At 68.9% G+C, this 109,339-nt stretch carries 97 protein-coding genes and 16 pseudogenes; 57 read left to right on the top strand and 56 right to left on the bottom strand.

The window, feature by feature from the left end:
• Window positions 1–14: 14 nt before the first annotated feature.
• Window positions 15–947 (bottom strand): helix-turn-helix domain-containing protein, encoded by a 933-nt coding sequence (locus ABZ453_RS32720; protein WP_359020595.1) that lies wholly within the window; start codon window positions 945–947, stop codon window positions 15–17.
• Window positions 948–1,171: 224 nt separating this feature from the next.
• Window positions 1,172–1,948 carry a GntR family transcriptional regulator gene (locus ABZ453_RS32715; protein WP_359020593.1) on the bottom strand — a complete coding sequence of 259 codons (777 nt, stop codon included), beginning with the start codon at window positions 1,946–1,948 and terminating at the stop codon, window positions 1,172–1,174.
• Window positions 1,949–2,428: 480 nt separating this feature from the next.
• Between ABZ453_RS32715 and ABZ453_RS32710 the strand changes: the two genes are divergently transcribed.
• The 6 genes from ABZ453_RS32710 to ABZ453_RS32685 all read left to right on the top strand — a co-directional run bounded on the left by ABZ453_RS32710 (window position 2,429) and on the right by ABZ453_RS32685 (window position 8,752).
• Window positions 2,429–3,466 (top strand): phytanoyl-CoA dioxygenase family protein, encoded by a 1,038-nt coding sequence (locus ABZ453_RS32710; RefSeq protein ID WP_359020591.1) that lies wholly within the window; start codon window positions 2,429–2,431, stop codon window positions 3,464–3,466.
• Window positions 3,463–4,797, top strand: coding sequence for a DUF6271 family protein (locus ABZ453_RS32705; protein WP_359020588.1), 1,335 nt, complete (start codon window positions 3,463–3,465; stop codon window positions 4,795–4,797). Before ABZ453_RS32710 ends, ABZ453_RS32705 begins: the two co-directional genes overlap by 4 nt.
• A complete protein-coding gene (locus tag ABZ453_RS32700; protein ID WP_359020586.1) occupies window positions 4,794–5,981 on the top strand; it encodes a type III PLP-dependent enzyme in 1,188 nt (395 codons plus the stop codon). The genes ABZ453_RS32705 and ABZ453_RS32700 overlap by 4 nt, the downstream gene beginning before the upstream one ends.
• Window positions 5,978–6,541, top strand: coding sequence for a GNAT family N-acetyltransferase (locus ABZ453_RS32695; RefSeq protein ID WP_359020584.1), 564 nt, complete (start codon window positions 5,978–5,980; stop codon window positions 6,539–6,541). Before ABZ453_RS32700 ends, ABZ453_RS32695 begins: the two co-directional genes overlap by 4 nt.
• On the top strand, window positions 6,526–7,752 hold the full coding sequence (locus ABZ453_RS32690; protein ID WP_359020582.1) for an MFS transporter: 1,227 nt from the start codon (window positions 6,526–6,528) through the stop codon (window positions 7,750–7,752). The genes ABZ453_RS32695 and ABZ453_RS32690 overlap by 16 nt, the downstream gene beginning before the upstream one ends.
• 511 nt (window positions 7,753–8,263) lie before the next feature.
• The gene (locus ABZ453_RS32685; protein WP_359020580.1) at window positions 8,264–8,752 is read left to right on the top strand and encodes a hypothetical protein; all 489 of its coding nucleotides are present in this window, start codon (window positions 8,264–8,266) and stop codon (window positions 8,750–8,752) included.
• 196 nt (window positions 8,753–8,948) lie between these two features.
• Here ABZ453_RS32685 and ABZ453_RS32680 read toward each other — a convergent pair whose 3' ends face one another.
• On the bottom strand, window positions 8,949–10,106 hold the full coding sequence (locus tag ABZ453_RS32680) for an IS4 family transposase (RefSeq protein WP_359020578.1): 1,158 nt from the start codon (window positions 10,104–10,106) through the stop codon (window positions 8,949–8,951).
• A 237-nt stretch (window positions 10,107–10,343) separates the two neighbouring features.
• On the opposite strand from ABZ453_RS32680, the gene ABZ453_RS32675 reads away from it, so the two are divergent.
• On the top strand, window positions 10,344–11,546 hold the full coding sequence (locus tag ABZ453_RS32675; protein ID WP_359020576.1) for an IS110 family transposase: 1,203 nt from the start codon (window positions 10,344–10,346) through the stop codon (window positions 11,544–11,546).
• 157 nt (window positions 11,547–11,703) lie between these two features.
• Here the strand turns inward: ABZ453_RS32675 and ABZ453_RS32670 are convergent, their stop codons facing one another.
• From ABZ453_RS32670 to ABZ453_RS32650, 5 genes are all read right to left on the bottom strand, one after another.
• Window positions 11,704–13,998 (bottom strand): GMC family oxidoreductase, encoded by a 2,295-nt coding sequence (locus ABZ453_RS32670; RefSeq protein ID WP_359020574.1) that lies wholly within the window; start codon window positions 13,996–13,998, stop codon window positions 11,704–11,706.
• A 1-nt stretch (window position 13,999) separates the two neighbouring features.
• A complete protein-coding gene (locus ABZ453_RS32665; RefSeq protein ID WP_359020572.1) occupies window positions 14,000–15,112 on the bottom strand; it encodes an alpha/beta fold hydrolase in 1,113 nt (370 codons plus the stop codon).
• 235 nt (window positions 15,113–15,347) lie between these two features.
• Entirely contained in the window at window positions 15,348–15,806 is a 459-nt protein-coding gene (locus ABZ453_RS32660; protein ID WP_359020570.1) for a hypothetical protein, read from the bottom strand.
• 1,857 nt (window positions 15,807–17,663) lie between these two features.
• Window positions 17,664–18,461: a hypothetical protein gene (locus tag ABZ453_RS32655; protein WP_359020568.1), complete on the bottom strand. Its 798-nt coding sequence runs from the start codon at window positions 18,459–18,461 to the stop codon at window positions 17,664–17,666.
• Between the two features lie 203 nt (window positions 18,462–18,664).
• Window positions 18,665–19,036, bottom strand: coding sequence for a peptidase inhibitor family I36 protein (locus ABZ453_RS32650; RefSeq protein WP_359020566.1), 372 nt, complete (start codon window positions 19,034–19,036; stop codon window positions 18,665–18,667).
• 498 nt (window positions 19,037–19,534) lie between these two features.
• On the opposite strand from ABZ453_RS32650, the pseudogene ABZ453_RS32645 reads away from it, so the two are divergent.
• From ABZ453_RS32645 to ABZ453_RS32630, 4 genes and pseudogenes are all read left to right on the top strand, one after another.
• Window positions 19,535–20,215 (top strand): annotated as a pseudogene (locus ABZ453_RS32645) (glycosyltransferase); the annotation flags it as partial.
• A 557-nt stretch (window positions 20,216–20,772) separates the two neighbouring features.
• Window positions 20,773–21,660, top strand: coding sequence for a neutral zinc metallopeptidase (locus tag ABZ453_RS32640; protein ID WP_359020564.1), 888 nt, complete (start codon window positions 20,773–20,775; stop codon window positions 21,658–21,660).
• Window positions 21,661–21,808: 148 nt separating this feature from the next.
• Window positions 21,809–22,090, top strand: coding sequence for a hypothetical protein (locus ABZ453_RS32635; RefSeq protein ID WP_359020562.1), 282 nt, complete (start codon window positions 21,809–21,811; stop codon window positions 22,088–22,090).
• Window positions 22,091–22,197: 107 nt separating this feature from the next.
• Window positions 22,198–24,300 carry an MMPL family transporter gene (locus ABZ453_RS32630; RefSeq protein WP_359020560.1) on the top strand — a complete coding sequence of 701 codons (2,103 nt, stop codon included), beginning with the start codon at window positions 22,198–22,200 and terminating at the stop codon, window positions 24,298–24,300.
• 37 nt (window positions 24,301–24,337) lie between these two features.
• On the opposite strand, the gene ABZ453_RS32625 is transcribed toward ABZ453_RS32630, so the two are convergent.
• From ABZ453_RS32625 to ABZ453_RS32615, 3 genes are all read right to left on the bottom strand, one after another.
• Window positions 24,338–24,847, bottom strand: coding sequence for a hypothetical protein (locus ABZ453_RS32625; protein WP_359020558.1), 510 nt, complete (start codon window positions 24,845–24,847; stop codon window positions 24,338–24,340).
• A gap of 142 nt (window positions 24,848–24,989) precedes the next feature.
• On the bottom strand, window positions 24,990–25,181 hold the full coding sequence (locus ABZ453_RS32620) for a hypothetical protein (RefSeq protein WP_359020556.1): 192 nt from the start codon (window positions 25,179–25,181) through the stop codon (window positions 24,990–24,992).
• A 176-nt stretch (window positions 25,182–25,357) separates the two neighbouring features.
• A complete protein-coding gene (locus tag ABZ453_RS32615) occupies window positions 25,358–25,525 on the bottom strand; it encodes a hypothetical protein (RefSeq protein WP_359020554.1) in 168 nt (55 codons plus the stop codon).
• Window positions 25,526–25,825: 300 nt separating this feature from the next.
• Here ABZ453_RS32615 and ABZ453_RS32610 point away from each other — a divergent pair, with 300 nt between their 5' ends.
• Window positions 25,826–26,929 (top strand): nucleotide disphospho-sugar-binding domain-containing protein, encoded by a 1,104-nt coding sequence (locus ABZ453_RS32610; protein ID WP_359020552.1) that lies wholly within the window; start codon window positions 25,826–25,828, stop codon window positions 26,927–26,929.
• Window positions 26,930–27,304: 375 nt separating this feature from the next.
• Here ABZ453_RS32610 and ABZ453_RS32605 read toward each other — a convergent pair whose 3' ends face one another.
• The 4 genes and pseudogenes from ABZ453_RS32605 to ABZ453_RS32590 all read right to left on the bottom strand — a co-directional run bounded on the left by ABZ453_RS32605 (window position 27,305) and on the right by ABZ453_RS32590 (window position 30,378).
• Window positions 27,305–28,204 carry an AraC family transcriptional regulator gene (locus ABZ453_RS32605; RefSeq protein ID WP_359020550.1) on the bottom strand — a complete coding sequence of 300 codons (900 nt, stop codon included), beginning with the start codon at window positions 28,202–28,204 and terminating at the stop codon, window positions 27,305–27,307.
• 148 nt (window positions 28,205–28,352) lie between these two features.
• Window positions 28,353–29,252 carry an MBL fold metallo-hydrolase gene (locus tag ABZ453_RS32600; protein ID WP_359020548.1) on the bottom strand — a complete coding sequence of 300 codons (900 nt, stop codon included), beginning with the start codon at window positions 29,250–29,252 and terminating at the stop codon, window positions 28,353–28,355.
• A gap of 76 nt (window positions 29,253–29,328) precedes the next feature.
• Window positions 29,329–29,433, bottom strand: a pseudogene (locus ABZ453_RS32595) (IS5/IS1182 family transposase); the annotation flags it as partial.
• Between the two features lie 441 nt (window positions 29,434–29,874).
• Window positions 29,875–30,378, bottom strand: a complete 504-nt coding sequence (locus ABZ453_RS32590) for a MarR family transcriptional regulator (protein WP_359020546.1) — start codon at window positions 30,376–30,378, stop codon at window positions 29,875–29,877.
• Window positions 30,379–30,933: 555 nt separating this feature from the next.
• On the opposite strand from ABZ453_RS32590, the gene ABZ453_RS32585 reads away from it, so the two are divergent.
• From ABZ453_RS32585 to ABZ453_RS32570, 4 genes are all read left to right on the top strand, one after another.
• Complete coding sequence (locus ABZ453_RS32585; RefSeq protein WP_359020544.1) at window positions 30,934–31,497, top strand: NAD(P)H-dependent oxidoreductase; 564 nt, start codon at window positions 30,934–30,936, stop codon at window positions 31,495–31,497.
• Window positions 31,498–31,503: 6 nt separating this feature from the next.
• A complete protein-coding gene (locus ABZ453_RS32580) occupies window positions 31,504–32,433 on the top strand; it encodes an amidohydrolase family protein (RefSeq protein ID WP_359020542.1) in 930 nt (309 codons plus the stop codon).
• Window positions 32,411–32,965 carry a hypothetical protein gene (locus ABZ453_RS32575; protein WP_359020605.1) on the top strand — a complete coding sequence of 185 codons (555 nt, stop codon included), beginning with the start codon at window positions 32,411–32,413 and terminating at the stop codon, window positions 32,963–32,965. Before ABZ453_RS32580 ends, ABZ453_RS32575 begins: the two co-directional genes overlap by 23 nt.
• A 117-nt stretch (window positions 32,966–33,082) precedes the next feature.
• A complete protein-coding gene (locus ABZ453_RS32570; protein WP_359020540.1) occupies window positions 33,083–33,913 on the top strand; it encodes a class III extradiol ring-cleavage dioxygenase in 831 nt (276 codons plus the stop codon).
• A 335-nt stretch (window positions 33,914–34,248) separates the two neighbouring features.
• Here ABZ453_RS32570 and ABZ453_RS32565 read toward each other — a convergent pair.
• The 4 genes and pseudogenes from ABZ453_RS32565 to ABZ453_RS32550 form a co-directional block, all read right to left on the bottom strand.
• Window positions 34,249–34,488: pseudogene (locus ABZ453_RS32565) on the bottom strand (transposase); the annotation flags it as partial.
• 116 nt (window positions 34,489–34,604) lie between these two features.
• Window positions 34,605–34,784, bottom strand: a pseudogene (locus ABZ453_RS32560) (transposase family protein); the annotation flags it as partial.
• Window positions 34,785–35,069: 285 nt separating this feature from the next.
• A complete protein-coding gene (locus ABZ453_RS32555; RefSeq protein ID WP_359020538.1) occupies window positions 35,070–36,077 on the bottom strand; it encodes a glycosyl hydrolase family 18 protein in 1,008 nt (335 codons plus the stop codon).
• A 1,133-nt stretch (window positions 36,078–37,210) separates the two neighbouring features.
• Window positions 37,211–37,822: a TetR family transcriptional regulator gene (locus ABZ453_RS32550; protein ID WP_359020536.1), complete on the bottom strand. Its 612-nt coding sequence runs from the start codon at window positions 37,820–37,822 to the stop codon at window positions 37,211–37,213.
• Between the two features lie 101 nt (window positions 37,823–37,923).
• On the opposite strand from ABZ453_RS32550, the gene ABZ453_RS32545 reads away from it, so the two are divergent.
• From ABZ453_RS32545 to ABZ453_RS32535, 3 genes and pseudogenes are all read left to right on the top strand, one after another.
• Entirely contained in the window at window positions 37,924–38,577 is a 654-nt protein-coding gene (locus ABZ453_RS32545; RefSeq protein WP_359020534.1) for a hemerythrin domain-containing protein, read from the top strand.
• Window positions 38,574–39,260: an SDR family oxidoreductase gene (locus ABZ453_RS32540; protein ID WP_359020532.1), complete on the top strand. Its 687-nt coding sequence runs from the start codon at window positions 38,574–38,576 to the stop codon at window positions 39,258–39,260. Before ABZ453_RS32545 ends, ABZ453_RS32540 begins: the two co-directional genes overlap by 4 nt.
• A 249-nt stretch (window positions 39,261–39,509) precedes the next feature.
• Window positions 39,510–39,704, top strand: a pseudogene (locus ABZ453_RS32535) (DDE-type integrase/transposase/recombinase); the annotation flags it as partial.
• Window positions 39,705–39,838: 134 nt separating this feature from the next.
• Here the strand turns inward: ABZ453_RS32535 and ABZ453_RS32530 are convergent.
• The 6 genes and pseudogenes from ABZ453_RS32530 to ABZ453_RS32505 all read right to left on the bottom strand — a co-directional run bounded on the left by ABZ453_RS32530 (window position 39,839) and on the right by ABZ453_RS32505 (window position 43,291).
• Complete coding sequence (locus tag ABZ453_RS32530; protein WP_359020531.1) at window positions 39,839–40,822, bottom strand: helix-turn-helix domain-containing protein; 984 nt, start codon at window positions 40,820–40,822, stop codon at window positions 39,839–39,841.
• A gap of 177 nt (window positions 40,823–40,999) precedes the next feature.
• Window positions 41,000–41,527: pseudogene (locus ABZ453_RS32525) on the bottom strand (SDR family oxidoreductase); the annotation flags it as partial.
• 21 nt (window positions 41,528–41,548) lie between these two features.
• A complete protein-coding gene (locus ABZ453_RS32520; RefSeq protein WP_359020529.1) occupies window positions 41,549–41,737 on the bottom strand; it encodes an SDR family NAD(P)-dependent oxidoreductase in 189 nt (62 codons plus the stop codon).
• 38 nt (window positions 41,738–41,775) lie between these two features.
• Window positions 41,776–42,456 carry a zinc-binding dehydrogenase gene (locus tag ABZ453_RS32515; protein WP_359020527.1) on the bottom strand — a complete coding sequence of 227 codons (681 nt, stop codon included), beginning with the start codon at window positions 42,454–42,456 and terminating at the stop codon, window positions 41,776–41,778.
• Between the two features lie 21 nt (window positions 42,457–42,477).
• Window positions 42,478–42,597 (bottom strand): annotated as a pseudogene (locus tag ABZ453_RS32510) (alcohol dehydrogenase catalytic domain-containing protein); the annotation flags it as partial.
• Window positions 42,598–42,757: 160 nt separating this feature from the next.
• On the bottom strand, window positions 42,758–43,291 hold the full coding sequence (locus tag ABZ453_RS32505) for a 2,4'-dihydroxyacetophenone dioxygenase family protein (protein WP_359020525.1): 534 nt from the start codon (window positions 43,289–43,291) through the stop codon (window positions 42,758–42,760).
• A 360-nt stretch (window positions 43,292–43,651) separates the two neighbouring features.
• On the opposite strand from ABZ453_RS32505, the pseudogene ABZ453_RS32500 reads away from it, so the two are divergent.
• From ABZ453_RS32500 to ABZ453_RS32490, 3 genes and pseudogenes are all read left to right on the top strand, one after another.
• Window positions 43,652–43,945 (top strand): annotated as a pseudogene (locus ABZ453_RS32500) (hypothetical protein); the annotation flags it as partial.
• A pseudogene (locus ABZ453_RS32495) lies at window positions 43,929–44,297 on the top strand (BlaI/MecI/CopY family transcriptional regulator). The pseudogenes ABZ453_RS32500 and ABZ453_RS32495, both read left to right, overlap by 17 nt.
• Entirely contained in the window at window positions 44,294–45,202 is a 909-nt protein-coding gene (locus ABZ453_RS32490; RefSeq protein ID WP_359020524.1) for a M56 family metallopeptidase, read from the top strand. The pseudogene ABZ453_RS32495 and the gene ABZ453_RS32490 overlap by 4 nt, the downstream one beginning before the upstream one ends.
• Window positions 45,203–45,616: 414 nt before the next feature.
• Here ABZ453_RS32490 and ABZ453_RS32485 read toward each other — a convergent pair whose 3' ends face one another.
• Complete coding sequence (locus ABZ453_RS32485) at window positions 45,617–46,054, bottom strand: hypothetical protein (RefSeq protein ID WP_359020522.1); 438 nt, start codon at window positions 46,052–46,054, stop codon at window positions 45,617–45,619.
• A gap of 149 nt (window positions 46,055–46,203) precedes the next feature.
• Window positions 46,204–46,782, bottom strand: coding sequence for a TetR/AcrR family transcriptional regulator (locus ABZ453_RS32480; RefSeq protein ID WP_359020520.1), 579 nt, complete (start codon window positions 46,780–46,782; stop codon window positions 46,204–46,206).
• Between the two features lie 75 nt (window positions 46,783–46,857).
• Here ABZ453_RS32480 and ABZ453_RS32475 point away from each other — a divergent pair.
• The 3 genes and pseudogenes from ABZ453_RS32475 to ABZ453_RS32465 form a co-directional block, all read left to right on the top strand.
• A pseudogene (locus ABZ453_RS32475) lies at window positions 46,858–47,370 on the top strand (class I SAM-dependent methyltransferase); the annotation flags it as partial.
• 28 nt (window positions 47,371–47,398) lie between these two features.
• Window positions 47,399–47,530 (top strand): hypothetical protein, encoded by a 132-nt coding sequence (locus ABZ453_RS32470; RefSeq protein ID WP_359020609.1) that lies wholly within the window; start codon window positions 47,399–47,401, stop codon window positions 47,528–47,530.
• Window positions 47,531–47,621: 91 nt separating this feature from the next.
• Entirely contained in the window at window positions 47,622–48,299 is a 678-nt protein-coding gene (locus ABZ453_RS32465) for a DUF2218 domain-containing protein (RefSeq protein ID WP_359020518.1), read from the top strand.
• A 161-nt stretch (window positions 48,300–48,460) separates the two neighbouring features.
• Here ABZ453_RS32465 and ABZ453_RS32460 read toward each other — a convergent pair whose 3' ends face one another.
• Window positions 48,461–50,740, bottom strand: a complete 2,280-nt coding sequence (locus ABZ453_RS32460; protein ID WP_359020517.1) for a heavy metal translocating P-type ATPase — start codon at window positions 50,738–50,740, stop codon at window positions 48,461–48,463.
• Between the two features lie 112 nt (window positions 50,741–50,852).
• Window positions 50,853–51,152 (bottom strand): heavy-metal-associated domain-containing protein, encoded by a 300-nt coding sequence (locus tag ABZ453_RS32455; protein WP_359020515.1) that lies wholly within the window; start codon window positions 51,150–51,152, stop codon window positions 50,853–50,855.
• Window positions 51,153–51,447: 295 nt separating this feature from the next.
• On the opposite strand from ABZ453_RS32455, the gene ABZ453_RS32450 reads away from it, so the two are divergent.
• The 7 genes from ABZ453_RS32450 to ABZ453_RS32420 all read left to right on the top strand — a co-directional run bounded on the left by ABZ453_RS32450 (window position 51,448) and on the right by ABZ453_RS32420 (window position 56,073).
• Window positions 51,448–51,630, top strand: a complete 183-nt coding sequence (locus tag ABZ453_RS32450; RefSeq protein ID WP_359020603.1) for a hypothetical protein — start codon at window positions 51,448–51,450, stop codon at window positions 51,628–51,630.
• Window positions 51,627–51,827, top strand: coding sequence for a hypothetical protein (locus ABZ453_RS32445; protein WP_359020513.1), 201 nt, complete (start codon window positions 51,627–51,629; stop codon window positions 51,825–51,827). Before ABZ453_RS32450 ends, ABZ453_RS32445 begins: the two co-directional genes overlap by 4 nt.
• Before the next feature lie 197 nt (window positions 51,828–52,024).
• Window positions 52,025–52,342 (top strand): metal-sensitive transcriptional regulator, encoded by a 318-nt coding sequence (locus ABZ453_RS32440; RefSeq protein ID WP_359020511.1) that lies wholly within the window; start codon window positions 52,025–52,027, stop codon window positions 52,340–52,342.
• Between the two features lie 430 nt (window positions 52,343–52,772).
• On the top strand, window positions 52,773–53,147 hold the full coding sequence (locus tag ABZ453_RS32435; protein ID WP_359020510.1) for a hypothetical protein: 375 nt from the start codon (window positions 52,773–52,775) through the stop codon (window positions 53,145–53,147).
• Between the two features lie 56 nt (window positions 53,148–53,203).
• The gene (locus ABZ453_RS32430) at window positions 53,204–54,202 is read left to right on the top strand and encodes a hypothetical protein (protein ID WP_359020508.1); all 999 of its coding nucleotides are present in this window, start codon (window positions 53,204–53,206) and stop codon (window positions 54,200–54,202) included.
• On the top strand, window positions 54,199–54,858 hold the full coding sequence (locus ABZ453_RS32425) for a hypothetical protein (RefSeq protein WP_359020506.1): 660 nt from the start codon (window positions 54,199–54,201) through the stop codon (window positions 54,856–54,858). The genes ABZ453_RS32430 and ABZ453_RS32425 overlap by 4 nt, the downstream gene beginning before the upstream one ends.
• 3 nt (window positions 54,859–54,861) lie before the next feature.
• Window positions 54,862–56,073, top strand: coding sequence for an RNA-guided endonuclease TnpB family protein (locus ABZ453_RS32420; RefSeq protein ID WP_359020504.1), 1,212 nt, complete (start codon window positions 54,862–54,864; stop codon window positions 56,071–56,073).
• Between the two features lie 50 nt (window positions 56,074–56,123).
• Here ABZ453_RS32420 and ABZ453_RS32415 read toward each other — a convergent pair whose 3' ends face one another.
• From ABZ453_RS32415 to ABZ453_RS32380, 8 genes and pseudogenes are all read right to left on the bottom strand, one after another.
• The gene (locus ABZ453_RS32415) at window positions 56,124–56,333 is read right to left on the bottom strand and encodes a hypothetical protein (protein WP_359020502.1); all 210 of its coding nucleotides are present in this window, start codon (window positions 56,331–56,333) and stop codon (window positions 56,124–56,126) included.
• Between the two features lie 23 nt (window positions 56,334–56,356).
• Entirely contained in the window at window positions 56,357–58,885 is a 2,529-nt protein-coding gene (locus tag ABZ453_RS32410) for a heavy metal translocating P-type ATPase (protein WP_359020500.1), read from the bottom strand.
• Window positions 58,882–59,202 (bottom strand): hypothetical protein, encoded by a 321-nt coding sequence (locus ABZ453_RS32405; RefSeq protein ID WP_359020607.1) that lies wholly within the window; start codon window positions 59,200–59,202, stop codon window positions 58,882–58,884. The genes ABZ453_RS32410 and ABZ453_RS32405 overlap by 4 nt, the downstream gene beginning before the upstream one ends.
• Window positions 59,202–59,804, bottom strand: a pseudogene (locus tag ABZ453_RS32400) (cytochrome b N-terminal domain-containing protein); the annotation flags it as partial. The gene ABZ453_RS32405 and the pseudogene ABZ453_RS32400, both read right to left, overlap by 1 nt.
• A gap of 25 nt (window positions 59,805–59,829) precedes the next feature.
• Window positions 59,830–60,060: pseudogene (locus ABZ453_RS32395) on the bottom strand (hypothetical protein); the annotation flags it as partial.
• Between the two features lie 107 nt (window positions 60,061–60,167).
• On the bottom strand, window positions 60,168–60,749 hold the full coding sequence (locus tag ABZ453_RS32390) for a hypothetical protein (protein WP_359020498.1): 582 nt from the start codon (window positions 60,747–60,749) through the stop codon (window positions 60,168–60,170).
• A 438-nt stretch (window positions 60,750–61,187) separates the two neighbouring features.
• Window positions 61,188–61,478, bottom strand: coding sequence for an SHOCT domain-containing protein (locus ABZ453_RS32385; protein WP_359020601.1), 291 nt, complete (start codon window positions 61,476–61,478; stop codon window positions 61,188–61,190).
• 1,147 nt (window positions 61,479–62,625) lie between these two features.
• Window positions 62,626–64,077 (bottom strand): molybdopterin-dependent oxidoreductase, encoded by a 1,452-nt coding sequence (locus tag ABZ453_RS32380; protein ID WP_359020496.1) that lies wholly within the window; start codon window positions 64,075–64,077, stop codon window positions 62,626–62,628.
• A gap of 92 nt (window positions 64,078–64,169) precedes the next feature.
• Between ABZ453_RS32380 and ABZ453_RS32375 the strand changes: the two genes are divergently transcribed.
• On the top strand, window positions 64,170–64,790 hold the full coding sequence (locus tag ABZ453_RS32375) for a TetR/AcrR family transcriptional regulator (protein WP_359020494.1): 621 nt from the start codon (window positions 64,170–64,172) through the stop codon (window positions 64,788–64,790).
• Between the two features lie 10 nt (window positions 64,791–64,800).
• Window positions 64,801–65,664 carry an alpha/beta hydrolase gene (locus tag ABZ453_RS32370; RefSeq protein WP_359020492.1) on the top strand — a complete coding sequence of 288 codons (864 nt, stop codon included), beginning with the start codon at window positions 64,801–64,803 and terminating at the stop codon, window positions 65,662–65,664.
• A gap of 523 nt (window positions 65,665–66,187) precedes the next feature.
• Here ABZ453_RS32370 and ABZ453_RS32365 read toward each other — a convergent pair.
• The 6 genes from ABZ453_RS32365 to ABZ453_RS32340 form a co-directional block, all read right to left on the bottom strand.
• Entirely contained in the window at window positions 66,188–66,361 is a 174-nt protein-coding gene (locus ABZ453_RS32365; RefSeq protein WP_359020490.1) for a hypothetical protein, read from the bottom strand.
• Window positions 66,358–67,092, bottom strand: coding sequence for an isoprenylcysteine carboxylmethyltransferase family protein (locus ABZ453_RS32360; protein WP_359020488.1), 735 nt, complete (start codon window positions 67,090–67,092; stop codon window positions 66,358–66,360). The genes ABZ453_RS32365 and ABZ453_RS32360 overlap by 4 nt, the downstream gene beginning before the upstream one ends.
• On the bottom strand, window positions 67,085–67,345 hold the full coding sequence (locus ABZ453_RS32355) for a hypothetical protein (RefSeq protein WP_359020486.1): 261 nt from the start codon (window positions 67,343–67,345) through the stop codon (window positions 67,085–67,087). The genes ABZ453_RS32360 and ABZ453_RS32355 overlap by 8 nt, the downstream gene beginning before the upstream one ends.
• Window positions 67,346–67,405: 60 nt before the next feature.
• On the bottom strand, window positions 67,406–67,687 hold the full coding sequence (locus tag ABZ453_RS32350) for a DUF2933 domain-containing protein (protein WP_359020484.1): 282 nt from the start codon (window positions 67,685–67,687) through the stop codon (window positions 67,406–67,408).
• A gap of 156 nt (window positions 67,688–67,843) precedes the next feature.
• Window positions 67,844–68,128: a hypothetical protein gene (locus tag ABZ453_RS32345; protein WP_359020482.1), complete on the bottom strand. Its 285-nt coding sequence runs from the start codon at window positions 68,126–68,128 to the stop codon at window positions 67,844–67,846.
• A gap of 145 nt (window positions 68,129–68,273) precedes the next feature.
• Window positions 68,274–69,350 carry a DUF475 domain-containing protein gene (locus ABZ453_RS32340; protein ID WP_359020480.1) on the bottom strand — a complete coding sequence of 359 codons (1,077 nt, stop codon included), beginning with the start codon at window positions 69,348–69,350 and terminating at the stop codon, window positions 68,274–68,276.
• A 161-nt stretch (window positions 69,351–69,511) separates the two neighbouring features.
• Between ABZ453_RS32340 and ABZ453_RS32335 the strand changes: the two genes are divergently transcribed.
• The 5 genes from ABZ453_RS32335 (at window position 69,512) to ABZ453_RS32315 (ending at window position 74,923) form a co-directional block, all read left to right on the top strand.
• The gene (locus tag ABZ453_RS32335) at window positions 69,512–70,723 is read left to right on the top strand and encodes an RNA-guided endonuclease TnpB family protein (RefSeq protein ID WP_359020478.1); all 1,212 of its coding nucleotides are present in this window, start codon (window positions 69,512–69,514) and stop codon (window positions 70,721–70,723) included.
• 237 nt (window positions 70,724–70,960) lie between these two features.
• Entirely contained in the window at window positions 70,961–71,287 is a 327-nt protein-coding gene (locus ABZ453_RS32330) for a metal-sensitive transcriptional regulator (RefSeq protein WP_359020476.1), read from the top strand.
• A 662-nt stretch (window positions 71,288–71,949) separates the two neighbouring features.
• Window positions 71,950–72,414: a hypothetical protein gene (locus ABZ453_RS32325; RefSeq protein ID WP_359020474.1), complete on the top strand. Its 465-nt coding sequence runs from the start codon at window positions 71,950–71,952 to the stop codon at window positions 72,412–72,414.
• A 95-nt stretch (window positions 72,415–72,509) separates the two neighbouring features.
• Complete coding sequence (locus ABZ453_RS32320; protein WP_359020472.1) at window positions 72,510–73,637, top strand: PLP-dependent cysteine synthase family protein; 1,128 nt, start codon at window positions 72,510–72,512, stop codon at window positions 73,635–73,637.
• Entirely contained in the window at window positions 73,637–74,923 is a 1,287-nt protein-coding gene (locus tag ABZ453_RS32315; RefSeq protein ID WP_359020470.1) for an MFS transporter, read from the top strand. Before ABZ453_RS32320 ends, ABZ453_RS32315 begins: the two co-directional genes overlap by 1 nt.
• A 93-nt stretch (window positions 74,924–75,016) precedes the next feature.
• On the opposite strand, the pseudogene ABZ453_RS32310 reads toward ABZ453_RS32315, so the two are convergent.
• Window positions 75,017–75,223: pseudogene (locus ABZ453_RS32310) on the bottom strand (tRNA-dependent cyclodipeptide synthase); the annotation flags it as partial.
• A 955-nt stretch (window positions 75,224–76,178) separates the two neighbouring features.
• On the opposite strand from ABZ453_RS32310, the pseudogene ABZ453_RS32305 reads away from it, so the two are divergent.
• Window positions 76,179–76,361, top strand: a pseudogene (locus ABZ453_RS32305) (reverse transcriptase N-terminal domain-containing protein); the annotation flags it as partial.
• 81 nt (window positions 76,362–76,442) lie between these two features.
• On the opposite strand, the gene ABZ453_RS32300 reads toward ABZ453_RS32305, so the two are convergent.
• The gene (locus ABZ453_RS32300; RefSeq protein ID WP_359020468.1) at window positions 76,443–76,973 is read right to left on the bottom strand and encodes a hypothetical protein; all 531 of its coding nucleotides are present in this window, start codon (window positions 76,971–76,973) and stop codon (window positions 76,443–76,445) included.
• A 591-nt stretch (window positions 76,974–77,564) separates the two neighbouring features.
• Here ABZ453_RS32300 and ABZ453_RS32295 point away from each other — a divergent pair.
• Complete coding sequence (locus tag ABZ453_RS32295) at window positions 77,565–78,599, top strand: Ig-like domain-containing protein (protein ID WP_359020466.1); 1,035 nt, start codon at window positions 77,565–77,567, stop codon at window positions 78,597–78,599.
• Between the two features lie 545 nt (window positions 78,600–79,144).
• On the opposite strand, the gene ABZ453_RS32290 is transcribed toward ABZ453_RS32295, so the two are convergent.
• Complete coding sequence (locus ABZ453_RS32290; RefSeq protein ID WP_359020464.1) at window positions 79,145–79,861, bottom strand: hemerythrin domain-containing protein; 717 nt, start codon at window positions 79,859–79,861, stop codon at window positions 79,145–79,147.
• A gap of 136 nt (window positions 79,862–79,997) precedes the next feature.
• Window positions 79,998–81,461, bottom strand: coding sequence for a DHA2 family efflux MFS transporter permease subunit (locus tag ABZ453_RS32285; RefSeq protein ID WP_359020462.1), 1,464 nt, complete (start codon window positions 81,459–81,461; stop codon window positions 79,998–80,000).
• Between the two features lie 102 nt (window positions 81,462–81,563).
• Here ABZ453_RS32285 and ABZ453_RS32280 point away from each other — a divergent pair, with 102 nt between their 5' ends.
• The 3 genes from ABZ453_RS32280 (at window position 81,564) to ABZ453_RS32270 (ending at window position 83,080) form a co-directional block, all read left to right on the top strand.
• The gene (locus ABZ453_RS32280; protein ID WP_359020599.1) at window positions 81,564–82,172 is read left to right on the top strand and encodes a TetR/AcrR family transcriptional regulator; all 609 of its coding nucleotides are present in this window, start codon (window positions 81,564–81,566) and stop codon (window positions 82,170–82,172) included.
• Between the two features lie 206 nt (window positions 82,173–82,378).
• Window positions 82,379–82,552 (top strand): Scr1 family TA system antitoxin-like transcriptional regulator, encoded by a 174-nt coding sequence (locus tag ABZ453_RS32275; protein WP_359020460.1) that lies wholly within the window; start codon window positions 82,379–82,381, stop codon window positions 82,550–82,552.
• A 27-nt stretch (window positions 82,553–82,579) separates the two neighbouring features.
• Window positions 82,580–83,080 (top strand): hypothetical protein, encoded by a 501-nt coding sequence (locus ABZ453_RS32270; RefSeq protein ID WP_359020458.1) that lies wholly within the window; start codon window positions 82,580–82,582, stop codon window positions 83,078–83,080.
• A 122-nt stretch (window positions 83,081–83,202) separates the two neighbouring features.
• On the opposite strand, the gene ABZ453_RS32265 is transcribed toward ABZ453_RS32270, so the two are convergent.
• Window positions 83,203–85,893 (bottom strand): RICIN domain-containing protein, encoded by a 2,691-nt coding sequence (locus tag ABZ453_RS32265; protein ID WP_359020456.1) that lies wholly within the window; start codon window positions 85,891–85,893, stop codon window positions 83,203–83,205.
• A 280-nt stretch (window positions 85,894–86,173) separates the two neighbouring features.
• On the opposite strand from ABZ453_RS32265, the pseudogene ABZ453_RS32260 reads away from it, so the two are divergent.
• Window positions 86,174–87,001, top strand: a pseudogene (locus ABZ453_RS32260) (IS5 family transposase).
• Between the two features lie 491 nt (window positions 87,002–87,492).
• On the opposite strand, the gene ABZ453_RS32255 reads toward ABZ453_RS32260, so the two are convergent.
• Window positions 87,493–87,915: a hypothetical protein gene (locus ABZ453_RS32255; protein ID WP_359020454.1), complete on the bottom strand. Its 423-nt coding sequence runs from the start codon at window positions 87,913–87,915 to the stop codon at window positions 87,493–87,495.
• A complete protein-coding gene (locus ABZ453_RS32250) occupies window positions 87,912–88,307 on the bottom strand; it encodes a hypothetical protein (RefSeq protein ID WP_359020452.1) in 396 nt (131 codons plus the stop codon). Before ABZ453_RS32250 ends, ABZ453_RS32255 begins: the two co-directional genes overlap by 4 nt.
• A gap of 683 nt (window positions 88,308–88,990) precedes the next feature.
• Here ABZ453_RS32250 and ABZ453_RS32245 point away from each other — a divergent pair.
• Window positions 88,991–89,248, top strand: coding sequence for a DUF6207 family protein (locus ABZ453_RS32245; RefSeq protein ID WP_359020450.1), 258 nt, complete (start codon window positions 88,991–88,993; stop codon window positions 89,246–89,248).
• 9 nt (window positions 89,249–89,257) lie between these two features.
• Here ABZ453_RS32245 and ABZ453_RS32240 read toward each other — a convergent pair whose 3' ends face one another.
• From ABZ453_RS32240 to ABZ453_RS32230, 3 genes are all read right to left on the bottom strand, one after another.
• Window positions 89,258–90,184: a DUF4238 domain-containing protein gene (locus ABZ453_RS32240; RefSeq protein WP_359020448.1), complete on the bottom strand. Its 927-nt coding sequence runs from the start codon at window positions 90,182–90,184 to the stop codon at window positions 89,258–89,260.
• A 71-nt stretch (window positions 90,185–90,255) separates the two neighbouring features.
• Window positions 90,256–90,462: a hypothetical protein gene (locus tag ABZ453_RS32235; RefSeq protein WP_359020446.1), complete on the bottom strand. Its 207-nt coding sequence runs from the start codon at window positions 90,460–90,462 to the stop codon at window positions 90,256–90,258.
• A 32-nt stretch (window positions 90,463–90,494) separates the two neighbouring features.
• A complete protein-coding gene (locus ABZ453_RS32230; RefSeq protein WP_359020444.1) occupies window positions 90,495–91,469 on the bottom strand; it encodes an SDR family NAD(P)-dependent oxidoreductase in 975 nt (324 codons plus the stop codon).
• Between the two features lie 141 nt (window positions 91,470–91,610).
• Between ABZ453_RS32230 and ABZ453_RS32225 the strand changes: the two genes are divergently transcribed.
• Together ABZ453_RS32225 and ABZ453_RS32220 are read left to right on the top strand one after the other, a co-directional pair.
• Window positions 91,611–92,105, top strand: a complete 495-nt coding sequence (locus ABZ453_RS32225; protein ID WP_359020597.1) for a helix-turn-helix domain-containing protein — start codon at window positions 91,611–91,613, stop codon at window positions 92,103–92,105.
• Window positions 92,106–92,595: 490 nt separating this feature from the next.
• A complete protein-coding gene (locus tag ABZ453_RS32220) occupies window positions 92,596–93,966 on the top strand; it encodes a serine hydrolase domain-containing protein (RefSeq protein ID WP_359020442.1) in 1,371 nt (456 codons plus the stop codon).
• A 46-nt stretch (window positions 93,967–94,012) separates the two neighbouring features.
• Here the strand turns inward: ABZ453_RS32220 and ABZ453_RS32215 are convergent, their stop codons facing one another.
• Entirely contained in the window at window positions 94,013–95,725 is a 1,713-nt protein-coding gene (locus ABZ453_RS32215) for a CocE/NonD family hydrolase (protein WP_359020440.1), read from the bottom strand.
• A gap of 353 nt (window positions 95,726–96,078) precedes the next feature.
• Here ABZ453_RS32215 and ABZ453_RS32210 point away from each other — a divergent pair, with 353 nt between their 5' ends.
• The 9 genes from ABZ453_RS32210 (at window position 96,079) to ABZ453_RS32170 (ending at window position 108,775) form a co-directional block, all read left to right on the top strand.
• The gene (locus tag ABZ453_RS32210) at window positions 96,079–97,665 is read left to right on the top strand and encodes an ABC transporter substrate-binding protein (protein ID WP_359020438.1); all 1,587 of its coding nucleotides are present in this window, start codon (window positions 96,079–96,081) and stop codon (window positions 97,663–97,665) included.
• A 97-nt stretch (window positions 97,666–97,762) separates the two neighbouring features.
• Complete coding sequence (locus ABZ453_RS32205; RefSeq protein ID WP_359020436.1) at window positions 97,763–98,728, top strand: ABC transporter permease; 966 nt, start codon at window positions 97,763–97,765, stop codon at window positions 98,726–98,728.
• A 9-nt stretch (window positions 98,729–98,737) separates the two neighbouring features.
• Window positions 98,738–100,771 carry a dipeptide/oligopeptide/nickel ABC transporter permease/ATP-binding protein gene (locus ABZ453_RS32200; RefSeq protein WP_359020434.1) on the top strand — a complete coding sequence of 678 codons (2,034 nt, stop codon included), beginning with the start codon at window positions 98,738–98,740 and terminating at the stop codon, window positions 100,769–100,771.
• The gene (locus ABZ453_RS32195) at window positions 100,768–101,796 is read left to right on the top strand and encodes an ABC transporter ATP-binding protein (RefSeq protein WP_359020432.1); all 1,029 of its coding nucleotides are present in this window, start codon (window positions 100,768–100,770) and stop codon (window positions 101,794–101,796) included. The genes ABZ453_RS32200 and ABZ453_RS32195 overlap by 4 nt, the downstream gene beginning before the upstream one ends.
• The gene (locus tag ABZ453_RS32190; RefSeq protein WP_359020430.1) at window positions 101,793–103,769 is read left to right on the top strand and encodes a S9 family peptidase; all 1,977 of its coding nucleotides are present in this window, start codon (window positions 101,793–101,795) and stop codon (window positions 103,767–103,769) included. Before ABZ453_RS32195 ends, ABZ453_RS32190 begins: the two co-directional genes overlap by 4 nt.
• 1 nt (window position 103,770) lies before the next feature.
• Window positions 103,771–104,934 carry a M20 family metallopeptidase gene (locus tag ABZ453_RS32185; RefSeq protein WP_359020428.1) on the top strand — a complete coding sequence of 388 codons (1,164 nt, stop codon included), beginning with the start codon at window positions 103,771–103,773 and terminating at the stop codon, window positions 104,932–104,934.
• A 14-nt stretch (window positions 104,935–104,948) separates the two neighbouring features.
• Window positions 104,949–105,908: a GNAT family N-acetyltransferase gene (locus ABZ453_RS32180; RefSeq protein WP_359020426.1), complete on the top strand. Its 960-nt coding sequence runs from the start codon at window positions 104,949–104,951 to the stop codon at window positions 105,906–105,908.
• Window positions 105,905–107,011 carry an o-succinylbenzoate synthase gene (menC, locus tag ABZ453_RS32175; protein WP_359020424.1) on the top strand — a complete coding sequence of 369 codons (1,107 nt, stop codon included), beginning with the start codon at window positions 105,905–105,907 and terminating at the stop codon, window positions 107,009–107,011. The genes ABZ453_RS32180 and menC overlap by 4 nt, the downstream gene beginning before the upstream one ends.
• Window positions 107,012–107,131: 120 nt before the next feature.
• Complete coding sequence (locus tag ABZ453_RS32170) at window positions 107,132–108,775, top strand: helix-turn-helix domain-containing protein (RefSeq protein WP_359020422.1); 1,644 nt, start codon at window positions 107,132–107,134, stop codon at window positions 108,773–108,775.
• 208 nt (window positions 108,776–108,983) lie between these two features.
• Here the strand turns inward: ABZ453_RS32170 and ABZ453_RS32165 are convergent, their stop codons facing one another.
• Both ABZ453_RS32165 and ABZ453_RS32160 read right to left on the bottom strand, forming a co-directional pair.
• Window positions 108,984–109,136 (bottom strand): hypothetical protein, encoded by a 153-nt coding sequence (locus tag ABZ453_RS32165; protein WP_359020420.1) that lies wholly within the window; start codon window positions 109,134–109,136, stop codon window positions 108,984–108,986.
• A 77-nt stretch (window positions 109,137–109,213) separates the two neighbouring features.
• A pseudogene (locus tag ABZ453_RS32160) lies at window positions 109,214–109,339 on the bottom strand (transposase); the annotation flags it as partial.

Raw genomic sequence — 109,339 nt, 5'->3', positions numbered from 1 at the left:
CAGTTGCACGCGAGTCATCCAAGAAGGTCTACCTGTCCAGGCCCCGCCCCACAGACAGAACTCGAAGATTGATCACGACCCAATACGCTCCCTAGCACGGCGTGGCACGAACCGTCCACCAGCAGGGGTCGCACCTGTGCCTCGCTGTCGACGTTGTCCAGGACGACGAGAACGCACTTTCTGCTCAGCGCGTCCCGTAACCGGGCAGCTGCCTCCTCCGGATGATCGGCCACCTGGCCGGTGCCGAGGGAGCGCAGGACGCGGGGAACGATCTCGTCCGGCGTCAGTGGTGTGGTGGACATGTTCGGGTGGAGGTCCACGAAGACCTGGCCATCCGGGAACCGGTCACGCGCACCGTGTGCCGCTTTGATGACCAGTGCGGTCTTCCCTGCACCGGGCGGCCCGACGACGACCACGGGTCGGCCGGTGTGACCGTCTTTTGCGGCTGAGAGGTGAGCCCGCAGGGAAGCAAGGTGCGTCGCACGACCGGCGAGGCTGTGGCGAGGAACAGGCGGGAGTTCGAAGGGTACGGGACCAGGCGCTGACAGGTGGTGGTCTCCGGCGCTCGGTCGGCGCATCAGTCGGCCGATGTCCTCCAAGGGCAGCCCGAGGGCCTTGGCGATCAGAAGGAGCGACTGCTTGCGGGGACGGGAGGTGTGTCCGGTCTCGAGGTTGCGGATGGCCCGCACGCTCACCCCGGATCGCTCCGCGAGGTCTTGCTGGGTCAGACAGGCTGCCTCGCGTGCGGTGATCAGCGTTTCCGCCAGGGTTGGTGACAACGATGTCCGGGATGTGGGAACGGAAGTTTCCAGGGCAGGGGACAGCGAGCGGCCTGACACCCGAAGGCGGTCTGCGCCTTCACCAGTCTCGGCGGTCGTTGATCGGCGGGCTTCGGGCGGCGTCGGGACGGCTTCGGTTCGGTTGGTGAGAACACCCTGTCGTGTCACGAATTTCCCAGGATTGGCGGGGCGGGACTGATCCTCAATGGGTTCGGCCGTGAGGCCGGCCTCGAGGGACCAGTTCTTGACGTGCGATCGGGGCGCTCACAGTGAGGTGAAGGCCGCCTCCGAGCGTTGGCGGCGCGATCAGCTCGCTGCAGCGCGGTCGCAGGGCTGGCCATGAGCATGGAGTGCCCGAGAGGAGGGACGAACGGCCGTGGTGGGACGGCGAATCAATCCAAGGCCCGGTCCGCGGTGGGCACCAGGCTCACCACGAACTTGTAGCGGGAGCCGCGGTACACCGAACGGACCCACTCCACCGGTCTGCCTTCCGTGTCGTGGGAGTGTCGGGACAGCAGCATCATGGGAAGGCCGACGATGGTCGAGAGCAGCCCGGCCTCGTACGGGTTCGCGAGCGTGGTCTCGATGCCCTCCTCGGCTTTGAGGAGGTGAACTCCATACACCTCGGCTAGTGCCGCGTACAAAGAGCTGTACCTGGTCAGCGTTTCGCGCAGGCCGGGGAAGCGCCGTGCGGGCAGGTGGGTCGACTCGATGGCCATGGGCTCGCCGTCGGCCAGCCGAAGCCGTTCGAGGAGCACTACCTCCTCGCCGATGTCGATGGCGAGCAGGCGCGCCAGTTCCTCGTCAGCCTTGATGTGACGCATATCGAGGATCCGTGAGGCAGGTTTGAGTCCCTGGGCCAGCATGTCCTCGGTGTAGGAGGTGAGTTGAAGGGCGCGGTAGAGCTTCGGCCGTGCAATGAACGTGCCCTTCCCGTGGATCCGGTCCAACCTGCCTTCGCTGACGAGCTCTTGCAGGGCCCGCCGGACCGTGGTGCGCGAGGTGTCGAGGCTGACGGCGAGTAATCGCTCGGCGGGCACGCGTTGGCCCGGCCCCAGCGACTGCGCCATCTCGAGGATGTGCTGCTTGACTCGGTAATACTTCGGCACCCGTGTAACGGCACCAGGCATTCCGGTGCCGTCTTGGACGACGCTCACTCTGGTGGTCATGATCCGCCTTCCGGGCGCACTGCAGGTAATTCGTTATAGCCCGCCCACTCGTCGTTGGTCTAGTCCAACCAGGAAGTGCGTGGCAACACGGACGGGGCCTGCGGTCGGCCGGGTACGTCGCGGTGACCGTCCGGGCGGACCCGAACCCGAGGGCGGTCCAGGTCATGCACCGCATGCCGGCGCCCTCGTCATCAACGGCGGCCCCTGGCCGCCGGCTGGCCACAGTCCTGGTGCTCCTCCCCGCAAGTCGAGCGGCCGGCACCCCAGTCGGCACCTGGAGTCCCCGTTCATCACGCCGCACCGCGCACAGGAGCGGGTTCGGCCGGTAACAGGCAGCTGACAGGCAAATGGCGGCAACTTCCCCCGGTGACGATTGACATCACCAATTGGTCCAGTCCACTTTGGCTGCAACCTCAGTTCGAACAGTAACGGCCATGAGTTCCTCTCGGCCGCTGAGGAATCGTGCCTTGGAGTGATCGCATGCCGACGCCCGACCCGTATCTGTACCGCGCCCCGACACGGCGCCCCTATTTCAGCGCTGACGGTGAGACCTACCTCGCGCAGACGCAACTGAGAGACATAAAGCTCGAGGAGCCACAGTCGCTGCGCGTGCTGTCGGAACAGGATTTCGCCTTCTGGCAGACGTATGGCTATGTGGTCGTGCGCAACGCCGTCTCTCCAGGCGCCGCAAAGAGCCTGTACGAGTTCGCCTGGGAGTTCGCCGGGCTTGACCCCGACCGGCCCGAAACCTGGTACCAAGAACGCGAGTTCCGCTCGGACCTCGACCGTGACCTGCACGTCTACGGCTTCGTAGAGGCGTACCACCATCAGCTGATGTGGGACAACCGGCAGACCCAGCGGGTCTACGACGCCTTCGCCGACGTGTGGGACTGCGAGGAGCTGTGGGTCACCCTCGACCGGCTGAACCTCAACCCGCCCAACCGGGGCAGCCGTTCACGCTCCCTCATCGCGCCGACCGACGAGGGATTCGACATCGAGCTGCACTGGGACGTGGACACCACCCTCGGCGTGCTGCCACAGCGGGTGCAGGGCATCCTGGCCCTCAACGACACTCAGCCCGAACTCGGCGGATTCCAGTGCGCACCAGAGCTGTTCCGCCAGTTCGATGAGTGGCGGATCGCGCAGACGGCCGATCGGGACCCGATCAGGCCCGCGATCGACCGCGCCGAGTTCTCCGTGGTACGTCCCGATCTGCAGGCCGGCGATCTGCTGATCTTCAACGGACTGCTGGCGCACGGCGTCGCGCCCAACGTCTCCGACCACGGCGTGCGGGCCGTCCAGTACCTGTCGATGATGCCGGCACTGGAGGAGCACGAAGCGCTTCGCCGCTCCCGTGTCCATTCCTGGCGGACTCTCAGCACACCCGACTGGAACGGGACGTTGCTCGGAGACGTCGATCGGCACGAATCGCTTCGCTACGGTGCCGCGACGCTCAACGACCTCGGCAGGAAACTCCTGGGGCTCGACTCCTGGAGTGAACGAGAGAGCGGCAAGTGAAGCACACCACCAGCACCGACCGGATCTGCCTGGCTCTGCCGACCAACAGGGCGTGTGAGGAGGCCATCGTCGGCATCGCCGAGGAGGCCGCGTACGCAGCCCGCACCTTTGGTATCGGGGTGCACGTGCTCATCCTCGACTCCTGCGACCAGGCCACGTGGACGGAACACACCCGCGTGGTGGCCGACCTGCCGGCCGCCCCCGACGTGATCGTCCACCACCTCGACGAAGCACGCCAACGGGAGTTCCTGCGGCGCACGATCCAGCGCTCCGACCTCGCCGCACCCGACCGGCTGCTCGCCCTGATGCTGCCTGCCGACCTCTCCTACGGTGCATGTACCAACCGTGCCTTCCTCATCGCCGGCGCACTCGGCTGCCGGTCGGTGCACCGCAGGGACTCGGACTCCAGCTATCAGGTGCTGGACGGCGAAAAGGTCTTTCCCATCCATCACGAGCTGGCCTCACTCGGGAAGACCGCATCCATGGCGTCGGCGGCCGTGACGGAGACCGTCCTCGCCCCGCACCACGGCCAGCGCCGGGTGTCGATGGTCGGAGCCTCCTTCGTCGGTGAACCGTCCGTGGACATCGCGGAGATCGAGCAGCTCGACGCGGGCGTCTACCACGACGTCGTCAGCCTGTGGGCCCCCGCCCACTGGTCGGACGAGCAGAAGGGACTACTCGTCGAGGAGTCCTTCAAGGGCGCCGGAACCACACCCTTCACCGAGGATCACTCCACCCTGACCCTCGTCGACCCCATGAGGGTCGACATGTGCAACATCGCCTTCCACCACGAGGTGTACGAGCGGGTGCCGCTGCCCGCGGCGACCGACACCATAGGCAGCGACTACTTCCTCATCCACCTCGTCCACGACGCCGCACTGCCCGGCGTACTGCACAACCGCCATATCCGGAACTTCTACACACCCTTCCGACGCACCGACGCCGGCTTCCGCGCCTACCAGCTGAGGTTTGTGAAGTTCCTGCTGTCGATGCTCTACCTCAACGACGTCTACGACCGGATGAGCGCGGCCCCCGACACCGCACTGCTGGACGAGCAGGGGCGGGTCCGTGGAGACGTCATCTCCGGCTTCCTGCGCCAGAGCGCCGGTCGGGACCAGACGGAGAACGTCTGGCGACTGGACCGGGTCAGTACGGCGTACCGGAAACTGGGCGGCCGCTACGCCGAGTTCGCTGACGTGATGGACGCGCGTCGGGAGCAGCTGCTGGACGAGGCGCAACAGGACACGGAGGACTTCGCGTACCTGATCGACGCCTGGCCCGTGCTCGTGCGCTTCGCCCGGGACACCGGCCTGGGGAGTGCGGGCGCGTGAGCTGGGACCTGGAGACGCGACTGGCTTCCGCCCTGGCCGACGCTTCGACGGATCGGGTCGTTTTCGATCTCACCGGGATCGAGGGCCAGTACGACCGCCTGGTGCGCGAACTGCCGGTCACCGTACGGTTCGCGATGAAGGCATGTCCGGTCGACGAGGTGCTGACCTGCCTCGCTGACCGAGGCGCCGGATTCGACGCGGCGAGCCCCGGCGAGATCGAGCAGGCGCTCCGACTGGGCGTGCCCGCGGACCGCATCCACTACGGCAACACCGTGAAGTCCGACGCGAGCATTGCCGAGGCGCACCGGCTCGGCGTGCGGACGTTCGCCACGGACAGCGTTCAGGACGTGGCGGCCATCGCCGCCAACGCCCCGGGCGCCCGTGTGTACTGCCGCCTCACCACCAGCGGAGAAGGCGCCCTGTGGGGACTCAGCCGCAAGTTCGGCTGCTCCGGGGACGACGCCGTCCGCGTGCTGACCGTGGCCCGTGCCGCCGGCCTGACCCCGGCCGGGCTGTCGGTACACGTGGGATCACAGCAGATGACGTACGACGCGTGGCGCCAGGCCGTCGACCAGCTGGCGGACGTCCTGGTTGCGTTGCGTCACCGGGCCATCGTGCTGGACCACGTCAACCTCGGCGGCGGCCTGCCCGCCCTCGGATACCTGGACCGGCACGGCCGCCCGCTGGAGCCGCCGCTGGACAAGATGTTCGCTGTTCTGCGCGAAGGCATCGAGGAATTGCGGCGCCTGAACGCGGCGCCTCTCGACATCGTCATGGAGCCCGGCCGCCACCTGGTCGCCGATCACGGCGCGATCCGCGCACACGTCTACCGGCTCACCGAGCGGCGGCAGGCCGACGGAGAACTGGTGCACTGGCTCTACCTCAGCTGCGGAAAATTCAACGGCCTCTACGAGATGGACGAACTCTGCCACCGGCTCGTCTTTCCGGGACACGCCGATGGCGAGTACGTCGCGGCCGTCGTGGCCGGCCCCACATGCGACAGCGACGACGCCTACGGGAGCGCACACCTGCGAGTGCCCAAGGCGCTGACGTCCGGCGACCCGGTGTGGATCCTGTCCGCCGGCGCCTACGCCACCAGCTACATGACGCAAGCCTTCAACGGCTTTGGACCGCTGCCGCACATGGTGACACCTGCCGAACTCGGCCACGCGGAGGCGGCGTGAGCGAGGAGCGGGCCGGCCGCGACGAGCGCATCCGTCCCGTGCGGGACAGTGACTGGCCGGGCATAGCCGCGGTGGAGGCAGCGGCCTATGCGGGAAGTTCACTCACCGAGGGCCTGGCAGCGCTGGAATCGAAGGGGCGCGCCTCACCGGACACCTGCTTCGTGCTGGACCTCGACGGAGAAATAGAAGGCTACCTGCTCGCGCTGCCCTACCCGAGGTTCCAGTCCCCACCGCTGGCCCGGGTCGACGAGCCCGCACACGACTCACGCAACCTCCATCTTCACGACATGGTCGTCGCCCACGAGCAGCGGGGCAACGGGTGGGGGCGGGGCCTGCTGACCCGGTTGGCGGCCGCCGCGCGACCGAGGTTCGAGCACATCTCGCTCGTCGCCGTCGACGGCATGGCCCCCTTCTGGGCCGCCCACGGTTACCGGGCCCACCCACGGGTCCGGCTCCCGGAGAGCTACGGCGAAAACGCCGTGTACATGTCCATCGCGGTATCCGGCAGAGATACCAGCCCTTCGGAGGAGGCGACCCGATTTCCATGCCCCGTGTCCTAGACGATTTCAGGCGTACGCAGTTGGCCATCGCGGCGCTGTTCTGTTTCCTGGGGTTCCAGTACGCCACCTGGGCCTCCCGCATCCCCGCCCTCAAGGAACGCCTCGATCTGAGTGCCGGCGAGGTGGGCCTGCTGCTCGTGGTCACCGGGGCGGGCGCGGTGGCTTCCTTCCCGCTCATCACGTTCCTGATGCACCGCCTCGGGGCGCGCAGCGTCGCCCTGCTGTCCGGGCTCAGCCTGGTGGCGATCCTCCTTGTGCTGGCCGTGGCCCCGAACTACCCGACGGCGCTGGTGATTGTCTGTGCGGACGGCGTGGCCGTGGGCTGTCTGAATGTGGCGATGAACGCGCAGGGCGCCGCTTTGGAGAAGGTCCACGGACGTACGGCGATGACACAGCTGCACGCCACCTTCAGTGCGGGTTCGTTCCTTGCCGCTCTGCTGTCGTCAGGGGTGACGGCACTGACTCCGGACATCGCCCCCCATTTCGCCGTCGCCTCGGTGATCCTCCTCGCGCTCCTCGCGTATGCACGACCGCGTCTGCTCGCTGAAGAGGTTTCCGCGGCCTCCTCGGGCGAGCCGGTAGCAAAGCAGGAGGAGGGCAAGCGTCGTCGCAGGTTCACCCGGCTGACACAGGCAGTGTTCTGGCTCGGCTGCGCCATGGTGTTCGCCGAGGTGGTCGAAGGGTCCATGAACGACTGGTCCGCGCTTTATCTGAAGGACATCGCCCACGCGTCACCCCAGGTCGCGCCGTTGGGCATCGCCGTCATCTCGAGCGTGATGGTCGTCGCACGCCTCTTCGGTGACGGCTGGCGCAGCCGCTGGGGTGACGCCAGGGTCGTCCGCTTCGGCAGCACGGCGGCCGGCGCCGGACTGGGCCTCGCTCTGCTGACCGGAGGTGTTGTTCCCGCGCTCATCGGTTTCGCGTGCGTGGGGCTGGGTGTGGCCGCCGTGGCACCATGCCTCTACGTCGCCGCGGCGGCCGAAGGGCCGCAAGCCCTCTCCGTCGTCGCCGCCACGGGCACCACCGGTCTGCTCGTCGGACCCGCGCTGATCGGATTCGTCGCCGAAGTGAGCGACCTGGCCTGGGGCATGGCCGTAGTGGCAGCTTCGGCCGTCGTCGTCTCCCTGTGCACGACGCGCCTCCGCTTCGTCGCCACGAAAGCCTCGTCTGAGGTGAGCGAGACGGACATGGTCGAGAAGGGGATGACGTGATCCTTCCGCCGGGGCGGACGCTCATCCGCGGTGTCGGCTGCGGCCGATAGCGCGGACCGTTCGTGATGCCACACACAGCACCAGCGCATGCTCGGGCGGGACGAGATGCAGGCCCACCACATCGCGGGACCTTCTCGATGAACTGAGGATCCTTCGAGAGCTTGAAGGTGTCCATCAGGTGCGCCTTGAGGCTGAGGTACATCAGATGCGCGTGATGGCCGGCCGGGAGAGGCCCACCTCTTTGGCCAGCGACCGCGTCGACCAGTGCGTGGCGTCTTTCGGTGTGTCTCCAGTGCCCTGACGACCACTTCTTCCACCTGGGCATCGGTGATCTTCCGGGGCCCGCCCGGGCGAGGCTGGTCGACCAGGCACTCCAGCCGGTCCCGCGCAAGGCGGGCCCGTCACCTGCTCAGTCAATCCCATCCGAACGTGGAGGCCTTCCTACGCAGCCAACTCCTCGGTGAGGCTGGCTCGGTGGCCGTGTTCGTGTCGATCGATCAGCTTCGCGTCCGTGCGTTTCTCGACCTCGCCCGGCCACGTCGGAACGAAGGTCTGGGTCCGCGTCGTCGGCGATGAACTGGTAGTGACCGCCCGTCAGATCACCGACCTGGTCGAACTCGTCCGCCACCACGTCTCCACCCCCGGGGCTCCGCGGATCCTGGACGAGCACGACCCGCACCACCCCGGCGGCCGCAGCATCCACAAGTCCCGCCCCAAGCCGCGGACCGAGGCCGAAATCGCATACCTCGCGATCGGCCCGGGCGCCGAGCCCTTGTTGCTGGAATCCGGACCGGCCGGCGCCGTCCGTATCCGAGCGAAGACGGCCCGCGCGGTCGAGCTCGCGACTGTGGTCGGCACCGATCTGGTCGACCGGGCTCTTGACCTGGCAGCGGTCAACGGCCGCTTCAACGACGCCCCCCGTTATGTTCTTCGCGGTCCTGCAAGAGGGCCGCTGGCCTCCGGGCCTGGCATGGCTGTTCCCCCCCTGTCTAAGGCATGACAATGCCGTTGCTTTTGGTGGTCACTGCCATCTGTGGTTCACAGTGATGACGGCTGGTGGACGGCGGTGGCTTGCAGGTTCGTCGGGAGCCTTGCTGCTGAACGGGGTGATCGACGACTTCAGTTTTCGGGGACACTCGCGTGACCGCCGTCGTGGCAGAAGAGACCAGCGGATCTCGGCGAGGCCGAGAAGGCGGTCATGATTTCGGGCTGAGGGGGGAAAAGCCGCACGGCGCGAATACCGAACGGCGGACAACATGCAGGGCGCGGGTAAACGATGTCCGCTCGGTGGAAGTCTGCGCGATCCGGGCCACCTCGTTGAGCAGGTCGCGGGTCGCGTGGTGGACGATCAGGTGGGCAAAGATCTCCTGCCTGACCCCGTCCGGAGTCTGCGAACGCAGGACCGGTCTGCCGCGCTGATGAGTCTTGATCTCATCGAAGACGATCTCGATCTCCCAGCGCCGGGCATACAAAGTGGCGAGTTCGACGGCCGGATACTCCTCATGGTCCATCAGGCTGGTGACAAGCCGGACCACGTCCGCCTGGCCGTCGACGCGGTACTCAATCACCCTCACCAGAGCCGGTGGAGCTTTGACGGTTCCGGCGGCCTTGGCATGCTTGTTCGCCTGGATCCGGGCCAGGTAACTCCCGTCCGGCAGGACGTCCTGCACCCTGCGGGCAGCCCGGCGCTCGATCCTCCACAGCAGGTGGGCGCCCCGGTCGCGAAAGCGGTGCCAGCGGGCCAGGCCCCATAGGCCACGGTCAGCCAAGACCAGTGTCCCGGTCCCGATATGGGCTTCCAACTCGTCGGACACGATCCGCTCGGAGTCCTTCCAGCCGCCGATCACCGCGTCCAGCACCGCGTGCGACGAGCACTCCGTCAGCGCGACCACCCGGGCCTGCGGATAGCCCATCGGACTGCGCTGGGAGCCGGACTTGCCGAACGTCTCCCGGTTGCCGGGCGAGTCGGGGACGGCCAGCAGCATCCCGTCCAGAGCCAGGACCCGCAGTCCGTGGAAGAGTTCTGTGCTCCGGCCCAGCGGCCGGGCCACGGCTCGGAACAGCTCACGCATCACCGGCCAGCCCAGCCGCTGCCTCGCCCGAGTCAGAGATGACTTGTTCACCCCGGCCCACGGCCGAAGCGTCGGCTCGCCGGCCTTCACCAACCGCAAGACCTCCAGGTAGTCGGCCTGCGGAAACAGGCATAGTGCCAGCACGAAGTACACCGTGAAGCGGGCCGACAGCACACGCCGGCGCTTCTCCGCGCACCCGGCCTCGGCAACGACCCGGTCCACCAGCTCAGCAGGACACGACCGAGTCAGGATGCCCAACCCCAGCCGCTCCAGACGCGACACCAACACGCATGGCACAACACCACGCATGCCGCAAAAGCAACGGCATTGGAACGGATGACCTGGGGGGTGGTGCCACCGGGCCTGGGAGGTGCCGTCGGAGACGCTGATGAGAGGTCCGGCCACTGCCCGGTTCGGCGCAATGCCGGACAGCTCGCGGGCGGCAGGTCTGCATAACGTGGATGCGCGCACGACGCCAACGCCCAGGCCAGCACCGCACGCCCCGTTCGGGAGGACGGCTTGAACGCGTACGACGAGATAGGCGTCTTCCTGGGCCTGGATGTCGGGAAGAGCGCTCACCACGGACACGGACTCACCCCGGCCGGCAAGAAGGTCTTCGACAAGCAGCTGCCCAACACCGAACCGAAGCTGAGGCAGGTCTTCGACAAGCTCCGCGAGAAGTTCGGCACCGTCCAGGTCGTCGTGGACCAGCCGGCCTCGATCGGCGCTCTGCCGCTGACGGTGGCCCGCGACACAGGCTGCCAGGTCGCCTACCTGCCGGGCCTGTCGATGCGGCGGATCGCCGACCTCTACCCGGGCGAGGCGAACACCGACGCCCGCGACGCGGCCGTCATCGCGGACGCCGCCCGCACCATGCCGCACACCCTGCGCTCGCTTCAGCTGACCGACGAGATCACCGCCGAACTCACCGTCCTCGTCGGCTTCGACCAGGACCTGGCTGCCGAGGCCACCCGCACCAGCAACCGGATCCGGGGCCTGCTCACCCAGTTCCACCCGTCCCTGGAACGGGTCCTGGGCCCGCGTCTGGATCACCAGGCGGTCACCTGGCTGCTGGAACGCTACGGATCCCCGGCCGCACTGCGAAAGGCCGGACGCCGCAGGCTGGTTGAGATAATCCGGCCCAAGGCCCCGCGCATGGCGAAGCGGCTGATCGACGATGTCTTCGAGGCGCTCGACGAGCAGACCGTCGTGGTCCCGGGCACCGGCACCCTGGACGCCGTGATCCCGTCGCTGGCCCGCTCGCTCGGCGCCGTTCACGAACAAAGACGGGCGGCAGAAGCCCAGATCACAGCCCTGCTGGAGGACCACCCTCTTTCCAAGGTCCTGACGTCGCTGCCCGGCGTCGGCGTCAGGACCGCCGCCGCGCTGCTGGTCACCGTCGGCGACGGCACCAGCTTCCCCACCGCCGCCCACCTCGCCTCCTACGCCGGCCTCGCCCCGACCACGAAGTCCTCGGGGACCTCGATCCACGGCGAACACGCACCCAGAGGCAGCAACCGGCAGCTCAAACGCGCGATGTTCCTGTCCGCGTTCGCCGCCCTGCACGATCCCGCCTCCCGCACCTACTACGACAAATGCCGGGCCCGAGGAAAGACCCACACGCAAGCTCTTCTCCGCCTGGCCCGCCAGCGGATCAACGTCCTGTTCGCGATGCTCCGCGACGGCACCTTCTACGAACCCAAAACCCCACGCGTCGCTTGACGAAAGACATAGAGGCACCCCCCGTGAACAGCCGAACCGCCAGCACGGCCCGATTGACCATGATCGCCCCAGACGGATCATGCCAACGGCCAAGCACAAGGCCTCTCTCGCCATCACGCACCAACTCGTTAGGACGGGATGCCATGTCCGGACCTGCTCAGCGGCGCCCCAGGGCGTAGGTGTTCCAGAGTTCGCCGGCGAAGAAGCGGCCGAAGCGCGTGAGGGCCGCGGTGCCGTGCGGGCCCGTTGTACGGAACGTCGTGAGAAGGCGCGCGAGATCGGTGGCGCCGAGATGCGCCGTCCCCGTGCCCAGGAGGCCGGCGTCGGTCCCGCCCGGTTCATGGACGTGTCCGTGCAGGACGCGGAAGGTCAGTCTGGTGGTGTCGGTCCACAGGCGGACCGGGGCGCCGGGCGCCAGGTCCTTGCGGCCGGTGAAGGTGCGGGGGAGACCGTCGGCGTCGGTGAAGTGGAGCCGGTAGCGCATCGTGCGGCAACCGTCCGCGAACAGGCGGACGCTGCCGTGCAGGACGGGGCGGCGTCCTCCGAAGGAGGGGCTCTCGATCCAGCCGTCCGCGCGCGCCTCGTGGTCCGGTTCCTCCAGAAAGGCGTCCACGTCGTCGGCCGTGATGGTGAGCCGGAACGCGAACGGTTCGGTCCGGGACTCCTCGGCACCGGGCGCGTAGCGTCCCCGCAGTTCCTCCGTGAACTGCAGAGAGGTGCGGTGGGGATACGTGCGATGCGCGACTGCCGGTGGAGCGGCGGGACCGTGCTCCAGCAGGCGGGTGCACATACGGTCGGCCAGGGCCGCGATAGTGAGGGCCGGGTTGGGGCCCACCGGGCCGGGCATCGCAGCCCCGTCGGCGACGTACAGACCCGGGTGGCCGAAGACCTCGCCATACGGATCGCAGACCCCGGTGCCGGGGTGGCGGCCGATGGGGGCGCCGCCGAGGGGGTGCACGGTGAGGACGCGATGCCGGTGCCAGAGTGGATGGTCGGCATATCCGCCGCCGAGGGCGCCGGCGATCTGCCGCATGATGCCGCGCGTCCGCTCGAACTGGGCCGCGCTGCCGTCCCGTACCGTCCAGGTACTGTCCAAGCGGCCGCCGCGCATGCGCAGTTCGCCGTCCGGCACGTCTCGGCCCATCGCGAGCAGCGGCAGGGACGTACCGGTGAACGCGCCGTCCCCGAGGAGCTCGGCGAACGCGCCCGAGAGGCTGGGGTCCGGGGCGTGGGAGATCCGGTCGAGAAGCCTTCCGGTCAGGAAGCGGGCCGCCCGGGAGACTCCCTGCGGTGCGTGGGCGCCTTCGACGAGCCACTCCACGAACCCCGGATATCCGGCGTCCTGGATGTACCCTCCGCGTCCCGCGTCCGGTACGCCGTCCAGTTCGTCGGACAGCCGGATGGAGCTGGTGATGACCGGACCGCGGCTGGGCCGCATCGGCCGGGGCGTGGTGCCCTGCCTGGCCCGGAGCACGAATGCGAGGTGGTCGCCGTTCGTCGAGAACCGGCTGCCGATCGCCGGGCTCAGGCCGGGCAGGTTCCGGCGGGAACGCAGTAGCAGCGAGACCGTGTTGTAGGTGCCGGCGGCGAGGACGAGACGGTCGCAGCTGATGGTGTGGAGCGTTCGGGACTCCGATTTCTCTTCGTCGTCCGGTCCATGTCTGACGTGGTCGACCGCGTATCCGCCACGCGCGAGTGCCCGGACCGCGCGCACCTCGTGCCCGGTGCGCAGGTCCGCGCCGTGCCGCCGTGCCGCCGATAGGTAGGTGTGGTCGAGACTGTTTTTGGCTCCGTCGTTGCAGCCGAGGTTGCACTCGCCGCACAGCCGGCAGGTACGGCGGCCGACACCGTGCAGGTTGCCCCCGTCGATGTCGGCGAGCGGCAGTCCGGGCCCGGGGTCGGCGCCCGGTTCCGGGGCGAAGCTGATCGCGAGCGGCGGCCGTTCCGCCGTCAGGCCCAGCCGTTCGGCCGCTTCACGCAGTGCGTGCGCCCGGGGTGTGTCCGTGTAGCCGGGGCGGTCGAGCGGGTACGGGACCGGGCGGAGCATCCGCTCCACCTCGTCGTAGTGCGGGTCGAGTTCGGCGCGGCCGACGGGCCAGGCCTCGTAGCCGCCGCCGGGCAGCGGCTGTTCCTCGACGAACCAGCGCTCGTCCTTGCGCAGCAGCACGCTCGCGTAGATGAGCGATCCGCCGCCCAGTCCGCTGGCGACGACGGAGTCGAAGGCGCGGAAGCTCCACACGTCGAACAGGCCGTGCAGCCCTGCCTTCGGGTCCCAGAACGCGCGGCCGATCTCGGCCGGGGAACGGGCGAAGCCGCCGGGCGGGTAGGTGCGTCCGCGTTCCAGCAGGACCACCTGCTGCCCGGCCGCGGCCAGCCGGTACGCGGCCACGGAGCCGCCGAATCCCGAGCCGACGATGACGGTGTGGACGTGTTCGGCGTGCGACTGCGCCATCTCATATCGCCCTTCGGCGGAGGAAGTCGATGAGGTGCGGGAACACGTCCCGGTGCGCGTCGCGGCCGATGAACATGTCCACGTAGCCGTAGCGGGGGGCGACGAGCAGTTCGTAGCGGTCGGGGTCGGCGGTCGCCCGCGACATCTCCTCGTGCTCCTGTACGACGGAGTCCCCGAAGACGCGGTTGTGCTCTCCGGTCAGGAACAGCACCGGCGGGCCGCCCTTGGCCGCCGCCACGAGGTAGTCCTGCGGGAGACGTGCGTGACGCGGCTCGGCGGGGTCGTACTTCACGGCACGACCCGCTCGTACGATTTTGTCGATGTGCCGGTGGTAGCCCAGCCCGACGGGGCCGAGCAGGTCCGCGATGCGGTCGTGGGTGACCGGGTCGAGATTTTCGTGGCTGTAGAGCGCGGGCCAGCCGGTGCCCCACATGAAACTCACCATGTGGCAGGCCGCGTTGTCGCACTCCGGGTGCGCCAGTGAAACCAGGCGGGCGAACAACCCGCTCCGGCTGAACCAGGCCGCGTCGCCGCCGCGCGGGTCGAGCCGGGACAGCCCGAGAGCGCCCTCGATGAGCGCGGGACCGTACGCCAGCTTCCAGCGCGACCAGGCTGGTACGCGCATCAGCAGGCCGACCGCGTTGACGACGACGCTCGTGATGTCCCGTACGGCGCCGGCGTACAGGCTCATGAGGAAGGTCATCGACCCGAGACAGTGCGCCACGACGTGCACCCGCCGGTTGCCGGCGTGCCGGCGCAGTTCGGCCAGTGCGGCCGGGTAGTCGTACAGGGCGATGTCGTCGAGGGTGTGTGCGTGCGGTTCCGTGTTGTACGGGAAGCGGTTGCTCATCCGCAGGTCGAGCGTCCACACGTCCGCGAAACCGTTGTCGAGAAGGCAGGTCGCAAGATTCCGGTGCTCGGGCATGATGAACAGGTCGCTGGACGCGGTCAGTCCATGGACGAGGAGTACGACGTCGTCGCACTCCGCCCGGCGAAAACGGGTCAGTTGCAGACCGAGCCCGTCCTCCGTGGTGACGGGGTGGACGCTGACTTGGGCGTCGGGAACGCCGGTCGTGGTGTGACGGGGGACGGTGGCGCCCTCCTGGATCGGCATGATGGCCCCCTTGATCGGCCGGCCGGCCCGCGAGGGCGCCGACGGTCAGACAGAAGTTTCCCTAGCTGTTCAAGGCTCCTGGGCGCAGCTGCGTAACGTTCGAGTACGCCGTGGCCGCACTGAGGCGTTTTGGCCGGGATGGCGGGCCGGAGGACGTCCGGTGCCGCGTCCCACGCCCTGCCGCCGCCGTAACACCATGCGACGACCGCGGCGACGGCGACGGCGATTGCGGCACTCAAAGGTACGCTGATCGGAGGGACTTTGAAGCGACGAGTGACGGTGACGACTGCCTCTTGCTGACGGATCCTCCGTGCTGCTGCCGAGGCGTTGGAATCCGGTGCGGGCGCACGACACCGTCGCGCAGCCCGCCCAGGAGTCGGCTCAGCAGTAGTTCCAGGTGCCGCTGAACGTAGTTCTGGTTGTCCGAGGACATCCAGCCCTTGGTTTCGGTGCCCTTGATCCGGCCGTAGAACCACAGCACGCCCGAGTCCGGGTTTGTGGCTCCGCACCCCACGGAGAAAGTGGTGTCCTTGCTCACGGATTGGATGTTGCCGCCGACCGAGCCGATTCCGTCCTTGAGGTTGTACGTGGCCTTCAGCTTGGTCGTCAGGCTGGAGTTGTTCTCGACGATCGTGCCCCAGCAGGTCGCGGTGGACGCCGCCTGTGCCGTCGTCGCCCCAGGGAACCCGGACATGCCCTGAATGAGAGGGAAGACATGTTTGGAACATGATATTTCCTTCCTGGGCAACGATGGGCGGCCGACCGTCGGCGAACGTTGGATCTGCTGGTCGAGCGTGCCGCACCAGGGGAGGGTGTTCATGAGGAGCTCGGGACGCTCATTCCTGATCCTGTGGAAGTCATGCTCCGGCGGGCACCCGAAGCCCTGCACCGGGCCGTAGTGTCGCAACGCCGGCCGGCCAGGACTGGCTCGACCGACTCCCGGCAAGCATCGGGCAGTTCACTGGGACTGCCTCCGAGTCGCGACATCCGGAGGTCGGTCTCCGTGGCTGCACAAGCCGAACGTCCAGCCGGGGACGCCCCACCACCCATGCGGCAACCAGGGCTCCAGCAACTCCCGCTCGGCATTTAGCATTCAGTCTTGCCACGCTGGGCTCCCTACTTCTCCTCCTGCCGCATCGGTGCTTTCCTGCGACCGGGAGAGCATCCAAGCCGTGCTCCTTCGGCGTCTTGTAGAAAATCGAAGCGGCTGGTGAGTGGCTGGAATCGGTTTATGAGGTAGCGACGATTGCGTAGTCTGCGGCGTTGATGGCGATTCTTGAAATCGGCCGGGGCCGCTGGTCGCCGCACTTGGTTGGTGCTTGAAGCGAGTGAGGACGGTGGGGGGGCGAGGAGCACGTCTTGATCAGTCATGGGCAGGCTCGGTCCATGAGCGGTGACTGGCGGACAGACGTGATCGGGGCTGCTCTGCGGGGCGCAACCTCACGCACCTCGCTGGGGCCCTGGACCGTCACTTGGGCCTCGACCCGCCTTCGGGGGTGCACTGGACCCTCCCCGGGGTGGCTTCTTCGTTCGTATGACCCTGCCGGTGGCGGCGGACGTGGACCTACTGGAGGTTTCGGCGCGGAAATACGGGGTGCTGTGGACGCCGATGTCCCCGTTCTATCTGGACGGCGCTGGTGACCGCCAACTGCGCCTGTCCTGCAGTTACTTGAGCCCACAGTAGATCGACACCGGGGTGGAGCGCCTCGCCGAGTTCCTCAGGACGGAGACGAGGCCGTGACGCGAACGGGGCTCGCCCATTCGGCAGGGCCCGCCCATGGCATACGCCCGGCACTACTCGAGCTCGCCACCACCGCCCGCCCCACCGCACGGCTTGGCCACGTGAGGGTGTCGGTGGTGGACATGGGCGGTTCCTCTCACGGTGGGGGGAACGGCGGCGGGCTACTCCTGCGGCTGCTTGTGGAGGCGGAGGTTGTCCCGGTCGGTGAGGGAGATCTCCTTGCCGTGCGGGCACTGGGCCATGCGGCGGCCGTGCAGATGGAGGAACAGGGCCGATTCGATGAGCGTATGGGGCAGGTCGAGTGCGGCAGGATCCTCCAGCGCCGATGGGTTGAAACTTCGAACGCTGACTCAACGGCTCGGGAGCCTTGTGCGTTGTGGCCATGGTGCCTGTCACCTGATCGGCGCCCCCCTGAAAGACCTGACTGACCGACGGGCCGTTTGGAGCTGTCGAAGAGACGGTCGCGCAGGAGCGTCGGCGACTGCGATGTGCTGCTGGACGAAGCGGCAGTGCGGATCGGCGCTGGTGGACCGGGCTGAGGCGACCTGAGCGCGCATGAACCAGTGCACTGCGTCGGCGACTCGGGTGGGGCGACGCGCCGGAGTGCCGACAGCTGCCTCCGCCACCGGCATCACGGCGCTACGGGGTCGTCAGACTGTTGTGCGGGGCGCGGCCAGCGCGCCTGCTACCAGCGGCTCCAGCGGCGTGAGCCGGGCATCCGCCCCGTTGACCGCTGTAGCGATGTAGCCGTATGCGGCGAAGATGTCGGCGGCCTCCTGCTGCTCGGCGATGAACGCGTCGCGGCCTACTTCACTCTATGGGAGACCCGGGGTTCGATTCCCCGGGCGACCCGACAACAGCTTCCCCGTCCCTATCGAGGGACACCCTCCGGTCCGCCTTCTTCCTCAGCTCTCGGAACTGCTCCACCGCCGCCGCCCAGCGGGGCGTAAGGATTTGGTGTTCGGCCACGCTCTGGGCGATGTTCACTGTTTCGTGCACCTTGCTGGCCCGCTCGCATGTGTAGTCCTGCTGGGCGAGGCTGATCTCGTGGCTGCCGAGGGTTTTCCACTTGGTCGTGTCGTCTCCTGCCGCCTTGAGATCGTTCGTGATCTGACGGCGCGGATCCTGTAGCGAAGTCAATCCCGGGTGACCGTGCGCTCTCATGCACTTCGACCATCTTTGTACAGCGGCCCTGACGCTCCTGCTCTCTTCCGTCTTGGCGATAACCTGGTTCGCCAGGTCCTGAACTACGAAGTACAGCGCGTCCCATTTTTCACCGTAGAATTGTGAATTAGCCAGACGTACGCATCCGCTCTTGGGGATCTGCAGGACGGAGCCGCTGGGCGCGGTCACCTTGGTGTAACTAGTCCGTGATCCTGAAAGGTCCTTTTCCCACGCCCTTACTTTGCCCTTGCTCAGTCTTTGCACAATTCCCTTGTTGGGATCCGAAGGGACGCCTTGGCTATTTTTTTCGAAAGCTTCTCCCGTTATCCCGTAGCCGTCCGTGCGGGCCTGTTCCTCGGTTAGCAGGCCGTAGGGGTTCGCTGCCGCCAGGCGCTTGTTCTCCAAACCCGGGACCGGTCTGTAGACCTGGTGTCGCTCGCGCATGCAAGCGGCGATTTCCCGCTCCGTGGCGTTGTGGAATGCAAATGCCTCACTAGCGGTGAATTGCGTTACGCCGGCCATGGGCCTGGGTAGGGCCGGCCCGTGAGGACGCCCGTTCGCGCCACCGGTCCAGGCGCACCCGGTGCCACCCAGCAAGGCGGTGACTGCAATCGCGCACAGCCACCGCCTCCCGCGGCAGGGCCGTATCACACGCACCAGTCGTTGGAGTAGACGTGGTGGTACCACACGTAGCCTGTGAGGTCGTCGTTGGCATATCCCCGAGCAAGGACGTAGTTGGCACCCGTGTAGCTGAGCCCGTAGTAAATACGGACGTTGCAGTTGTTGCCGTGGTTGTACAGCGATACCACGTTCGCGAACTTGGTGTACTGCTGGAGGTTGGTGTTGTCGTCGTAAACCGGCCCCGGGGAGCCGGCCCCATTGGCGCCAACGTAGGCACACAGGGCCCCGGCCGGGCATTCGGAGTAGGCCGCGTTCGCCTGTCCCCCGGTAGCGAGCAGAGAAGCCCCGGCGAGCGCCACTGCCCCCGCTAGCGAAGCCAGTCTGAAGCGGAATTTCATGTATTCCCCCAACGCTAAGACGGAGAGAATTATTCGCCCTTGCAGCCTCGAAGGGAACGGCAAGTCTGACTAAATCACTCCATCATGGATGGAACCTGCGGGAATTTTGTCGACCTTCGGTGAGAATGTCAATATAGTGATTCGAGGTTGGCGCCTTTGTGACCAGTCCCTGTATCCCCGGAGTCGATGGTCTGGTTGACGCAGCAACGCGACCTGCGCCTATCAAGTGCCCGTGTCTCGTGGGTCACTGGCGCAGCAGTGGTATCTCCCATATTCGGCCACCGCAACGATCACAGGAAGGACGGGCCTGAACGGTCTAGCCCCGATCTTTCGCGCGCCCAGCAGACTGGAGGTCTTGATGTTGTAAGTGATCTTCGGTCGTAAGCTCGTTGCCGCCTGCCGGTGGAAGTCCGGTTCGGGTAGCTGCCAGGAGGCCCGGTAGCAGACTGGCGGCGTCGGGTGGAAACGCCCGCGTCGAAGCCCAGTGTCGAGCCCCTCATGCCCACCGCATCCAGCGCCGCGCGCCGGCCCGGGCTCAGTTTGTCGGCCCTGCGGCGGGCGTTACTGACTTCAGCTCGTCGGGGTGAATCTTCATCGGGATTCCTGCGTGGATACCCCCGCCTTGGGGCGGGGGAGGAGACGGTCTCCTGCGGAGCATGGCAGGGACAGCCGATGCGCCGCCAGGGCGGATCGGCGTTCACCGCCAACCAGCCGCAGGTAGGTGGTGGTCTGTTTGGCGTCAGGTCGGCGATAACCAGGCTGGCCGGGCCTACCGTCGGGCTGGCGGGATGTCAGGTCTGTGGAGCTGGCGTAAGACTGCTGGGCGTACCCACGTCCCTTGCCGTTGGTTCGGGGCAGCTGCTGTCTGAGAAGCAGAAAGCTCAACCCGCGAGGGAAGAATCTCCCTGCTTCAGCTGGGGGAGAAGTCAAGTGGCCGTTCCTGCCTGTCTGGCGGCCCGGATGTGCCGGCGGCCGCTGGTGCTGCACGAGCAGACGGTGCGCCTGGGTCTGGCCAACCGCAAGCTGACCGATTCGGCTACCAGGATCGCGGTCTCCTCGGAGCCGACGCTTGAGCTGCTGCCGGAGGCCTCCCGCAGCATCGCCGTGGTCACCGGGAACCCGGTTCGGCCGCAAGTGCTGTGCGGGCACGCCGAGAAGGCCATACAGGCGCTGGGCATGCCAAGGCTTCGAAGGTCGACGCCCTGGCGACATCCACGGCACGGGCGGGGGCTCATGGGGGGCGCGTGCCGGGTACCAGAGCTGGATCATGAGTTCCCCAGCCGGTCGGGAATCCTGCCAGGGATCGGCGCGCGTGCGGTCGACCAGGTGCAACGAGAGTGTGCCAAGCGGGTGCGGACCGGTTGGTGCGGGCAGGGTGAGCCGCACCGGAGACGACGAACTCCAAGGCCAGGTCGTTGAAGATCCGCGCGATCGCCGCCGACCCCTTGGGGTCCCGGTCGTAGGAGAAGAAGACCGGTGTCGGCGACATGACCCGCGCCTCGACACCGTCGGCGTCCATCTCGGCGAGCCGTGTCCCGGCGTCCCACAGATTGGGACAAGCCCAACACACGAGTCCTAGCTGACCTTGACGGAGACGCGGCACGGGCTGCTCGCGGTCCCCTTCCTCCTTCGGAAGGCGAAGGAGGAAGGGGACGGGATGGGGATGTCCTCGTACGGGGTAGTCGAGCGGGACGACGCGGGGCGGTCCGGCGCGCTGCTTGAGAGAGGGCCAACGTATGCAATTCGACAACGATGCTGCTTTGGACACGTCCGAGGTCGAGGACGGTCGAGGGGGTGCGCTGAGCGGGATCCCGGGCGGCGGGAAGACCGTCGGCGGAGGACTCGTCTGGCTCGTGGTGCTGGTCGCGTCCGTACTCTTGGGTGTCGACCCCGGCATCTTCAGCTCTGGCAGCAGCGACACGTCCTCGTCCGGCGAGTCGGCCGCGGACCTCGCGGCGAACTGCCGGACCGGTGCCGACGCCAACCGCAAGGAGGAGTGCCGGATCGTCGCCGTGGTCGACAGCGTGCAAGCATTTTGGAAGCAGACGGAGACAGCCGCCGGCAAGCCCTATCAGCAGGCCCCGACGTTCCTCTTCACGGGCAGTGTGAACACCGGTTGCGGGAGGGCGACGTCCGACGTCGGCCCCTTCTACTGCTCAGCCGATGACAAGGTCTATCTCGACCTCGGCTTCTTCAACGACCTGAGCAGCAAGTTCGGCGCCAAGGGCGGCCCGTTCGCCGAGGCCTACGTCATCGCGCACGAATACGGCCACCACTTCCAGGACCTCAGCGGAACGATCTCCCGCGGCAGTGGAAAGGGCCAGAACAGCGGCTCGGTGAAACTCGAGTTGCAGGCGGACTGCTACGCCGGAGTGTGGGCTCACCACGCGACCACCACCCCCGATCCCAAGAGCGGTAAGCCACTAATCACCGACTTGACGAAGGACGACATCAACCGCGGGCTGGATGCGGCCGCCGCCGTCGGTGACGACCGTATCCAGCAGCGCTACCAGGGCAAGGTCACACCCGACACCTGGACCCACGGCTCCGCGAGCCAGCGCCAGCAATGGTTCTCCACCGGCTACAGCTCCGGCCGCGTTGCCGCCTGCAACACGTTCAGCTGACCGGGCTGACAACCACGGGACGGCGCCCGGCTGTTGGGCCCCTCTGGTGGGCAGATTGCGTATGACCTCGCGCCACAATCGGTGGTTAGCGGCCGACGCCAAGTGGGGGTGCTGCCTCGACAGGCAGTGCGGCACCTGCTGGCCGGGCATGCGCTTCGCGCAGATGTGCGGCGACGGGCGGCGCGAGGCCATCGCCTCCCTCGACCAGGTCGACGGGGAATCCGAGTGGGCGCATCTCGCCTGGGAGGTCACCAGCGAGCACCGCAACCACCCGGGCATGTGGGTGAAGTCCCGGAAGTGCGCCGACTGCACCGACCGCCTGGACCTGGTCGTCGAGCCCGAGCCGCACTGGCCGGAGAACGGCAGTCGTCCCCGATGGGCCCTGGACGACACGGCACTGGATCGCATCAAAAGTTATCGATTTACCTGATAGTGAAGGAAGGGTGCATAGCGCTAAACTCCCGCAACCTACAACGTGGGGAGGGCCCGAGCATGCGGCGGTGGGCCGAGTTTGTTCTGAGGCATCGCAAGGCGGTAGTGGGGTTCTGGGGACTGGTGCTCGTCGCCGGCATCCTCCTGGCCGGCCGGACGACGAACCGGCTGACGATCGACTTCTCCCTGCCCGGTCAGCCCGGCACGGTGACGGCCCACCGCATCGAGCGCGCCTTCGGCAGCGGCGGTGACACGAACCCCTATCTGGTCTCGGTCACATTCCCCGCGGGGCAGACGGTCACCGGTCACGAGCAGGACGTCGGGCGGGCGTTCGCAGCCGCCGGGACAGCCGTCCCGGGCCTACGGGTGATCGACGAGGCGAACACCGGGGACAAGGCGTTCCGGACGAAGGACGACCGCACGGCCTACGCCCTGGTGTTCTACCGCTTCAACCCGTCACCCAGCCAGAAGCTGCTCACCGATCCGATCCGGTCGGCGGCGCGGCACGCCGTGCCGGCGGGGTCTGCGGTCGGCGTGACGGGGGAGGACGTGCTGGCCTCCGGTGGCAACAACGGGGGTGGGCCGGGCGTGCTCGGGGAGACACTTCTCGGCGCCGTCGGCGCTCTGGCCGTACTCGCCTTCGTGTTCGCATCCTTCTTGGCCCTGCTGCCGCTGGTGGTGGCCGCGGTGTCGATCCTCGCGACCTTTGTGATGCTGTTGCCGCTCACCTATGCGACTGATGTGTCGTTCATCGTGCAGTTCCTGGTCGCCCTCATCGGCCTGGGCGTGGCGATCGACTACTCGCTGCTGTTCGTCACACGCTGGCGTGAGGAGCGCGACCACGGCCGGGACAATCACGATGCGGTCGTCGTCGCGATGGAACGCGCCGGGCACGCCGTGCTGTTCAGCGGCGTCACCGTCGCGATCGGTCTGCTGGCGCTGGTGGTCCTGCCGGTCCCGTTCATGCGGAGCATGGGCTACGGCGGGGCCCTCATCCCCCTGGCGAGCGTGCTGACGACGCTCACGCTCACCCCGGCGATCCTGGGCGGCATCGGACCGAGAGTCGACTGGCCGAAGATCCGGCACGAGAACCGGGCCAGCCGCTTCTGGAGCCGGTGGACCACTGCTGTGGTACGACGCCGCTGGATCGCCGCCGCCACCGCGCTGGCCGCACTCTTCGCTCTGACCGGAGTCTTCCTCGGCATCAAGATCGGTCTCGCCTCGTCCGAGTCACTGGCCAAGAGCGGCCCGGCCTACGAGACCCTGCAGACGCTGGAGCGCGGCGGTGTGCCGACTGGCGCCCTGACCCCCATGGAGGTCCTGGTCCGCACCGACCGGGCCCGCACGGCCGCCGACAAGCTCGCCGGCATCGACGGTGTCAGCAGCGTGTTCGTGCCGTCCGGACCGGCCGGCAACCGCGCCGGGCAGAGCATCGTCGTGGTCGTCCCCGACCACGAGACCGTGAACTCCAAGAGCGTCGGCGTGGTCAAACGGGTCAAGACCGCCGCGGACGGTCTGCCCGGCGTCCTCGGTGTCGCGGGCATCGGCGCGGCACAGATCGACTTCATGCATGCCGTCTACGGCAACTTCCCGCTTATGCTCACCATCATCGCCCTGCTGACGTACGTCCTGCTGGTGCGCGCATTCCGCTCCCTGCTGCTGCCGCTCAAAGCGGTCCTGCTGAACCTGCTCTCCCTTGCGGCGACCCTCGGCCTGATGGTGATCTTCTGGCAGGACGGGCACGGCTCCGACGCGATCTTCGGCATCGCGGCCACCGGCGCGGTCACCTTCTGGATCCCGCTGATGGTCTTCGCGTTTTTGTTCGGACTGTCCATGGACTACGAGGTGTTCATCCTCTCCCGCATCCGAGAGGAGTACGACACCGGCCGCTCCACCGACGCCGCCGTGATCGAGGGCCTGGGCCGCACCGGCCGGCTGGTCACCAGCGCCGCGCTGATCCTCTTCCTCGCCTTCGCCGCGCTCGCCTCCGGCCCGGGTACCGATCTGAAGACGCTGGCGACGGGCCTTGGTATCGGCATCCTCCTGGATGCGACCATCGTGCGGATGTTGCTGGTTCCGTCGCTCGTTTCGCTGTTCGGCCCGTGGAACTGGTATCTGCCCGGCTGGGCGGCCCGCCTGCTGCGGGTGGCGCCGTCGTATGCGCACCCGGAGTCGGTGACGCCCGCGGCGCAGCGGCGCACGAGCTGACCTCGGCGGAGCAGACGGCCGCCGTGCCGCGGATCCTTCAGGTGTCCCGGTCGGTGGCCTGCTCGTCACTGCACGCCTCGGCCTTGGCGGAGGGCCACTGCACCAACGAGATCATCCCCGTCACCCGGCGGATCAGGTAGAAGGCCAATGGCAGTTCGGCGAACACGGCCAGTGCCGCCGACTGCCAGATCTCCGGGGTACCGAAGGCGAGAGACACGTCGAACCACGCGTCGCAGATCAACAGCAGGGCCGTTGCGAGCGCCGCCACGATGACGGCGCGGTGCCGCAGCCACCCGAGAAGCGCGGTGGACGCCATCGCGACCACGAGCAGGACGTCGAACCCCACCCAGGTGACGCTCCAGTGATGGACCTGGTATCCGGAGGGCAGCGTCGCCGCCAGCAGCACGGTCCAGGGGACGAGAGCGACGGCGCAGACGGTCAGCAGTTCCAGGGTGTGCCGCCGGTGCCGGCGTGCCCGGTCAAGCAGATCGCTGTCCACAGTCGGTGCGGCGGCCCGTATGAGGTTGCCGGTCAGTGTGTCGCTCATGCCGCCCGTTCCGTTCTCGTCTGTTCCTGAAAGACGCCGCTCGGGGCTGCTGTGGCAGGCGTCCATTGGTGGAACAGCGGCACTGCCGGATTAATGCCCGCCGTGAGGACGGCAGGGGCTGGTCAGTGCAGGCGCGGAACTGTCACGACCGCGTGTCGCGTCGTACCCGCAGGACCTCGACGGTCAGGCCCAGCTCAACCGCCACGTACGCGTCACCCGCCGTCGGCCCATTCCGCCCGTCCTTCGGCGCCACCGTCAGGTACACGGCAGCCGGCGCTGCCAGGGGCGCACCCAGGCGCTGGGACAGCGCCGTCGGGCCGTCCGAGAGGCGCACCGCCAACGCCCGCGGCCTGGACGGCGCCCGATGAAGCCGACGCCCTCGGTATCCTCCGTGTCCGCGTGCCGGACCTTCTTCCGGGACGAGGACCGCCCCGCCGGGTACGGCGGCGAAGCGCGGTGGTCGGGTTCTCCAGGTCCTTCGAGTCGTGGGCGGTCAGGTGATGTTGCCGGTCAGCCGGCCGGGCGGGCCAGCGTGGCGAGGCGACAGGAGGCCGTGGCGAGTTCGTCTCTACAGGGCCAGGTGGCTGATATCCGCAAGTGCAGACGGCGGCCGCCTGGGGTGAGGCGTGCGGCGACGTGCAGCAACCGGTAACGGAGCTTCTTCGGCTCGGCAGCCATCGTGAGCGGCAGGCTGCCCGCGCTCAGGTGCCGTCATCCACGATTGAACGCGGGCCGGTGTTCACTGTTCACTTGAACCTTCAAGTGTTGTGTTTTAGAGTGACGTCAAGAGACGAGCCGGGGGATGTTGGCAGCATAAGCGACCTGAAGAACGCTACTCGCTGCCGCACCTGAGCGAGGCCGTGCCACCAAATGCGTTCATCTGTACGCCGCGTGGGCCAACAAGGCGGCGGCCTCGACGTCGAGAGCAACTCAGGCTCGCGTTCCATCGCGAGCACGTCCGTTCCATATAGGGGAATAATGCGTATCGCTTTCACCGGGAACCCGATGACCGGTCATCTCCTGCCGATGATGCCGTTGCTCGACGCCGCTCGCGCCGCCGGGCATGAAGCAGTTGTCGTCACAGCGCAAGAGATGGAGCCTCGACTGGCTCCGGCCACTGTCTGGCCGGCCGGCCCAGGAGTGACCACGAATGTCGAGGAAACTCTGCGTCGCACGGGCTTCCACCCGGCGCACCCGGGCCCCGGAACGATCGAGTACTTCGCCGGGGTGCGTGTCGATCTGGCTGTCGAAGAGACTGTGGATCAGCTGACCAAACTGGAACCGGACCTTCTGGTGACCGAGGAGCTCGACTATCTCGGTCCGCTCGCCGCGACGATGCTGAAGATACCGTGGGTCGAACACAGGGTAGGCGCACCGCTGCCAGAGGACTTCACGGCTGCGTTGCGCGATCGTTCGGCGAAAAATTTCACTGCGCGCTCACTGCGCCCGTCAGAACGCATCGCCCTGGTCGATGCCTACCCTGATTTCCTGCTCAGCCCGGATGAACGCCGTGCTGCCGACCGAATTTCCTTACGGCCAATGCTGAATGAGCACGGCGAAGGAATGGCAGTGTCCCTCCCCGAGCGATCCTCCCGGCCGCGCGCGCTGGTCACACTCGGCACGACGGTGGATGACAAGGACGCGCTCGCGACCATGGTGTCCGCCGTGGACGCCGCCGGGTTCGATGTGCTGGCCACCGCGGACGCGGACGACCTGCCTGCCGCATCCGGTGTGCAGGGCGTGCACGCCCTCGGCTTCGTGCCTCTCGCGAAGCTGCTTCCCGAAGTAGACCTCGTGGTGTCCGCCGGTGGCACCGGCACGGTTTTGGCTTCGCTCACTGCGGGCCTGCCACTTGTTCTCCGGCCCTTTTTTGCCGACCATCCGTGGAACGCCGCGCGAGTTGCAGCTCAGGGGGCCGCAATTGTCATCGACGACCCGGCCGACGCCGGCGAAGCGGCACGCCGCATCGTGAACTCAGACGCCCACCGAACGGCAGCCACCACCGCCGCAAGGGCGATCAGCACGATGAACTCTCCAGAGCACGCCATCGAGCAGCTCGTCGGCCAGCTGCACAAGGGGTGACCGTCGGCAGGATTTCGCTGGGGAGACGGCTGCAGAGCCGAAACCGTAGCTGGTGCGTCGACAGCTCACCCGCCTCGAAGCCCGCCAACAGCGGCAGGGCGGACAGGGCACCTTCCGCCTGTCTGCCACCGACCTCGGCACCGCCGTCCGCAACGAGGTCAGCTGAACTCCCACCGCCGCACCGGCAGGCCAACGGCATGGCCGCCGGCGCCGTGAACGTTCGTGGTCATGGCAGGTAGCTGCCCTTCGAAGTCGGTCACGTCACCCAGGGCAGACAGAACCTGATGGCGAAGTTCCTCGTGGGCCGGACCATGGACCTGCGAGGCGGTCGCAGAGTCGGAGACGAGGCCCTGGCCGTGGCTGTCCGGGACGATGTCATGGCGTCATTCCGGACTCGGGGTGCCATTGTGTCGGATGCTGGTTGCCGGTGTGCGTGAGTCGGTAGCGGCCGGGGGAGATGCCGTGCGCGCGTTTGAAGGCGCTGGCGAAGGCGTATCGCGAGCCGTACCCGACGTGCTGTGCGATGGACTCGAGGGACGCGTCGCTTTCTTTGAGCAGGCGGGCGGCGACACTCAGTCGCCACCAGGTCAGATAGGTCAGGGGCGGCTCTCCCACCAGAGCCGTGAATCGGCGTGCGAAGGCTGCACGGGACAGGCGGGCCTGCCTGCCCAGTTCCTCGACGGTCCAGGCACGGGCCGGAGCCTCGTGCATGGCGCTGAGAGCGGCGCTGACCGCGGGGTCGGCCAGCGCTGCGGACCAGCCGGGCGCGCCGCGGTCAGCCTCGTCCCCAAGCCAGGCCCGAAGTATGTAGACCAGCAGGAGGTCGAGGAGCGTGGACAGGGCGGAGATGGACCCCTGTTGCGGGTTCTCCAGTTCGTTGCCCAGCAGGGAGATGGCGGAGTGCAGCGCGGGATGACGCCCGAACTCTGAGCGCAGGTGGATGACGTCCGGCAGGGCGGACAGGAGGGGGTGGGACCGCGTCCGATCGAGCCGGTAGGCCCCGCACAGCAGGGAGGTGGGCCCGTCGAAGTCCGTGTCGGTGCGGCCGGGGTCCTCCAGCGTGTGCTGTGTGCCGTGCGGGGTGAGCACCACGTCACCGGTGTCCAGGGTCAAGGGCAGGCCGTCGGGCGTCAGCAGTCTGCACGATCCGCTCAGCACGATGTGGAATCCCGCTCCGGCGAACGCTGCGAAGGGAGTACGCCACGTGCCCGCGCGGTCCTCCCGGTTGGCGAAGGGGCGGCCCGAGCGGAGGGATGTGATGACGTCACTGAGCACGTCCACATCCGCCCAGGCATGCGGTCGACGGGGAGTTAGGTTTGCAGAAGTGTTCATGGTCTCGTTCGCCGGAAGCGGTGGAAGCGGTGGCGGGGCGGATGTGCGAGGGCCGACGGCTGCTCGGGTCAGCCCTGGGCCGACCGCGCGGTCAGGGGGCCCACTGTTTGATGGCGAAGTCCCTTCCTTCCCGGACGATTTCGGCCGCTCCGGCACCGCCCAGGTGGGCTGGAACAACGAGCGCGTTGGTGTCCGCGGCTTCTTCCAGCACGCGCCGGCGACTCCTGGCGGCCTGGTGCTGGTCTTCGCTCAGGCAGGTGTCGTGGTCGGGCGTGAGGAACTGCAGTGGCGTGTGGACGAGGTCTCCGACGAAGAAGGCACGGTCCGTGCCGGAGTGCAGCTTGAGCACCGTGGAACCGGGAGTGTGTCCAGGAGCGAGGTGCAGCGAGAGACCGGCGGCGACGGAGTGCTCGGCGCCTTCCCACAACAATGCCTGGCCGGCTCGGTGGACGGGCAGCACGCTGTCGTTGAAGCCCGCCATGCTGTCGGCGGGGTCGGCGAAGTCCGAGATGTGGGGGAGGCCGTTGGCGGGGTTCCAGTAGTCGAAATCCGCCTTGTGCATCAGATACCGGGCGTTGGGGAAGGTCGGCACCCACTCCCCGTTCTCCCACCGGGTGTTCCACCCGACGTGGTCGGTGTGCAGATGGGTGTTGACGACCGTGTCCACCTCGTCGGGTTGTACGCCGATCGCGGCGAGCTGGTGCAGGAAGTCGCCGTCGCGATTGGCCAGCAGGCCGTGCACGCGTGGCTTGTCGTTGCCCAGTCCTGTGTCCACCAGAATCGTGCGACCCTGCCCCCGTATCACCCAGGTCTGCATGTGCGCCTGGTAGTCGCCGGTCTCGGCGTCCCAGAAGTGCGGGTCCAGCCAGGCTCGGTTCTCTTGCCAGAGGCTTGCGGGAACAGAGGGGAAGAGCACGCTGACCGGTGCGAAAGCACCGTGCCACTCCGTGACGCGGGCGATCTCGAAATCCCCTAGCGTGAAGGTCTGCATGGTCCGACCGTAAGAGCCGGTCAGTGAGACGCACAATAATCAGAAGTACCTCAGGTATGCGTGATCGTCTCACCTTCGCGAGCAGGATGCGGTGCAGCTGGTCGAAGACCTCGGCCTGTTGCCGCCGCTCCAGGCGGCGTCGGCAAGTCCGTCCGGAGCCGGACCCCAGCTCCAGGGGCAGGAGTTGCCGGGCTATGTCGTTGTGGAGGACGCCACCGGCCTCGGTTGGGCGACCGCTCGGGCCGAGGCCGGCAGCAACAGCTCGACCTGTGCCCACAAGTCGTCGTCCCCGATCCAGGGCCGGGTACTCACACCACTACGAACGGCCGACTCGTCCACCCAGTCACGCTCAGCAAGATCGTGTTACGAGCCCATAAGCTGCTTGTTTCTCTGCCGGGAGAGTTGGTCGCCGCGGATCGAGGAGCCCGAGCTCCGGAGCCGAGCCCCGGATGGGCGGCGAGGTGGTCGGCGGTCGGGGCCTTCGGCCGTAGCAAGGTGACCAGACACCGACGGCGGGGTCGTACGAATGCGAGCCGGGGATCCGAACCCTGCAGGTGACACACAGATGGCGCAGGTGTGATTCAGTTGCGTCTGGTGTGACGTGTCCGGGGCACGTGATCGTCTACTTCCGCTGTGCGCGGGAGTTCTCGTTGTCCGCTGTTCCGCTCGGTGGGCGCTCGATACGGGCGAGCACCTTGCCGGTGATCTGGTTCAGCGTCCTCAGTTCTTCCGGGGTCAGGGCGTCGACGAACAGGTCGAGCACGCGGCCGACGTGTCCAGGAGCCGCCTTCGCCAGGTACGCGAAACCGGTCTCGGTCAAGATGGCCTGCGTGTACCGCCCATTGCGCGGATCGGGTTCGCGACGCACGAAGGCACGCTTCTCCAGGCGGCCGATCATGTGGGACAACCGGGAGAGCTCTGTATTGGCCAGGACCGCCAGCTCGCTCATCCGCATACGGTACTCGGGCTGGTCGGACAGGTGGGCCAACACGTAGTACTCGATGAAACTGAGCTTCGCGTCCTGCTGGAGCTGCGACTCCAGAGCGGCGGGCAGCGTATGGAGGAGCTTCATGAACCCGCGCCACGCCGCGAGCTGTTCACCGCTGAGCCACCGTGGCTCGGACACGTTCGACCCTCCTGAGGCAGGCATGTGCGCATTGTACTGACACCCCCCTCTCCTCGCTTGAAGGTTCAAGTTTGGGGGTCGACAAGGCCACCCGCTAACGCATCGTCGTCCACAACGGGGAAGAACTCGTTGCCGGCATCCGGCATTGAACCGGATGTCCCGAAGGAGTATTCCGTGCCCCTTCTTCCCAGCGGCGCGAGCCTCTGGGAGATGGCAGGCCCCGCCCGTCGGCCGGGTGCCCCCCTCTTGCACACCCCGGCCGTCCTGCCAATGCGCCCCGACGGACCACTGTCGAGCACGGCGTGCCGCTTTTCGTGACGCTCGGGGTGCCATCGTCACCCTCGGAACCGCATCCGTGTGCCTGCGGTCTTCTGCCGCTGTCGCCTTCGTCAACTTGCTGGCCGGCGCGGCTCGGAGTCGTTCGCGTCTCCCGATGCGGAGATGCGTGAAGCGTAGCGGCGTCGCCATGAACTTGACTTGAATCTTCACGTAAGGCCGTCTACTGTCACACTTGAACATTCAAGCGTGAGTGGGTCCGGATCGGAAGGACTATCCATGAGCAACCTGAAGCTTGCCATCATCCTCGGCAGCACCCGCCCCGGCCGCAACGGCGAAGCCGTGGCGAACTGGGTGCTGGCCAAGGCCAAGGAACGGACTGACGCCGACTACGAGCTGATCGACCTGCTGGACTACCCGCTGCCGCTCCTGGACGAGGCCGTGCCGGCGAGCCGTGGCGTGTACGCGAGTGAGCACACGAAGGCTTGGGCCGCCAAGATCAAGGAGTACGACGGTTACATCTTCGTCACCCCGGAGTACAACCACTCCACCTCGGCGGCGCTGAAGAACGCCATCGACTACGTCTACACCGAGTGGAACAACAAGGCCGCCGCCTTCGTCTCCTACGGCTCACTCGGCGGTACCCGGGCGATCGAGCACCTGCGGGCGATCTCGAGCGAGCTGCAGCTGGCCCACGTGCGCCAGCAGCTGTCGTTTTCGTTGCTGACCGACTTCGAGAACTTCGCGGTGTTCAATCCCTCTGCGGCACACGACAAGGCTGCTTCTGTCCTGTTCGACCAGCTCGAGTCCTGGGCCGGCGCTCTCAAGTCCGTGCGAAGCTGATCATTGATGAAGCTCTACGGACTCGAAGAGCACTTCGTCACCGCCGACGTGGTCGAGGCGTGGAAGCGGCACGACCCTCAGCTGGCCGAGCCCATGATGAAGTGGGCCATCGCCAGTGACATCACGCCGACGCTGTTGGACATCGGCGACGGACGCGTTGCCGCCATGGATGACGCCGGGATCGACACGGCGGTGCTGTCCCTCACGACGCCGGGTTTGCAGAACCTCGACGCGGCGGAGGCTGTCACCCTGCAGGTGTCCACGAACGACGAGATCGCCCACGCCGTGCGCCACCACCCCGGGCGTTTCCAGGGGTTCGCGACACTCGCCACCTCCGCGCCGTCGGCCGCAGCCGACGAACTGCGGCGCGCGGTCACCGAGCTCGGACTCAACGGCACGCTGGTCAACGCCAACTCCCGCGGCCGCGCCCTGGACGCTCCCGAATTCTGGGACATCTACGAGGCCGCCGAGGACCTGCGGGCACCGGTATACCTGCACCCGAGTGTTCCGTTCCCGGTCGTCAACGAGGCCTACTACAGCGGCTTCGGCGAGCCCGTGAACAGCATGCTGGCCACTGGCGCGTTCGGCTGGCACTACGACGCCGGGCTGACCGTGCTCCGGATGATCATCGCCGGCGTCTTGGACCGATTCCCCGAGCTGCAGTTGATCTTGGGGCACTGGGGGGAGGTCGTGCTGTTCTACCTCGACCGAATCGCGGCCATGGACAGCCTCACGGCGCTCCGGCGCCCGATCGCCGAGTACTTCCGCACGAACATCTTCATCACTCCGGGCGGCATCTCCAGCCACAAGTACCTGCGGTGGACCCTGGAAGGACGGCGCGAGCCACTGGGAGATGGAAGGCCCCGCCCATCGTCCCGGCGCTCCCGTTATGCACAGTCCCGCCGTGCTGCCGATGCGCCCCGACGAACCTGGTGAACCCCTCATCGTGTCCGGGACCGTGCGCACCACCACCGGCGTCCCGCTGCCCGGCGCAGCCCTCGAGATCTGGCAGATCGATGCCAACAACGTCTATTCCGGCATGGACACCAGCGACTTCGAGCCACTGAACATCCCCAACGACTCCACCGGCATCCCCGCGGACAACCTCCGCGCCAGGATCATCACCGATCCCGATGGCCGTTACGAGTTCCGCACGGTAATGCCCGGTACCGAAACATTCGGACTGGCCACGGACAGCCCGCTCGCCAGGCTGACCCGGGCGTTGCAGCTCGAGGGAGTGCGCCCGCTGCACATCCACGCGATTGTCTCCGCCGACGGATGCCTGCCACTGACCACGCAGATCTACTTCGATGGCGACCCGCTGGTCGAGAGCACCATCGAAGGCGCCGTGCCCGCTGAGGCGGTCAGGACGACCACGCTCCACCACGACCATCACGCCCACGGGCTCGATCAGCCGTATCGCACCCTCACCTACGACTTCGTCCTGCGCCTCGCGCTTGAAGGATAGTCACCTTTTGACTACGTACCGAACTGTCTCGCTCAAAACGACGTTCCTACCCGCGACAACCTGATGAGGTCAATCATGCCTACTGCTGCGGATCCCGCGGCTGTGTACGACCGGTTCATGAGCGAGCAGGCTCCCGCCAGTCGCGATCAGCGTCGCTGGGCTCCGGCCGATGGCCCGATGCCAGCGCTCTACCTCAGCCATGGCTCTCCGGCGCTGTTCGAGGACGCGGTGTGGATGAGCGAGCTGTTCGGGTGGTCCCAGGCGCTGCCCAAACCGACGGCGATCCTGATCGTCAGCGCGCACTGGGAATCGGCGCCGCTCAGTCTGTCGGCTTCAGCCCCGAGCACGCCGTTGGTGTACGACTTCGGCGGCTTCGCCGAGCGGTATTTCCAGATGGCTTACGAAACACCGGATGCCAGTGCACTGGCCGCCCGGGTCGCGGCCTTGATGTCGGACAACGAACCAGTCCACCAGCACGCCAGCCGAGGCCTGGACCATGGCGCGTGGGTGCCTTTGAAGACCATGTATCCCTACGCCGATGTTCCGGGACTACAGATGTCCTTGCCCACTTACGACCCTGCCCGGCTGATGGACATCGGACGTCGGCTGCGGAGCCTGCGCGAAGAAGGTGTGCTCCTGGTCGGGTCGGGTTACATGACGCACGGGGTTCCCTTTCTCACCCGGGAACAGTTCATGCACAACGTGGTGCCGACATGGTCCTCCGATTTCGACGCCTGGGCTGCCGACGCACTCGCACGCGGTGACGTCGAGACCTTGGCGAACTACCGCAGGCTCGCCCCCGGAGTGCGCTTCGCGCACCCCACTGTTGAGCACTACTTGCCACTGTTCGTCACCCTCGGGGCCTCCACTGACACCGAAATGACTGTCCAGACCACGGTCGAAGGCTACCGGTTCGGGCTGTCCAAGCGATCGTTCCAAGTTGCTTGACCCGAACTGGCCGACAGCCTGACGGAAGGCCCCTACATGGGGCGGATTCAAGGGGTCGCCGCAGCATGCGGTGAGTTGATCAAGCGCCTGATCGTGCACCGCCGCCCACGGCTTCGCACCGTCCTCGTTGGTCCGGTACGAAGCCGTGGGCGGCCATTGGGTCCCACACCGGCCGTACAGCGGTCTGCCGGAGGCTGCCCAAGTCACTCCAACCATCGGGCGTGTCCCATTGCCGGGCCCGGAGGTACGGCGCCGGCTGAGCGAGGACTTGGGTCTGTCAGGGGCGCAGGCGGCGCGGGCGGCCGCCGTGAGCGCGTCGACGCTGAGAGGTCGTCTCATTTGGCGAGTCTGCGGTAGCAGATCAGGGTGCAGGCGATGCTGGTGAAGGCCAGGAAGTGCTCGGCTTTGCGTTCGTAGCGGCGGTGCAGTCGACGGCAGCCTGCAAGCCAGGCCATGGTGCGTTCGATCGTCCAGCGGTGCCGGCCGAGCCGCTGGGAAGACTCGATGCCTTTGCGGGCGATCCGGTGGGTGATTCCGCGTAAGCGGAGCCAACGTCGCAGGCGGTCGTAGTCGTAGCTGGGTTCATTGAGCACGGTGCATCGTGAAAGCTGCACGTCAGATGGCCTGGTATGCGTAGGTGCCGGGAGGCTCGGACAGGTCCGGGGCGGCAGTCCGCCGACAAGGTCGTCCGTCAGCGGTCGGCTTCCTGGTTCGTCAGCACCAGCAGGGCCCGCGCCAGCGCAGTCGCCAACCTCGGATCCGTGCGGACCTTGCCGAGGACACGCCAGTTCTTGAGATGGGCGAAGCCGTGCTCGACCGGGGCCCGCACTGCGGCCAATGCCTTGTTGGACAGTTTCTGACCAGGGGCCGATTTCGGGCGGCCGTGTAGCCGGTGATCACTGTCGGGTCGGCGTCAGGAGGACCGACCGTCGTCGAGGCCGACGAACCCCAGGTCGGCGATCGCGCCGAGACCGGCCGCCCGCAGGTGAACGGTGAGTTTGTCGTGCCGGCAGGGGGTGATCTCCGACGCGCGTCCAGGCCGCGCCGCGGAGACCCAGCCCGCTCGAGGGCCGCAACACGCCCCGCGCGGGATTGGTCTCCACGGCGAATGTGGACCTACGGCCGGGGGCCGTAGGTCACGCGGCAGGGCTCGCGGTCAGGCCGTGATGGTGTCCGACAGCCCCAGGTCCCAGACGGCCAGGCCGTGGACGCCCTCGTTCGCGGCGAGCGTGCGCCGGGCGGCAAACGAGCGCGTGTCCGACCACCACAGCACGGTGCCGTCGCCGAGGATGGCCGTCCACTCTCCCGCGGTGGTGTCGTAGCGGGCCGTGGCGCCGTTCTCGCTGACCGTGTCGCGGGCCTGCTTGTCGCCGACCTGCTTGACATCGCCGTTGGGTGACCAGGCGTAGCCGTAACCGGCTACCCCCAGGTCGACCTTGTTAGCCGGCACCTTGCTGAGCAGCAGGTCGAGTCCCCGCTTCTGCCAGGACAGCTCACCGACCGGCCCGGGGCCGGAGTCGCCGAAGCCGTGCTCGTCGTACGCCATGAGCGCCACGGTGTCGACGGCCTTGCCCAGAGCGGTCAGGTCGTAGCCGTTCTGTGCGAACTCGTTGAGCGAGGTGAAGGTGGTGACATCGATGCCAACCGTCTTCCCGGCTGGCAGCGCCTTCTTCAGCGCCGTGGCGAACTGCGTCAGCCCCGCGGTGTCGCGCGCCTGGAGGGACTCCAGGTCGATGGTGACCGCGTCCCACCCCTGCGCACCGACCGCGCTGCTCAGCGTGGAGACGACCGCGTTGATGTTGGCAGTGCTGGACAGCATCCGGTTGGCCGCGGCCTCGTCGAAGTCCCCCAGGGACTCGCTGAAGTTGCCGATCAGCAGGTCGGCTTTCAGACCGAGGGAGTGAGCGCGGGCGAGCTGCGCGCGGGCGTCGGAGCTCGGCGAAGTCACCTTCGTACCTTGGGAATTCATGTTAACGCCGTCCACGCCGACACGGCTGAGGGCGGCGGCGCTCGCGTCGATCAGCGAGGTGGCGTCGCCCTCCTCCTGGTAGGCGGTCACCGGCAGCGATGTGGCCCCCGATGCGAGAAGGGCCCCCACCACGCCTGTACCGACGGCCAGCAGCCCGGCGGCAACGACCGCCCCTATGTGCCTCTTCACTAACATGGTTCTCCTCACGTTGTGCGCCACGGCGGATAGCAGGGGGGAGGATGGCCATTCCTCGGTCAGGTAAAAACCGACCGCAGCCAGGTCGGCGAGAACCGCGACACGGTCGCTCCGGATCCTGCTGTCCCCACGGTCTTGGGCCAGCGCCACCTGTGCCGCGACGGCCGCCATGGCCTGACGGTATCTCCCGCCGTAGGTGCTCAACAGCCGGTCCCGGGCCACCTCGTCCACCAGTCGAGATGATCCGGGCGGCGGCACTCGGGACCGATTGCATCCGGACTCCGAAACCGTTGCGCGTCCGCGGCGGCATGTCTGTCGAGCGCGTGTTCGAGCCCGCCCCGCGGGACTTGTCGATCATGCTCATCGTGTCGTCTTCCTGCAAAGCGGGGTGTCCAGGCGCACTGCGGGAGCGATGCGTGGGCGGCTCCATTAACCACAGTAGGGAGGGCCTGCGGTCCAAGGTGGACCGCAGAGCATGAGAGGCACGGAAGGACACCCGCGCCTTCCTTTGTGTACCAACCGTGGGCAGTGCGCATGAAGCATGAGACAGGCAACGGGTGTGAGCCGAACGGAGCCGTGGTCAAGTGCCGTTCGGTGTCAGCCTCTCGTGGCAGATCTACGCCGATGAACTGGGCTGTCGCTCAGTACGGTTCGCAGTTACCTCTTCTGCGGCTTGGCCGACACGACGACAAAGGTGATCGAAGCCGTTGTCTTCAGCGTGTGAGCACCGCACGGTGGGGTGGCCGTACCACCGACGTGGTACGGCCAGCCCTTTCCGTTTCCGGCCCTCGTGTTCCAGCGTCACGGCCCTCGCAGACTCACGCTACGAGCCGACGTCGATCGCGGTGAGGATCCGGTCGGCGGGGGTGGAGGAGCGGAGCAGTGGGGTGTTGGCGTACACCGGGCCGACGGCGGGGCCTGCTGCCTTCACGAGGCAGGCGCCACGAACGTGAGTCACTCTCCAGTCGGTCCGCGGCTATGACTCGCACCCGAACGCGGAACTCGTCGCCGGCTCGGAACTTGCCGAAGGTGTCTGTCACTACCTTGTGAGGAAGAGACTGTGACGTCCCGATCTGGCTCCCGGCACGGTGGGCTTCCTAGGAGTGCGTGGCGCGTCGACATGGCGAGGGGCGTCAGTCGAAGAGGAGGTGGCGCAGGGTGCGGGTGACATGTTCGGTGAACTGCTCGGGCGGCATCGAGGCGAGCGGTTCGGTGCGCGCGATGTACCTGGTGAAGGTGACTCCGATCAAATACGACCCCACGAGCGCCACGCGGGTCTCCATGTCATCGCCGGGTGCTGCCGGTGTGTCGGGCGCGAGCACTGATCGATAGACGGCGACGCTGTGCTCATGCATTGCGGCCAGCAGGTGGGTGGCGGCACCCTCGTCGGACGCGGCACTGCGGACGACAGCGACGAGCGGGTCGCCCACGGCATCGGTCTCCATCCGTTGTACGAAGCCGTGCGCGATGCGGTCGGGCAGCGTCGCCGGATCCCCGGCGGCCACGCCCTCCAGGTCGCGGTTCCCGGGCACCGCGGCGAGAAATAGCCGCTCCTTGGAGGAGAACTGACGCGAGATCAGACCGTGGGTGACGCCGGCCCGGCGTGCGATTTCCCGGAGGGTGGTGCGGGCGTAACCACGCTCGGTGAAGGTGTGGCGGGCCGCTTCCAGGATCGCGGCCCGGTGTCCGTCGGGGTCCCGCCGATGCCTGCGCTGTGGCTCCCCGGCCGGTTCCTGATCATTCATGGCGACTCCTTCACGTGATCACTGTACTGCTGGTCGCCGACGCCGGGTTGGGTTAGTCTCACCCTTAATGGCCAAGTGGCCATTAAGAGATGGAGTCCATTGTGAGCACCACACCACCGGATCCCGCGGCGATCACCGAGACACGCCTGCTGCACAAGATGCACCGAGCCGCGACGTCCCTGCTGGCCGACGCCGCACAGCGCGACACCGCACCGACCGACGCCCTGGCGGAACTGCGCGACTTTCTGGTGGCGGCGCTGCGGCATCACCACGAGAGCGAAGACCAGACGCTCTGGCCGCAGTTGATCGCCGCCGATCCCGCCTTCGGAACCGGGCTGGCCGAACTCAGCACGGAACACGACGCATTGGACGTGGCCCTGGACGCCCTGGCTGCGGCTCCGCTGCAGCACGACGGGGATCGGGCAGAGCTGGCCGCTGCGGCAGCGGACGTACGCGACCTGGTGCACAAGCACCTGGAGCGCGAGGAGCCGTTACTGTTCCCCGCGCTCGCCGCACATATGCCCGACCGCGCCTGGTCCGAGTTCTCGCGCGCAGTGATCGCCTCGGCCCCGCCCGTGGCCACCCACCTCAACATTGGCTTCTTCGAGCAGGTGGGCACGCCCGCCGAACTCGCGGTGGTGACGGCGAATTTGCCGCCGGCCGCGCTGCAGTTCGTCCCGGCGATGGGCGAGCAGGCGCGAGCCACCCTGTACAGCCTTCAGTCAACCGATCACGGACGGACGGTCACCGCATGACCAGCACACTCATCGTCGGCGGCAGCGGTGGCCTGGGCCGTGTGATAGCTCAGCACTTCGCAGACCGCGGCGACGATGTGATCATCACCAGCAGGGACAAGGCCAAGGCGGAGCACATCGCCGCTCAGATCGGCCCCCGCTCCCAGGGGTTGGCCATCGACCTTGCCCAACCCGAAACGATCGGCGCCTCGTTGGCCGATGTGACCGAGGTCGACAACCTCGTCATCACCGCGGTGGGCCAGGCGGCGAACACACTGGCGCGGTTCGACATCACTGATGCCGTGACGGCCGTGACCATGAAACTCGTCGGTTACGCCGAGACCGTCCGGGTGCTGCGCGACCGGTTCGCTTCCGGTGCCTCCGTCGTGCTCTTCGGAGGCCTCGCCAAGGAACGCCCGTACCCGGGCTCGACCGTCGTCACCACGTTCAACGCTGGCATCACCGGGCTGGTGAAGACCCTCGCGGTGGAGATCGCCCCGCACCGCGTCAACGCCCTGCACCCGGGACTGATCGGCGACAGCCCCAGGTGGCGCGACGTCCCCGACCCCCCGCATTCGGCCCAGACGCCGATCGGGAGGCTGGTGACGATGGCCGAGATCGCCGACGCCACCGATTTCCTGCTCCGCAACACCGGCATCAACGCCCATGACCTGTACGTCGACGGCGGCCTGCTGGCCACTTGATCCGTAACGCCCAGGCCGTGCCAGGGCAGTTGAGGGTCGCAGCGAGCGGAGCCGGCCCTGTCGGTGCCCCGTGCCATGTCGTGTGTCATGACATCAGCCATGGGATCGGCCGACTCCGCAAACACTGTGGACACTATGGACGCCTTGTTGTGGTGGTGGAACACATCGACCGCAATGATGCAGAAAACGGATTCGCTGTCTTGACGGAATCCGATGAGACGCTCCCCAGCTTCTGTGCCTGGCTGAATGACGTATGTCCGCACGTGGTCGGGCTGGGTATATGTGGCGTTCGTGCTGGACGTGTACTCGCGGATGATCGTCGGCTGGCAGGTCGCCGACCACATGCGGACCGAACTGCCCCTGGACGCCCTGGAGATGGCGCTATGGCGCCGGAGGATCAAGAAGGACTCCGGCCTCATTCACCACAGCGACAGGGGGTCGCAAAGTGAATTCAACTGGTCGTCGCAACACCCTGATCTCGGAGGCGTGCGACGTGGCCACGGCGGACTGGAGTTTTCGCACGCCGCGCCGCGCTGTCCGGCGGTTGTCGCCCCGGGCGGGCCGGCTTGCTCACCCGGTCACTTCCCCGCGGGGCGCTGGCTGGTGTTGGTGGGGCGGGATTCACCCGGGGTGTGGCCGAAGCGGTTTTTGAAGCTTCGGGTGAAGTGCGGCTGGCTGGCGAAGCCCCAGCGGTGGGCCACGTCGGCGATGGTCAGGTGGAGCAGGCGGGGATCGGCGAGGTCCGCGCAGGCACTGTCCAGGCGTCGTTGGAGGATGTGGCGGGCGGGGCTGACCCCGGTCGGCCGGAAGACGCGGCTGAGGTGGCGGGCTGAGACCCCGATGGCTTCGGCGACCCGTTCGGCGCTCAACCCGGGATCCGTCAGATGCCGCTCTACGTAGTCCTTGGCCACGGCCAGCTGGGAGAGGGTGGCGGGCGGCATGGGATCGCCGTTCATTCTGGGCGCGGCCAGCGTGCGGACGAGGTCCAGCACGGTGTCCTCGGTGCTGCTGACATCATTATCGCAGCCGTCCCCCGTGGCCCAGCCGCGCAGCACCGTCCCCAGTGCCGAGACCAGTGCCCCCTCGGTCGCGGAGGAACGGCCAAACAGTATGGGCGCCACCAGCGCGCCGGGGGCGCACCGGGTGGCGAACATCTCGCGGGGGATGTCGACCAGCAGTTGGCGCATGGGGGAGGGGAACCCGAACAGGTAGGGCCTGCGCGTGTCGTAGAGGACCAGGTCGCCCGTCTGCAGGGTGTGGCAGCCTCCCTCATGGAAGAACACCGCCTGGCCCGCCGTCAGCAATGAGACGAAGACCGAGTCCTTGGGCAGGGTCCGGCAGGTGCGCGGTGTCCTTTCGATGACGTGCTCGTTGCCGGCGATGTCGGCCAGGCGCAGGCCGCCCATCTCGATGTTTTGCTGGGTGGCCAGCAGGCCCTGCCGGGAGTAGGAGGAGCAGGACAGGCCCACCAGCGCCCGTCGGTTGTGCTCCTCCCAGAAGTCGATCCGGTCTGCTGGGTTAACCGACTGTGTCGACACGCTGGAGACGATGGGTCGGCTCAACCGGGTCTCCTTTTGCCGTGCAACGCCGCCGGGCGAGTGAGCTGTTGGCGTGGCGGGTTTCGGCGCCGTGTGCGCGGAGGGCGGCGCTGCGGCTGCCATAGGGGCGACGAGCCTACCCCGGCGCCGCAGGCCGCGTCACGGGTCTGAGCGCAGGAGGCGCACCCGGCTCACGTGATGTCACACGGTGAGGTAGCCGCCGTCCACCGGCAGGACGGCCCCGTTGACATAGGCGGCTGCGGGGGAGCACAGGAAGGCGATCACCGCCGCGATCTCGTAAGGCCGGCCAAACCGTCCGAGCGGGACCCGTACCAGCACCCCACACGCGGCTTGTGGATCGTCGAGCATTCCGCGGGCGAGCGGTGTGGTGACGAAGCCCGGTGTCACCGCGTTCACCCGGACGCCGTCCGCGGCATACTCGGCCGCGAGCGACCTGGTCAGCTGGGAGACACCGCCCTTGCTGGCACTGTACGCCGGGCGGCGGTCCCGGCTGCCGAAGAAGCCGAACATGAACGAGACCGTGACGATGCTGCCGCCCTGGCGGGCGAGGAGTGGGCGGGCCGCCTGGCAGGCGACCATCGCCGAGGTGAGATTGACCCCGAGCACGTCCTCCCACCGTGCGAGGTCGTCCTCGTCGTGGTCCCGGCTGACGCCGGCGCAGGTGACGAGGTGGTCGACGCTGTCGTACCCGTCGATCCTGGCAACGAGGGCGTCCCGGTCCGTGACGTCCTATTCCACGACGTGGACTCGCTTGTGGCGGGCTGACTCGCGGGCGTCGGCCGGCCGCAGACCAAGGGCGTACACCTCCGCTCCCAGACCGGCGAGCAGGTCGGCGGTCGCCGCGCCGATGCCGGAGGTGCCCCCGGTCACCAGGGAGACCTGGCCGGAGAACAGATCGGGGGAAAGCCCGGTGATCATGTGCGCGGTTCCGTTCGGCCGGCGGGTGGGGTGGCCCATTACGGTGCGGCGCCGGGGCGACCAGGACCTTGACCTGATCGCCCCAGCCCGTCCAACAGTGCCTCGAAGCCGTGGGAGACGAGTTCGTCGAGGGCGATGGTCGAGGTGACGACCTGCGTCAGGTCCAGACCCTGCTCCGAGACCAATCGGATGAGTTCCGGATAGGTGTCGCGGTAGCCGACGCCGGCGAGGATCGACTGCTCGTCGTTGACCAGCGCGAAGGCGTCCAGGGACACCTCGCGGGCCAGCCCGACCAGGACCACCCGGCCGCCACGCCGGGTCGCGGTCAGGCAGCTGCGCAGGGTGGCTTCGGAGCCGACCGCCTCGAACGTGGCATCGACACCCTCCCCGCCGGTCAACTCCCGGATGCGCGCCCCGGTGTCCTCCTGCCGGTCGGCGTCGACCAGGCCGGTGGTGCCGAGAGCGGCCGCGAGTTCCAGGCGGGCGGCGGACACGGCGACGGCGGTGATCCGGCGTACGTTCCGCTGGGCGGCGAGCCGGGCGGTGAACAGTCCCACCGGTCCCAGGCCGACGACGGCCACCGCCGCGGGTGAGGTCCCGGCACGCCGCAGCGCGTGCAGGGCGACCGAGGCCGGCTCGAACAGCGCGGCCTGCTCCAGCGAAACGGTCCCGGGGAAGCGATGGGCCATGTCGGCGGGGACGGCGGCGTACTCGGCCATGCCGCCGTCCCCCATCACCCCGGCGAACCCGAAGTGACGGCAGATGTTGTACTCGCCGGCCCTGCACCGCGGGCATGTCCCGCACCTGCGACCGGGATCGCATGCGATCCGTCGGCATACTCGTGCAGGTCGCTTCCGCAGATACCGCAGTAGGCCACCTCGACGAGCACCTCGCCGGACCGGGCTCCCGGGATGTCCACCTCACAGATGCGGACGTCCCGGGCCCCCTACCGGACAGCGGCTTTCATACGGGGGCCGCGGACGGGGTCGCTGGCACTCGTCCGGAGCGGTAGGACCCCAGTCACCGGAACAGTGAGTTGACGTAGTCAGCGCCGATGCCGACCTTCTCGTAGTGCGTGCGGCACAACTCGATGTAGTCGTGTACGTCGAAGTAGCCGTCGGGTTCGCCGTTCTCGTCCAGCCAGATCAACGGGCCCTTGACGATGAAGAAGGCCTTCATCGGCTCGTCGCTCTCGTAGGCCACCAGCGTGTGTCCCTCGCCCGGCGCCTCGTAGACGAAGTCACCGGCGTGTGCGGTCCACGGCCGCTCCAGGTAGCCCCACTTCCCGGAGAGCGTGTAGGCGAACACTTCGTGCGGGTGGTAGTGCCGGTTGACGAGACCGGCCTCCTTGGCGCGCAGGATGTCGGCCCAGGAGTTGTCCTTGACATTGATCCACAGCGGACGGGATCCGACGGTTTCGCTCAACGGCGCGTAGTACCGGTCGTCGTCGGTGGCCACCTGGGAGAGATAGACCTCCGGCAGGGCGTCCGGCTTGAACGAGTTCTGGATCGGCTTGAGGCCCTTCCAGAACTCGGACGTGGCTTCCTCGGACATGTCTGGGCTCCGTTCGTCGCGGTGGCCGACAGTGAACCCCAGGTCCGGGGACGCGTCTTTCCCCTGCGGGACATCACGCGTTGCCTGTTCGGGACATGGCCGCTCCGCCTGCGCGGTCCTCTCTGCTCCGGCGTTCAGCCGCGCACGGCGGGCAGCCGAAGCAGCCAGCCCGAGGGCCCCCAGGCAAGCAGGAGCGCGGCCGGCACGGCGGCCATGCCCGAGGCGACCATTCCCACCGCCCGGCCGCCGGAGTGCTCGCCCGGGTTTGGCCGTCGGGCCCGACGGGCGCGTTGCCCCCGGCCGCGAGGAGCAGCGGTCCGCGTTCGCGCCGCGCGATCTTCGCCGGGGTACTGTCCAGCCTTCGCCGTCGGCTGTCCGATCTGCAACAAGCTCGTAGTCCTGGCCATCGGGGTCAGCGGCGCCCGCTCGTACTGGGCACCGGCGCAGTCCTTCCTGGCCCTCGCCTCGCTGGCGCTGCTCGTGCACGCGCTCGTCCGGCGCCTGCGCACGGCTGACGCCTGCCCGGTGCCAAGTAGGCCTTCCCCGTTCGGCCTCGGAGAGCCTCAGAGCCCTGAAGCTCACGATGAACGCGCACTGGTCCCGGACGCGTCGCAGCCTGCGGGTGAAGGGAGCGGTCGTGCGTCAGTTGGGTGAGCCGGAGACGGAGATCATGTACCGCCTGTAGACCTGGGGGCGTCCGGCCACCGCGCGCGATGTGCTGACGGACATCAACAAGCAGCGGCCCCTCGCCTACAGCACGGTCAAGACCGTCGCCGACATCCTCCACCGCAAGGGCATGCTCACGCGGCACAAGGAGGGCCGGGCCCGGGTCTACACGCCCACCTGTACGCGTCAGCAGTACACGGCGGCACTGATGCAGGACGCCCTTAAGGACAATCCGGACCCGATGGGTGCGCTGACCAGTTTCGTGGAACGGATGGGTACGGCAGAAGTGGACGCGCTACGCTCGGCGCTCCGGGCGGTGAAGAGGCGGAGCAGCGCATGATCACAGCTGTGGGGCTGGCCGTATACGCGGTCCTGGTGGGTGCCGCGGTGCCTCCCCTGCTGGCCCGGGCCCGGTGGGCGCACCGCGCACCGGCCGCCGCGGTACTGGCGTGGCAGGGCCTCATGGTCACGTTCGTCGTCGCCGCTCCTCTCGCGGTGTACCACCTGGTGATGACCGAGCAGCATGTGCACGACGGCCTGGTCGGGCTGCTCACCGCGTGCGGACTGGCCGCCGACGCCCCGCCCGGCAATGCGCCGCCCACCTTCGGTGACGTGCTGGTGATCGCGGCCCCCGTCGTGGTCGTACTGCTGCCGGTCGGCTGGCTGGTCCGGTGCGCCTGGCGCGCTCGACGCGCTCGCGCCCACCAGCTGGACATGCTCACCCTCGTAGGCGAACCGGCGCCCGAGTACGGCGCCACGATCGTCGACTACGGCGTCCCCTCCGTGTACTGCCTGGGGGGACGCTCTTCTCGCGTGGTCGTCACCCGCGGCGCACTGGACATCCTCTCCGAGGAGCAGTTGCTGGCCGTACTGGAGCACGAGCGTGCCCATATCGCGGGCAGGCACCACATGCTGAAGATCCTGGTCGACGCGTTCTCGCGTGCTTTCCGCGGTCTGCCGCTCGCCCGGCACGCCAAGGAACAGACGAACCTGCTGCTGGAGATGATCGCGGACGACAGCGCCCTGCGGCACCACTCCAGGGACGCCCTGGCGACGGCGATGTACGAGGTCGCGGCCGGACGTTCGCCGGAAGCGGCCCTGGGCGCGGGTGGATCGGGCGTTCTCGTCCGGCTGCGGCGCGTCCTCACCCCGCAGCCCCGGCCGCACCGTGCGGCGCGGCTGGGCATCGTGGTGGCGACGGTCGCGGCTCCGCTGCTGCCCTTGCTGGTGGCATGCGGGCCCTGACTCCCACAGGACCCGCACTTCCCCAACCGTTGTGCATTTCTGCACAGCAGGAACACCTCACCGGTAGCCCTGTCCGCCTTCCTGAGACGCAGATTGGGGCTCAGCACACCAAGCGGGGACTTCCGGCGTTCCTTGAGGTGTCGCACCAAAGCAGGAGCTGTCGCAGGGTTGTTGTTCGACCTGGGGTCCGGTCGTTACGCCCCGCCGCCGCTGAGCACCAGGGTGAGGGCAGAGGCACGTGCCGCGTGGGAGGCCGACCTCGCGCAGGTCCGGGCCGATGCCAAGGCAGAGAACGCGCGCCCAGGCCGAACACGAGGACGTCACGCACACCGAGGTCCAGGGCCGGCTGCGTGACCTGGGGCGGGCGCTGGGCTTCCAGGTGTGGATCGCGGCCAACGACCGCAGCCGCCAGTATCAGGGCGCGCGGCTCGCGGACGACTGTCTGATCAAGCTGCCGGCCGCGCTCGCCGAAGACCGGCCGCCGAGGCGATCAGCCTCATCGACGTCCTGTGGCTGGAGCCCGAGGGGAAAGTGGCTGCGGCGTTCGAGGTGGAGCACACGACCTCGATCCACTCCGGCAACGTGCGCATGCTCGACCTGGCGCCGAGCGGCGACCCCGACGCCGCGCACGGCATGTATCCGGTCGCGCCCGACGCCCGAGAGGGCGAGGTCCGAGCCCAGATCAGGCGGCCCGCCTTCAGCCGGGTCGCCGATCTGAGGGTGCGGTATCTGCCGTACGGCGAACTGCGCGCCAACAAAGAGGCGACTATGCGCCTCGGCAAGGGGCTGCACCCCATCGAGGCCCTGGCTCGCGATCTCGATGGAGGCAATGGCGCCTCGCCTCGCGCTCACACGGGGATGTCCTCGACGACTTCGAGCGAGGCATGGGCGACTTCCGCCATCCGTCGCCTTCCCCATCCACCAGGTAACCGGCGGCGCGCACAGTGCCGATGGCCTGACGGCCCGTCGATCACCAGCGGAATCCGCCTCAGCGCCTCGGTTCAGCCCGCAGGGCGCAAACCCGCCAGGGTGACCGCGACGAGCCGGTGGACTGCGGCTTCGGAGGGCAGGCTCCCGGCCGCGGCAAGGGCGTGCAGGCAGTAGCTCGCCAGTTCCCCTGGGGCGACGTCGTCGCGGAGTTCGCCGGCTTCGACCGCCTCGGCCAGCATGCCTTGGAACAAGTCGACGAGCTGCCGCTGCGCCGGGGCTATGTGCTCGGGGCGGTGGACCAGCGCCGCGAGCTCTTCGGTGCCGTGGCGTCCGCGGCGGTGACAGATGAGCGCGTACCGCTCAAGCACCGCTGCCAGCCGCTCGCTCGCGTCACCGGGCCGGTCGCGCAGGTCGGCGAGCTGCTGCAGGTGGCCGGTGACGTGCCGGTCGTGGTGGGCGAGAAGGATCGCCTCGACGTCCGGGAAGTACTTGTACAGCGTTGCCCGCCCGATGCCGGTCTTCTCCGCGATCTGCGACATCGTCACCGACAGCAGCCCGTGCTCGGCCACCAGCTCCCAGGTGGTGTCCAGGATCGCCTCGCGCACCGTACGGCGGTGTTCCTCGATCGTGTCGTTCCACAGCTTCGGCACCCTGTCAGGATACGTGACGCCGGGATCGTGACACTATGGATTGACAGAGACAGTATGTATCGATAAGGCTCGGTGATGGAACCCGGAGCCACAGCCCCGGCCGATCAACCTGCCAGGAGGCCCCTGATGTCCGACACGCCCCCTTACCACCATCCCGGCGCCGGGAATCCGTGGCACAAGCCCGATGATCTTTACGCCAGCAGGCCACCGTGGGACATTGACCGTCCTCAGCCGGCCTTCCTCGCCCTCGCCGAAGGCGGCGCCATCCAGGGCCGGGTGCTGGACGCCGGCTGTGGCACTGGCGAGCACGTTCTGATGGCCGTCGGCCGCGGTCTCGATGCGACCGGTGTCGACCTCGCCCCCAGAGCGATCGACGCCGCCATGAAGAAGGCGGAGGCGCGCGGCCTCACTGCGCGCTTCCTCCTCCACGACGCCCGCTGCCTCGCCGATCTCGGGGAGTCCTTCGACACCGTGCTGGACTGCGGGCTGTTCCACATCTTCAGCGACGACGACCGGTCCGCCTTCGTCGACAGCCTGCGGTCCGTGGTCAAGCGCGGCGGCCGCTACTTCATGCTGCTTCAGCGACCGGCAGCCGGGCGACCAGGGGCCCCGGAGAGTGTCCCGGGGCGAGATCGAAACCGCCTTCGCCGCCGGGTGGCACATCGACTCCATCGAACCGGCCACGATCGACATCACCATCGACCGGGACGGCATCCGGGCCTGGCTCGTCGCCGCCACCAGGATCTGAACGCCCGCAGGACCAGGCCCTCGCACCGGCCGAAAAGCCCGCCGATATCCGTGCCGAACGCGCCGCGCCCTGCGGTCCGGAAAGGAATGACATGCCGACCGCCGAAGCCCACATCCGAACCGACCGGGCGAGCCGGTACCTCGTCCAACTGTGCCGTCATCTCAGCCAGATGGGCCGGATGCGCCACCGGCCGCCTGTCGGTCACGGCGGTGGTCAGATGCCACCCGAAGTGCAGCGTGTCGACTACTCCGACACCGACGGGACCATCCGCTTCGACAAGGGGCTGTGCACGCTGCGGGCCACTTCGGGCACGCTGACGCTGCGCGTCGCTGCCGACGACGAGGACGCCCTGCAGCGGCTTCAAAACGGCATCGCCGGACGTATCGAGAAGATTGGCCGTCGTGACGGGTTGACGGTGACCTGGAGTCAGATCCAGGCGTCCGAAGGCTCACCAGGTGAGGCTGCCGGTGCGGCCGACGCGCCTGGCGCAGGAGTCGTCAAGCGCCGAGGGCTCGGCAAGGCGATAGGACTGGGCGCAGTCGGCGTCGTGGTCGTCGCCGCGCACCTGGGGCTGGGCGGAGCTGCACGGGCGGCTTCTCCGTGGACCAGCTGGGGTGTCAACGCCATCTTGGTGATCATCCTCATCAAGCTCCTGTTCATGGCCGGCCATGTGGTCCTGGGTCGTTTCGGCATGCGCGCCATCCATCGCCGCCGACGGCGCACCGTGCCTGGCAGCCCGTCCGCGCCCCACGCGTCCCTTGCCGATTAGTTCGCCCGCACCACCGCAGAACGCCGATGCTGGAGCGGCCGGACGCGGTCAACGCCGAGGCGGGCCGCTTTGTGGACGCGCTCGGCGATTGAGCCCAGGGACGACGAAAGGGGCCCGGCCTTGCGACAGGGCGCCTCTCGTCAACCGTGGTGCCGACGTGGCTACTTGAAGGACCGCAGCCGCAGGCTGTTGGTCACGACGAAGACGGACGAGAAGGCCATCGCGGCTCCCGCGATCATCGGGTTGAGCATGCCGAAGGCTGCCAGGGGCAGGGCTGCGACGTTGTAGCCGAAGGCCCAGAAGAGGTTGCCCTTGATGGTGGCCAGGGTCTTGCGGGAGAGACGGATCGCGTCCGCTGCCACGCGCAGGTCGCCGCGGACGAGGGTGAGGTCGCCCGCCTCGATCGCTGCGTCCGTGCCGGTGCCCATGGCCAGGCCCAGGTCGGCGGTGGCAAGTGCGGCTGCGTCGTTGACGCCGTCGCCGACCATGGCGACCGTACGGCCTTCGCTCTGCAGTCGCTTGACGACGTCGACCTTGTCCTGGGGCAGGACTTCGGCGATCACCTCGTCGATGCCGACGCTGCGTGCGACGGACTCGGCGACGAGCTGGTTGTCGCCGGTCAGCAGGACCGGCTTGAGACCCAGGCTCCGCAGCTCGGCCACCGCTTCGGCGCTGGTCTCCTTGACCGCGTCGGCGACGGTGAGGACGCCGCGTGCCGCGCCGTCCCAGGCGACGGCGACGGCCGTACGGCCTTCCGCCTCCGCGGCGGCCATGGCCTCGGCGAGTTCCCGGGACAGCTCGATGACCCGCTCCTTGAGGAGCTTCTCGCGCCCGACGAGCACCGCATGTCCGTCGACGACGCCCTGGACGCCCAGGCCGGCGACGTTCTCGAAGTTCTCCGGGACCGGCAGGCCGCCGGTCCGCTCGGCGGCGCCCGCTGCGATCGCCTGGGCGATGGGGTGCTCGGAGGCGTGCTCCAACGCGCCCGCCAGCCGCAGGAGTTCGTCTTTGCCGACGCCCTCGGCGGCATAGACCTCCTGGAGGGTCATGCGGCCGGTGGTGACGGTGCCGGTCTTGTCCAGGACGACGGTGTCGACCCGCCGAGTGGACTCCAGGACCTCGGGCCCCTTGATGAGGATGCCGAGCTGGGCGCCGCGCCCGGTGCCCACCATGAGCGCGGTCGGGGTGGCGAGGCCGAGGGCGCACGGGCAGGCGATGATCAGCACGGCCACGGCTGCGGTGAACGCGGCGGTGGCGTCCCTGGTGACGAACAGCCAGGTCAGCAGGGTGCCCAGGGCGATCAGGATGACCGTGGGCACGAACACCGACGAGATCCGGTCGGCGAGGCGCTGCACCGCGGCCTTGCCGTTCTGTGCGTCCTCGACCAGCCTCGCCATCCGGGCGAGCTGGGTGTCGGCGCCGATGCGGGTAGCTTCGACGACCAGTCGGCCCCCAGCGTTCACGGTGGCGCCGGTGATGGCGTCGCCGACCGTCACGTCCACCGGTACCGACTCGCCGGTCAGCATCGAGGCGTCGACCGCGGAGGCGCCCTCGACGACGGTCCCGTCGGTGGCGACCTTCTCCCCGGGCCGTACGACGAAGCGGTCCCCGACCGTCAACTGGGCGACGGGTATGCGTACTTCCCTGCCGCGCCGCAGCACCGCGACGTCCTTGGCACCCAGCTCCAGCAGCGCCCGCAGTGCCGCGCCCGCCTTGCGCTTGGACTTCGCCTCCAGGTAGCGCCCGGCGAGGATGAAGGTGGTCACGCCGGCTGCGGCCTCCAGGTAGATCGAGGAGGAGCCGTCGGTGCGGGAGACGGTGAACTCGAAGGCGTGCCGCATGCCCGTCATGCCGGCCATCCCGAAGAACAGCGCCCACAGAGACCAGCCGAATGCGGCGAGCGTGCCGATGGAGACCAGGGTGTCCATGGTGGCGGCGCCGTGGCGGGCGTTCGTCCAGGCGGCCTTGTGGAAGGGGAGAGCGCCCCAGACCACGACCGGCGCGGCCAGGGTCAGCGACAGCCACTGCCAGTTGTCGAACTGCAGGGCCGGGACCATCGCCATCAGCACGACTGGCACGGAGAGCACCAGTGACACGTACAGGCGCTGCCGCAAGGACACCAGCTCACCGTCCGCGGCCGAGGCGGCCTCGCTCTCGATCTCGGGAGTGGCGACTGCGGGCGGGGGTGGTTCCTCGGCGGTATAGCCGGTCTTCACGACGGTCGCGATGAGGTCGGTGACCTCGACGCCTTCCGGGTACGAAACCTTCGCCTTCTCGGTGGCGAAGTTGACCGTCGCCGTGACGCCATCCATGCGGTTGAGCTTCTTCTCGACGCGGGCGGCGCACGAGGCGCAGGTCATGCCGCCGATGGAGAGCTCAACCACGGAGGCGGGTGCCGGTTCCGTGTCGGGGGCCGCCTTCTCGGGAGCCGTGCTGGTCATGCGTATCTCCAAGGGGAGGCCGGGACGTACGGCGTCCGTATCAGCGGAGCGGTACGTCCCGGCGCGGGGAGGAATTCGCGTGGCGAGGGCCGCTAGAGGCCCGAGGGAGCTGTCAGGCCTGGCCGACGAGCTCGTAGCCGGCCTCGTCGATGGCGGCGCGGACGGCCTCCTCGTCGAGCGGGGCGGTGGAGCTGACGGTCACTTCGCCGGTCTTGGCGACGGCCGTGACCGCGGTGACGCCGTCCAGCGCGGAGATCTCCTGCGAGACCGCGCCCTCGCAGTGGCCGCAGGTCATGCCGGAGACCTTGTAGACGGTGGTGACGTCGGTGCCGTGGATCTGGACGTCGGTCGCGGTGCCGGAGCCGCAGGAACCGGTGCCGCAGCAGGAGCTGGTGTTCGTCTCTGTGGTCATGGCTGCTTCCTCAAGGTCTGGATGCGTGGGTCGATCCGTGGGAGCGGCCGCTCTCCGACCCTCCCGGCGACGCCAACACTATACCCCCTCGGGGTATTCTGCTACCTGTGTCGCCGCCCACCCCGGCCCATCCCTGCCGTCTTCGTGCCACTAAGGTGCTTCGCAGCGGTCGCGACCTGCGACGACAACTTCACATCGAGGCGACGGTGAGCAGGAACCCGGTGGGAATCCGGGACGGTCCCGCCGTGACCGGGGTGGCCCGGGACTCAGACACTGACCCGTCGTCCTCCCGGTCCTGTTCCGCCGGGAGGCGGCGCGTACGCCCTGGACGCGTTCGCTGACGCTCGCAGGTGCCGGGCTCACCGGCGTGTGGCTGCTGTCCTTCCTCCGCTGTCCCGCGAACCCGCCCGGTGTCGGCGACCAGGGACGCTCGACACCCGGGCCAACGCCTTGCTCGCGGCCACGGCCATTGGTGTGATCGTCGTCCTGGCCTGGCGGCTGCACACCTGGCCGGCCCAGCGCGACCATGCGGCGCCATTGCGTCAACTCACCATCGCGGCCGTGGTGTTGGCTGCGCTCGCCGCACGGTTCGGGCTGCCCGACAACCCGGACGCGGTGACCGCTCCGGCCACACTGATGGGGGACTGCAGGCTGCTCTCCGCCGCCTCCATATGACGACGCCTGTGATCACTCGACCGGGTGTCTCGTCCGCGGCTGCGGTGGCGTCAGGGCCGTTGGGGAAGGCGCTGCCGGCCTTGCCCTGTGCGGGGCGGTCACCGTGTGAGAGGTGGGGAGGCGAGAGGGCTGGCTGCGCGGGCGGGCCGCAGGTTTCTCCTTCCGCTCGACGCTCCTCCGTAATACCCTTGGGGGGTATGGAGCAACTGGAGCAGGTCGAGGCCGGGCAGGAAGCACCGGGCTACCACGACGACAAGGAAGCCGTCCTCAAGCGGCTACGGCTCATAGAGGGGCAGATCCGCGGCCTGCAGCGCATGGTCCAGGAAGACCAGTACTGCATCGATGTCCTCACCCAGGTCGCGGCAACTACCAAGGGCCTCCAGGCGGTGGCCATGCAACTGCTGGAAGGTCATCTGGAGCACTGTGTCCGTGAGGCCATGGTGGCCGGCGGCGATGTGGCCCGGGACAAGGTCACCGAGGCTTCGCACGCCATCGGGCGGCTGCTGCGCACATGAATCCTGACCCGTGGCTCGGCAAGCTGCCGAGGCGGGCTTTGATGCCGTCGCCCTGTGTTCCGGGCTCCCGCCTCTCCCTGCCGGCGGGACACCGACTGTGCGGCCCGCCCCGGGAAAAGGGAGTCTCCCTGCACGGCCACCATCTCCATCACGCCGACCGCGGATCGGCCGGGTTGGGACACCTGCCGACCGGCCGACAGCCACGGTCATCTGGCCTGTCGGAGGCAACGGAAAGGTCGTGAGCAGGCCTTTTGTCTGCCTGCATGCTGATTCACGGGGGGCCGAGCGAGGCTCACCCAGCATGCCCTATCCTACTTAGTGGTTTCGCCTTGGGGTGCTCAGGCTTGACCTGGCACCGGACCCCACCCGACACGGCTTGCCCGCTGATCGCGATGCCGCCGCTCCCCCCTTTGCCCGTCAGGAGCCTCACGTGTGCCTGAACAGGAAGACGTTCATCCCAGTGGCCGTCATCGCAGCAGGGCTGATTGTGCTGCCGCCCTCCTGGGATCTTGCGGCCGTTCCCTTCTTGCTCATGCTGGTCTGCCCCCTGACCGTGCTGGTGATAATGCGTGAACAGGGCAGCGAGGCCGGCGACGGCGACGCTAGAACCGCGCGGCAGACTTCCGACGCCGACAGGCTCTCCGACCAGGCGATAGACAGGCGGATCCGCGAGCTGCAGGCGGAGCTGCGCGAGCTGAAGGCCGAACAGGCCCGCCGCGCGGAGGCGGAGGAGACCGGGACGTCGTACGGCGGTTCCGGCTCCGACGGCCTGGACAAGCCTGGCCCGCCCGCGCCGCGGTCCTGACTTCGATCCACCGCCGACTCACCTCCCACACCTCACCAGCCAAGGAATCGTTCCCCATGGCAAGCCCCACCCGCTCCTCCGGCAAGTCCCAGCCCGGCACTGGCCAGGACAGCAAGGCGCAGACCAAGTCCGAGAAGCGCCGTGCGGCAGCGACGCAGCGTGCCGCCGAGCAGCGCCGTGTCGAAGTGCGCCGACGTCGTGCGCGGATCGCCGGCGCGGCCGTGGTCGCTCTGGCTCTGGCCGGAGGCGGAGTGTTCCTCGCCACGCGTGGCGGCGACAGCGCAGGCCCGTCGAACGCATCCGCCGTCTCGGAACCGGTCGTGGGCGGCGACCTGCACACGGTCACCGTGGTCGGCGACCGGCTGTTCGTCGGCGGCCACGCGGAGGCCGCGGTCTCGCGCAACGACGGCCGCACCTGGCGGCAGGTTCCCTCCCTCGAGGGCGCGGACCCGATGGGCTGGGCGGTGACCCCCGACGCCGTACTCGTCGGCGGTCACCCCGGGGTGTACCGCTCCACCGACGGCGGCGCCACCTTCGCCAAGGTCACCGGCAAGAGCGCGGTGGACGACGCCCACGCCCTCGGCGGCAGCGGCAAGACGCTGTACCTCGGCTCGCCGCAGGCCGGGCTGCTCGCCTCCACCGACGGCGGCAACAGCTGGCAGGTGCGCAACGCCCAGGCGGGACGCACCTTCATGGGCACCATCCTGGTCGACCCGGCCAAGCCCGACCGCCTGATCGCCCCCGACATGTCCAGCGGCCTGATGACCAGCAGCGACGGCGGTCGCTCATGGAAGCCGCTCGGCGGGCCGTCCGGCGCCATGGTCGCCGCCTGGGACCCCAAGGACACCAAGCGGATCGTCGCGGTCGGCATGGGCGGCGCCGAGCTGAGCACCGATGGCGGCGCCACCTGGAAGCGGACCGAGGTCCCGCAGGGAGCCAGCGCGCTGGCCTACGACGCGCGCGGACGCACTCTCTACGCCGGCGTGCTGGACGGCCGGCAGGCCCGCGTCTACCGCAGCACCAATGGCGGCGCCACCTGGAAAGCCACGGCGTGACCAGCATGCAGGGCACCACCACCCCGCCCGCTGACGGAGGGCGGCGCACCCGCCGCCTTGATGCCGTGGTGATCACCGTCGCCGCGGTGGCGACGATCGGGTTCGCTGCGGTCGCTACGCTCGCCGCTTTCGATGCCTCCGACACGAGTCGGCCAGCCACCACCACGCCGAGCGCCTCCCCCGTCCGTCCCCCGGCCGACCAGATACAGCCCGTGCACAACGCCCTGCACGACATCGACGCCCGATGCGGCCGAAAGGCCGCCACCATCAGCGACCAGGCCCAGCTCCAGCGGGACGCCGACGGGGTCGTCGCCTTCGCCCGGCGCTACCCCGACGCCCGCTTCCCCATCGACGACGAGAGCGGCACCACCCTGTCCCTGCTCCTGGTCACCCGCCAGGGCCTGCTCACCTGCGCACCGGAGGCCGCCGCGACCGTCAACCAGGCCCTACCGGCCGAATTCCGCACCCCGGCCTCCACAGCGGGAGACAACACCTCATCGGGTCTCTCCTTCGTGGATACCCCCGGCTTCAGCCGGGGGAGGAAACGAAGTTCCTGCGGAGCAGGGCAGGAAGAGCCGGTTCGCCGCCGGGGCGGAGCGGCGTTCGCCGGCTGGCGGCCGACCGCCGTGGCTCACGCGGGAGTTGATAACGTGTGAGGTGTGATGCGGCAGGTCAAGCGGGCGTTCAGGTACCGCTTCTACCCCACCAACGAGCAGGCGGCGGAGTTGTCGCGTACGTTCGGCTGTGTCCGCCTGGTGTACAACAAGGCGCTGGAGGAGCGGACCCGGGCCTGGTACGGCGAGCAGCGCCGGATCTCCTATGTGCAGTCCTCCGCAGCGCTGACGCAGTGGAAGAAGACCGGGGAGCTGGCCTTCCTGACCGAGGTGTCTTCCGTTCCGCTGCAGCAGGCGCTGCGGCATCTGCAGACGGCGTTCGGGAACTTCTTTGCCAAGCGGGCGAAGTATCCGCGCTACAAGTCGCGGAAGAAGTCCCGGTCGTCGGCCGAGTACACCCGCAGCGCCTTCACGTGGCGCGAGGGGCGGCTGACGCTGGCGAAGATGGCCGAGCCGCTGGACATCGGCTGGTCGCGTCCGCTGCCCGAGGGTGCGGTGCCGACCACGGTGACCGTGTCCCGTGATGCGGCGGGACGCTGGTTCGTGTCCCTGCTGTGCGAGCACAGCATCGCCCCGGCCCCCGCGACCGCGAACACGGTCGGTCTGGATGCCGCGATCACCTCGCTGGTGACCCTGTCCACCGGGGAGAAGATCACCAACCCCCGGCACGAACGCGGGGACCGTGCCCGCCTGACCCGCGCTCAGCGGGAGCTGTCGCGCAAGGTGAAGGGCTCCGTGAACCGGGCTAAGGCCCGCAGGAAGGTTGCCCGCATCCACGCGCGGATCGCCGATCGGCGCCGGGACTTCCTGCACAAGCTGACCTCGCGCATCGTCCACGAGAACCAAGTGGTCGTGATCGAGGACCTGACCGTCCGCAACCTGCTGAGGAACGGGCGCCTGGGGCGCGCCGTCTCGGATGCGGCCTGGAGGGACCTGCGCATGATGCTGGAGTACAAGTGCGCCTGGTACGGGCGCGAACTCGTCGTGATCGACCGCTTCTTCCCCAGCTCGAAGCTGTGCGGAAGCTGCGGCACGGTCCGCGGGAAGCTGCCGCTGAACATCCGCGAGTGGACATGCGCGCACTGCGGTGCGGTGCATGACCGCGACGTGAACGCGGCACGCAACATCCTGGCCGCCGGGCTGGCGGCTGCTGCCTGTGGAGACGGTGTAAGACCTCAACGGGAGTCCTCCCGGACGGGGCGGTCGTCGGTGAAGCAGGAACCCCAGAGGGCGACCGCTGGAATCCCCCGCCTTTAGGCGGGGGAGGAAGCCAAGGAAGACGGTGACCTTATGGCCCGCCGTGACGGTCAGGGTGTCGGCGTGAAGGCGAAGTTCGTTAGCGTGATCTCCGCCCCGCCGGTGGTCGCCGAGGGCGAGGCGGGACTGGGGGCCGTGGCGGTGGATGTCGCTGAGGAGGAGTTGTCGTTCCCGCTGGAGCAGGCGGTCGCCGACAGCAGGGTCGCGGCCGCCGCCGGCACCAGGGGAGCGGTGCGTCGACGCTGCGGAGTGGACGGCATGAGAGCGGTTCCTCGTCGGTGGGTCAGGCGGCGCGCCGGGCGGGCTCGTCGGCGCTGGGGGCGACCGTTTCCCGCGGGGTGTGGGTGGGGGAGGGGGCCGCACCGGGCAGCCGAAGTCCCTTGAGGGACAACGCGTTGACGGCGACGATGAAGCTGGAGCCGGACATGGACAGCGCGGCGATCTCCGGGCGGAGCACCAGGCCGAAGGCCGGTTCGAAGACACCGGCGGCGATGGGCAGGGCGATCGCGTTGTAGCCGATGGCCCAGCCCAGGTTCTGGCGCATCTTGCGCAGAGTGCCGCGGCCGATGCGCAGGGCGGTGGGCACGTCCAGGGGGTCGGAGCGCATCAGGACCACGTCGGCGGTCTCGATGGCGACGTCGGTGCCGGCGCCGATCGCGATGCCGAGATCGGCCTGGGCCAGGGCGGGCGCGTCGTTGACGCCGTCGCCGACCATCGCCACCTTGCGGCCGCTGGCCTGGAGTTCGGCGACCTTGGCCGCTTTGTCGCCGGGCAGGACTTCGGCGATGACCGTGTCGATGCCGAGATGCTCGGCGATGCGGTCGGCGGTGGCCTGGTTGTCGCCGGTGAGCATGACGACCTCGACGCCGAGGGCGTGCAGTTCGCGCACGGCGGTGGCAGAGGTCTCGCGGGGTGCGTCCGCGATGCCGATCAGGCCGACCGCGCGCCCGTCGACGGCGGCGATCACGACGGTACGCCCGGTGGCGGCCAGCTCGTCCCGCGCTTCTGCGAGTTCCGCGAGATCGATGGCTTCGCGCTCCGCCAGGCGGCGGTTGCCGACCACGACCCGGTGGCCCGACACCTGGGCGATGGCCCCATGACCGGGTACGTTCTCGAAATCCTCCGCGCGTTCGAAGGCGAGCCCCTTGGCCTCGGCATGCCGTACGACGGCTTCCGCGAGGGGGTGTTCGGACTCCCGCTCGACCGCGGCGACCAGGCGCAGCAGCCACTCCCCGAGCACATCAGGGGCCGTGACGACGTCGGTGACCTCTGGCTCGCCCTTGGTGAGGGTGCCGGTCTTGTCCATGACGACGGTCTGGATACGGGCGGAGGTCTCCAGGCCCACGGCGTTCTTGAACAGCACGCCCCGTTTCGCGCCGAGTCCCGTCCCGACCATGATCGCGGTGGGGGTGGCCAGGCCGAGCGCGTCCGGGCAGGTGATCACCACGACGGTGATGGCGAACAGCATCGCGGCACCGAAGGAGCGGTCGGTGGCCAGCAGCCAGACGGCCAGGGTCGCGGCGCCGCCGAGCAGCGCGACGAAGACCAGCCAGAAGGCGGCACGGTCGGCCAGCCGCTGCCCGGGAGCCTTGGAGTTCTGGGCCTGCTGGACGAGCTTGACGATCTGGGCCAGCGCGGTGTCTGAACCTACCTTGGTGGCGCGCACGCGCAAGGTGCCGTTGGCGTTGATGGTGGCGCCGACGACCTGCGAGCCCGGTTCCTTGTGCACCGGCAGGCTCTCGCCGGTGACCATCGACTCGTCGACCTCGCTGGTGCCCGACTCGACCATGCCGTCTACGGCGATCTTCGCTCCGGGGCGGACCAGCAGCAGGTCCCCGACCACCACCTCGGCGGTGGGCACCTCTACGGGTTCGCCGTCGCGCAGCACGAGGGCCTTGGGCGGGGCGAGGTCGAGGAGGGTGCGGATGGCGTCGTTGGCGCCGCCACGGGCGCGCATCTCGAACCAGTGGCCCAGCAGCACGAAGGAGGCCAGCACGGTGGCCGCCTCGTAGAAGACATCGCCGCCGCCGGTGAGGGTGACGATCAGGGAGTACAGCCAGCCGGAGCCGACGGCGACCGCCACCAGCACCATCATGTCCAGGGTGCGGGCGCGCAGGGCTCGCCAGGCGCCGTCGAAGAAGATGGTGCAGGAGTAGAGGATCACCGGCAGGCTCAGCAGCAGCGCCCACACGTCCTCGCGCAGCCCGAAGGGGACGGGTACGTCCAGGTTGAAGACGTCCCTCCCGATCGGTGACCAGATCACGATGGGGATGGAGAAGAGTGCGGCGACGAGGAAGCGGTTGCGCATGTCGGCGACCATGGCCGTCATCGACATGCCCCCGTGCCCGCCGTGGCCCATCATGTCGTGCGGTGAGGGCATGCCCTCCTCGTGCTCGTGGGCGGCGTGCTCGGCGGGAGGACCCGGTTCGTGGACGTGTGCCTCGTGTACGTGCGGTTCGGGAGCGTGTTCGGGCGGGGCCGTCGCCAGGGCGGGTGGATCAGGCTCGGTCATCGGGTCGCAGACGTGGGTCGGCACGGACTGGCCTGCGCAGTGGTAGCCGCAGTCCTCGACCCAGCGACGCAGTTCGGCCAGGGACGTGCGCCGCGGGTCGAAGACCACCGTCGCCGTCTGCGCCACCGGGTTGGCCTCCACGTCGAGGACGCCCGGCCGGCGGCCCAGCACGGCTGTGATGGTGTTCTGTTGGGAGGCCCACCCCAGCCCGCGCACGTCGAGCACAGCGGTGCTGCGCTCCTTGGGCGGGTGCGCGTGGCCGGGGTGTGCCTCGTGAGCCGAGTGGTCGGGCACCGTCATTTCTCCTTCGGTGAGGGGGCGGTGGAGGCGTGCGCCGTGGTGGTGCGTCGCTGGGGCGGGTGGAGGCCGAGACGCCGGGGCAGGCGCGGCGGTCCGGCGAGCACGGTCAGGATGCGGGCCGCCAGGACGACGGACGCGGCCAGGATCAGCCCGCTGATGAGGACCAGGACTCCCGTACTGGGGCCGGGTGTCGAGCGCAGCTCCTGGTAGAGCGTGCCCATCGCGAGCACGGCCATTAGGGTCAGCGCCCAGAACCACCGCTGCGCGCGGCGGACGTCGAGGCCGTCCGTGCGGGGGGTGCGGTCAGAGGCGTTCATCAGTGCCCCTTCGGGTTGTTGATCCACACCTCGACAGTGACAGCTATGAGGCTTAGTAGCAACACTGTGGCAGACGTCATGGCGATCTTGCGTTCGCGCCACAGCCGCCGTGGGCTGCGGTCGAGGACGGGCACCAGGAAGATCAGTCCGAAGACGCCCGCGATGACGTAGGCGATCGAGGCGACCCCGAACCACTCCTCCATGGGGAAGAACCACCAGAACATCCACAGCGGCCGGGTGATCTCGATGCCCTCGACCGGTGTCGGCCCGAGGACCGGCGGCAGCAGCACCGCCAGCAGGGACAGCATGCCGAGGAGTACGAGGCCGAAGGCGGCCACGCGCTTGAGGTGCGCGGTGAAGGGCTCGGGTATCTCCTCCTCCGGCTTCGGGATGGCAGGGTGCGGTGAGATCTTGTGCCGCTTGACGAGCAGTGCGTGCCAGACGAACAGCAGCAGGATCAGGCCGGGGATGATCACGGCGTGCGCGGTGTACAGGCGTTCCACGATCGGTACGCGGTTGGTGAGTTTCGGGGTGAACCAGATGCCGAAACCGCCGAGGAGTTTGGCGACGTCGAGGTTGTGGGCCAGGGCCTCGTATCCCTCCTGGTCCCAGGGCGAAGACGAACATCGCCTGTGCCGCCCAGTAGTGCAGGCCGCGGGCGAAGCCGCCCAGCCAGACGTTCGAGACGAGGTCGCGCACCGACTGGTTGGCGTCCTCCGGCCTCGGCGAGTAGAACTGGGCCATGTAGACGCCGGTGACCAGCAGCGTCACGAAGGAAACGATGGTCAGGCCGCCCAGGCTCCAGCTCAGGTTGTTGGCGTGCTCGGGCACCGGGTAGGCCAGGGCCTTGATGCCCATCCGGTCGTCGATGACGTCTACGGCTCGCCGGAAGCGTCCGCGGCGAGGGGGCTCGGCCGCGGCGGCCTCGGGTCCGGCGCCAGCTGCGGACCCGGGACGGTGGGTGGTCATGACGCCTCCCGGTGCCTGCGCTCGCGGTGTTCCAGTTCGCGGAGGGTGTGCGGCGGGCGCAGCCGCCGCGAGAGCCACAGCCCCCCGCCGATGACCGCGACGCCCAGGCCGGCCAGGACGGCGTCGCCGCCGTCGGAGATGCCGCGCGCGGGCCGGAACTCGTCGAGGACGACACTGGTGCCGGTCTCGTCACCGGTCGCGGGCTTGCCGTTCCTGGGGGCGGAGGGCAGCTTGCCGCCGAGCGAGTCCAGCAGCAGCACCTTGACCTGACGACTGACGGCCGCGCTGTAGCCCGGCCGTTCGATCAAGTCCTGCGCCTGGCGGACCCTGGACAGGTCGACGTCTTCCTTGTGCGGGGCCATCAGGGCGTCGTCGATGCGCTCGGCGACCTGACTCTCGTAGGCGTTGTTGGCGATCAGCGCGAGGGCCTGCTCGAGAAGGATCGCCGACTCGTCGCTCTCCTCGCCGTGCGCCCAGGCGGTGCCCGACCCGGCGACGGGGAGCAGCAGGGCGGCCGCGGCGACCGCTCCGGACATGATCAGACCTGGCCCTCGCCCGAGGGCCAGGTTTCTACGCATGACGGTCAGCCTCGTTCATCGGGATTCCTCCGTGGATACCCCCGCCTTCAGGCGGGGGAGGAAACGGACTCCTGCGGAGCAGGGCAGGGAAAGCCGATGCGCCGCCAGGGCGGATCGGCGTTCACCGCCAACCGCCCGCAGGTAAGGGGCAGTTTGCGTGGCGTCCGGTCGGCGATAGCCAGGCTGGCCGGGCCTACCGCCGGGCTGGCGGGATGTCAGGTCTGTGGAGCTGGCGTAAGACTGCTGGGCGTACCCACGTCCCTTGCCGTTGGTTCGGGGCAGCTGCTGTCTGAGAAGCAGAAAACTCAACCCGCGAGTGAAGCTCCCTGCTTCAGCTGGGGGAGAAGTCAAGGCGCTCTCCTGGGCTCGCTGAGGAATGACGGCCCGCGGCCCTGCCTCGCAGGTGCCTGCGGCTGGAGCGGGACGTGCCCGCTCGGTTCAGTGCTTGGTGAGATCGGCGCCGGTGGAATGCAGCACCCGCAGACGGCGCTGGTACTCCTCCTCGTCGATCTCGCCGCGGGCGAACCGCTCGGCGAGCAACTGCTCCGGGGAGGTCTGCGCAGGCGGCGTCCAGTGAGTGGCGTCGGGTGAGCCGCCGGGTGCGGGTCGGCTGAGGGAGCGGAAGAGGAGGACGAAGGCCGTGATGATCAGGCCCCAGAAGACGATCATGCCGAGGGACATGCCGAACCATCCCCAGCCGCTCACGTTGTGGTCGTACCAGAACATCATGGTGATCACTTCCAGGATCGAAGGGGCGTACATGTAGAGCGCGCCGGTAGGGGGGCTTACAGCCACCGTCCTCTCACTAAGGGAATTAGTACATGGGCCGGGTGGCCCAGTGCCGGGGTCGGTGGGTCCCCTACTCGGTGGGGATAGGGGTGACGACGGTGGATTCCGTACCGCCATCCGTGGGGTGAGGAGTCCGCCATGAACCTGGCCGACCTGGTCGTCATCACCGTCTCCGCTGTCGCCATCGCCGCTTTGGGCTGGTTCTTCTTCGGCCCGCGCCGGGCGCGCGGCAGAGTTCTCCCATGGGGTGCAGCGGGTGGAGGTGACCGTGCGTGGCGGCCACAGCCCCGACGTGATCCGGCTGCGGCAAGGGGTTCCTGCCGAGGTGGTCTTCGATCGCCAGGAGTCCGGGGAGTACACCGACAGGGTCGTCTTCCCGGAGCTGCGGGTCAGCGCGGCGCTGCCGGCCTCCCCGGCGTGCGCCCGCGCGGCACCGGCGGCCATGGGCCGCTGGCCGTGCCCCGGTCCGGTGGTCCTTTCCCGACGGAGCCGTACGCCTCACCCGTTGGCTTCGGTGCCATTGTCAAGGGAGGGCCAGCCGTCTCACAGGCGGTCACCACCGTCGCAGAGAAGACGCGGCGGCCCAGCAGCGACAGCTCAAGGTCGTCGACATCCGCCCGCCGCCCGCGAACGACAGCCGTAGCCTGTCCTCCTTCTACCTGGTCATCGGCTGGATGGTCGGCGGCTTCCTGGCCGCCGCCATCCTCGGCATCGCCGCCGGCGCCCGGCCCGCCAACCTCCACCGCACCGCCATCCGCCTGGGCGCCCTGGCCGTGTACGCGGCCGTCTCCGGGCGGGGCGCTGCCCTGATCGCCGACCCGTGGCTGGACGCCCTGCCCGGCCGCTTCGCCGCCCTCTGGGCATCGGCGCCCTGGTCGTGTTCGCTTCCGCCGCGCCCTCATCTCCTTCGCCGCCACCGGCCTGCGCCAAGCTGTGCGCCCTGCTGCCCGGCCACTGCGCGCGGCGCACGGCCAAGCCGCCTGATCCCGTGTCGCGGCACACCTTCCCGCTCCCGCTCGCGGCTGCGTGCGGCTTCGGCCCCCACACGCGGCGTGCGGTTTGCTCTCCGCTGCGCGAGGCAGCTCCTCTACCGGGCCGTGATCGTGACGGTGTGGTAGCCGGAGGTGCCGGTGGGGAAGGGGGTGCGGGGGACGGGGCTCTGGCGGGTGCCGTCGCGGCTGGTGCAGCGGGCCTGGAGGGTGCGTTTGCCGGGGGTGAGGGGGAGGTGCAGCCGCCAGCGGCGCCAGGCGGCCGGGGCGAGTTCGGCGGCGAGTTCGGCCGTCTGCCAGGGGCCGCCGTCGACGCGGGCCTCGACCGCTGTGACGCCGTGCGGGGGTGCCCAGGCCACCCCGGTGCACGTCACCGTGGAGCCGTTCACGCGGCCGGGGGCCGGGCTGTCGATCCGGGCCAGGGGGCGGACCGGCACCGGTTCCCGGGGCCAGCCGCGTGGGAGCCAGTAGTCGGTGTTGGGGTGTTCGGCCAGGCGCAGCCCGGTCAGCCACTTGGCTCCGGTGAACTGCCCGTACAGGCCGGGGACGAAGACCCGGGCGGGGAAACCGTGCGCGGCGGTCAGTGGGCGCCCGGCCATGCCCACCACGAGGTAGCCGGCGGTGCGCTCCAGTAGCAGAAGGGGGAGGCTGCACTCCCAGCCGTCGACGGCACGGGTCACCACGTACCGGGCGGTGGGGTTGGGAGCGGCCTTGTCCAGCAGGGTGTGCAGGGGGATGCCGGTCCACCGCTGGTTGCCCAGCCGATCCCAGCCCAGCCGGTTGTGGACGCAGGAGAGGACCGCGTCGAACTCCACGAGGTCGCCGGCGAGCAACTGGTCGTAGGACAGCCGGTAGGGCGCGGTGCAGGCGCCCGAGACATCCAGTTCCCACCCTTCGGTGTCGATCAGGAGCGGCCGCATGGTGACGTCGGTGACGTAGAAGTCCTCCACCGGGGTCAGAAGCGGGCTGACCCCGTTCCATGCCTCCGCTCCGTCGCGGGCGGGCGGCAGTGGGGAGGCCACCGGCGGCAGCCGGGCAGACTGTGCGGCTGCATGTCGGCGGCGGTGCAGCTCGCGCAGGCGCAGGGAGGCCGCCAGGGCGGCCCCGCCCGTCAGCGCCAGGGCGCGAACGCGGGGCGTGGGGGCGGAAAGGGCCGTCACCGTGGCGGCCGCGCCGGTCGCGGCCGAGGAGAGCACGGCGGCTGTGGCGCGAGTGTCACGCATTTCGCCACTGCCCGGTCGGCGCAGGGCGAGTCCCGCTGCCGCCGCTGCCGCGGCACCGGCCGCCAGGCCGTACGTGACGGGGCGGCGTGCTTGCCCGAGGAGGGCTCCCGCCCCCACCACTGTGCCCACGACCGCCGCTCGGGTGACCGGCTTGTCCGCCGCCCGCAGGAGTTTCACCGTCTGCTCGACCACCGGCAGCGGGGACGTGTCCACCACCAGCTTGCCTGCCGCGTCGATCAGGGACGGGCCGCCCAGCGCCGCCGCGAGCAGCTCCGCCGCTCCCAGGCCGGACAGCGCCGCCGCTCCTCCGCGTAGCCAGGCACCCATACCAGGGCCCTCCCTCAGTACGTGAAACATGGTGCGTTCAGCCGTGCAACGCTAGTGTTGCATGCTGGCGGCGAGGGTGGGAGGCGAGGCGCATGGCAGATCGCGGCAGCCCGGTGCTGGACGCGACCGTACTGGCGGCCGCGGCTCAGGTACTGGCCGAGCAGGGCTGGCACGACTTCACCCTCGAACGCGTCGCCCAGGCGGCGGGCGTTTCCCGCGTGACCCTGTACCGGCGGGGCGTGACCAAGGACGTGCTGTTCGACGCGATCGTCGTCGGGGCCGCGCAGGCCTGGCAATCGGCGCTGTGGCCGGCCCTCACCGGCCCGGGCAGCGGCGCGGACCGGCTGCGGCAGGCGCTCGGCGCGGCATGCGCGGTTGTTGAGGAACACCTGCGATTGCTGGCCGGGCTGTCCACCGTGCCGGACCCAGTCTTCCACCTTGACGCGGAGGACGGCACCGGCCACCGCACCCGCGACGTCTACGTCACCCCGTTCCGGCGCCTGATCCAGGATGGGCAGGCGGACGGCAGCGTGCGCGCGGAGCTGGACGCGCAGCAGACCGCGACCCTGCTGTTCAACGTGATCACTCGCACCTACCTGCACATGCGCACCGGCCACGGCTGGCCCCCCGCCCGCACCGCAGACGCGCTGCTGGGCCTGGTCACCCCCGGGCTGCTGACTGACCGCCCTCACGGGCACCACACCGACGCGTAAGGAGCAACCCATGGCCACCGCCGTCTCCGCCCTCGGTCCTGTCCACCACGTCGAACTGCCCGACGGAGTCATCCGCTACCACGCCACCGGCAGCGGCCCGCCGATCGTGTTCGTGCACGGCATCATCGCCAACGCCGACGTCTGGCGGGGCGTCGTGCCCCGCCTGCGCGACCGCCACCGCTGCATCACCCCCGACTGGCCGCTGGGCGGCCACACCGACCCCATGCGCCCGGGCACCGACTTCACCCTGTTCGGGCTCGCCGACCTCGTCCAGCGCACCATCGCCGCCCTGGACCTGACCTCGCCCGCCCTCATCGGCAACGACACCGGCGGCGCCATCTGCCAGGCCGTCGCCGCCCGCCACCCCGAAAGCATCGGCCCCCTGGTCCTCACCCCCTGCGACGCCTTCGACAACTTCCTGCCCCTGCCCATCCGGCACCTGCAGCTCTTCGGCCGCACGCCCGCCGGGCTGAAGGTGCTCGCCGAGACCCTGCGCCTGCGGGCCGTCCAGCGCCTGCCGATCGCATTCGGCCTGCTCACCCGGCGCCCCATCCCCGCCGACATCATGGCCAGCTACACCGCACCGCTGCGCGAACACCCGGCAGTCCGCCGGGACTTCGCCCAGCTGGTGCGGGCCATCTCGCCCGCCTTCACCCGCGAGGCCGCCGAGGGACTGCGGACCTTCCCCCACCCGGCCCTGATCGCCTGGGCCCGCCAGAACTTCTTCCCCCTCGCCCACGGCGAGCGGCTGGCTGGCCTCATCCCCGACGCGCGCCTGCGCGTCATCGAGGACTCCGGCCCCTTCGTCAGCGAGGACCAGCCCGACCAGACCGCCGCCCTCATCGACGAGTTCCTCAAGGTCGCGGTGCACTGAGCGGGCGCCCCGCACGGAGATCGGCGTCCGACAGAACGTGCTGCAGATCGTTGTGGCGATGTTGGCCGTCGCCCTGTGGGCGGGGAGCACGTGGTCCGGCCGACGACGTCGGCACGAGAAGGACGAAACCTGCTCCGTCCAGGCACCGCCGGAATCCCCGACGAACGGACCGCGAACAGGGGTTGCGGCCCCCGCGCGTGCGCCGGGACGGGCGTCGACCAGAGGGTGGTACCACGCCACACGCGAGGGGCTCGCGGCCGACGGGTATCCGCCGCCGCTCGGGGCCCGCCCGGGCAGCAGACCGCCCAGGCGGTGTCTGCCACTGCGGGGGTTGGGAGAGGTCGCCGACGCCGTCCGTTCCCCGCCCGGCGCAGGTTTCTCCGCTCGGGTGCGCCCGGGCTCAGCGTGTGGGCCGTACCAGCCGTGCGGCCAGGTCCTCGACAACCCCGGTCATGGAGCCCTGGTCTTGGGGGCGTTGGCCCGGGGTGAACAGCCGACGAGCAGGTGAGTGCGTGGCGGAGCGCTACGGCCCCGCCGAAGGGGCGCTGACCGACGATCGTCGCTCGGTCCACCAGATCGCGGCGGGCAGGGCCAGGAGATCAGCGAGGCCGGCGACCGTGACCATGACGAGCAGTGCGACGGGGATGCCGGCATGGGATTCGCCCCCACGGGTCGGAGGGATGGACCTGGCGGTCATCGGCCGCCTCCGGACCGGCCGAGGCGGTCTCGTTCACGCGTGCGCCCGCCGGGTCGGCCTGATGTGGTGCCGTGGTGCTTCGGGGGCGCGGTGGGGGTGCGGTGGTGCCGGCCGATGTGGGGCCAGAAGGCGGGGGTGTTGGCGGCGTAGGCGTCCCAGTCGGCACCGAACTTCTTGGCGACCTCGCGCTCTTCGCTGCGGGCGAGGCGCGCGTAGACGTACACCAGGATTGGGAACATGACCAGGGTGGGGATGGTGGGCCACTGGAGCAGGAACCCGATCATGATGAGCAGGAAGCCTTCGTACTGCGGGTGCCGTACGTGGGCGTACGGGCCGGTGGTGGCCAATCGGTCGCGCTGGGCGGCCTCGTGCAGCACCTTCCAGGCGGCGGCGATCAGCCAGAAGCCGACACCGATGCCGACATAGCTCGCGAGGTGGAAGGGGCTCAGGTGCGGGTCGCCGGTCCAGCCCGTCAGGTCGTTCCACAAGTGGCCGCCCGCGTGGGTGTCCTTCAGCAGCGGGAACCGGCTGCCGAGCCAGCTGCCCAGCAGGTAGATGGTCAGCGGAGTGCCGTACATCTCGGTGAACAGCGCGACCATGAACGCGCTGTAGGCGCCCATGGCCCGCCAGTCCCGCTTCGTCTTCGGGTGGAAGAAGCTGGCGGCGAAAACGATGAACAGCAGCGCGTTGAGCACGACCAGCGGCCACAGGCCGTATGCCGCCTCAGCCATGACGTTCTCCTCGGGGTGTGCGCCGACCGTCGGCGAGGCTGTGCATCCGTGTCCGGTAGGTGGCCGCATCGATCCGGCCGTGCAGCCGCAGTCCCACGAGCCATTGCTCGGCTTCCTCGAGGGCCGCGCGGCGGCCCCGGAGGCGGGCCAGCGGCGGCCATCGGCTCTCGGCCGGCGTGAGCAGGCGCGCCATGTCGTAGACCCCGGCGGCCACCAGCAACGAGCCGATCAGCAGAGCGATCAGCGCTGCCATGGCACGGCTCCCGGTGGTGCGGCGGGTCCGCCTGGCCGGCGGCCCGGGGCGAGACGCCTCCTACGCGCGCCCATGGCCGTAGGGGTGCTTGTGATCCTGCTTGCGCAGAGGATCGTCGGTGTCCTCGGCGGCCCGGTCCGTGGTGTCGTGGCCGCCGTGCATGCCATGGCCGCTGTGCGTGTCGTCACCGTGCATGCCACGCATCATGAAGAACATCATCAGCGGGCAGGCGATCAGCACAGCCAGCAGCGCCAGGCTTCCCACGGGCGCGCCCAACGCCACCAGTCCGACGATCGCGATCGCCGCGGCCAGGGCGTACAGGGGGAGCTTGTCAGACTTCATGGTGTTTCCTCCTCAGTCCCCACCTCAGTGGGGAATACCTGTACCCGGTATGGGTGGTTGATTCGATCGTGCGTCCGCCCCTTCGGGGCGGGTATGGGTCGAGTCGGGCTGCTCCGCGGGCCGTCCGGTCCCTTCTGGGACCGGACGGCCCGGGTCTCATGTCGCATGACCGCGTGGGCCGAGCAGCCGGCGGACTGTGTACACACGGCTGCCCGGACGCCGGCCGCGGGCGAGTCCTGCCGTCGCCGCGCGATAGGCGGCGGGGCTGATCCGATCGGTCAGCAGGAGCTGCACCTGCCGGCACTCGGCGGCGCCCGCCGCCGCGCGTCGGCCGCCCAGCCGGGCCAGGAGCACGCCGAGCGGTCCTCGCGCGGCGAGGACGCGCCGAACGCTGACGCAGGCCATCGCCACCAGCAGTGCTGCCCCGATCAGAGTCGACATGGCTGCCTCCCTTCGCCAAGCGCGGTGCGGGCTGCGGCGACCTCCTCAGTGTGGCCTTCCCCTCCAGCCAGTCCTATGGAGCTAAGGTCCTTAGTAGTAGGCCGAACGGCCCTACGACAACCGCCGCCCTGCCGCGGGAGCCGTGTCAGCGCACGGTCGTGGGCTCGGACGTCCCCTGCTCCGTATCAGTCCCCGGCACGCTGACGACGCCCTCGGCTCGGCGCGCTCGCTCCCGGCGGTTGTGCATGAGGGAGGACAGGAACGCGGCGCCGATGAGGGCGACACCGACGGCGCTGGTGACGGTCTGCGGGACGTCGTAGCGGATGGTGAGGAACAGGATGACGGCCAGGGCGCCGATCGCGTAGTGCGCGCCGTGCTCCAGGTAGATGTAGTCGTCCAGAGTGCCGCGTCGGACCAGGTGCACGGTCAGCGAGCGGATGAACATGGCACCGATGCCCAGGCCGAGCGCGATTTGGAAGATGTTCTGGCTGATGGCGAACGCGCCCACCACCCCGTCGAAGGAGAACGACGCGTCGAGCACCTCGAGGTAGAGGAACAGGAAGAACGCGGCCTTCCCGACGGTGGAGCCGGCGTACGAGGACTCGAAGTGCTGGGACAACCCGCTGACGAACAGATAGGTGAGCAGCCCCAGCAGGCCGGCGACGAGCACCGTGGTGGACTCTGCCTCGGTCAGGGTGGCTGTCGCCGTCAGCAGCACACCCAGGGCGACCAGCACCGAGAGCCGATCCAGCCCCGCCGCCCGCGCGGCGGCCCGCTCCAGGGGGACCAGCCAGTGCACGTCACGCTCGGACAGCAGGAAGTCGAGGGCGATCATCAGCAGGAACATGCCGCCGAACGCGGCGATGGCGGGGTGCGCGTGGTCCAGGTGCTCGGCGTATGTGTCCGGCTTGCTGATCGCCAGATCGAGTACGGCGGAGGGGCTGAGCCGTGTGGTCGCGGACACGACGAGCAGAGGCAGGATCAGCCGCATCCCGAAGACGGCGATGAGGATGCCCACAGTCAGGAACATCCGCTGCCAGAAGGCGGTCATCCGGCGCAGCACAGTCGCGTTGATCACCGCGTTGTCGAAGGACAGCGACACCTCCAGTACGCCGAGCACCGCGACGGCGGCCAGTCCACCCGGCCCCCACAGGAAAAGGGCGGCGGCCAGGGCCAGCGCGGTGACGCCGAAGGACCAGCCGAAGGTTCGCAGGGCGCTCATCGGGTCTCTCCTTCGTGGATACCCCCGGCTTCAGCCGGGGGAGGAAACGAAGTTCCTGCGGAGCAGGGCAGGAAGAGCCGGTTCGCCGCCGGGGCGAACTGGCGTTTGCCGGCAGCCAGCCGATACCTAGGGCTCACACGGAATCTGATACAGTGTGAGGTATGCCGGAGCAGGTCAAGCGGGCGTTCAGGTACCGCTTTTACCCCACGGACGGGCAGGCGGCGGAGTTGTCGCGTACGTTCGGCTGTGTCCGCCTGGTGTACAACAAGGCACTGGAGGAGCGCACCCGGGCCTGGTACGGCGAGCAGCGCCGGATCTCCTACGTGCAGTCCTCCGCCGCCCTGACCGAGTGGAAGAAGACCGAGGAACTGGCCTTCCTGACCGAGGTGTCCTCCGTTCCGCTGCAGCAGGCGCTGCGGCATCTGCAGACGGCGTTCGCCCACTTCTTCGCCAAGCGGGCGAAGTATCCGCGCTACAAGTCGCGGAAGAAGTCCCGGGCGTCGGCCGAGTACACCCGCAGTGCCTTCACCTGGCGCGAGGGGCGGCTGACGCTGGCGAAGATGACGGATCCGCTGGACATCCGCTGGTCGCGTCCGCTGCCCGAGGGTGCGGTACCGACCACGGTGACGGTGTCCCGGGATGCGGCGGGACGCTGGTTTGTGTCCCTGCTGTGCGAGGACACCATCCCCCCGGCCCCCGCGACCGCGAACACGGTCGGTCTGGACGCCGGGATCACCTCGCTGGTGACCCTGTCCACCGGGGAGAAGATCTCCAACCCCCGGCACGAACGCGGGGACCGTGCCCGCCTGGCCCGCGCCCAGCGGGAGCTGTCGCGCAAGGCGAAGGGCTCCGCGAACCGGGCCAAGGCCCGCAGGAAGGTTGCCTGCATCCACGCGCGGATCGCCGACCGGCGCCGGGACTTCCTGCACAAACTGACCTCGCGCATCGTCCACGAGAACCAAGTGGTCGTGATCGAGGACCTGACCGTCCGCAACCTGCTGAAGAACGGGCGCCTGGCGCGCGCGATTTCGGATGCGGCCTGGACGGACCTGCGCATGATGCTGGAGTACAAGTGCGCCTGGTACGGGCGCGAACTCGTCGTGATCGACCGCTTCTTCCCCAGCTCGAAGCTGTGCGGGGCCTGCGGCACGGTCCGCGGGAAGCTGCCGCTGAACGTCCGCGAGTGGACGTGCGAGCACTGCGACGTGGTGCACGATCGGGACGTGAACGCGGCACGCAACCTTCTGGCCGCCGGGCTGGCGGCTGCTGCCTGTGGAGACGGTGTAAGACCTCAACGGGAGTCCTCCCGGACGGGGCGGTCGTCGGTGAAGCAGGAACCCCAGCGGGCGACCGCTGGAATCCCCCGCCTTTAGGCAGGGGAGGAAGTCAACGGGACTCATCTCCTCGGGGACCGGCACGCAGGGGCGGCGGGCGAAGGGCGCGTCGCGCGTGGTACCGCCACCCTCCCGGCGCGGGCGGCGACGCGCACAGGGGCCTGTCGGCCCTGCGGACGGGACGGCAGGCCCCTACGGGGTTGGGGTATCCGCGGCCCAGGATGAACTGCAGACCCCTCCAGTTCGTACGGAGCGAAGGAGAGGAGGCGCACGGCGATGGCCACAGCCCCAAGTCGCGGTCCGCGCCCGTCGGTGTCCGAACCGCCGGGCTACCACGACCAGAAGGCGGATCATCTGTCCCGACTGCACAAGATCGAGGGCCAGGTGCGCGGGGTGACGCGCATGGTCGACGAGGACCGGTACTGCATCGATGTTCTCACCCAGATCGGCGCCATCACCCGTGCCCTGCAGGAGGTCGCCCTGGGCCTGCTCGACGAACACTCCAGGAACTGTGTGTTGAACGCCGCCCGTTCGGACTCGCAGAGGGCGGACGAGAAGCTCGATGAACTCGCCCTCACCATGCGGCGGGTGATGCGCCTGTGATCGAGCCGATTCTGACGCGTCGGTCCTTCCGGTCGAAAAGCTCTCTGCGGGGCGAGATCCTGGCGGGAACGGTGCGGGCGTGCTCGATGAAGGTCGGCATGATCGGCCTCGTGCTCTTCGTGAGGGGAGTGCGATGGTGCGCGAAGTGCCTCCCGAGCAGCCCGTGTTCACCGCTGGGCGGTGGGTTGGCAGCGGAGGTGCGGGACGCGGAGTCCGGGAGGGCGCTGCCGATCAGCAGCGGATTGTCTGCAGGGAATCCGGCGCAGGGACGGCCCCCGCGGCCGGGTTGCAGCTGTGTCTGGCGGTACGGGCCAGCGCGGGCCGGAGCGCGGGCGCGTCCCCTTGGACGGCGGCCGGGAGAGCGCCCGGCGAGTCGACGAGATTCGCACCCGACCAGGCGGAGCCCGCACGGCCGCGGGAGGAGGGCAGCGCTGCGTCATCCAGCGTCGAGCCGTGATGCGGATCCGGGGATTCGGCGCTCTCACCCGGCTCACCGTCTGGTCCCGTCCTGTCGTCCTGCATCAGGTCGGAACCGTCTGTGACCCCTCGTAGTAACTAAAGAATTTAGTGGCAGATCCGGTTGGGTGACACGAAGGCGGAATTCTTCGCCCATACGTGGACGTAAGCTGCCGGAGCGTGATGTTCTGCTTACGATCTGTCGCATGCCGCAGGAATCTGCCGGCTGCGCGAGGGTGCGCAGGCCGGCCCTCGCCCTCCTCGTGGGTCTGGTGCTGATGCTCCTGGCCCACGCTGTCGCGTGCGCCGGGCATCCGGCCGGCGGGCACGCGCACGCCACGACAGTGTCCGCGTCGGCGGTGCACGAGGAGGCCCGAGCGGACAGCCTGCGGTCCGCGTGGGAGGCAGTGGACTGCGCCCTTACCCACGCGGTGGACGGGCATTCGGAGCACGGCATCGCGTGCTGCGATCCGGCCGACTGGCCCGCCGACACGCGTGTACCCGCCGGGACACTGCTCCTGGCGTTCACGCTGATCGTGCTGCTTTCCCTGCGTCACCGCGTGATGGACCTCGTGATGTCGGGCGCCCCGCCAGGGGGAGGGAATCCGGCGGTCGTGCCGCCTCCCGGCGGCTCCCACCTGCTGAACCTGGTCTGCGTCAGCCGTACGTGACCGTGCCGCCCAGCAACCGCTGGGCCATCCGGCACATTCACCCGTACGGCAGACACGCGGCCCCAGCGCGAGCGGGGCCGCGAGAGGACCCCCACATGAGCACTGCCCTGCGCGGCATCACGTCGCACGACATCACCTCGTTCCTCGCAGCACACGAAATTCCCGAACCGGCCGGAGCGCCGCGGCGGTCCCCGGCCGGCATGGTCGGCAACACCCCCGTCCTCTTCATCGGAGAGCCCTTCAACCCGGCGGGCCGCGGCTTCTGGGCGAAGCTGGAGGGCGCCAACCCCGGCGGCATCAAGGACCGCCCCGCGCTCCACATGGTCGCCGCGGCCCGCAGACGGGGCGACCTCACCCCGGGCGCCCCGATCATCGAGTCCACCAGCGGCACCCTCGGCCTCGGCCTCGCCCTGGCCGGGATCACGTACGGTCATCCGGTCACCCTGGTCTCCGACCCCGGCATGGAGCCGCTGATGGTGCACCAGCTGCGCGCGCTCGGAGCGCACGTGGACCTGGTCACAGAGCCGCATCCGGTGGGCGGCTGGCAGGAGGCGCGCCGCGAGCGCGTACGCGAACTGCTCGCCCGTACGCCGTCGGCCTGGTGCCCCGACCAGTACAACAACCCGGACAGCGTTGCTGCGTACGCTCCTCTGGCGCTGGAACTCGTCGTCCAGCTCGGCCGGATCGACGTCCTGGTCGCGGCGGTCGGCACCGGCGGCCACTCGGCGGGCATCGCTCGCACCCTGCGGACGTTCAACCCGGAACTCAGGCTCGTCGGCGTCGACTCGGTGAACTCCACCGTTTTCGGCCAGCCAGCCGGACCCCGCCTGATGCGCGGCCTCGGCAGCAGCATCCATCCCGCCAACGTCGACCACGCGGCCTTCGACGAGGTCCACTGGGTGGCCCCGGGGGAGGCGGTGTGGACCTGCCGTCAACTGGCCCGCGGCCACTACGCCAGCGGTGGCTGGAGCGTGGGCGCGGTGGCGCTCGTGGCGAACTGGCTGGCGCGTACCGAGCCGGAGCGGACCCGGATCGCGGCGATCTTTCCCGACGGCGTGCACCGCTACTGGAACACCGTCTACAGCGACGACTACTGCCGTCGGCACGACCTTCTCCGACGCTTCCCGGCGTCCGAGCCGGACGAGATCCTCCACCCGGGCGAGAGGACGGTGGAGCGTTGGACCCGCTGTACCGACGTTGCTGTGCCCGAGGGAGCCGCGTGATGAAGTCCCTTGCCGCGCAGTTCCGTTCGTTCAACGGGTGTATCCGTCTGCTGATGATCCAGCAGTTCACCATCAACACCGCCTTCTACATGCTCATGCCCTACCTGGCAGTTCATCTCACGGACGGCCTGGGCCTGGCCGCCTGGGCGGTCGGCCTGGTGCTGGGCGTGCGCAACTTCGCCCAGCAGGGCATGTTCCTTGTCGGCGGGACGCTCGCCGACCGGCTCGGCTACAAGCCTGTGATCGTGACAGGGCTCGTGCTGCGGACCGTCGGCTTCGGCCTGCTCGGCTTCGTCAGCTCGCTGTCCGCGCTCGTCGTGGCGTCGGCGGCGACCGGCTTCGCGGGTGCGCTGTTCAATCCGGCGGTTCGCGCGTATCTCGCGCAGGAGGCGGGGGAGCGGCGCGTGGAGGCGTTCGCGGCCTTCAACGTCTTCTACCAGGCGGGGATGTTCGTCGGCCCGCTGGTCGGACTCGCTCTGCTCACCGCCGACTTCAGGCTCATCTGTTCCGTGGCGGCCCTGTTGTTCCTTGTCCTGACGGTGATTCAGCTGCGCATGCTGCCCGCCAGCAAGGGCACATCACGAGCCGAGCCCGGCGGTGGCGGTGTGCTCGCCGACTGGCGCACGGTCGTCGCCAACCGCCCGTTCCTCCTCTTCGCCCTCGCCATGATCGGCTCGTACGTCCTGTCCTTCCAGGTGTACCTGGCGCTGCCGTTTCAGGCGCACCGTGCCGCTCCGGACCGGGGCGATGCGGTGACCACGGCGCTGTTCGCGGTCTCGGCCGCGGTCGCCGTGGCCGGCCAGCTGAAGATCACCGCATGGGCTCGGGCGCGCTGGTCGTCCCAGCGCGCCATCGTGTACGGCATCGCGCTCATGGGCGCGGCCTTCCTCCCCCTGCTCATCGACACCGGACCGGCCGGCCGGGACAGCGGCCCACTGGCCTGGGCGGCGGCGTTGGCACCGCTGTTCGTGGCGGTCGCCCTGCTGGGTCTGGGCACCGCGATGGTCTACCCGTTCGAGATGGACACCGTCGTCTCCCTCGCCGGCGGACGCCTCGTCGCCACCCACTACGGGCTGTACAACACCATCGCCGGCCTGGGAATCACCCTGGGCAACCTGACCACCGGCGCCGTCTGGGACGCCGCCGACCGCCTGGGGTGCCCGGAGTTGACCTGGTGGGTGCTCACGGCGACGGGCGCGTTCTGCGCCGGCTGCGTCGGGCTGCTGGCGCGCTCGGGCCGCCTGACCGCACGTCCCGAACCGGAGCTCACGGCGGTGGCCCCGTGACCGGGAACACGGCGGTCGCCCGGGCGGGCAGCGCGCTGCTGATCCTGTTGCGGGTGTGCTGTCCCTGCCTGCGCGCCTTCCACTCCGCGCTCGTTCCGGCGGGTACCCCAGGGCCTGCAACGTGTACGCGCTCGGGCCATCCGGGACGAAGAAGTCGACCCGCGCGAAACGCCCGTACGCCCACTGCGCGATCTGTCGAATCCGCCCGACCGAGAAGTGGCTGTTGAACGGGCTGACTCCGATGCATGCGTGCTCAGCCCGCGCCAGGACGGAGGCGCACATGGCGCTCAATGGGGTCACTACGAGTCCGCTCGCGCCCTTCCGCGTGCAGGCGGACGAAGGCCCTCTCCACTGAAGCTCCGCCCAGCCGAGGATCCGGCTGCGGCCGTCGCTGACGCCCAGTTTCAACTGGCCGGCACCACATGCGGTCTTCACGCAATTCGCCGAGGGGCTGGTGGGGGAGCTGCCGGGGAAGAACGGCTGGACGCTGGCGGTGCGACACGAGGTCGCATGAGATGAGTGGGACTCATCGGAGGAGGTTCGACTGATGTCGAAGGTGTAGTGCCCGGTCCCGTGCGCAAGGACCGTCCCTGCCCTCGGCGTGCGCTGCGGGTAACTGCGGCATGCGAAGCTCGGGGAACAGGCAAGGATCCGCGTTCCATCCGTGGATTACAGGCTGGGGAAGACCGGACGGGTGAAGAACATGAACCCTCGTTGATGCCTCGTTACACAGACTTCTGCCGATGGGATGTGGCAGCGGGAGAGCAGGGGCCGGCCGCTGCGAGGCGCCGGGTGCCGGCTGGGGAAGCTAGGTCAGCCGGGAGCGCACCACCGGCCCCCGGGTACAGAGGGCGCCCAACCCGGTCGTAGCTCACTCATGCGGAACGTGACAACCCCGTCATGGCCCAGGCTGGCATGCGCTGGACTGGTAGGCGGACCGTGAGGAACGGGGATGTCCGTGGCGGGAGCAGGACGACCCGAGAAGCGAATGCCGGTGGCCGAAAGGCAGCAGGAAACCGGGAGCCCGAGGCTGACTCCTCCGTCAGCGGCACCCGCATAACTGGCCGGATAGGAGCCTTTGCTCCGGTCTGAAAGGGTGCCGGCGCGGGTCGGGTGAGCCTGCGAGGAACGATGATGAACGACGCGGGAACCGAGGGATGAGTTGGACACCACGGTCACGGTGGAGACGGACGCTGTCGAAACCGAGGCGGCTGTGGTGAACGGACCTGAGCACGGGCCCCTCGACTGGGACGCCGTGCAGTGGCAAACGGTTGAGAAGGACGTACGGCGTCTGAGGCAGCGGATCCTCGCGGCATCGCAGGCCGGGGACCTTAAGAGGATCCGTAACCTGCAGAAACTGATGCTCCGTTCACGTGCCAACGCGCTGATGGGCGTGCGGCGGGTGACGGAGGTCAATGCTGGCCGCAAGACGGCGGGCACCTTGGAGAGGCCGCGTGCAGCAGCACACCGCCGCCGACGGCCGGGGCAAGCGTGCACAGGGCGGCGGAGATCCGGGGCTTCACGAGGGGAGTGCGCAGACCTCGGCCGACCGCAGGCGGCGCACGAGCGCGTAGCCGAGGAGGGCGACGGAGGCCAGGGCCAGCACCGGCTGCACTGGCGCCCAGTACGACAGCGCGCCGCTCACGCCGATGGCCAGCACCACCAGCTTGTTGCAGATCGGGCAGCCGACGGCGAGCGTCGACCCGATACCCCCGAGCAGGGCCCGGGCGGTCAGGGGGCGCTCGGCGGCCCGCTCCTCCCGGGATCGGACCTCCCCGGACGCGGGATTCCAGGCCGCTTCACCGAGCGGTATCAGAGAGCTGCCGACCTGCGCGGGAAGCGCCGCGGCGCGGGGGCGTACATACGTCGCGACCACGAGTCCCTCCAGGACGGAACTGAACGCCCACACCGGGTAGTTCCACCACAACACCGGAGTCATCCGAGTGTAGAAGGGCGTCGAAACCACCCCCGTGGGCACGCCGATGACGAGTGCTGCCAGAACGGTGACCGCGGCGGCCACCAGCCATCGTCGGAGAGGCCATGTGCGCACAGTGCTGTTCCTCCAAGGGCGCAACCGTCCGCCGCCGCGGGGCCCAGTGCGTGAGAGGGACGGGCGGCGCGGGTGCCAACGGTGAGCCGTCATCTTAGTCTGCGAACTGACTTCGTAGAAACGTGGGTTTGGTGTCTGGTATGAAGTGCACCCCCAATCCGAGCAGTCTTTTCGGTCGCCGCGAGCCCTGTGCCCGGTGGCTAGATGTGCCTGCCCATGGTTGGTCTGTCGATCGCTGTCCCGTTCGAGCGTTGCGGGAGGCCTGTCCGCGACTCCATCATACCCGCAAGTGAATTAACGCACTTAGTAGAGCTCATGGGAACCCAGTGAGGGCCGTTGTGCGTCTACTAATTGACTTAGTTCTAATGTGAACGGAGGACGGCAGTGCAGCACAGCCGACGCGGCCCCCTGGCACCCGCAAGCCCACCAACCCGACGCAGGCGGCTCGGGTACGTCGCCCTCGCCGTAGCCGGACTTGTCACGCTGGCGGCGTGCAGTCAGGGTGCCTCGGCATCGGACGACTCGAAGGCGAGGGACGGAGGGGCGACCCCAGGCAAGGCGACGCGGTCAGCGGCCGTCTCGCTCTCTCCGGTGGTGAAGGGCGACGAGGTCATAGCTGACGAGCCGCTTGTCGTGAAGGCCCAGGACGGCAAGCTGTCCTCGGTCACCGTCGCCACTCGCGACGGCAAGACCCTCGACGGCAACGTGTCCGCCGACGGCGGCACCTGGACCTCGGCCCACGGCACGGCGTACGGCACCACCTACACGCTCAAGGCCGAACTCACCGCCTCCGACGGCACCAAGGTCTCCCGCAGCAGCAGCTTCACGACGGTGAGCAAGAAGGACATCTTCGTCGGCACCTACAACGTGAATCCGGGCTCGACCGTCGGCGTCGCCCTCCCGGTGTCAGTGGTGTTCAACAAGCCCATTCACGACAAGGCGGCGGTCGAGCGGAGGCTCAGCGTCACCTCCTCCTCGGAAGTCGAGGGCTCTTGGAGCTGGTTGAAGGACCGGGACGGCAAGGACCGCGTGGACTACCGGCCCAGGGACTACTGGAAGCCGGGTACCAAGGTGAAGTTCAGGATGGACCTGGTCGGGGTGGAGAACGGCGACCTGGTCGGCACGCAGAAGCGCGAGATCGATTTCACTGTCGGCAAGTCCGTCCTCACCACGGTCGACGTCGTCAAGAAGACGCTGCGCCTCAGCGAGAACGGCAAGGTGGTGCGAACCATCCCCGTCTCCACCGGCAAGAAGACCTTTGAGACCTGGAACGGCACCATGGTCGTGCTGAGCAAGGTCCCGAGCATCCGGATGAACTCGTCCACGGTCGGCATCTTTGGACCCGAGGCGTACGACCTGGGCTCGGTCAAGTGGGATGTTCAACTCACTCCTTCGGGTACCTACACGCATGCAGCTCCCTGGAACGAGGGCAAGTTCGGCAGGGTCAACGGCAGTCACGGTTGCATCGGGATGAGCACCGCCGACGCCAAGTGGTTCTTTGATCGCGTGAATTACGGCGACCCGGTCACCGTCGTCAAGTCCAAGGACACCGTGGCGACCAACAACGGGTACGGGGACTGGAACGTCGACTGGGGTGCCTGGAAGAAGGGCAGTGCCGTGAGCTGACACCGTCGGCCTGGCCCGCCGCGTCGTGGACTTGAGGCGGGCCGCGGAACGCTTCTGGCTCGACGAGGCCGCCGCACCGCCACACACGCGGTGAGCTCTTCTGCCAGCCGCTGTCCCGGGAGACTGCCGACGCAGCCCGAAGCGCCTCGCCGACCACGGCGTTCGAGTGTTTCTGGCCGCGTATGGCGTACCGGCCTCGTCAGCCTGACCGGCTCTGCCATCCCGCCTCCCGGCATCGGCGATCGGGCGGGCTCGAGCGTTCCTCGGGCATCGAGGCACCGCACAGCACTTGAAACCTTCGTTGTCGGACGGGCGCGCGGATACGCCCGTATCGTCCGACAATGGAGACCGGTCATGGGAGAGGCCGCCGCGTTGTCGCTAGGAGGTCCGGTTCCCCTGGCCGCCTAGGACACGGCTGCGCCGCGTGATCACCCTCCCTTGACGAAAAGTACTTAATAGATCTTGTTGCGCCCCCGGAGATGCCGCCCGGGGCATCTCTCGTCGGCCGACACGCCACTCGCCCTGCAGCGGATCGGCGGGCTGTGTCAGGGGCGGCGGCCTGCGAGCGCAGCGCGGAAACGGGCATATCGGGGCGCGCCGACGTATCGCCACACCAGGCCCGCGGGGCCGGGCATGTTCTTCCGTAGCCAGGCCGTGCCCCCGTCGGGTTGGGCAGCCAGGATGGCGCCGAGCATGTTCCAGCCCTGCCCCTGGGGTGTGGCCCTGCGGCCGTGCTTGCTGAACCACTTCTCCTCGGGCTGGGTCAGCACGTGCTCCATGACCGGCACGATGTGGACCTCCTCGTCAGGGAAGTGCGCGGCGAGTGCGGCACACACACCCGCGAGCGCGGCCTTGACCGGCTCGGCTTCGGCTGCCCCGGCCGAGGCCCGCCAGGGCGGCACCGCCCGGTCGAAGGCCTCAAGCTGCACGAGCATCTGGGCGTGCTGCACCTTCATCCGCTCCACGTGCAAGAAGCACGCGGGCGCCCGCGTGTCGATCATGTCCCACAGGCGGGAGTCCTCGCCCTCATGGTGCGCGTGCAGCGCGGTGGAGATCAAGTGCAGCTGCACGGCAACGGCTTCGGCATGGACGGTGTCACCTTCCCGCACGCCTTCGACAAGCGCGGTGGCCTCGTCGAAGGACTGCAGCAGCATGCGGTGGATCTCCATCATCGCGCTCGCATCGCAGGTCTTCGGGCCATCGAGCGGCGGGGTAGAGGTCATGAGCAGTCCGTTTCTAGGTGCAGCGAGAGCCACGTCCACGCTTCCAATCAAGCAGATGATGGAAGGGTGTATGGCCCTTCACGGGCGAGCCTTCATTCGTGGGGAGGAGGGACCTGCGCAGGCGACGTCACACTGGCGGTGCTGTTGCCGCGCGGAGCAGATACGCCTTCTTGTGTCAGGCGCCGGGGCGTACCGCGGCGGCCTCGACCGGTGTGCGGGCCGTACCGGGCCGGGTGACGGCCAGGGCGAGTGCTGCGGCGGCGAGGGCGACGGCGGCGGCGATCCGCAGGGCGAAGGTCAGTCCGTCCAGCAGGGCGACGGGGTAGGGCTGGTGCCGGGCGAGGCGGTCGTCGAGGCGGTCGAAGGCGAAGGTGCTCAGTGCGGCGAGGCCGATCGCGCCGCCGATTTGCAGGGTGGTGTTGACCAGACCGGAGGCCAGGCCCGACTCGCCCTCGCCGCCGAGGTCCTGGGTGGCCGCCGACAGCGCGGCTACGGCGGCCAGGCCCATGCCGGCGCCCCAGACGACGCTTGGGGCGATGAAGTAGGTGCCCACCGAGGAATCCACTTCGAGCTGCGCGAACCAGAAGAGACTCCCGCTGAGCAGCAGGGCACCGGCGATCAGCAGCGGGCGCGGACCAGTCCGCGGCAGCAGCTGCGAACACACGGCACTGGTGAGCATGATGGCGACGGCCAGGGGGAGGTAGGCCACGCCCGCCTCGCGGGCGCTGTCGCCGTGGACCTGCTGCAGGTAGAGGGTCAGCAGGAAGAAGGTGGCCAGCATGACGACGCCGAGGAGCAGGTTGACGGCATTGCCGATGGCGAGGTTGCGCAGGCGGAAGACGGTCAGTGGCACCAGCGGCTGGTGCACGCGTCGTTCGAGGAGGACGAACCCGGCCAGCAGTACGGCGCTGCTGAAGAACCCGGTCAGGACGGTCGGTGCGGTCCAGCCGTCATCCTCGCTGCGCACGACGGCCAGGACGAGGGCCACCAGGGCGAGGGTGATCAGTGTGGCGCCGGGCAGGTCGAGACGGGCGGTGCCGCTCGCGGCCGTGCGGGGGATGCGGAGCACGACGCCGGGAAATACCAGGGTTCCGACGAACAGGTTGATGTAGAAGATCCACGGCCAGCCGGGGCCGTCGGTGAGGAATCCGCCCAGGAGTACTCCGGCCGCTCCGGCGACGCCGGCGATCGCTCCCCACACGCCAAGGGCGACGTCCCGGCGGGCGCCGGTGAAGGCGCGGGTGACCAGTGACAGTCCGGCGGGTGAGAGCAGGGCGCCGCCGACGCCCTGGACCGCGCGGGCGGCAAGCAGCATGCCTGGGGAGGTCGCCAGGCCGCAGGCCAGGGAGGCGAGGCAGAACAGGACCAGGCCGGCCAGGAACACCGTCCGGCCCGCGATGACGTCGGTGAGCCGGCCGCCCAGGAGCAGTAGGCCGCCGAACGCCAGCACATAGGCGTTGATGACCCACTGCAGGTCGGAGCCGGCGAAGCCGAGGTCCTTCTCGATCGCGGGCAGCGCGACGTTCACGACGGTGCCGTCGAGCACCACCATGAACTGTGCTGCCCCGATGATCAGCAGGACCAGCCAGCCGGCACGGGCCGGGGCCTGCGGGCCGAGAACGGGGGACGGGGAAGCCATGGATCCTCCACGGACGGAATAGGCTCTCCATCAGATGCTGGAGAACGGTGTCGGGTAGAGTATCCATCAATCACTTGATGGACAACCGAGTGAAGGGTGATCATGCAGGGCGAGCGCAGGCAGCAGCGAGGAGGAAACGCCGGTGACCAGCGGCGTCTGCAGATCGTGGCGGTGGCCGAGGATCTGATCGCTCAGAAGGGCTTCGAGGGCTTTCGGGTACGGGAGGTCGCCGACGTCGTCGGCATCAACATCGCCACCCTGCACTACCATTTCCCGTCCAAGGAGGCGCTCGTCGCAGCCGTCGTGGACAGGATCGTCGGACGTCTCGACCAGGTGCCGCCCCTGCAGGAGAGCGCCAACCTCGATCCGCGTACGCACCTGTCGCGGCACATGGGAGTCGTCCTGGACCAGTTCGACGACAACCGGCAGCAGTTCGTGGTCCTCAACGAGCTCAACACCCGCGCGGTGCGCGACGAGACGGTGTGCGAGACGCTGGCGGCCAGCGACATCGCGTGGCGGGAGTACCTCGTGGAGATCCTGCGCGCCGGCCGGGATGGCGGCCACTTCCGCGCCGACCTCGACCCCGAAGCGGCCGCGACCCTCGTCATCGGCTTCCTCAGGAGCCTGCTCTTCCACCCCGCAGCGAGCGCCGACACCGCGCGCCGCGCCGCGGACGAACTGTTGCGCTGCCTCACTCCCCCGCCCCTCTGACGGCCGCCCCCATCAATGAGGGCAAGCGGCCGTTGGCGCAGGCATGGCTTCGACTGTCACCCACCGCCTGCAGGGCCTCGAGACGCATACGCGGTCCTGGCGCCGCCAGCTGCGCGCCGGGCACCGGCCGGTGCAGGACGTCCTCACGATCGAGTAACGAACGGTCCACCGAACTGCGGGCCTGGCAGGGGTCGATGGTGGCCGGCATGCTGCACACCCCGCAGTACGCCCGCCACGTCTTCGGGCACTACGCCGAACTTCAACTGTCGCCTCGCGACGTTGAGGACGCCGTTCGCGCCCGTATCGCCCGCCAGGCGCTGCTGTACGAGCCCGGCCGGATCTTCCGCATTCTGCTGTGGGAAGCGGCCCCCGTCCTCTGATTCTCCGCTCTCCCTAACGTGCTGGTCATGGCCCACCCGAGGATGCGGTTCACCGCCGTGTACGAGGCCGGGGAGGCGTGGCTCGCCGACTGCTCCACGCACCCGGACTTCGTTCGCGAGGCCTGGCATGTTGAGGCCCTCGCTCCCATCCCCTCCGGTACAAGGTGGCTCGCGGCCGAAACGCTGCTCGTCACCGGCATGCAGGCACGCAGCGGGATCAGTGAAGCGCACCGCGGGCCCGTGCTCGCCGATCCGGTCGTCGACCGGGCGTGGTGGCTCGTCCCCTTGAACGCCTCAGACGAACTCGCCGACCTGCGCCCCGTGACCGTGCGGCCGGTTGGATGGCCGCTGCACTGTCCGCCCACCGGCCGGCAGGCGTGCAGCCGGTTCTGGCTCACGCACCCTGACGGATCCGGTCTGAAATGCGGGACGCCCACGCCTACCGCGACGCCGACAGCTGCGATTGGAATGTCGCGCAACTATGCGTCGGCCGATTCTCAGCTCCACCGGGAATTCAGGGCGCCTTAAAAGAGGGTCGCGATAGGTCCCTGGTGTCGCCCGCCGTACGGTATGGCCGGTGCGCGGCGACGGTGGGGCGGGAGGTTCTGGCCCCCCGCCCCACCGTCTGCCGTCCTGTGTCGGTCACCCTGTCACTGGATCGTCCAAGCCTGGTTGGACTGATTCAGGGGCATGTACTGATCGATGGTGGCCCCGTTCGCGGTCGAGCCGTTGCTCACCTCCAGGATCTGCTTGCTCTCGAAGTTGCGGATCAGGTATCCACCGGTGGTCGGCTCGAAGTACCACAGCTGGTTGTTGCTGCCGTTGTAGGTGCTCTGCTGCAGCGCGGTGCCCCTCCAGTGGCTGGCCCAGCCGAAGTCGAGGACCTTGCCGCTGTTCCTGCTCACGATCTTGTTGAGCTGTCCGCTGACCGGAACGATGGTCCACTGCTGGTTGGCATTGCCCGAGTTCGGCCACTGGATGACGCTCGCGCCGTCGGCGGTGGACGCGCCGTTGACGTCCATCACCAGGCCGCTGTTGACGTTCTTGATCGAGTAGTAGGTCGACGGGTTGGTGTTCGGCGTGCCGGTGGAGTCCTCCAGCGCCCCGCCCGCCCGCTGCACAGAGAAGTCCGTGATGAAGAAGTAGGCCCCGTCGGTCTTGGCGACGCGGACGTAGCGGAAGGCCTGGCGGACGTTGATGTCACCGGTGAGGGTGGCCGCGAGCGGCAGGGTGCTGGTCTGGCGTCCCACGACGGTGTACGTGGCGAAGGACGGGTCGTTGGACACCCGGACCTCGAAGTTGCCCCGGGTCGAGGATTGGTCCAGGTCCTGGCGGGTGGTCAGGGAGAACTGTCCGAGCTGGTAGGCCTGCCCCAGGTCGACCTGCCACCAGGCCGAGGTGTCGCTGCCGGTCGGCGACCAGCCGGTCGTACCGTTGTTGTCGACGGCGTTGGAGGGCGGGGTGTATGAAGCGTAGACCGACGATGCGGACGCCGGCTTGTTGTAGGCGAGGTTGAGCTTCGTCGCCAGTCCCTGGTAGGCGGACTCGAGACCGGAGGCCTTGATGACCGTGTCGCCGGACGTCGTGTTGTTGGTGAGGGTGACGTTGGAGCCGTTGGCGTTCTGGTTGACGAGACCGTCCGTCTGCGACAGCACGTTGTTCGAGAGGGTCATGTTGTTCGACCCCTCGTCCGTGTAGAGGCCGGCCACGGCATTGCCGCAGGCGGTCGGCGTTCTCAGCACGTCGTGGACATAGTTGCCGTTGATGACGGTGCCCGGGTCGTTGGAGAGGTGGTAGATGGCGGCGGAGTCGCACAGCCGGTTCATCACGTTGCCGATCCGGTTGTAGCTGATGCTGTTGTTGCCTTCGGCGTTGGCCGCCGACTGCCAGCCCCAGCCGAGCGAGATACCCGCCCACGGTGTGTCGGATATGTCGTTGTGGTCGATGGTGGTGCTGTTGACGAAGCCCGCGTCGATGCCCGCGGTTCCGGGATAGTCCTCACCGATCTGGGTGATCAGGTTGTCCTTCACCGTGACGTTCTTGACCACCTCCCGGGCGTCCTCACCTGCCGGTGAGGTGGGCGGGTTGTAGATGGTGTGCATCTCCACGGTCGGGTCGGAGAACTTGCCGACCATGATCCCGTTGCCGGCGATGTCGTAGATGAGGTTCCCGGTCACGGTGCTGTCGTGCACGCCGTGGGACAGGTCGAGGGCCGTGGCCCCCATCTGCGTGAAGGTGTTCCCGGTGAAGGAGACACGGTCGGCGTCCGCCGCCTGGACCCCGGCCGACGGGCGGCCCACGTACTGGTGGTTGGAGGTGTCGGCGGAGATGTTGTAGTTGCCGCCCTGGCCGTTGAGGTAGCCGTTGTCGGTCGCTTCCATCCAGGTGGTCCCGGAGAAGGTGATCCCGGAGAAGCGCAGGTCGTGGACGGGGCTGTCGAGGCTGGTGCCCTTGATGTCGAAGAGTGTCTTGATCGTGGGCGCCTGCACGGAGGCCGTGGACATGTCCTCGCCGGGGCGGGGTTTGTAGTAGAGGGTCTGCGCGGCTGTGTCGACGTAGAACTCGCCCGGTTCGTTGAGGAATTCGTGGGCGTTTTCGAAGTGCAGGGGAGAGCCGTCGGAGAGCTGGGGCCAGGGGCGCGGGAAGAGGATGCCCGCCTCGTGGTCCTGGATCGACACGTTGGCGATGCCGTTGGCGGAGGTGAACGACTTCAGCCGCAGGTAGCTCTCGCCCCACTGTGTTTCCAGCATCATCTCGACCTGGCTGAGGTGGTCCCAGTTGGAGACCTGCGAGCTGAGTACCTTTAGCAGCTTGTTGGGCTTGTCGCTGCCCTGGAGCTGGAAGTCCGTGCCGACGTCGGGGAAGCGGGCCCGGGTGGCGCGGACCCCGTTGACGTACAGCTGCCGGAAGTTGAGGCTGCCCACGGACGCCTTGTACTCGCCGTTGGCCGACGCGGTCCACCCGGTGATCGCCTTGCCGCCGGTGATGACGGGCGTCTCCCCGTTGTAGGCCTGGTAGACGACCGTGTGGCCGTTCGTGCCAGAGTCGCTGGTGCCGAAGGTGATGGGGGCCGTGAGGGAGTAGGTGCCGCCGCGCAGGTTCACGACGATGTCGTCGGACATGTTCGTGTTGACGGCCCGGACCGCGGCCTGGGCGGCCTGTACGGTCCTGAACGCTGCGGCAGTGCTGGTTCCCGAGTTGCTGTCGCTGCCGTTGACCGGGTCGACGTAGAAGTTCGTCGTTGCCGCGTAGGCAGGTTGGGCAGGCAGTACGGCTGCGAAGACGACAGCCGCCGCTGCGAGCGCCTTCACTGCCCCCGCTCTGATGCGTAGGGGTCTCATCTGTGGTGCTCCTCCTCCGAACCCCGGTACTTATGAGTTGTATTTATCGGGGCGGATGCGCACACGCGTCAAGGTGATAGGCATACTTATTTTTCCTGGGTGCAACACTGCCGACATGGGGAAGTGTCAGATCTCGTCGTGCAGAGAACGATCACTGCAGCTAGAGTGACTACGAGGTGTGATCGCCGATCACTCACTGGTCCAATACTCGTCGAGTCTGGCAAGCGAGCATCCTTGATGAGTAGTACTTATTTCTCGAGATCACTGTCTTGTATGTGCGATCTCATTTGGTAGGCTCTCCGTCGTGGTCTCGATCGTTGAGCGGCTCGTGCCGGATGAGTTGTGGGAACTGTTTCAGCGGGTGGTCCCGGAGGCTCCGTCTCGTCCTCAGGGTGGCGGCCGGCGGCGGCACGGCGACCGGGAGGTGCTGGCGGCGATCGTGTTCGTGGCCACGTCGGGATGCACGTGGCAGCAGTTGCCGTCCGCGTCGTTCGGTCCGTCGGGACCGACCGCTCACCGGCGCTTCGCCGAGTGGACGAAGGCCAGGGTGTGGGCCAGGCTTCATCGCCTGGTCCTCGACGAGCTCGGTGCCCGCGGCGAGCTGGACTGGTCCCGCTGCGCGATCGACTCGGTGAACATGCGGGCGCTGAAAAGCGGTACCTGACTGACCCGAACCCTGTCGACCGTGGCAAGTGACTCGAAGATCCACTTGATGACGAAGCGAACCGGTCTGCCCCTGTCCTCCGGAATCTCGGGAGGCGAACCTGTACGACAGCCAGGCGCCAAACCCGCTGGTAACGGGTACACCGCCGATCCGCTCCCGGCGCGGACGCCGACGGCGCAGGCCGGGAAAGTTCCACGCCGACAAGGTGTACGACTCGACCACCGGCGGCGATGGTCACGTAGCCGGGGCATCGGGCACCGCATCGCCCGCAAGGGGATCGAGTGCTCGACCCGTCTGGGCCGCCACTGCTGAACCGCAGAGCGGGATGTACTGGCTCGCCGGATGCCGCCGCCTGCGCCGCCGCTCGAGCGCAAGGCCGAGCACTTCCTCGCCTTCACCAGAATCGCCAGCACTCTGATCTGCGACCGGAGACTCACCAAATGAGATCAGCTGTGATGCACTGGCTGACGGCCAAGGGCGAGGCCGGCACGCTGTGCGGACCGGCCGTGGATGTGGTCGTGAACGTTCGGAGCGCGCGTCAGCCGACCTGGAGGCCGACCGCCAGCGTCAGTTCGAGGACCTGGTGTGGCGATGCGAGGTCGGGAACAGCTCCCGCAGTTGCGACATTCGCTACCGGACCGTCTGGGGATGAACGAACAGCGCCGCCGCTACCTCCCTGTTCACCCGCCATGCCCGTGCCTTCGCGGCCCGCCACCAGTTGACGTTGATCGACGTCGATCTCGTCGGCTTCTGGCACAGCGGCACACCACTGAACAAGCTGCTGGACCTGGAAATCGGCCGCTCGGGAACCCACCGCAAGCGCCAACCCTACCGCTGAATCAGGGGATGTGCCTGAGAGTGCGGAACGTGAGCTCTTGTCCGTTTCGTGGTTGAGGTTGGGGAAGGACCGCTGGTCGCGGGTGAGGGGTTGGTCCTCAGGCGTCGGGGCGGGCGAACAAGCCGGGTTCGGGTTCGATGAGGATGCCCCGGCTGACCAGGCGTTTCAGTTTGGAGCGGATGCCTTCGGTGTTCTTCGGGAGGATCGGCAGGTCGAGGGCCTGGCAGAGGTCGCGGGCGCGCATCGGCCGGCCCGCGTCGGTCAGGGCGGTGAGGATCTGCTGGTAGGCGGGGTGGTCCGGGATGTCGGGGCGGTCCGGCCCGGTGGCGGGTGAGGGCAGCGGGAGAGTGAGGAGCGTCTTGCGGGTGATGCGCAGGTTCTCGCTCTCCGCATCGATCTCGCCGAGCTGCCGAGTGAGTTCTTCGATACTGGTCCTCAACTGCTCAGCCTGGTCGGCCAGTTCGCGCTCGCGGGTCTCGATGTGGTCCAGGATGGCTTTGACCTGTGGGTTCTCGCTCATGCGGTCCTCCAGGAGGCGAGGGGATCCCCGATCCCGGCCAGCTCGCCGGACTGCTCCGCCTGCGTCATGAGGCGGTCGACGGCCGCGCGGAACGCTGCGCGAACGGCGGCCTCCGGCACGGGCATCCCGTCCGCGAACGCCCGCAGGGCCAGATCGTCCGGCTGGCCGCCCGGCTTGGCGTTGCGGGCCAGCCAGAGCACCATCTCCTTGGCCCCGTCGGCGGGCCGGGAGGCAGTGCCGCGGCCACGGCCGAGACGCCGCACGACATTGCGCTCCACCAGCCCGCGCGCACGCCAGATGCGCAGCCGCTTGGGCGTCACGATCCCGCCGTGGGCCGCCGCGTAATCGATCAGCTCCTCGTCCGCGGGGCTGAGGGCATCAGGCGAAGGCACCCTCACACGCTAGCCCCGCCACCCGCCCGGGCGGGTGGCGTCTTACAGACCGCCCACCTTCGCTGAAAGGCCAACCCTGGCGGGAGCTTTCCTGGCGTCAGTGCCGGGCAGCGGGTCCGGCGCCGCAGCCCATGGAGGTGCTCCGCGGTGGTCACTGCCCCGTCCCTCATCTCGCTCGCCGTCCAGACAAGTGCCGGCGCCGGGCTATGGAGAGGTCTTGCCGTCCTGGCCCTGTGGGGCCTGCCCCGCCTCGTTCTCGCCGTCACGCACCTGCTGACCGTCGTCGTCGCCTTGTCCCACCGAAACAGTGCTCGCCGACGCGAGGCCCGGCAAATCCTCTTCCGGCACCCCCTGATGCGGCCCTCACGCACCCGCTCCCGCCCAACACCCGGACGGGGGCCCTCCCGACGGTAGCTCTCCCAACTTCCCGCCCCTCGGCGGCATGCAGTGATGCCGGCGCTGCGAGCGATACCGGCCGCACCCGGGGCGGGGGGAGGTGCGCCTGGTCACCAAGCAGGAGCTCGGGCGGTTCGGCCCGGCAGTCGAGCCCTGGTACGACCCGCGCCCCGGCGGCCTGGCCGGTGGAACTGGGGCGGCGGCAGCCCCTGACGGCCTGACGCTCGGTCGGGTGAAGACACCGCAGCGGCGGAACTCTCCCCGGGCGCCCGGGCGTAGTGCCGTACATGAACCCGATCAACGAGGTGCACGTGCGTGATCCGGGTCTGGTCGTCCTCGACGTCGCGGCCGCCGACGACGCTACCGCCCCGGCCTTCCAGCACCTGCTCGCCGACCGGTGGGCGACGGCGACAGCGGAGCACACGATCCGCGACGCGGGCGAGCCCGGTGTGCGGCTGCGCTGCTACCTGGACTTGAGGCAGCCGGTCGGCTCGGATGATTCGGCCCACGTGCCGCCGCAGGTCTTCACAGAGGTACAGCGATGACATCGCCTGTCACGCCGTGTGGTCCCCGGCCGGTCGGCGCTGTGCGGCGCATTCCACGAACGGCTCCAGGCCGCTCTCCGGGTGCATGTACACATAGCGGTGCGCGGCGTGGACCTGCACGGCGTTGAGGCGGTCGACGAACGTCTGAGGGACGGTGAGCATGACGTCCTCGGTGCCCAGGGACAGCAGGTGCTTCGGGCCGATGGGAAGCAGGAGGGTCTGGGCGTCACCGAACGCCATGCCGTAGATGGTGCGGCTTTCCTTCACACACACGGTCAGGGCCGGGTTGTCGCCGATCAGGAACTGGCCCGTCTCGGGCGTGACCACCTCCAGCCGCCGCGTCGACGCCAGGTCCCGCATTTTGTGGAAGGTGTCCTCGATGCTGGTGCGGAAGAGCTTGCCACTCTCGCGGTCGCGCATGATCGTGGACCGTTCGATGAGACGCTCAGCGAAGGCCCCCAGGGCAGCCGGGCCGGACAGATACAGGCCCGTCTCGCGCAACGCCTCGAGACGCAGATGCTCCGGGTACAGGGTGATTACTTTGGCGACCAGGCGCGTACGGGCCCGCTCCACCGAGTTGGTGTGCACATCGCGGTAGTGGAGCGACCGGACGTAGTGGAGCACGACCAGGTCGCGCAGCACCTCCACGTGAAGCGGGTCAGCGAACGGAGTACCGGCGCGCACAGCGGCGAGCGCCGCAGGCACGCGCCTCTCCACGTCACCCCAGAGCGTCTCAACGGATGAGGAGTCGACGGCGACGAAGTTCTCGACCCAGCCGCACCGGCTGGTGGGCATCCGCTTGTGCACGCGTCCGGGATGGTGCAGGTCGAACGGGAGCAACTGCCGGCTGCCGCCCTTCGGCTCCGGCACCGTGAACTCTTTGAGCAGGACCCGGGATACAAGGTGCTGCCGCGACGTCTGCTGCGCTGTTCCCACACGCCGAATTGTGCCAAGTACCCCTCACCGCCCGCCAAGAGTTTCCCGGCTGCCGATCTCAAGGTCACCGGTCAGCGCAGCCGGACCACGGTGACGAACGCGTGCCGGGTCGGGCCCAACACGACCTGCACCACCACATCACTGGTGGCGGGCGTGTAGGGGCCGCTGGCTTCGTGAACGCCGGGGCCGCCGAGGTGCTCATCACCCAGGACATCGACGCGGCCCTGCAGATGTAGCTTCGACGTCGCCAAGCAACCGGCGAATATGCGGGAATCCATCAGTCTCACTGGGCAGTTCGCGGCCGTAGCGGTCAGACGCGAAGCAGGTCCGTCGAGACCGTCCAGAGGCGCTTGGCGATGGCCGGATCGAGCGCCCATTCCTTGACACCGTGGGGATGCTGCGTGAGGTCGGCGTCGTTGGTGACGGTGTAGGCCTCTTGCGCATCGTCGAGGTAGTGGCCCCCGGAGTGCGCGAACTCCGGGGCGACGGCCGCAACCATGCTGGTGGCAGCCCCCTGCTCGACCGTTTTGTACGTGAAGACGCCAGCGGCTTCGGCCGCGTCGAGCGATTCCTTCTGTTGCGTTGTGAAGTTCCGCTGCAGTCCCGTCGCGACACCGCCAGGATTCACCGCATTGGCAGTGATGCCGTCGGACGCCCAGCGGCGCGTCGCCTCGACGGCGAAGAGAGAGTTCGCTGTCTTCGACTGGGCGTAGGCAATCTGCGGATCGTAGCGGCGGCGCTCGAAGTGGAGGTCGTCGAAGTCGATGCCGGCACGCATGTGTGCCGTCGAGCTGACCGAGACGATACGGGCTCCGTCGCGCTCTGCCGCCCCCAGGGCCAGGGCGTCACGAAGGCCGGTGGCGAGGGCGAAATGGCCAAGGTGGTTCGTCGCGAACTGCAGCTCCCAGCCCTCGCGTGTGCGCTCGAGGCCGCCAGTGACCACGCCCGCGTTGTTGATCAGCAGGTGCAGCGGGCGGCCGCACCACGCGTCAACGAATCGCCTGACGGTGCTCTTGTCGGCAAGGTCGAGCTGGACGGCTCGGGGCCGTATCCCTCCGGTCGACTTCTCGATCGACTCAGCGACGGCGTCCCCCGCCGTCGTGTTCCGGACGGCGAGCGTCACCTCCGCCCCGGCAGCGGCCAGGGCGCGGGCCGTCTCGATCCCGATTCCGGAGGAGGCTCCCGTAACGATCGCACGGACGCCGGTGAGGTCGACGTCCCGCAGTACCTCGTCCGCAGTGCTGGAGGCGGTGAAGGGCGTTGAGATGGGTTCACAAGTAGTCACGACAGGGACTATACATACTAGTCTTGAGTTGTATAGTGAGACTCGTGCTCGTATGCTCGACCCATGAGCAGCCCCGATGCCGACCAGCCGCCGTCGACAGTCGCCGACACCGACCGCCGGACCATGGTTCTGGACTCCGCCATGGTCACGTTCGCGCGATTCGGTTACCGGAGGACCTCGATGGAGGAGGTGGCGCGTGCGGCCGACATCTCCCGGCCCGGGCTGTACTTCCTCTTCTCCTCGAAAGAGAGCCTGTTCCGCGCCGCCGTCACCCAGGCATTGGAGCGCGACATCACAGCAGTCGAACACGTCCTGGCCGACACCGGCCGCCCCCTTGCAGTGCGTCTCCTCGAAGCGTTCGACCAGTGGGCGGGCCGCTACATCGGCCCACTGTCGCGCGATGTCGCGGTGGTCATCGAAAGCAACCCCGCCCTCCTGGGGGAGATCGTCGAGACCACGCCGCAACGTTTCGAGGAACTGATCACAGACGCGATCGCCCTCGAGGCAGGACAAGCGGCGGCCCACCCAGTCGCCCAGACGATGATCAGCACATCGATCGGCCTCAAGCATCAGGCCACATCACGGGACTTCTACCTTGAACGACTGAAGGTCGCCATCGATCTCCTGATGCGCTGAAGACGCCCACCGAGCCGAGGCCAGGGCCCGGCCGACCAGCCAGGAACCGCAACCACCGCGGTGCCCGGCATCACCACCCACACCCTCGAGCGGGTCGGTGCTGGCCCGGGTGCAGGAGATCGCCGCGCTACGGGCGGAGCTCGGAAGGCAGGGCGTCGGCGATCCAGTTGGTGGCGCCCTCCCTCTCGCCCCTGGCTGGCTGGTCGAAACTGGCGCCGATGTGGAGGCCACCAGTTCGGTGCGTTCCGGCCTGGCCCCAGCCGTGAGCGAGGCGACGGTCTCGGCGGCCGATCTGACGGGATGGGCGCGTTCCTCGTGGGCGTGATCGATAGTGAGGGCAGCGGCCGATCGCTGCGCATCGTATCCGTCGGCCAGAACGCCACGAGCACAAAGGTGTAAGCGCAGAATCGTCTGGCGACACGAACCTCGCCGCCGCGGCCACGTCTAGCATCCAGTAACCCGTAAGAGTTCCTGCTTGGAGTGCTCCCTCATGGCGAACCTGAAGGATATCGAGACTTGGATCCGGTCGAGCCTGCCGGGCCTGTTGGCCGAGCACCGAGTTCCGGGCGCGGCCGTCGCAGTGTGCGTTGGAGATGAAGTGGTCGACTTCGCAGCCGGCGTGCTGAACAGGGTGACCGGCGTGGCGGCGACTGCCGACTCGGTGTTCCAGATCGGCTCTATTACCAAGGTCTGGACAGCCACCCTGGTCATGCAGCTCGTCGACGAAGGCCGACTCGATCTCGACGCTCCGGTGCGCCGCTACCTGCCCGAGTTCGTGCTGGCCGACTCTGCCGCAGCGACGGCAATCACCGTACGCCAACTGCTGGCCCACACCGCGGGATTCGAGGGCGACATCTTCACGGACACCGGCGTCGGCGACGACTGTGTGGAGAAGTATGTGGCCACCCTCGCCGATGTGCCTCAGCTGTTCGCACCGGGGGAGATGTTCTCGTACAACAACGCGGGCTACTGCATCTTGGGCCGCATCGCCGAGGTGTTGCGTGGCGCGTCGTACGACGACTGCCTGCGCCGCCATCTCTTCGCGCCGCTGGGCCTGGAGCACGCCGCGGCGAGCCCCTACGAGGCGATCCTGCACCGTGCCGCCGTCGGCCACCTCAGCGCAGGACCGGAGGCCGAGCCGCAGCTGGCGCCCGTCTGGGCCATCACCCGGTCCAACGTGGCCGCCGGGGCCATGCTGGCCATGAGCCCACGCGACCTGATCTCCTTCGCCCGGTTGCACATGGCCCCGGGCCACCGCGCGCTGAGCGCGGCGAGCGTGCGGGCGATGCAGGAACCCCAGGTGGATGTGCCGTACCTGGGCACGGACACGTCCTGGGGGCTTGGCTGGGAGTTGTTCGACTGGCAGGGGGGCCGTGTGGTCGGCCATGACGGCGGCACCATCGGTCAGCGTGCCTTCCTGCGGGCGGTGCCTGAGCGGGGTGTGGCGGTGGCGCTGCTCACCAACGGTGGTGAGGTGATCCCGGTGTTCGAGACCGTCTTCGGGCACATCCTGGGCGAGCTCGCGGGCGTGACCGTGCCGAGGTACCCGGTGCCGTCGGCTGAACCCCGCCGCGTGGACGCCTCGCGCTACGTCGGCACGTACGCCTCCCGCATGGCCGAGAGCACGGTCAGCCAGGACGCCGAGGGCCGCATCTGGGTGGACCAGAAGCCGACCCCAGTCGCCATGGGGCTGGGGATGACGCCGCAGCGTTACGAGCTGCTCCACCTGCGCGGCGACACCCTCCTCGCCGCCCAGGCCGAGGCGGGCGTGCACGTGCCGCACACGTTCGTCGGCGACGACGGCGCCGGCCACGCCCAGTACCTGCACACCGGCCGGGCGGACCGGCGCCTCGCACGGTGACGCAACGATGCGGTGCCGCCTCCGCCTGGAGGCGGCACCGCTCATGTCACTGCGCCGCCGCGTCCACCACCGGCAGGACCAGTCGGCTCGGGTGGTTGCCGCCGTGCACGACGGTGTTGAGGGCGACGCGTGCCTCAGCCTGGTCCGCCACCACACCGAAGCGGTTCAGGCTGCGGGCGAACCACGGGAAGTCGCTGCTGGTGACGGTGACCCGCACCCGGTGGCCGGGCAGGAACACATGCTGGGTCGGCCAGAGTTCGACGACGAACCTGGTGATCTCGTTCGGCGTGAGCGGAGCCGGTTCGACCAGCGAGTCACGGCACGCGGCGCGCAGACAGCCCTGAGTGACCTTGTAGGACCGGCCATCCGGGTGGACGTCGCAGACCTTGACGTGCCACTCGGTGTCGTCGCAGTCGGACGAGGCGAACAGTTCGACGCGTCCCCATCCCGAGATCCTGGTCTCCGTCTCCAGCACCGGGCCGGTGAAGGACAGGACGTCCGGGCGGGCCTCGTTGGCATCCTGCAGCAGCGGTACGTCCTCGACGGGATAGGCCCGCACGTCCACCTGGGTCGGCACCGGGTCGGCAGGGTCGTACCGATAGGCGGTCGAGGATTCCTGCTGCTGAGCGGTGGCGCTCAGGACACCCTCTTCGTCCTGGCTACCCAGGAACAGGGATTGCTCGGACGTCGCCATCGGCCAGGTGTCCGGGGTGCGCCACTGGTCGGTGCCGGGTTCGAACAGCCGGATCCTCGCCACGTCGTCCAGACCCGGCCCCTGCTTTTTCAGCCAGTGGTCGAACCACCGCAGATGCTCGGCATCCATGTCCCAGGCCGCATCCGGACCGAGGTCGCGGCCGGCATAGTAGCGGTCGGGGTAGCGGGACTTGACGTGGCTCCACGGGCCGACCAGCAGATACTGCGAGTCTGCGGCGGGGGAGGCCGCGGCCATGTGCTCGTAGTGGTGGAACGCGCCGAGCAGGTCCTCCAGGTCGTACCAGCCGGTGACGTGCAGGCATGGAACGTCGATGCTGTCGTAGACGTCGTCGAAGCGCAGCGCCTGCCAGAAGTCGTCGAGGCGGTCCTTCTGGGTGAGCAGTCGCCAGCTTTCCTGCGGGATGCCGAGTTCGGTCCTGATGGCGTCGTAGGGCAGGGTGGGCAGGAGGCGGTCCCAGTCCATGGTGGCCAGGCCGTGGATCTCGGAGATGCGGCGCCTGGTGGCGTACGCCCACCAGGCGAAGTACAGCTGGAAGGCGCCGTTGGTGAAGGGGATCTCCTGCTGCCAGCGGCCGGCCGCGGATGTGGAGACCATGCAGGTCAGATGCGGGGGCCTGCGCGATGCTGCCGCCCACTGCGTCCAGCCCATGTAGCTCAGTCCGGTCATACCGACCTTGCCGGTGCACCAGGGCTGTGCGGCGACCCATTCGACGACGTCATGGCCGTCGTCGGGGTCGTTGGCGAACGGCAGCCACGTGCCCTCGGATTTGCCGCGTCCACGCACGTCGACCGCGACGAACACGTATCCGTGGCGCTGGTAGAAACGTGCCTCGTCGGTGACGAAGGCGGTGCTGTCCTTTCCGTACGGGGTGATGGTCACGATCGCGGGCGCGGGAGCGTCGTCCTGCGGAAGGTAGATGTCGGCGGCGAGTTCGGCGCCGTCGCGCACGGGGATGCCGGTCTCGAAACGCCGCTGATCGGATTCGTCAGTGTCGCGCAGCCAGCGCGCGAACGGCGTCGCGGGGTTGTCGGGCAGCTCAGACATGTACACGGGCTCCTTGAGAACGACACCGGCGGCGCTGTTCCGCCGGCCTGTGAGGCTGGAGGCTAGGGAGCCGACAGCCTCGGGCGCCTCGTGCACGGCGACGAAAACTCGCGCCGTCATTCGCACCCTGCCTGCGTCGTCAGCGCTCGCCCGCCGACGCCTGGTACCTCGGGCGGGGGCCCGCGGTCTTGAGCGACCACTGACCGTGTGGCCTTCGGCCTGACCCTCGTCCGCACCGACAAGTGGGCCCGTGCGTTCTCGTCTGGCGATACCAACCCCGTGGCTGCGGCATCGGGCAGCATGGCGCGAACGGCCGGATTCGGCCAGCCAGGGCGGTCAGGAGGTGGGAAGGCATGAGACTCAGCGCAGCAGCAGCCTGGGTGGGTGTCGGCGCAATGATGATCACTGGATGTGCTGCCGGTACCGGCAGCGGCTCCGGAGCCGGGAAGGTTGTCGACGGCGGGACGTTCACGTTCGCCGTGAACGCGGACCCCGGTAGTCTCGATCCGCAGGCGTCGCCGTCGGACGCGGCGATCCAGATCGGGCAGTTCGCCTACGATCACCTGCTCAACGCGGACGCCGACGGCAAGATCGTCTCGGGACTGGCGACCAGTTGGAAGACGACGGGCAAGAAGGTCGTCATGAGCCTGCACCAGGGGGTCACCTGTTCCGACGGATCGGCGTTCACAGCCGCCGACGTCGCGGCCAACATCAACTACGTGGCCGATCCCAAGAACAAGAGCCCGCTGCTCGGCGTACTCCTCCCGGCGGGCGCTCACGCCACGGCCGACACCTCTGCCGGCACGGTGACGCTGACCCTGGCCGGTCCTGCTCCGTTCGTCACCTACGGTCTGGCGGGTCTGCCGATGGTGTGCGCGAAGGGCATGCAGAACCGGTCGGCGCTGGTGCACAAGACGCTTGGCACCGGACCGTACCAGCTCACCAGGTCCGTGGCCGGAAATGAGTACACGTATCGGAAGCGGCGCGGCTACACGTGGGGGCCGAATGGCATCGGCACCGCTACGAAGGGACTGCCGGACACCATTGTCGTCAAGGTCGTCTCCGATCAGACGACGGCCGCGAACCTTCTGATGTCCGGCGCTCTGAACGCCGCCACCGTCACCGGTGCGGACACCTCCCGCCTGGAAGGCCAACACCTCTTCTCCACCTCCTCACCCCTGGTCACGGGGGAGATGTGGTTCAACCAGGCCAAGAGCCGCCCGGCGGCGGACGCCTCCGTGCGGCGTGCGCTGACCCAGGCACTCGACCTGGCACAGTTGCGCCAGGTGCTCACGACGGGCAAGGGCACCGCGCCCACCACGTTCACCGTCACCGAACCTCCCGTCTGCCCGGGGGACTCCCTGACCAAGGCGCTGCCGGCCCACGACCTGGATGCGGCCGAGCGGGTACTCGACGACGCCGGCTGGAAGCGCGCTTCTGGAGGAGTGCGGGAGAAGGACGGCCACAAACTCTCTCTTACTTTCGTCCACAACACCTCGCTGGGCGCCGGAGGGACGGCAGCGGCCGAACTCGCCGTGCAGACCTGGCAGAAGCTGGGAGTGCAGATCACGAGCAGGCCCCAGGACGAAACCCGCATAGGACAGACGCTCTTCACCACCGGCGACTGGGACATCGTCTGGGAGGCCCTCAACACGGGCTCGCCCGATCAGATGGCCCCGTTCCTGTCGGGTCCCGTGCCGCCGGCCGGCACCAACTTCGCGCATATCGACAACGCGGACTACTCCGCCGGGATTGCCCAGGCCACGGACTCCGTCGGTACGAAGGGCTGCCCGAAGTGGCTGGCGGCCGAGAGCGCGCTGGCCAAGGACGCCGACGTGGTCCCGTTCGCCAACCAGGCCACCCGGATGTTCGGCAGCGGCGCGAAGTTCGAGTACGCCGGCAGTCTCATCCCCACCAGTATCCGGATGCTCGCCCGTTGACGACGGCGCATCCGGCAGCCCCGCAGCAGACACCGGCCCGCCGACCGGAGAGACGAGGACGGCCGTGACCACCTTGAGTCAGGCACCATCACGCACCTTGACCCGACTGACCGGAAACACCTGGGTACGCTTCGCGGCGCGCCGGGCGGGCCGGCTCGTCCTGTCGCTCTGGGCGCTGGTCACGGCGGCGTTCCTCATGATCCACCTCATACCCGGTGACCCGGTCCGCGCCGCGCTCGGCCCAACCGCGGCCGCCTCCCTGGTGGCCGCGCGCCGCGCCGACCTCGGCCTCGACGACCCGCTGCCCGTGCAGTACGTCCACTACCTCCGAGACGTCCTCAGCGGCGACCTGGGCACCTCGATGACCTTCAACCTGCCCACCTCACAGGTGATCGGCGACCGGCTGCCCGCCACACTGCAACTCGCGCTGACGGCGTTCGCCGTCGCGGTGGTCATAGCCGTGCCGACAGGTGTCCTCATGGGCGTGCTCACGCGCGGCGGCCGGGCCCGGCGCATCGAGCTGGGCTTCACCGGGACCAGTGTGGCGCTCGGCACCATCCCCGACTTCCTGCTCGGCGTGCTCCTTGTCTACGTGTTCGGGGTGAGCCTGGGGTGGCTGCCGGTGGCCGGGCACACGGGACCCGCTTCGTACGTGCTGCCTGTGCTGTCCCTCGCAATCGGCCCGGCAGCGGTCCTGGCCCGGCTCCTGCGCGTGCAGATGGTGACGGTGATCGAGGCCGACTACATGCGTACCGCCCGGGCCAAGCGGCTGCCCGCAGCCGTCCTCTACCTGCGGCACGCGCTGCCGAACGCGCTGACGGCAACGATCACCGTCGGCGGACTGCTCCTGAGCGCGATGATCGCCGGCACCGTGCTCGTGGAGAACGTCTTCGCCTGGCAGGGACTGGGCGACACCATCGTTCACTCCATTCTGGCCAAGGACTATCCGCTGGTGCAGGGCATCGTCCTGGTGTACGGCGTCGGAGTGCTGCTGGTGAACGTGATGGTCGACGTGGCGGTGGCCCTGCTCGACCCGCATTCGACGACGATCCGGGAGTACTGAGCAATGGCCATGAACACACCTGCCCCCGCCCGCACGCGTCCGGCCCCCCGCCGTGGAGGCGGCTGGCTCGCGGTGCTGCGCACACCGGTCGGAGCTGCTGCCGGACTGCTGCTCGGGGCCGTCCTCGTGCTCGCGGTGATCGCTCCGCCCCTGTGGCATGACCAGGCCGCGACGATCAACACCGGCGACCTGCTGAAAGGCGCATCGTCCGCGCACTGGGCGGGCACCGACAACCTCGGCCGCGACCTGTTCCTCCGCGTCCTCGTCGCCACCCGCCTTTCGGTGGGACTCGCGCTGCTGGCCATGCTTATCGCGGTCGTTGCGGGGCTGCTGCTGGGGACCGCGGCTGTGGTCGTCGGGCGGCGTGCGGCCCGGCTGATCGCAGCCGTCGTCGACATCGCGGTCGCCTTCCCCGGGCTGCTGCTGGCCCTGTTCTTCGCGGTGATCTTCGGAGTGGGCACCACCGGCGCCGTGCTGGCGATCGGCTGCGCCACCGCTCCCGGATTCGCCAGGCTGACGCAGACTCTCGTCGCCGGAGTCGTCGCCCGCGATTATGTCGCCGCCGCCCGCATCGCGGGGGTGGGCCGGATCAGGCTGCTGACGCGACATGTGCTGCCGAACATCGCCGAACCGCTCGTGGTGAACGCCACGATCGGTGCCGGTTCGGCGCTGTTGTCGTTCGCCGCGCTGTCCTTCCTCGGGCTGGGCGTGCAGGGCGCGTCGTACGACTGGGGCCGACTGCTCGGGGACGGCTTGGACGGCATCTACGTCCACCCGGCGGCCGCCTTGGCCCCCGGCGTCGCCGTCATCGTCGCGGGGCTGGCCTTCAACCTGTTCGGCGAGGCGGTGGCCAAACGCATCGGGCTGACCGGCACCGGGCAGCCCCCATCCCGCGGCCGGGCGGCACGTCCTGGCGCCGCGCCGACGGCCCGCACCTCGGCGGAGGCCAGCACGGATGTCGTCCTCGATGTCCGTGACCTGACCGTTACCCTGACCGGTCCCGACGGTCCGGTGCGGCCGGTCCGAGGCGTCGGCTTCCGGCTGCTTCGCGGTGAGGCCGTCGGCATCGTGGGGGAGTCCGGGTCGGGCAAGTCGATGACGGTCCTGGCCGTCGCCGGGCTCCTCGACGAACGCCTTCAGGTCGACGCGGATCGGCTGACATTCCTGGGTACCGACCTGCTCAGCGGTTCGCCCCGCGACCACGCGCGCCTGCTCGGCTCGTCGTTCGCGATGGTGTTCCAGGACCCGATGACCTCCTTCAACCCCGCTCTGCGCGTCGGCTCCCAGCTTGCCGAGGTGTCCCGGCGGCACGGCGGGCTGAACCGGCGCGACGCTGCCGCCCGCGCGGTGGACCGGCTGCGCGCGGTGCGCATCCCGGCCGCCGAGCGGCGGGCATATCAGTACCCGCACGAGTTCTCGGGCGGTATGCGGCAACGCGCCATGATCGGGATGGGGATGATGGGCTCCCCGGCCCTCATCGTGGCCGACGAGCCCACCACCGCGCTCGATGTCACGGTACAGCGCCAGGTCCTGCGACTGATCGACTCGGTTCGGCGGTCCGCCGCCGTCGCCACCCTGCTGATCAGCCACGACGTCACGGTCGTCGGCCAGGTCTGCGACCGGGTCCTGGTCATGTACGCCGGCCGGATCGTCGAGGAACTCCCCGCCAGCGAGCTGGCCACCAAGGCACGGCACCCGTACACCCGCGCGCTGGTGGCGGCTGTGCCCGACATGCGCAGCGACCCGCACCGTCCGCTGCCGGTCATCCCCGGGCGGCTGCCGGACCCGTCGGAACTGCCGGTGGGGTGCGCCTTCGCTCCACGGTGTTCCCTGGCCGATGACCGATGTCACCGGCACGAACCGCCCCTCGAGACGGATACCGACGGCAGAAGGGTGGCCTGCTGGCAGGCGGACGCGGAACCCCGCCGTGGATCCGACTTCGATTCCCGGGCGGACGTGACTCCGCCATCGGCTCACAAGACCGACGCGAGAACCCACAGCGCCGCCGACGCACCGGCGGCTCCGACCGGAGAGCGGCCATGACCGAACTACGCTTCGAGGACGTCACCGTGCGCTACGGCAGCCGCCGGAGCGGCTTCACGGCCGTGGACGGCGTGCATCTGACCGTTCCCGCCGGCGAAATCGTCGGGCTGGTCGGCGAGTCAGGGTCCGGCAAGTCGACCCTGGCCCGCGCGGCGGTCGGCCTCCTTCCCCTCCACGGCGGGCGGATCCTGCTCGGCGGCAAACCCCTGCGGCAGCGGACCGGCGGAACTCGGCCGGTGCAGATGGTGTTCCAGGACCCGTACGCGTCACTGGACCCGCGGATGACGATCGGCGCGTCCGTCGCCGAGACGATGCCCCGTCGGCGGGCGGGTGGGACGAGGCGGATCGACCGACGCCAGGAGGTCTCGGCGCTCCTCGAACGCGTGGGGCTCGCCCCCGACCGTGCGGCGATTTACCCGGCGCAGCTTTCCGGAGGCCAGCGTCAGCGTGTTGCCATCGCCCGCGCGCTGGCCGCCGGGCCCGAGGTGATCGTCGCCGACGAGATCACCTTGGCCCTGGACGTGTCCGTCCAGGGCACGGTCCTCAACCTGGTACGCGACCTGCAACGCGATCTGGGCACGTCGATGCTGTTCATCTCGCACAACCTCGCCGCTGTGCGGTACGTGGCGAGCAGCATCGCAGTGATGTACTTGGGCCGGATCGTCGAGCACGGCCCGACCGAACAGGTGCTCGCCGACCCGCAGCACCCCTACACCCGCGACCTGCTCGCTGCCGTACCCGACGCCCGGCACACCCTCGCCGACGAGGAAGACGAGCCGACGGTGCGCGCGGCACACGACGCTGAACCCGCCGACCCGCACCATCCGCCCACCGGGTGCCGCTACCACCCGCGCTGCCCCGTCGGCCCGCTGATCCTGACCGGTCGCGACGTGTGCCGCACCACCGACCCCGGTCGCCAACGACCGCACCACGCCGCCTGCCACTTTCCCGGCGAACCCGTGGCTCTGCCCACGCCCGCCGGGGCATCCCTGCGCACCCATGAGCAAGGAGACACCGCACCGTGATCCGCCGGCCCCGAATCGACGACCTGCACAGCCTGGCCGTTCCCGAGCAACCGGCCCTGTCAGCCCACGGCGAACTGGTCTACGTCCTGCGGACGCTGGACATGGACGCGGACCGTACCGACCGCGTCCTGTGGCGGGTCCGCGACGGAGGAGCGCCACAGCGGCTCACCACGGGCCACCAGGACTCCTCGCCTGCATGGTCGCCGGACGGTACCCGGCTGGCGTTCTTGCGCACGCCCACCGACGAGGCTGGAGCGCCGCAGTTGTGGCTGCTGCCGGCCGACGGCGGCGAACCCGAGCAGCTCACCCGGCTGCCGCTCGGGGCCGGGGCCCCGGTGTGGAGTCCCGACGGCGCGCGTATCGCGTTCACCGCGAGCGTGGACCTCGCCGCGGCCGAGGGCGAGGACGACGCCGCCCGGCGCCGGCGGGCAGCGGCGCCCTTCGTGGCCGGCCGACTCGACTATCAGGCCGACGGCAGCGGGTTCCTCCGCTCCGTACGCAGCCACATCCACGTCCTTGACCTCACGGACCGGCAATGCCGACGGGCTACCGGAGGCGACTGGCACGCCGGCGTCCCCGCCTGGTCGCCCGACGGCACCCGCCTCGCCTTCGCTGCCGCGACCCATCCCGACGCCGACCTCACCCTGCACGTGCCGCTCCACGTCGTTGACGCCGACGACGAGCAGGCGAGCATTCGCCAGGTCGGCCCGGCCGACCTCTGCGCCGGCCCGGTGACCTGGACCGCCGACGGCAGGCAGTTGCTGACGGTCGGCACGCCTGGCGGCCCGGGCGGGCATGCCGGGCTGCTGCGGGTGCCGCTCGACGGTGGCGCACCGATCGACCTCGCGGCGCCGCTGGACCGCAACGTCATGCCAGGAGGCACCGGATACCCGGGCGCGGCACCACAGTTGACCGACGACGGCCGCACCGTACTGTTCTGCGCCCGCGACCGCGGCTGCACCCACCTGTACGCCGTGGATGTCACCGGCGGATGTCCACGCCGTGTACTGGGCGGCACGGGGGACGTCGTCTTCGGGCTGTCCGCAGCCGCTGGCATGGCTGCGGTGGCCCTCACCACACAGACGTCGTACGGCGAGATCGTCACCGTGGACCTGGCGGGCGGCCCCGTTCGGGTTCGTACCGGCCACGGCGCGCCCCTGGCGGAGGTGACCCCGTACCCACGCGTCGAGCGGGAGTTCACCGTCTCCGACGGCACCCGGGTGGCGGGCTGGCTAATCCGGGACCCTGGCGCGAGCGGCCCCCAGCCCCTGCTGCTGGACATCCATGGTGGACCGCACAATGCATGGAACGCCGCCGCCGACGAGGTTCACCTCTACCACCAGGAACTCGTCGCGCGCGGCTGGACGGTGCTGTTGCTCAACCCGCGCGGCAGTGACGGCTACGGTGAGCGGTTCTACACCGCGGTGGTCGGCGCGTGGGGGACGGCCGATGCGGCCGACTTCCTCGAACCGCTCGACGACCTGGTCAACGAGGGCGTGGCCGACCCGCGCCGGCTGGCCGTCGCCGGTTACAGCTACGGCGGCTACATGACCTGCTATCTGACCAGCCGGGACAGTCGGTTCGCGGCGGCGGTCGCGGGTGGTCCCGTCATCGACCCGGTCAGCATGGCCGGCAGCTCCGACGAGGGGCACCACCTCGCCGTCCACGAGTTCGGTGGCCCACCATGGTTGAGCGGCGACGGGCTCGCCGCCATGTCGCCACTGGCGCGGGTCGGCCAGGTGCACACGCCCACGCTGATCCTGCACGGTACGGCCGACCTGCGCTGCCCCATCGGTCAGGCGCAGCAGTGGTTCACGGCCCTGCGTGAACGGGGTGTGCCCAGCCGGCTCGTCCTGTATCCGAACGCGTCACACACGTTCATCGTGGATGGCCGCCCCTCGCACCGGCTGGACTTCAACCGGCGCATCGTCGACTGGATGAGTCAGCACGTGCATACCGTGGAGGAGCACTGAGATGGATCACTCGGTACCGGCCGCACGGGCCTGGGCGGCGCTGCCCGGCATCCTTGCCGACATCAAACGGCTCGTGACCTGCGAGTCCCCGTCGAGCGACCTCGGCGCCGTTGCCCGCAGCGCCGACTGTGTGGCCGAACTGGGCGCGGCCCGGCTCGGCGCCGCCCCTGAGCGGATCGTTCTCGACGGCGTCACGCACCTGCGCTGGCGGTTCGGCCCCGGCCCGACGCGCGTGCTGCTGCTCGGCCATCACGACACGGTGTGGCCGCTCGGCTCCCTCAGCACCCACCCCTTCGACGTCAGCGGCGGTGTCCTACGCGGTCCCGGCTGCTTCGACATGAAGGCCGGTCTCGTCATGGCGATGCACGCCATAGCCGCCCTGCCCGACCCTGGCGGCGTGACCCTGCTCGTCACGGGAGACGAGGAGGTGGGCTCACCCACCTCGCGGGAGCTGATCGAGACCGAGGCGTCCGGCTGCGCCGCTGCACTGGTCCTGGAGGCGTCGGCCGACGGCGGGGCGCTGAAGACCGAGCGCAAAGGCGTCTCACGGTACGAGGTCCACGTGCGGGGGCGTGCCGCGCACGCCGGGCTGGAACCGGAGCGCGGTGTGAACGCCGGTGCCGAACTCGCCCACCAGGTCCTCGCGGTAAACGCGTTGACCGATCCGACGCGTGGGACGACGGTCGTGCCGACCGCCTTGTCGGCCGGAATCACGGCCAACACCGTGCCCGCGTACGGCCGGTTCGATGTCGACGTGCGCGTGCGATCGGAGCACGAGCAGACGCGACTCGACACCCTGATCCGGGCGCTGCAGCCAGTCCTGCCCGGTGCCGACCTGGAGATCACCGGCGGGCCCAACCGCCCGCCTCTGGAGGCCGGGGCATCGGCGGACCTGTTCGTCCGCGCCGCCCGGCTCGCCGACCGGCTGGGTCTCAAGGCCCTGACGAGCGCCGCCGTGGGCGGCGCCTCGGACGGGAATTTCACCGCAGGCGTCGGAACACCCACCCTCGACGGCCTGGGCGCGGTAGGCGGCGGCGCCCACTCCGACGACGAGCACGTACTGGTCGACGAACTGCCCGGCCGCACGGCGCTGCTCACCGCGCTCCTGGCCGACCTGCTGGCCACGACACCCGCGCCCGACCTCCCCGTACGAGCTCACGAATGAGCAGTGGTCCTCTCGTGCCGCACGACCATGACTCGCGCGGCCTTGGCCGAAAGCATGAAACCATGACCCATCTTCAGGAAGCACCTGATGCCGTGGCCGGGCAGGCCGAGGCCGCGCTGCGCGCCGACGCCGCGGTATGTGCAGCCGGCGTGACCGTTCGCGAACTCGCGGGCCAGGACGAGCTGGAAGCCGTGTCCCGGCTCTACGACACCATCTGGCGTCCGGACCCGACCAACCCGCTGATGACGACGGAGATGCTGCGCGCGTTGTCGAAGTCCGGCAACTACGTGGTCGGGGCCTACGACGGACAAGAACTGGTCGGCGCCAGCGTCGCGTTCTTCGGCGCACCCCCCGACGGCCTGCTCTACAGCCACATCGCCGGAGTCTCCGACCGCATGCGCGGCCGCAACGTCGGCTTCGCCCTCAAACTGCACCAGCGCGCCTGGGCACTGCTGCACGGAGCGTCCACCATCCAGTGGACCTTCGACCCGCTGATCCGCCGCAACGCCCACTTCAACCTCGCCAAGCTTGCCGCCTCACCGGCCGAGTACCTGCCTGACTTCTACGGTGGGATGAACGACGCGATCAATGGTGGCGACGAGAGCGACCGGCTGCTCATCCGGTGGCACCTGCAGGAGCCGAAGGTCATCACGGCATCAGCCGGTCACGGAGCACTCTTCGACGTGGCTGCCGCACGCGCCGCCGGCGCGCTCGTCGCCCTCGACATTTCCGAGGATGGCCGCCCGGTGCCTGGACGGCAGGACGCCGGGACCCTGCTCGTGGCCGTCCCGCGCGACATCGAAGCCCTTCGCGTCAGCGACCGGCGGACGGCCAAGGACTGGCGGCTGGCGGTGCGTGAGGTGCTTGGCGGACTTCTCGACGGCGGAGCACGCGTCACCGGCTTCGACCGCGCGGGCTGGTACCTACTGACCCGCGACCACGACCAGCACAAGCATCAGGAGGTTGACCGATGAGACTCAAGGGCGTGGAACTGCGCCGTATTCGGATACCGCTCGTCGCGCCGCTGCGCACCTCGTTCGGTACCCAGTCGCTCCGCGACATCCTGTTGCTGCGCGTGGTGACCACCGACGCCGAGGGCTGGGGAGAGTGCGTGGCGCTCCAGCAGCCGACGTACTCCTCCGAATACGTGGACGGGGCGGTCGATGTGCTGCGCCGATACCTGGTGCCCGCCCTCGCACGCCTTGATCACCTCGACGCCGTGGCGGTCGCCCCCGCCCTGGAGCCCTTCCGTGGGCACCGGATGGCGAAGGGCGCGCTGGAAATGGGTGTCCTCGACGCCGAGCTGCGTGTTGCGGGCCGATCGTTCGCCCGGGAGCTGGGGGCCGTGCGTGACCGTGTCCCGTGCGGCGTCTCGGTCGGCATCATGGATTCCGTCCCCGAACTGCTGGACACCGTCGGGGGCTATCTCGCCGACGGCTACGTTCGGATCAAGCTGAAGATCCAGCATGGCTGGGACATCGAACCCGTCCGGGCTGTTCGTGAGCGGTTCGGACACGACGTCCTGCTGCAGGTCGACGCGAACACGGCCTACACCCGGGCCGACGCGCGCCATCTGGCTCGCCTCGACCCATTCGACCTCCTCCTGATCGAACAACCTCTTCCGGAGGAGGACGTCCTGGGCCACGCCGACCTGGCCAAGGCCGTGGCCACGCCGATCTGCCTGGACGAGTCGATCGTCTCCGCGCAGGCGGCCGCCGACGCCATCGCGCTCGGCGCCTGCTCCATCGTGAACATCAAGCCCGGACGGGTCGGCGGCTACCTGGAGGCACGTCGCGTCCACGACGTCTGCGTCGCACACGGCGTACCGGTGTGGTGTGGCGGCATGCTCGAAACGGGCATCGGCCGGGCCGCTAACGTCGCGCTCGCCGCTCTGCCCGGCTTCACCCTGCCAGGAGACACCTCGGCATCCGACCGCTACTATGCGGCCGATGTCACTGACCCGTTCCTGCTCGACGGCGGGCACTTGGCCGTGCCGACCACTCCTGGAATCGGCGTGGAGCCGCTGCCCGAGCGGCTTGAGGAGGTCACCGCCTCGACGGAGTGGCTGCCTGCCTGAGTCCCGACCGGTCACCGCCTGACTTGTCGCCCACAACGAAATCTGCGGTGGTGGTCGTTCATCCCGACGAATCGCGCCGCTGTTCCGACGGCTAACGTCAGTCAGGTGGTATTCCCTCCCATGAAAAGGCAGCCCCGCACCAGCCTCGGCCGTCTGCTGGACGACCTCGGTACCACGCTGCTCCACCTCGTCCATGGCGGCCCCGACCCCGGCGAGCACCTCGGTGGCCTGGCTATCCACGATTCGGTGGACCCTCCCGTGCTGCCGCCCCGGGCGCTGGTGCTGGGGATCGGCGTGCACCGGACCGATGACATCGTCGCACTCCTGGACGACCTTGGCGGTCAAGGCGCCGCCGGACTGGTGCTCCGCGCGCCCGTACCCGTCGACGGCGGGATACGGGCGGCGGCCGAACGCTCCGGCGTCGCGGTGCTCGGCCTCACCCCCGGCGCCTCTTGGACTCAACTGTCGGCTATGCTGCGGTCCCTGCTCGCTGAGGACGACGTCGCAGACCCCGAACCGGCGACGCTTGGGGGGGTGCCGTCCGGCGACCTGTTCACGCTCGCCAACGCGATCGCCGCGCTGTTGGATGCTCCAGTGACCATCGAGGATCGGAGCTCCCGCGTCCTGGCCTTTTCCGGCAGACAGGACGAGGCCGACAGGGCGCGGGTCGAGGCCATCCTCGGCCGGCAGGTTCCCGAGCCCTACTCACGCGAGCTGGCCGAACGCGGTGTGTTCCAGCAGATCTACCGCGGTGACGATCCTGTCTTCATCAGCCCGTCCACCGGTGCGGCTGAGGCGGCTGGCTTCTCAGTGCCTCGGGTGGCCATGGCCGTGCGGGCGGGCGGCGAGATCCTCGGCTCGATCTGGGCCGCAGTCAAGGAACCGCTGGAGGCGGAACGTGCACATGCCCTGCGGGACGCGGCCAAACTCGTCGCTCTGCACATGCTCCGCGTCCGCGCCGGCGCCGACGTCGAAGGCAGGCTGCGTGCCGAACTGGTCGGCACCGCACTGGAAGGAGGCCCCGGCGCCCGCGACGCACTGAACCGGCTCGGCCTGGCCGACCAGCCTGTCGTCGTCCTCGCGCTCGCCCTGTCCGATTCGGCCGACGAGCCGTCCATCGGCGCCGACGCCGTACTGACTGCTGAACGCCATCGGGTCGCCGATGCCTTCGCGATGCATGTGAGCGCCGTTCATCCGCGTAGCACTGCTGCCCTTGTCGGTAATGTGGCCTACGCACTCGTCCCCGCGGGGCGGGATGTCGAGGACGGCGAGGAGCGCGCGCTGCGGATCGCCTCCGATTTCGTCGACCGTGTTGGCGACCGCCTCCCTGCAGTGATCGGTGTGGGCGCCGTCGCCGACGCCGTAGCCGATCTCGCACACGCACGCAGCTGCGCCGACCGGGCCCTGCGTGTCCTGCGGTCCCAGCCCGGGAACCCCCGGGTCGCTCGGCTGCCCGACGTGCACGTGCAGTCGCTGATGCTCGAACTGCGGGACATGGCGGCCGCCCGGGGCGACCGCCCCAGCGGCACCGTGGCACGGCTTCTCGCCTACGACGAGCGGCACCACGCCAGCCTGGTGCAGACCCTGAACGCCTGGCTGGACGCCTTCGGCGACGTCATCGCCGCCTCTGCCTCCATCCACGTCCATCCCAACACCTTCCGCTACCGCCTGCGTCGGGTAGGTGAGGTCGGCGGCATTGACCTGGCCGACCCGGAAGCCAGGTTCGCGGCCATGCTTCAGCTTCGGCTCCACTCGCTGTCGTAGCGGTCAACGGCAGGTAGCATCCGACTGCCTACCGTTGTAGCCGACCATGAACGTCCGGCACCACGGGGGACTACAGGCGGGGGAAGAGGGCCCAAACTGCCATCGGGTGGTGGAGGCCATGTCCTTCCAGCTTTCTTGACATATGCCAGCCACATGATCGGCTCTGGGGCACCGGGTCCCGATAGGGTCGAACGGGCCTGTCGATGAATTACTGGAGCGTGTCGCGCTCGTCGGCCTGGGATGTCGCGTGCATGACGTAGTTGGCGAGGTCGCTGGGGTCGATCAGGCGGGCGTGGATCGGCTCGGAGTGATGGCCGTGGTCCTCGAGGAGGGGGCGGACCTGTTTGATCAGGGCTCTCATTTGGTTCTCTCCGATGCGGAAGAGGTAGGCGGTCAGTGAGCAAGACAGGCCGCGCTGGTCAAGGACGGCGGCCCAGGGAAGTCCCGGCGCCGATCGGCGATCCGCGCATGGATGCAGGCAACCTTCCTGCGGGCCTTGGCCCGGTTCGCCGAGCCCTTCGCCTTGCGCGACAACTCCCGCTGCGCTCTGGCGAGACGGGCGCG

The sequence above is a fragment of the Streptomyces sp. NPDC005799 genome, from assembly GCF_040630525.1.
Lineage (GTDB): Bacteria > Actinomycetota > Actinomycetes > Streptomycetales > Streptomycetaceae > Streptomyces > Streptomyces griseorubiginosus_B.
The sequence above is the reverse complement of the archived record's forward strand: the minus strand, read 5'-3'. Positions and strand labels throughout refer to the sequence as shown.

What these genes read in the sequence shown, in the direction of transcription:
- ABZ453_RS32625 (WP_359020558.1), bottom strand. Translation starts at nt 24,847, where the DNA reads ATGAGCGACACACTGACCGGCAACCTCATACGGGCCGCCGCACCGACT.
- ABZ453_RS32350 (WP_359020484.1), bottom strand. Translation starts at nt 67,687, where the DNA reads ATGAAGTCTGACAAGCTCCCCCTGTACGCCCTGGCCGCGGCGATCGCG.
- ABZ453_RS32390 (WP_359020498.1), bottom strand. Translation starts at nt 60,749, where the DNA reads ATGCGTAGAAACCTGGCCCTCGGGCGAGGGCCAGGTCTGATCATGTCC.
- ABZ453_RS32375 (WP_359020494.1), top strand. Translation starts at nt 64,170, where the DNA reads ATGGCAGATCGCGGCAGCCCGGTGCTGGACGCGACCGTACTGGCGGCC.
- ABZ453_RS32165 (WP_359020420.1), bottom strand. Translation starts at nt 109,136, where the DNA reads ATGAGAGCCCTGATCAAACAGGTCCGCCCCCTCCTCGAGGACCACGGC.
- ABZ453_RS32355 (WP_359020486.1), bottom strand. Translation starts at nt 67,345, where the DNA reads ATGGCAGCGCTGATCGCTCTGCTGATCGGCTCGTTGCTGGTGGCCGCC.
- ABZ453_RS32170 (WP_359020422.1), top strand. Translation starts at nt 107,132, where the DNA reads ATGAAAAGGCAGCCCCGCACCAGCCTCGGCCGTCTGCTGGACGACCTC.
- ABZ453_RS32270 (WP_359020458.1), top strand. Translation starts at nt 82,580, where the DNA reads ATGGCCCACCCGAGGATGCGGTTCACCGCCGTGTACGAGGCCGGGGAG.
- ABZ453_RS32265 (WP_359020456.1), bottom strand. Translation starts at nt 85,893, where the DNA reads ATGAGACCCCTACGCATCAGAGCGGGGGCAGTGAAGGCGCTCGCAGCG.
- ABZ453_RS32610 (WP_359020552.1), top strand. Translation starts at nt 25,826, where the DNA reads ATGCGTATCGCTTTCACCGGGAACCCGATGACCGGTCATCTCCTGCCG.
- ABZ453_RS32200 (WP_359020434.1), top strand. Translation starts at nt 98,738, where the DNA reads ATGAACACACCTGCCCCCGCCCGCACGCGTCCGGCCCCCCGCCGTGGA.
- ABZ453_RS32410 (WP_359020500.1), bottom strand. Translation starts at nt 58,885, where the DNA reads ATGACGGTGCCCGACCACTCGGCTCACGAGGCACACCCCGGCCACGCG.
- ABZ453_RS32345 (WP_359020482.1), bottom strand. Translation starts at nt 68,128, where the DNA reads ATGTCGACTCTGATCGGGGCAGCACTGCTGGTGGCGATGGCCTGCGTC.
- ABZ453_RS32415 (WP_359020502.1), bottom strand. Translation starts at nt 56,333, where the DNA reads ATGCCGTCCACTCCGCAGCGTCGACGCACCGCTCCCCTGGTGCCGGCG.
- menC (WP_359020424.1), top strand. Translation starts at nt 105,905, where the DNA reads ATGAGACTCAAGGGCGTGGAACTGCGCCGTATTCGGATACCGCTCGTC.
- ABZ453_RS32660 (WP_359020570.1), bottom strand. Translation starts at nt 15,806, where the DNA reads ATGTCCGGGTTCCCTGGGGCGACGACGGCACAGGCGGCGTCCACCGCG.
- ABZ453_RS32325 (WP_359020474.1), top strand. Translation starts at nt 71,950, where the DNA reads ATGCCGCAGGAATCTGCCGGCTGCGCGAGGGTGCGCAGGCCGGCCCTC.
- ABZ453_RS32505 (WP_359020525.1), bottom strand. Translation starts at nt 43,291, where the DNA reads ATGTCCGAGGAAGCCACGTCCGAGTTCTGGAAGGGCCTCAAGCCGATC.
- ABZ453_RS32245 (WP_359020450.1), top strand. Translation starts at nt 88,991, where the DNA reads ATGAACCCGATCAACGAGGTGCACGTGCGTGATCCGGGTCTGGTCGTC.
- ABZ453_RS32275 (WP_359020460.1), top strand. Translation starts at nt 82,379, where the DNA reads ATGCTGCACACCCCGCAGTACGCCCGCCACGTCTTCGGGCACTACGCC.
- ABZ453_RS32710 (WP_359020591.1), top strand. Translation starts at nt 2,429, where the DNA reads ATGCCGACGCCCGACCCGTATCTGTACCGCGCCCCGACACGGCGCCCC.
- ABZ453_RS32585 (WP_359020544.1), top strand. Translation starts at nt 30,934, where the DNA reads ATGAGCAACCTGAAGCTTGCCATCATCCTCGGCAGCACCCGCCCCGGC.
- ABZ453_RS32215 (WP_359020440.1), bottom strand. Translation starts at nt 95,725, where the DNA reads ATGTCTGAGCTGCCCGACAACCCCGCGACGCCGTTCGCGCGCTGGCTG.
- ABZ453_RS32600 (WP_359020548.1), bottom strand. Translation starts at nt 29,252, where the DNA reads ATGCAGACCTTCACGCTAGGGGATTTCGAGATCGCCCGCGTCACGGAG.
- ABZ453_RS32515 (WP_359020527.1), bottom strand. Translation starts at nt 42,456, where the DNA reads ATGGCCGAGTACGCCGCCGTCCCCGCCGACATGGCCCATCGCTTCCCC.
- ABZ453_RS32340 (WP_359020480.1), bottom strand. Translation starts at nt 69,350, where the DNA reads ATGAGCGCCCTGCGAACCTTCGGCTGGTCCTTCGGCGTCACCGCGCTG.
- ABZ453_RS32580 (WP_359020542.1), top strand. Translation starts at nt 31,504, where the DNA reads ATGAAGCTCTACGGACTCGAAGAGCACTTCGTCACCGCCGACGTGGTC.
- ABZ453_RS32430 (WP_359020508.1), top strand. Translation starts at nt 53,204, where the DNA reads ATGGCAAGCCCCACCCGCTCCTCCGGCAAGTCCCAGCCCGGCACTGGC.
- ABZ453_RS32255 (WP_359020454.1), bottom strand. Translation starts at nt 87,915, where the DNA reads ATGAGCGAGAACCCACAGGTCAAAGCCATCCTGGACCACATCGAGACC.
- ABZ453_RS32490 (WP_359020524.1), top strand. Translation starts at nt 44,294, where the DNA reads ATGATCACAGCTGTGGGGCTGGCCGTATACGCGGTCCTGGTGGGTGCC.
- ABZ453_RS32665 (WP_359020572.1), bottom strand. Translation starts at nt 15,112, where the DNA reads ATGCCGATCCAGGAGGGCGCCACCGTCCCCCGTCACACCACGACCGGC.
- ABZ453_RS32670 (WP_359020574.1), bottom strand. Translation starts at nt 13,998, where the DNA reads ATGGCGCAGTCGCACGCCGAACACGTCCACACCGTCATCGTCGGCTCG.
- ABZ453_RS32280 (WP_359020599.1), top strand. Translation starts at nt 81,564, where the DNA reads ATGCAGGGCGAGCGCAGGCAGCAGCGAGGAGGAAACGCCGGTGACCAG.
- ABZ453_RS32715 (WP_359020593.1), bottom strand. Translation starts at nt 1,948, where the DNA reads ATGACCACCAGAGTGAGCGTCGTCCAAGACGGCACCGGAATGCCTGGT.
- ABZ453_RS32365 (WP_359020490.1), bottom strand. Translation starts at nt 66,361, where the DNA reads ATGACCGCCAGGTCCATCCCTCCGACCCGTGGGGGCGAATCCCATGCC.
- ABZ453_RS32315 (WP_359020470.1), top strand. Translation starts at nt 73,637, where the DNA reads ATGAAGTCCCTTGCCGCGCAGTTCCGTTCGTTCAACGGGTGTATCCGT.
- ABZ453_RS32615 (WP_359020554.1), bottom strand. Translation starts at nt 25,525, where the DNA reads ATGGCTGCCGAGCCGAAGAAGCTCCGTTACCGGTTGCTGCACGTCGCC.
- ABZ453_RS32650 (WP_359020566.1), bottom strand. Translation starts at nt 19,036, where the DNA reads ATGAAATTCCGCTTCAGACTGGCTTCGCTAGCGGGGGCAGTGGCGCTC.
- ABZ453_RS32540 (WP_359020532.1), top strand. Translation starts at nt 38,574, where the DNA reads ATGACCAGCACACTCATCGTCGGCGGCAGCGGTGGCCTGGGCCGTGTG.
- ABZ453_RS32575 (WP_359020605.1), top strand. Translation starts at nt 32,411, where the DNA reads ATGCGCCCCGACGAACCTGGTGAACCCCTCATCGTGTCCGGGACCGTG.
- ABZ453_RS32440 (WP_359020511.1), top strand. Translation starts at nt 52,025, where the DNA reads ATGGAGCAACTGGAGCAGGTCGAGGCCGGGCAGGAAGCACCGGGCTAC.
- ABZ453_RS32320 (WP_359020472.1), top strand. Translation starts at nt 72,510, where the DNA reads ATGAGCACTGCCCTGCGCGGCATCACGTCGCACGACATCACCTCGTTC.
- ABZ453_RS32405 (WP_359020607.1), bottom strand. Translation starts at nt 59,202, where the DNA reads ATGAACGCCTCTGACCGCACCCCCCGCACGGACGGCCTCGACGTCCGC.
- ABZ453_RS32555 (WP_359020538.1), bottom strand. Translation starts at nt 36,077, where the DNA reads ATGTTAGTGAAGAGGCACATAGGGGCGGTCGTTGCCGCCGGGCTGCTG.
- ABZ453_RS32285 (WP_359020462.1), bottom strand. Translation starts at nt 81,461, where the DNA reads ATGGCTTCCCCGTCCCCCGTTCTCGGCCCGCAGGCCCCGGCCCGTGCC.
- ABZ453_RS32210 (WP_359020438.1), top strand. Translation starts at nt 96,079, where the DNA reads ATGAGACTCAGCGCAGCAGCAGCCTGGGTGGGTGTCGGCGCAATGATG.
- ABZ453_RS32330 (WP_359020476.1), top strand. Translation starts at nt 70,961, where the DNA reads ATGGCCACAGCCCCAAGTCGCGGTCCGCGCCCGTCGGTGTCCGAACCG.
- ABZ453_RS32380 (WP_359020496.1), bottom strand. Translation starts at nt 64,077, where the DNA reads ATGGGTGCCTGGCTACGCGGAGGAGCGGCGGCGCTGTCCGGCCTGGGA.
- ABZ453_RS32385 (WP_359020601.1), bottom strand. Translation starts at nt 61,478, where the DNA reads ATGATGTTCTGGTACGACCACAACGTGAGCGGCTGGGGATGGTTCGGC.
- ABZ453_RS32635 (WP_359020562.1), top strand. Translation starts at nt 21,809, where the DNA reads ATGCGCTTCGCGCAGATGTGCGGCGACGGGCGGCGCGAGGCCATCGCC.
- ABZ453_RS32360 (WP_359020488.1), bottom strand. Translation starts at nt 67,092, where the DNA reads ATGGCTGAGGCGGCATACGGCCTGTGGCCGCTGGTCGTGCTCAACGCG.
- ABZ453_RS32185 (WP_359020428.1), top strand. Translation starts at nt 103,771, where the DNA reads ATGGATCACTCGGTACCGGCCGCACGGGCCTGGGCGGCGCTGCCCGGC.
- ABZ453_RS32460 (WP_359020517.1), bottom strand. Translation starts at nt 50,740, where the DNA reads ATGACCAGCACGGCTCCCGAGAAGGCGGCCCCCGACACGGAACCGGCA.
- ABZ453_RS32220 (WP_359020442.1), top strand. Translation starts at nt 92,596, where the DNA reads ATGGCGAACCTGAAGGATATCGAGACTTGGATCCGGTCGAGCCTGCCG.
- ABZ453_RS32690 (WP_359020582.1), top strand. Translation starts at nt 6,526, where the DNA reads ATGCCCCGTGTCCTAGACGATTTCAGGCGTACGCAGTTGGCCATCGCG.
- ABZ453_RS32455 (WP_359020515.1), bottom strand. Translation starts at nt 51,152, where the DNA reads ATGACCACAGAGACGAACACCAGCTCCTGCTGCGGCACCGGTTCCTGC.
- ABZ453_RS32335 (WP_359020478.1), top strand. Translation starts at nt 69,512, where the DNA reads ATGCCGGAGCAGGTCAAGCGGGCGTTCAGGTACCGCTTTTACCCCACG.
- ABZ453_RS32235 (WP_359020446.1), bottom strand. Translation starts at nt 90,462, where the DNA reads ATGGATTCCCGCATATTCGCCGGTTGCTTGGCGACGTCGAAGCTACAT.
- ABZ453_RS32640 (WP_359020564.1), top strand. Translation starts at nt 20,773, where the DNA reads ATGCAATTCGACAACGATGCTGCTTTGGACACGTCCGAGGTCGAGGAC.
- ABZ453_RS32520 (WP_359020529.1), bottom strand. Translation starts at nt 41,737, where the DNA reads ATGATCACCGGGCTTTCCCCCGATCTGTTCTCCGGCCAGGTCTCCCTG.
- ABZ453_RS32550 (WP_359020536.1), bottom strand. Translation starts at nt 37,822, where the DNA reads ATGAATGATCAGGAACCGGCCGGGGAGCCACAGCGCAGGCATCGGCGG.
- ABZ453_RS32655 (WP_359020568.1), bottom strand. Translation starts at nt 18,461, where the DNA reads ATGCGCGAGCGACACCAGGTCTACAGACCGGTCCCGGGTTTGGAGAAC.
- ABZ453_RS32195 (WP_359020432.1), top strand. Translation starts at nt 100,768, where the DNA reads ATGACCGAACTACGCTTCGAGGACGTCACCGTGCGCTACGGCAGCCGC.
- ABZ453_RS32370 (WP_359020492.1), top strand. Translation starts at nt 64,801, where the DNA reads ATGGCCACCGCCGTCTCCGCCCTCGGTCCTGTCCACCACGTCGAACTG.
- ABZ453_RS32465 (WP_359020518.1), top strand. Translation starts at nt 47,622, where the DNA reads ATGCCGACCGCCGAAGCCCACATCCGAACCGACCGGGCGAGCCGGTAC.
- ABZ453_RS32225 (WP_359020597.1), top strand. Translation starts at nt 91,611, where the DNA reads ATGGTCACGTTCGCGCGATTCGGTTACCGGAGGACCTCGATGGAGGAG.
- ABZ453_RS32570 (WP_359020540.1), top strand. Translation starts at nt 33,083, where the DNA reads ATGAGCGAGCAGGCTCCCGCCAGTCGCGATCAGCGTCGCTGGGCTCCG.